This window comes from Fulvivirga marina, from assembly GCF_016775155.1.
Taxonomy (GTDB): Bacteria; Bacteroidota; Bacteroidia; order Cytophagales; family Cyclobacteriaceae; genus Fulvivirga; species Fulvivirga marina.
The window spans coordinates 230,686-346,028 of the sequence record NZ_JAEUGD010000004.1; the positions used below are offsets into that span (position 1 = coordinate 230,686).

At 39.5% G+C, this 115,343-nt stretch carries 104 protein-coding genes, 1 tRNA gene and 1 pseudogene (2 of these 106 only partly in view); 56 read left to right on the top strand and 50 right to left on the bottom strand.

What is annotated here, in order from left to right; translation table 11 throughout:
• On the top strand, positions 1-706 hold the 3' portion of the coding sequence (locus JMN32_RS02785; protein ID WP_202854756.1) for an outer membrane protein assembly factor BamB family protein. The gene continues 1,244 nt to the left of window position 1, outside the view; only the last 706 of its 1,950 coding nucleotides appear in the window; the start codon falls outside the window, past its left edge; its stop codon occupies positions 704-706.
• 28 nt (positions 707-734) lie between these two features.
• Here JMN32_RS02785 and JMN32_RS02790 read toward each other — a convergent pair whose 3' ends face one another.
• From JMN32_RS02790 to JMN32_RS02815, 6 genes are all read right to left on the bottom strand, one after another.
• Positions 735-1,490 carry a DUF3667 domain-containing protein gene (locus JMN32_RS02790; protein WP_202854757.1) on the bottom strand — a complete coding sequence of 252 codons (756 nt, stop codon included), beginning with the start codon at positions 1,488-1,490 and terminating at the stop codon, positions 735-737.
• A 283-nt stretch (positions 1,491-1,773) separates the two neighbouring features.
• Entirely contained in the window at positions 1,774-2,769 is a 996-nt protein-coding gene (locus tag JMN32_RS02795) for a potassium channel beta subunit family protein (RefSeq protein WP_202854758.1), read from the bottom strand.
• Positions 2,770-3,267: 498 nt separating this feature from the next.
• Positions 3,268-3,426: a hypothetical protein gene (locus tag JMN32_RS02800; RefSeq protein WP_202854759.1), complete on the bottom strand. Its 159-nt coding sequence runs from the start codon at positions 3,424-3,426 to the stop codon at positions 3,268-3,270.
• 41 nt (positions 3,427-3,467) lie between these two features.
• Positions 3,468-4,700 carry an N-acetylmuramoyl-L-alanine amidase gene (locus JMN32_RS02805; protein ID WP_202854760.1) on the bottom strand — a complete coding sequence of 411 codons (1,233 nt, stop codon included), beginning with the start codon at positions 4,698-4,700 and terminating at the stop codon, positions 3,468-3,470.
• Between the two features lie 29 nt (positions 4,701-4,729).
• The gene (locus JMN32_RS02810) at positions 4,730-5,248 is read right to left on the bottom strand and encodes a phosphoglycerate mutase family protein (protein ID WP_202854761.1); all 519 of its coding nucleotides are present in this window, start codon (positions 5,246-5,248) and stop codon (positions 4,730-4,732) included.
• Positions 5,245-5,748: a nuclear transport factor 2 family protein gene (locus JMN32_RS02815; protein WP_202854762.1), complete on the bottom strand. Its 504-nt coding sequence runs from the start codon at positions 5,746-5,748 to the stop codon at positions 5,245-5,247. The genes JMN32_RS02810 and JMN32_RS02815 overlap by 4 nt, the downstream gene beginning before the upstream one ends.
• Positions 5,749-5,899: 151 nt before the next feature.
• Between JMN32_RS02815 and JMN32_RS02820 the strand changes: the two genes are divergently transcribed.
• Positions 5,900-7,051: a tetratricopeptide repeat protein gene (locus JMN32_RS02820; RefSeq protein ID WP_202854763.1), complete on the top strand. Its 1,152-nt coding sequence runs from the start codon at positions 5,900-5,902 to the stop codon at positions 7,049-7,051.
• Between the two features lie 3 nt (positions 7,052-7,054).
• Positions 7,055-7,594, top strand: coding sequence for an HD domain-containing protein (locus tag JMN32_RS02825; protein WP_202854764.1), 540 nt, complete (start codon positions 7,055-7,057; stop codon positions 7,592-7,594).
• Positions 7,595-7,656: 62 nt separating this feature from the next.
• Here the strand turns inward: JMN32_RS02825 and JMN32_RS02830 are convergent, their stop codons facing one another.
• On the bottom strand, positions 7,657-8,103 hold the full coding sequence (locus tag JMN32_RS02830) for a PaaI family thioesterase (protein WP_202854765.1): 447 nt from the start codon (positions 8,101-8,103) through the stop codon (positions 7,657-7,659).
• A 129-nt stretch (positions 8,104-8,232) separates the two neighbouring features.
• Between JMN32_RS02830 and JMN32_RS27470 the strand changes: the two genes are divergently transcribed.
• Positions 8,233-8,361, top strand: a complete 129-nt coding sequence (locus tag JMN32_RS27470; RefSeq protein WP_262896691.1) for a hypothetical protein — start codon at positions 8,233-8,235, stop codon at positions 8,359-8,361.
• A 79-nt stretch (positions 8,362-8,440) separates the two neighbouring features.
• Here JMN32_RS27470 and JMN32_RS02835 read toward each other — a convergent pair whose 3' ends face one another.
• The gene (locus JMN32_RS02835; protein ID WP_202854766.1) at positions 8,441-8,869 is read right to left on the bottom strand and encodes an FKBP-type peptidyl-prolyl cis-trans isomerase; all 429 of its coding nucleotides are present in this window, start codon (positions 8,867-8,869) and stop codon (positions 8,441-8,443) included.
• 269 nt (positions 8,870-9,138) lie between these two features.
• On the opposite strand from JMN32_RS02835, the gene JMN32_RS02840 reads away from it, so the two are divergent.
• The 4 genes from JMN32_RS02840 (at position 9,139) to JMN32_RS02855 (ending at position 11,398) form a co-directional block, all read left to right on the top strand.
• Positions 9,139-9,813 carry an RNA polymerase sigma factor gene (locus tag JMN32_RS02840; protein ID WP_202854767.1) on the top strand — a complete coding sequence of 225 codons (675 nt, stop codon included), beginning with the start codon at positions 9,139-9,141 and terminating at the stop codon, positions 9,811-9,813.
• A gap of 5 nt (positions 9,814-9,818) precedes the next feature.
• Positions 9,819-10,082 (top strand): hypothetical protein, encoded by a 264-nt coding sequence (locus tag JMN32_RS02845; RefSeq protein WP_202854768.1) that lies wholly within the window; start codon positions 9,819-9,821, stop codon positions 10,080-10,082.
• The gene (locus JMN32_RS02850) at positions 10,051-10,674 is read left to right on the top strand and encodes a hypothetical protein (protein WP_202854769.1); all 624 of its coding nucleotides are present in this window, start codon (positions 10,051-10,053) and stop codon (positions 10,672-10,674) included. Before JMN32_RS02845 ends, JMN32_RS02850 begins: the two co-directional genes overlap by 32 nt.
• Positions 10,675-10,768: 94 nt before the next feature.
• On the top strand, positions 10,769-11,398 hold the full coding sequence (locus tag JMN32_RS02855) for a trimeric intracellular cation channel family protein (protein WP_202854770.1): 630 nt from the start codon (positions 10,769-10,771) through the stop codon (positions 11,396-11,398).
• On the opposite strand, the gene JMN32_RS02860 is transcribed toward JMN32_RS02855, so the two are convergent.
• Together JMN32_RS02860 and miaA are read right to left on the bottom strand one after the other, a co-directional pair.
• On the bottom strand, positions 11,395-11,961 hold the full coding sequence (locus JMN32_RS02860; RefSeq protein WP_202854771.1) for a thioredoxin family protein: 567 nt from the start codon (positions 11,959-11,961) through the stop codon (positions 11,395-11,397). The genes JMN32_RS02855 and JMN32_RS02860 overlap by 4 nt on opposite strands.
• A gap of 56 nt (positions 11,962-12,017) precedes the next feature.
• A complete protein-coding gene (gene miaA / locus JMN32_RS02865) occupies positions 12,018-12,926 on the bottom strand; it encodes a tRNA (adenosine(37)-N6)-dimethylallyltransferase MiaA (RefSeq protein ID WP_202854772.1) in 909 nt (302 codons plus the stop codon).
• Positions 12,927-13,027: 101 nt separating this feature from the next.
• On the opposite strand from miaA, the gene JMN32_RS02870 reads away from it, so the two are divergent.
• Genes JMN32_RS02870 through JMN32_RS02890 form a run of 5 tightly spaced genes read left to right on the top strand, consistent with a single transcriptional unit; the run spans position 13,028 to position 18,353 of the window.
• A complete protein-coding gene (locus JMN32_RS02870) occupies positions 13,028-15,382 on the top strand; it encodes a PAS domain S-box protein (RefSeq protein WP_202854773.1) in 2,355 nt (784 codons plus the stop codon).
• Between the two features lie 14 nt (positions 15,383-15,396).
• Complete coding sequence (locus tag JMN32_RS02875) at positions 15,397-15,765, top strand: response regulator (protein WP_202854774.1); 369 nt, start codon at positions 15,397-15,399, stop codon at positions 15,763-15,765.
• Position 15,766: 1 nt separating this feature from the next.
• Entirely contained in the window at positions 15,767-16,042 is a 276-nt protein-coding gene (locus JMN32_RS02880) for a hypothetical protein (RefSeq protein ID WP_202854775.1), read from the top strand.
• Entirely contained in the window at positions 16,039-16,800 is a 762-nt protein-coding gene (locus JMN32_RS02885; protein ID WP_202854776.1) for an MBL fold metallo-hydrolase, read from the top strand. The genes JMN32_RS02880 and JMN32_RS02885 overlap by 4 nt, the downstream gene beginning before the upstream one ends.
• Entirely contained in the window at positions 16,800-18,353 is a 1,554-nt protein-coding gene (locus tag JMN32_RS02890) for an NFACT RNA binding domain-containing protein (RefSeq protein WP_202854777.1), read from the top strand. The genes JMN32_RS02885 and JMN32_RS02890 overlap by 1 nt, the downstream gene beginning before the upstream one ends.
• Before the next feature lie 20 nt (positions 18,354-18,373).
• Here the strand turns inward: JMN32_RS02890 and pyk are convergent, their stop codons facing one another.
• Positions 18,374-19,804, bottom strand: a complete 1,431-nt coding sequence (gene pyk, locus JMN32_RS02895) for a pyruvate kinase (RefSeq protein WP_202854778.1) — start codon at positions 19,802-19,804, stop codon at positions 18,374-18,376.
• A 2-nt stretch (positions 19,805-19,806) separates the two neighbouring features.
• Entirely contained in the window at positions 19,807-20,226 is a 420-nt protein-coding gene (locus JMN32_RS02900; RefSeq protein WP_202854779.1) for an IPExxxVDY family protein, read from the bottom strand.
• A 153-nt stretch (positions 20,227-20,379) separates the two neighbouring features.
• Between JMN32_RS02900 and JMN32_RS02905 the strand changes: the two genes are divergently transcribed.
• From JMN32_RS02905 to JMN32_RS02930, 6 genes are all read left to right on the top strand, one after another.
• The gene (locus JMN32_RS02905; RefSeq protein ID WP_155175817.1) at positions 20,380-20,616 is read left to right on the top strand and encodes an acyl carrier protein; all 237 of its coding nucleotides are present in this window, start codon (positions 20,380-20,382) and stop codon (positions 20,614-20,616) included.
• 40 nt (positions 20,617-20,656) lie between these two features.
• Entirely contained in the window at positions 20,657-21,904 is a 1,248-nt protein-coding gene (gene fabF, locus JMN32_RS02910) for a beta-ketoacyl-ACP synthase II (protein ID WP_202854780.1), read from the top strand.
• A 5-nt stretch (positions 21,905-21,909) separates the two neighbouring features.
• On the top strand, positions 21,910-22,653 hold the full coding sequence (gene rnc / locus JMN32_RS02915) for a ribonuclease III (RefSeq protein WP_202854781.1): 744 nt from the start codon (positions 21,910-21,912) through the stop codon (positions 22,651-22,653).
• Between the two features lie 43 nt (positions 22,654-22,696).
• Positions 22,697-24,568, top strand: coding sequence for an NAD(+) synthase (nadE, locus tag JMN32_RS02920; protein ID WP_202854782.1), 1,872 nt, complete (start codon positions 22,697-22,699; stop codon positions 24,566-24,568).
• 619 nt (positions 24,569-25,187) lie between these two features.
• The gene (locus tag JMN32_RS02925; protein WP_202854783.1) at positions 25,188-26,363 is read left to right on the top strand and encodes a prolipoprotein diacylglyceryl transferase; all 1,176 of its coding nucleotides are present in this window, start codon (positions 25,188-25,190) and stop codon (positions 26,361-26,363) included.
• 132 nt (positions 26,364-26,495) lie between these two features.
• Positions 26,496-27,932: a BamA/TamA family outer membrane protein gene (locus JMN32_RS02930; protein ID WP_202854784.1), complete on the top strand. Its 1,437-nt coding sequence runs from the start codon at positions 26,496-26,498 to the stop codon at positions 27,930-27,932.
• On the opposite strand, the gene JMN32_RS02935 is transcribed toward JMN32_RS02930, so the two are convergent.
• Positions 27,929-28,579 carry a toxin-antitoxin system YwqK family antitoxin gene (locus JMN32_RS02935; protein ID WP_202854785.1) on the bottom strand — a complete coding sequence of 217 codons (651 nt, stop codon included), beginning with the start codon at positions 28,577-28,579 and terminating at the stop codon, positions 27,929-27,931. The genes JMN32_RS02930 and JMN32_RS02935 overlap by 4 nt on opposite strands.
• Positions 28,580-28,631: 52 nt before the next feature.
• On the opposite strand from JMN32_RS02935, the gene JMN32_RS02940 reads away from it, so the two are divergent.
• The 5 genes from JMN32_RS02940 to JMN32_RS02960 all read left to right on the top strand — a co-directional run bounded on the left by JMN32_RS02940 (position 28,632) and on the right by JMN32_RS02960 (position 33,501).
• Positions 28,632-29,447, top strand: coding sequence for a PorV/PorQ family protein (locus tag JMN32_RS02940; protein WP_202854786.1), 816 nt, complete (start codon positions 28,632-28,634; stop codon positions 29,445-29,447).
• Positions 29,447-31,510 carry a ComEA family DNA-binding protein gene (locus JMN32_RS02945; RefSeq protein ID WP_202854787.1) on the top strand — a complete coding sequence of 688 codons (2,064 nt, stop codon included), beginning with the start codon at positions 29,447-29,449 and terminating at the stop codon, positions 31,508-31,510. The genes JMN32_RS02940 and JMN32_RS02945 overlap by 1 nt, the downstream gene beginning before the upstream one ends.
• A gap of 264 nt (positions 31,511-31,774) precedes the next feature.
• On the top strand, positions 31,775-32,152 hold the full coding sequence (locus JMN32_RS02950; protein ID WP_202854788.1) for a DUF3127 domain-containing protein: 378 nt from the start codon (positions 31,775-31,777) through the stop codon (positions 32,150-32,152).
• A gap of 62 nt (positions 32,153-32,214) precedes the next feature.
• Positions 32,215-32,661 (top strand): hypothetical protein, encoded by a 447-nt coding sequence (locus JMN32_RS02955; protein WP_202854789.1) that lies wholly within the window; start codon positions 32,215-32,217, stop codon positions 32,659-32,661.
• Between the two features lie 87 nt (positions 32,662-32,748).
• On the top strand, positions 32,749-33,501 hold the full coding sequence (locus tag JMN32_RS02960) for a head GIN domain-containing protein (protein WP_202854790.1): 753 nt from the start codon (positions 32,749-32,751) through the stop codon (positions 33,499-33,501).
• A 105-nt stretch (positions 33,502-33,606) separates the two neighbouring features.
• Here the strand turns inward: JMN32_RS02960 and JMN32_RS02965 are convergent, their stop codons facing one another.
• The 7 genes from JMN32_RS02965 to JMN32_RS02995 form a co-directional block, all read right to left on the bottom strand.
• Positions 33,607-34,851: a metallophosphoesterase gene (locus JMN32_RS02965; RefSeq protein WP_202854791.1), complete on the bottom strand. Its 1,245-nt coding sequence runs from the start codon at positions 34,849-34,851 to the stop codon at positions 33,607-33,609.
• Positions 34,852-34,873: 22 nt separating this feature from the next.
• Positions 34,874-38,413 (bottom strand): efflux RND transporter permease subunit, encoded by a 3,540-nt coding sequence (locus JMN32_RS02970; protein WP_202854792.1) that lies wholly within the window; start codon positions 38,411-38,413, stop codon positions 34,874-34,876.
• A 5-nt stretch (positions 38,414-38,418) separates the two neighbouring features.
• Positions 38,419-39,594, bottom strand: a complete 1,176-nt coding sequence (locus tag JMN32_RS02975) for an efflux RND transporter periplasmic adaptor subunit (RefSeq protein WP_202854793.1) — start codon at positions 39,592-39,594, stop codon at positions 38,419-38,421.
• 31 nt (positions 39,595-39,625) lie between these two features.
• Positions 39,626-40,975, bottom strand: a complete 1,350-nt coding sequence (locus JMN32_RS02980; RefSeq protein WP_202854794.1) for a TolC family protein — start codon at positions 40,973-40,975, stop codon at positions 39,626-39,628.
• Positions 40,975-41,607, bottom strand: a complete 633-nt coding sequence (locus JMN32_RS02985; RefSeq protein WP_202854795.1) for a TetR/AcrR family transcriptional regulator — start codon at positions 41,605-41,607, stop codon at positions 40,975-40,977. Before JMN32_RS02985 ends, JMN32_RS02980 begins: the two co-directional genes overlap by 1 nt.
• Before the next feature lie 154 nt (positions 41,608-41,761).
• The gene (locus tag JMN32_RS02990; RefSeq protein ID WP_202854796.1) at positions 41,762-42,112 is read right to left on the bottom strand and encodes a hypothetical protein; all 351 of its coding nucleotides are present in this window, start codon (positions 42,110-42,112) and stop codon (positions 41,762-41,764) included.
• A gap of 2 nt (positions 42,113-42,114) precedes the next feature.
• Entirely contained in the window at positions 42,115-42,696 is a 582-nt protein-coding gene (locus JMN32_RS02995; RefSeq protein ID WP_238354320.1) for an RNA polymerase sigma factor, read from the bottom strand.
• A 79-nt stretch (positions 42,697-42,775) separates the two neighbouring features.
• On the opposite strand from JMN32_RS02995, the gene JMN32_RS03000 reads away from it, so the two are divergent.
• Complete coding sequence (locus JMN32_RS03000) at positions 42,776-43,591, top strand: alpha/beta hydrolase (RefSeq protein ID WP_317191755.1); 816 nt, start codon at positions 42,776-42,778, stop codon at positions 43,589-43,591.
• 8 nt (positions 43,592-43,599) lie between these two features.
• Here JMN32_RS03000 and JMN32_RS03005 read toward each other — a convergent pair whose 3' ends face one another.
• Positions 43,600-43,965, bottom strand: coding sequence for a hypothetical protein (locus JMN32_RS03005; protein ID WP_202854797.1), 366 nt, complete (start codon positions 43,963-43,965; stop codon positions 43,600-43,602).
• Positions 43,966-44,196: 231 nt separating this feature from the next.
• Between JMN32_RS03005 and purL the strand changes: the two genes are divergently transcribed.
• The 6 genes from purL (at position 44,197) to pth (ending at position 51,095) form a co-directional block, all read left to right on the top strand.
• The gene (purL, locus tag JMN32_RS03010; protein ID WP_202854798.1) at positions 44,197-47,892 is read left to right on the top strand and encodes a phosphoribosylformylglycinamidine synthase; all 3,696 of its coding nucleotides are present in this window, start codon (positions 44,197-44,199) and stop codon (positions 47,890-47,892) included.
• Between the two features lie 99 nt (positions 47,893-47,991).
• Positions 47,992-48,570 (top strand): DUF4136 domain-containing protein, encoded by a 579-nt coding sequence (locus JMN32_RS03015; protein ID WP_202854799.1) that lies wholly within the window; start codon positions 47,992-47,994, stop codon positions 48,568-48,570.
• A gap of 84 nt (positions 48,571-48,654) precedes the next feature.
• Positions 48,655-48,727, top strand: a tRNA-Gln gene (locus tag JMN32_RS03020).
• Between the two features lie 52 nt (positions 48,728-48,779).
• On the top strand, positions 48,780-49,718 hold the full coding sequence (locus JMN32_RS03025; protein ID WP_202854800.1) for a ribose-phosphate pyrophosphokinase: 939 nt from the start codon (positions 48,780-48,782) through the stop codon (positions 49,716-49,718).
• Positions 49,719-49,758: 40 nt separating this feature from the next.
• Entirely contained in the window at positions 49,759-50,373 is a 615-nt protein-coding gene (locus tag JMN32_RS03030) for a 50S ribosomal protein L25/general stress protein Ctc (protein ID WP_202854801.1), read from the top strand.
• Positions 50,374-50,534: 161 nt separating this feature from the next.
• Complete coding sequence (gene pth, locus JMN32_RS03035) at positions 50,535-51,095, top strand: aminoacyl-tRNA hydrolase (protein WP_202854802.1); 561 nt, start codon at positions 50,535-50,537, stop codon at positions 51,093-51,095.
• A 56-nt stretch (positions 51,096-51,151) separates the two neighbouring features.
• Here pth and metG read toward each other — a convergent pair whose 3' ends face one another.
• Together metG and JMN32_RS03045 are read right to left on the bottom strand one after the other, a co-directional pair.
• A complete protein-coding gene (gene metG / locus JMN32_RS03040; RefSeq protein ID WP_202854803.1) occupies positions 51,152-53,203 on the bottom strand; it encodes a methionine--tRNA ligase in 2,052 nt (683 codons plus the stop codon).
• Positions 53,204-53,376: 173 nt separating this feature from the next.
• Positions 53,377-55,488: an ATP-binding protein gene (locus tag JMN32_RS03045; protein ID WP_202854804.1), complete on the bottom strand. Its 2,112-nt coding sequence runs from the start codon at positions 55,486-55,488 to the stop codon at positions 53,377-53,379.
• Positions 55,489-55,696: 208 nt separating this feature from the next.
• On the opposite strand from JMN32_RS03045, the gene JMN32_RS03050 reads away from it, so the two are divergent.
• From JMN32_RS03050 to typA, 4 genes are all read left to right on the top strand, one after another.
• Positions 55,697-55,840 carry a hypothetical protein gene (locus tag JMN32_RS03050; protein ID WP_202854805.1) on the top strand — a complete coding sequence of 48 codons (144 nt, stop codon included), beginning with the start codon at positions 55,697-55,699 and terminating at the stop codon, positions 55,838-55,840.
• Positions 55,841-55,851: 11 nt separating this feature from the next.
• Complete coding sequence (locus tag JMN32_RS03055) at positions 55,852-56,016, top strand: hypothetical protein (RefSeq protein ID WP_202854806.1); 165 nt, start codon at positions 55,852-55,854, stop codon at positions 56,014-56,016.
• 106 nt (positions 56,017-56,122) lie between these two features.
• The gene (locus JMN32_RS03060; RefSeq protein ID WP_202854807.1) at positions 56,123-56,287 is read left to right on the top strand and encodes a hypothetical protein; all 165 of its coding nucleotides are present in this window, start codon (positions 56,123-56,125) and stop codon (positions 56,285-56,287) included.
• Positions 56,288-56,844: 557 nt separating this feature from the next.
• Positions 56,845-58,653, top strand: a complete 1,809-nt coding sequence (typA, locus tag JMN32_RS03065; RefSeq protein ID WP_202854808.1) for a translational GTPase TypA — start codon at positions 56,845-56,847, stop codon at positions 58,651-58,653.
• Positions 58,654-58,826: 173 nt separating this feature from the next.
• On the opposite strand, the gene bioB is transcribed toward typA, so the two are convergent.
• On the bottom strand, positions 58,827-59,822 hold the full coding sequence (gene bioB, locus JMN32_RS03070; protein WP_202854809.1) for a biotin synthase BioB: 996 nt from the start codon (positions 59,820-59,822) through the stop codon (positions 58,827-58,829).
• Positions 59,823-59,982: 160 nt separating this feature from the next.
• On the bottom strand, positions 59,983-61,734 hold the full coding sequence (gene sppA / locus JMN32_RS03075) for a signal peptide peptidase SppA (protein ID WP_202854810.1): 1,752 nt from the start codon (positions 61,732-61,734) through the stop codon (positions 59,983-59,985).
• 82 nt (positions 61,735-61,816) lie between these two features.
• Here sppA and folK point away from each other — a divergent pair, with 82 nt between their 5' ends.
• Positions 61,817-62,305: a 2-amino-4-hydroxy-6-hydroxymethyldihydropteridine diphosphokinase gene (gene folK / locus JMN32_RS03080; RefSeq protein WP_202854811.1), complete on the top strand. Its 489-nt coding sequence runs from the start codon at positions 61,817-61,819 to the stop codon at positions 62,303-62,305.
• A 106-nt stretch (positions 62,306-62,411) separates the two neighbouring features.
• The gene (locus tag JMN32_RS03085; protein ID WP_202854812.1) at positions 62,412-63,224 is read left to right on the top strand and encodes an SH3 domain-containing protein; all 813 of its coding nucleotides are present in this window, start codon (positions 62,412-62,414) and stop codon (positions 63,222-63,224) included.
• 78 nt (positions 63,225-63,302) lie between these two features.
• On the opposite strand, the gene JMN32_RS03090 is transcribed toward JMN32_RS03085, so the two are convergent.
• The 9 genes from JMN32_RS03090 to rocF form a co-directional block, all read right to left on the bottom strand.
• Positions 63,303-64,148, bottom strand: coding sequence for a universal stress protein (locus JMN32_RS03090; RefSeq protein WP_202854813.1), 846 nt, complete (start codon positions 64,146-64,148; stop codon positions 63,303-63,305).
• A gap of 182 nt (positions 64,149-64,330) precedes the next feature.
• On the bottom strand, positions 64,331-66,070 hold the full coding sequence (locus tag JMN32_RS03095; RefSeq protein WP_202854814.1) for a tetratricopeptide repeat protein: 1,740 nt from the start codon (positions 66,068-66,070) through the stop codon (positions 64,331-64,333).
• Positions 66,071-66,331: 261 nt separating this feature from the next.
• Entirely contained in the window at positions 66,332-68,014 is a 1,683-nt protein-coding gene (locus tag JMN32_RS03100) for a tetratricopeptide repeat protein (RefSeq protein ID WP_202854815.1), read from the bottom strand.
• A 34-nt stretch (positions 68,015-68,048) separates the two neighbouring features.
• Positions 68,049-68,948 carry a 1,4-dihydroxy-2-naphthoate polyprenyltransferase gene (locus tag JMN32_RS03105; protein WP_202854816.1) on the bottom strand — a complete coding sequence of 300 codons (900 nt, stop codon included), beginning with the start codon at positions 68,946-68,948 and terminating at the stop codon, positions 68,049-68,051.
• A gap of 2 nt (positions 68,949-68,950) precedes the next feature.
• Entirely contained in the window at positions 68,951-70,744 is a 1,794-nt protein-coding gene (argS, locus tag JMN32_RS03110; protein WP_202854817.1) for an arginine--tRNA ligase, read from the bottom strand.
• Between the two features lies 1 nt (position 70,745).
• Positions 70,746-72,287 (bottom strand): bifunctional GNAT family N-acetyltransferase/carbon-nitrogen hydrolase family protein, encoded by a 1,542-nt coding sequence (locus JMN32_RS03115; protein WP_202854818.1) that lies wholly within the window; start codon positions 72,285-72,287, stop codon positions 70,746-70,748.
• A 5-nt stretch (positions 72,288-72,292) separates the two neighbouring features.
• Positions 72,293-73,267, bottom strand: a complete 975-nt coding sequence (locus tag JMN32_RS03120) for a deoxyhypusine synthase family protein (RefSeq protein WP_202854819.1) — start codon at positions 73,265-73,267, stop codon at positions 72,293-72,295.
• 24 nt (positions 73,268-73,291) lie between these two features.
• Positions 73,292-74,245 carry a citrulline utilization hydrolase CtlX gene (gene ctlX, locus JMN32_RS03125; RefSeq protein WP_202854820.1) on the bottom strand — a complete coding sequence of 318 codons (954 nt, stop codon included), beginning with the start codon at positions 74,243-74,245 and terminating at the stop codon, positions 73,292-73,294.
• Positions 74,245-75,210, bottom strand: a complete 966-nt coding sequence (gene rocF / locus JMN32_RS03130) for an arginase (RefSeq protein ID WP_202854821.1) — start codon at positions 75,208-75,210, stop codon at positions 74,245-74,247. Before rocF ends, ctlX begins: the two co-directional genes overlap by 1 nt.
• Positions 75,211-75,331: 121 nt before the next feature.
• Here rocF and JMN32_RS03135 point away from each other — a divergent pair, with 121 nt between their 5' ends.
• Positions 75,332-76,726 carry a type III PLP-dependent enzyme domain-containing protein gene (locus tag JMN32_RS03135; protein WP_202854822.1) on the top strand — a complete coding sequence of 465 codons (1,395 nt, stop codon included), beginning with the start codon at positions 75,332-75,334 and terminating at the stop codon, positions 76,724-76,726.
• 26 nt (positions 76,727-76,752) lie between these two features.
• Here the strand turns inward: JMN32_RS03135 and JMN32_RS03140 are convergent, their stop codons facing one another.
• Together JMN32_RS03140 and JMN32_RS03145 are read right to left on the bottom strand one after the other, a co-directional pair.
• A complete protein-coding gene (locus tag JMN32_RS03140; RefSeq protein WP_202854823.1) occupies positions 76,753-77,304 on the bottom strand; it encodes a GNAT family N-acetyltransferase in 552 nt (183 codons plus the stop codon).
• A gap of 14 nt (positions 77,305-77,318) precedes the next feature.
• A complete protein-coding gene (locus JMN32_RS03145; RefSeq protein WP_202854824.1) occupies positions 77,319-77,822 on the bottom strand; it encodes a D-glycero-alpha-D-manno-heptose-1,7-bisphosphate 7-phosphatase in 504 nt (167 codons plus the stop codon).
• A 139-nt stretch (positions 77,823-77,961) separates the two neighbouring features.
• On the opposite strand from JMN32_RS03145, the gene JMN32_RS03150 reads away from it, so the two are divergent.
• Positions 77,962-78,708, top strand: a complete 747-nt coding sequence (locus tag JMN32_RS03150; protein WP_202854825.1) for a polyprenol monophosphomannose synthase — start codon at positions 77,962-77,964, stop codon at positions 78,706-78,708.
• Here JMN32_RS03150 and JMN32_RS03155 read toward each other — a convergent pair.
• Positions 78,705-79,925 (bottom strand): ABC transporter permease, encoded by a 1,221-nt coding sequence (locus JMN32_RS03155; protein WP_202854826.1) that lies wholly within the window; start codon positions 79,923-79,925, stop codon positions 78,705-78,707. The genes JMN32_RS03150 and JMN32_RS03155 overlap by 4 nt on opposite strands.
• 51 nt (positions 79,926-79,976) lie before the next feature.
• Here JMN32_RS03155 and JMN32_RS03160 point away from each other — a divergent pair, with 51 nt between their 5' ends.
• The gene (locus tag JMN32_RS03160) at positions 79,977-81,146 is read left to right on the top strand and encodes an exo-beta-N-acetylmuramidase NamZ family protein (RefSeq protein WP_202854827.1); all 1,170 of its coding nucleotides are present in this window, start codon (positions 79,977-79,979) and stop codon (positions 81,144-81,146) included.
• 381 nt (positions 81,147-81,527) lie between these two features.
• Here the strand turns inward: JMN32_RS03160 and JMN32_RS03165 are convergent, their stop codons facing one another.
• Positions 81,528-81,938, bottom strand: coding sequence for a molybdenum cofactor biosynthesis protein MoaE (locus JMN32_RS03165; RefSeq protein ID WP_202854828.1), 411 nt, complete (start codon positions 81,936-81,938; stop codon positions 81,528-81,530).
• Positions 81,939-81,940: 2 nt separating this feature from the next.
• Positions 81,941-82,183 carry a MoaD/ThiS family protein gene (locus JMN32_RS03170; protein WP_202854829.1) on the bottom strand — a complete coding sequence of 81 codons (243 nt, stop codon included), beginning with the start codon at positions 82,181-82,183 and terminating at the stop codon, positions 81,941-81,943.
• A gap of 169 nt (positions 82,184-82,352) precedes the next feature.
• On the opposite strand from JMN32_RS03170, the gene moaA reads away from it, so the two are divergent.
• The 5 genes from moaA (at position 82,353) to JMN32_RS03195 (ending at position 88,430) form a co-directional block, all read left to right on the top strand.
• Positions 82,353-83,351: a GTP 3',8-cyclase MoaA gene (moaA, locus tag JMN32_RS03175; RefSeq protein WP_202854830.1), complete on the top strand. Its 999-nt coding sequence runs from the start codon at positions 82,353-82,355 to the stop codon at positions 83,349-83,351.
• 1 nt (position 83,352) lies between these two features.
• Positions 83,353-84,129: a sulfite exporter TauE/SafE family protein gene (locus tag JMN32_RS03180; protein ID WP_238354322.1), complete on the top strand. Its 777-nt coding sequence runs from the start codon at positions 83,353-83,355 to the stop codon at positions 84,127-84,129.
• A 111-nt stretch (positions 84,130-84,240) separates the two neighbouring features.
• A complete protein-coding gene (locus JMN32_RS03185; protein ID WP_202854831.1) occupies positions 84,241-86,691 on the top strand; it encodes a YfhO family protein in 2,451 nt (816 codons plus the stop codon).
• Positions 86,692-86,860: 169 nt separating this feature from the next.
• On the top strand, positions 86,861-87,013 hold the full coding sequence (locus JMN32_RS03190) for a hypothetical protein (RefSeq protein ID WP_202854832.1): 153 nt from the start codon (positions 86,861-86,863) through the stop codon (positions 87,011-87,013).
• A 106-nt stretch (positions 87,014-87,119) separates the two neighbouring features.
• Positions 87,120-88,430 carry a hypothetical protein gene (locus JMN32_RS03195; protein ID WP_202854833.1) on the top strand — a complete coding sequence of 437 codons (1,311 nt, stop codon included), beginning with the start codon at positions 87,120-87,122 and terminating at the stop codon, positions 88,428-88,430.
• A gap of 55 nt (positions 88,431-88,485) precedes the next feature.
• On the opposite strand, the gene JMN32_RS03200 is transcribed toward JMN32_RS03195, so the two are convergent.
• Positions 88,486-89,727 (bottom strand): M48 family metallopeptidase, encoded by a 1,242-nt coding sequence (locus JMN32_RS03200; RefSeq protein ID WP_202854834.1) that lies wholly within the window; start codon positions 89,725-89,727, stop codon positions 88,486-88,488.
• Positions 89,728-90,173: 446 nt separating this feature from the next.
• Here JMN32_RS03200 and JMN32_RS03205 point away from each other — a divergent pair, with 446 nt between their 5' ends.
• The 3 genes from JMN32_RS03205 (at position 90,174) to JMN32_RS03215 (ending at position 93,642) form a co-directional block, all read left to right on the top strand.
• Positions 90,174-90,854 (top strand): succinate dehydrogenase cytochrome b subunit, encoded by a 681-nt coding sequence (locus JMN32_RS03205; RefSeq protein WP_202854835.1) that lies wholly within the window; start codon positions 90,174-90,176, stop codon positions 90,852-90,854.
• Between the two features lie 26 nt (positions 90,855-90,880).
• Positions 90,881-92,815 carry a fumarate reductase/succinate dehydrogenase flavoprotein subunit gene (locus JMN32_RS03210; protein WP_202854836.1) on the top strand — a complete coding sequence of 645 codons (1,935 nt, stop codon included), beginning with the start codon at positions 90,881-90,883 and terminating at the stop codon, positions 92,813-92,815.
• Between the two features lie 77 nt (positions 92,816-92,892).
• Positions 92,893-93,642 (top strand): succinate dehydrogenase/fumarate reductase iron-sulfur subunit, encoded by a 750-nt coding sequence (locus tag JMN32_RS03215; RefSeq protein WP_202854837.1) that lies wholly within the window; start codon positions 92,893-92,895, stop codon positions 93,640-93,642.
• A 177-nt stretch (positions 93,643-93,819) separates the two neighbouring features.
• Here JMN32_RS03215 and JMN32_RS03220 read toward each other — a convergent pair whose 3' ends face one another.
• The 5 genes from JMN32_RS03220 to JMN32_RS27240 all read right to left on the bottom strand — a co-directional run bounded on the left by JMN32_RS03220 (position 93,820) and on the right by JMN32_RS27240 (position 97,918).
• On the bottom strand, positions 93,820-94,443 hold the full coding sequence (locus tag JMN32_RS03220; RefSeq protein ID WP_202854838.1) for a class I SAM-dependent methyltransferase: 624 nt from the start codon (positions 94,441-94,443) through the stop codon (positions 93,820-93,822).
• Positions 94,444-94,571: 128 nt separating this feature from the next.
• Positions 94,572-95,423 (bottom strand): helix-turn-helix domain-containing protein, encoded by an 852-nt coding sequence (locus JMN32_RS03225; RefSeq protein WP_202854839.1) that lies wholly within the window; start codon positions 95,421-95,423, stop codon positions 94,572-94,574.
• Entirely contained in the window at positions 95,420-96,724 is a 1,305-nt protein-coding gene (locus JMN32_RS03230) for an APC family permease (protein ID WP_202854840.1), read from the bottom strand. The genes JMN32_RS03225 and JMN32_RS03230 overlap by 4 nt, the downstream gene beginning before the upstream one ends.
• A gap of 53 nt (positions 96,725-96,777) precedes the next feature.
• Positions 96,778-97,083: an NIPSNAP family protein gene (locus tag JMN32_RS03235; RefSeq protein ID WP_202854841.1), complete on the bottom strand. Its 306-nt coding sequence runs from the start codon at positions 97,081-97,083 to the stop codon at positions 96,778-96,780.
• A gap of 208 nt (positions 97,084-97,291) precedes the next feature.
• Positions 97,292-97,918: a YqaE/Pmp3 family membrane protein gene (locus JMN32_RS27240; RefSeq protein WP_238354323.1), complete on the bottom strand. Its 627-nt coding sequence runs from the start codon at positions 97,916-97,918 to the stop codon at positions 97,292-97,294.
• Between the two features lie 100 nt (positions 97,919-98,018).
• Between JMN32_RS27240 and JMN32_RS03245 the strand changes: the two genes are divergently transcribed.
• The 3 genes from JMN32_RS03245 (at position 98,019) to JMN32_RS03255 (ending at position 104,938) form a co-directional block, all read left to right on the top strand.
• Complete coding sequence (locus tag JMN32_RS03245; protein WP_202854842.1) at positions 98,019-99,185, top strand: THUMP domain-containing class I SAM-dependent RNA methyltransferase; 1,167 nt, start codon at positions 98,019-98,021, stop codon at positions 99,183-99,185.
• A complete protein-coding gene (locus JMN32_RS03250) occupies positions 99,182-101,470 on the top strand; it encodes a patatin-like phospholipase family protein (RefSeq protein WP_238354324.1) in 2,289 nt (762 codons plus the stop codon). Before JMN32_RS03245 ends, JMN32_RS03250 begins: the two co-directional genes overlap by 4 nt.
• A gap of 93 nt (positions 101,471-101,563) precedes the next feature.
• A complete protein-coding gene (locus JMN32_RS03255; protein WP_202854843.1) occupies positions 101,564-104,938 on the top strand; it encodes a methylmalonyl-CoA mutase family protein in 3,375 nt (1,124 codons plus the stop codon).
• Positions 104,939-104,990: 52 nt separating this feature from the next.
• On the opposite strand, the gene JMN32_RS03260 is transcribed toward JMN32_RS03255, so the two are convergent.
• Positions 104,991-105,581, bottom strand: coding sequence for an LON peptidase substrate-binding domain-containing protein (locus JMN32_RS03260; protein WP_202854844.1), 591 nt, complete (start codon positions 105,579-105,581; stop codon positions 104,991-104,993).
• 100 nt (positions 105,582-105,681) lie between these two features.
• Between JMN32_RS03260 and JMN32_RS03265 the strand changes: the two genes are divergently transcribed.
• The 3 genes from JMN32_RS03265 (at position 105,682) to JMN32_RS03275 (ending at position 110,060) form a co-directional block, all read left to right on the top strand.
• Positions 105,682-109,080, top strand: coding sequence for a PAS domain S-box protein (locus tag JMN32_RS03265; RefSeq protein WP_202854845.1), 3,399 nt, complete (start codon positions 105,682-105,684; stop codon positions 109,078-109,080).
• Between the two features lie 8 nt (positions 109,081-109,088).
• Positions 109,089-109,499, top strand: a complete 411-nt coding sequence (locus tag JMN32_RS03270; protein WP_202854846.1) for a response regulator — start codon at positions 109,089-109,091, stop codon at positions 109,497-109,499.
• A 153-nt stretch (positions 109,500-109,652) separates the two neighbouring features.
• Positions 109,653-110,060: an OsmC family protein gene (locus JMN32_RS03275; RefSeq protein ID WP_202854847.1), complete on the top strand. Its 408-nt coding sequence runs from the start codon at positions 109,653-109,655 to the stop codon at positions 110,058-110,060.
• On the opposite strand, the gene hutI is transcribed toward JMN32_RS03275, so the two are convergent.
• Positions 110,057-111,313: an imidazolonepropionase gene (gene hutI, locus JMN32_RS03280; protein WP_202854848.1), complete on the bottom strand. Its 1,257-nt coding sequence runs from the start codon at positions 111,311-111,313 to the stop codon at positions 110,057-110,059. The genes JMN32_RS03275 and hutI overlap by 4 nt on opposite strands.
• A 66-nt stretch (positions 111,314-111,379) precedes the next feature.
• On the bottom strand, positions 111,380-112,411 hold the full coding sequence (locus JMN32_RS03285; RefSeq protein ID WP_202854849.1) for a hypothetical protein: 1,032 nt from the start codon (positions 112,409-112,411) through the stop codon (positions 111,380-111,382).
• Positions 112,412-112,652: 241 nt separating this feature from the next.
• Here JMN32_RS03285 and JMN32_RS03290 point away from each other — a divergent pair, with 241 nt between their 5' ends.
• The gene (locus JMN32_RS03290; protein WP_202854850.1) at positions 112,653-113,909 is read left to right on the top strand and encodes a DUF3667 domain-containing protein; all 1,257 of its coding nucleotides are present in this window, start codon (positions 112,653-112,655) and stop codon (positions 113,907-113,909) included.
• Here JMN32_RS03290 and JMN32_RS03295 read toward each other — a convergent pair.
• Together JMN32_RS03295 and JMN32_RS03300 are read right to left on the bottom strand one after the other, a co-directional pair.
• Positions 113,898-114,373 (bottom strand): annotated as a pseudogene (locus tag JMN32_RS03295) (ClbS/DfsB family four-helix bundle protein). The gene JMN32_RS03290 and the pseudogene JMN32_RS03295 overlap by 12 nt on opposite strands.
• Positions 114,343-114,852: a hypothetical protein gene (locus JMN32_RS03300; RefSeq protein ID WP_202854851.1), complete on the bottom strand. Its 510-nt coding sequence runs from the start codon at positions 114,850-114,852 to the stop codon at positions 114,343-114,345. The pseudogene JMN32_RS03295 and the gene JMN32_RS03300 overlap by 31 nt, the downstream one beginning before the upstream one ends.
• 142 nt (positions 114,853-114,994) lie before the next feature.
• Here JMN32_RS03300 and JMN32_RS03305 point away from each other — a divergent pair, with 142 nt between their 5' ends.
• A protein-coding gene (locus JMN32_RS03305) for a serine hydrolase domain-containing protein (RefSeq protein ID WP_202854852.1) crosses the window boundary here: on the top strand, positions 114,995-115,343 show its beginning. The gene runs 824 nt beyond the window's last position; the window shows 349 of its 1,173 coding nt (coding positions 1-349); the start codon lies at positions 114,995-114,997; the stop codon falls past the right edge of the window.

A 115,343-nucleotide genomic window follows, 5' to 3' on the forward strand; every position in this document is an offset into this window, starting at 1 on the left:
TACTTCTCCATCTCTGGTTGGCAGCATAGAAGATAAGTTCTTCATTTTTGACACAAAGAATGATAAACTGAAAGTGCTGAACAAAGCCAACAGCTCAGTTAGTGATTTATCTGGTGTTGAGCTCAAATTTGAAGGCAAAGAATCCCCAACTGGTTTGGAGGTTAGGGACAATGGAATTTTCATACACTCAGATCAGAATGTTGCTTTATTTGATCTTTCCGGTAGTTTAACCTATCAAAATTACTACGAAGCCCCAAGGGAACCTGGTTTAAAAAGAGCGTTGCTCTATGCTCAGGCGGTGCGGGCTGCTTATATAGGTGCAAGCGCCTACGCTGCTTCCGGAGCATATCAATCTGCAGCTCCCCAAGTAAAACAGGAAGATGCACTAGCAGGAGCCATGGTGGAAGGCATTGGTCAAGCCTATGGTGAGCTGGGTGATGCGGCCTCGGATTTTGCCAAAAAGTCTTTCAAGCAGGCTAGTGCCCGTTTCAAAGCGTCGACTCAGGCCCGTGATTTTATGGTGATACTATCTAAACAAGAAGGAAATAAAAATGCACTGCTAAAGGTGAACAAAAACACGGGAAAAGCTGATGCATATATAGACCTAGGAAAAGAAAAAAAACCGAACTATGCTGTTGATGATGTCACCGGCCAGGTGTTTTATCAAACAGGATCCAGCACTATAGCTGGTTACCAATTAGACTAAAATCATTTAAGTAGCCATTTTTCCCGAGTTACTGGAAAATGGCTACATTCCCCTTCAGCTTATTCCACATGAACAGATAGAACCCATAGTTCAGTACAAACTGCAACAAATAGGCACATATCAATGCAAAAAAAGCCTTAGCTACCTGCACAAATTTTACGATTTTAAAAAAAGTAAAGTACACCCACAAGTTATAGATCAGCGTAATAGCACTATAAATAGCAATAACCTCCTCTTTCCAAGTGGGGATAAGCGCAATTACAGGAAATATTAAAAGCAACATTATCAATTGCTGCGCTGTAATGTAGATGTTTAAAATCAGATTTTCAGTATAATTATACTTACTCTCAAAAAAGAAAAGCCAAGAAAACAGTGCGAACACCGGAATGGCAATAACATTAATAACTGTGGCATACTCCTCAGCAAAAGACAGAAATGCACCTAAATGATCAACTGGTAGCACATGTAACACCGGCCCTGGCTTCTCACTTAAAAAAAGGTCAAACCGCATAGACACCAAGGCAGCCAGTGCTCCTATTAGCAAAAGATATTTAATAGGCACATACAAACTCACTCGCTTGCCCTCCAGATATTCTCTAATAGCTACACCAGGCCTCAAAAACAAAAGTTTGATGGTATAAAAAAGGCCATTTTCGATATCCAGAGATGAAAAGAAATTTTCTTTCACAAAATAAAAGAAACTGAACCTTCTTACTTTTGCACTTTGCCCGCAGTTATTACAAAAATTTCCCTCGAAACGATTACTACAGTTCTTACAGATCATAATCAGCAATATTACAAAAGAAGCATTTTGTATAAGAAGAGTCTGGGTAGTATAAAGAATGTTGTATAAATGCTAAAGTCGTTCGGCATTAATCAACAATTTAAAGGCTCGTTTTTCAGCGCATATAAAGAGCCGTCTCAAAAGTCATTTCTGTCATCACTCTGCCTTGGTGACTATCTGAATCAGAACCTCCTCATTTGCTTCTACCTATTTCTAGGCTCCAAATCAAGCCTGGAATAATGTGAGACTTTTGAGACCTCTCTCAATGCTATTGGTATTTTATTTAAAAAACCGGATGTTCCGGTTTATTCCCAAGTATGCCCTCTATTTTCTCCATAACCTCAGGCGTAAGGTTTTCCTTAGCTTCTATTGCTTTCAGGTTTTCCTGCAACTGCTCTTTCTTTGATGCTCCAAGAATAACTGTACTTACATTATCATTTTTCAAGCACCAAGCCAAAGCAAGCAAAGGCATGCTCATTCCCATATCGTTGGATAATGCTGTAAGCTGCTTAACCTTAGCAAGGTTCTCTTCAGCCAATGACCGGTCTTTCAACCATTCCAGCCCTTCGATTCCCAACCTGGTGCCTTCGGGAAACCCATCATTATACTTACCCGTAAGCACCCCACTAGCGAGCGGCGACCAAATAGTAGTCCCCAGACCTACAGTTTTATAGATTTGCGAGTACTCAACTTCTACTTTTTCGCGAACAAACATGTTGTATTGCGGTTGTTCCATAGTCGGCCCGATAAGATTGTATTGCCTGGCAACCATATGCGCTTCCATAATCTCTTGAGCACTCCACTCTGAGGTTCCCCAATACAACACCTTTCCCTGCTGAATTAGGTTATGCATCGCCCACACAGTCTCCTCTATGGGGGTTTGTTTATCTGGACGATGGCAAAAGTAAAGGTCAAGGTAGTCTACCTGAAGCCTACTCAAGGCCTGATGACAAGCCTCCACCACATGTTTTCTGTTCAACCCAACCTGCGTAGGCTTCAAATTTTTCATACCTCCGTCTGCACCGAAAAACACCTTGCTAGACACAATATAACTATCCCTTCTCCAGCCCTTCTTTTTGAGCACCTCCCCCATCACTTCCTCCGACTTGCCTCCTGCATAGGCCTCAGCGTTATCAAAAAAATTAATCCCATGATCATAAGCCAATGTCATCAAGTCATCAGCAGTATTGTCTCCTATTTGCTTACCGAATGTCAGCCACGATCCAAGGGATAATCTACTTACTTGTAGCCCTGATTTTCCGAGTCTTTTATATTCCATTTTTTCTGGTTTGGTTACTTATTTTTATTTGTTTTAGTTGATATTTACTGGTTCAATGGTAGTTGAACGCTAGTCTGAGGCTTTGGTTTCCACATTGTAAAACATTTGAATAAAAACATTCATTTCTCTGGAAATTGCCCATAAACATCAAGTAGTTGCTGAAGGTCTGTCAGTGTATTTCTCCAACGTTTTATTCTGAGAAATCTTAGTGCAATTCCCGGTTTGTGCCTTGCAGACTTGCTTATACGTTCAAAAGCGATCTCAAATATCTATTCAGGTGCTACACTTCTTTACAGGCTCAAAGCTTCTGAAAGTTCATCATCTTCAACCTTAGTCTCCTGAAATTACCCAAACCTCCCCTTTATGCTCTACTTTTATCTGTGCTGCCCCTATAATGTGTCCGGTCGGATGAAAAGAGAAATGTACCCCATTGATAGTGGGTAACCTGACCATTTCCTCTCAAACGACACTTAATAACTGGCATGGCTGATGCTGCACTCAGGTAGTATTAGTGTCCCACCGACTATGGCCTGCATGCCCGTTATTAATTAACGCATTACGCACTGGCCTCCACGGGTCAATGTACACACCTGTTTTAGGACCATAGCTACCTTTTCCAATAACATCTCCACCATTTAAACAAACTTTGTCTTTCAAATTTTAAACTTACCATGATCATGACATTTGTTTAATTATAATTAATTGGAGACTATCAAACGTCGTTTTATCAACTCGTCTGCCGACTGATAATGTAAAATGTAGACACCAGAAATAAGGTGACCTGTAGAAAAGGTAGCTATCTCATCATGCATCTGTTGCGGCTCAATTTTAAAAAACTGGCCCCTCATATCATAAAGCTCAAAACGATGGTCATCACCACCCACCAATTCTACTTTAAAAAATGATGAGGCTGGATTTGGGTATATAGAAAACATCGCTGTTTCCTTTTCGCTACATGCCTCAATAGCGTCAGCTGTTGTATTCCTGACTTCTACCAACCTACCATAGGTAGCCTGTCCCGGACATTCCGTGCTGCATCCATCACGGTGCCCGGCAATTACTGGCAAGGCTGTATTTAAGGGATGCGAATTAGTTGCAAAAGGGTTCAATCCGCCTTTATCTGCTTTCCATGACAACAATAGTGACAAGGACTCCAGCATTTCATCTGATGGAGAAATGTTGGTGTATGTTCCCATCAAACATACTCCCATAGTTGTACTATTCCTACCACAAAAGTGAGCTCCGATGACAGCATCCTGATCCCCATTTCCAGGGTCCCTACCTTTAAAGATGGTACCATCAGGAGCTATTAAATAATTATAGCCGATATCCGACCAACCATTGCCCTGAGTGTGATAAAGGTAAATATTGCGAACCACATTGGTATAGTCGCTCACTTCATTAGAGGTAGCCGAATGGTGTATGATTATATTTTCAGTAACAGTAAATGATCGGTTGTAAGAAGGTTCCGGTAGTCCTTCCCTCCAAATACTTTGATCAACCATCGCAGGCTCACCGCATTTCGCATACTGTTCATTTAAACGAGGTACCCCCGAAACCCTCTTTGTCCTTTCTGCATCTATTACAATGATTTGAATTTCTCCTGAAATAGCTCCAGTGAAGAAGCTAAATTCGGATATCGAAGCATCAAAAATCAACAGGTTAGTTGAGTTGCTCTTTCCCTGATGATGCTCATCCTGCGATAAGGCGTACTTTTTCCCAGCAGTCTCAATGTAGGCTCCCTCAAGAATACCTTCGTACCTAATGGTTACGCTAGTGGCCTTCTCAACAGCGAAAGAATAAAGCTGCTCAGACTCAACTTTTGTACGCCAAAGGCGTGTATTAGCTCCAACCTTCCTCCCTTGATCGTACTGCGCATGTGCCATTAATGATGCAAATAATAAGATCAGTACCCAAAAATATTGCCTCATGTCTTTCCTGGTAATTGCTTTTCGTTAACCTATTCTACACTGGATAGTTCACCATATTGAAGTTGTAATACTTTGGCTTTTCCAACACCTAAGTAATAGACTATGTATAAATTATCATAGTCTGATTCGTCCAGTTGCATATATTTATCTTCACCTAACAGCATATTCAGGATAGCTGGGGTTGTATTGGAATGGCCTGAGATGAGCAGCGTCTTACCTCTGTTCTCCTCAATAGTTTGTATCATATCTTCAAGCTTGAATGGGTTGTACTCCAATACTTCCAGTCTTTTACTTTCCACTACTGGTGCAACAGTCAATCGGGTTCTCTTAAAAGGAGTTGAATATACCGCATCAACTCCAACTTCATGGAGTACTCCTGCCAGAGCTTCCGCACGCCTCTCCCCTTCCTCTGTTAAAACAGGATCACCTTCTTTATCAAATGCCTTTTCGGCATGTCTGACCAGTATAAGTGTCGTTACTTCCTCATCCTGCCCCTGTACCTGGCCAATGAATAAGATAGCAATTGCGGCAAACAAGTATTTTCTCATGGGTTCTTTTTATGTTTTTCCTTTATGTCATCAGGTACGTTACAGTTTTTCCACTCTCTGGTATCTGTCAGATGGAATATTTTCCAGCCCACTTCTGATTTAAACAAATGAAAGGAATCCACTCCGCAATGGCTGAATTTGTCACCAGCATAAAATGCATATTTCGTCCACACCTGAGCAAGATTTCCATCAATTCTTATTTCAGTATCCCAAATAAGTTCATCCCATATAACATCGTGTGGCGAGCCCACCGCATCGAGAAAGCCCTGAAGTGCTCCTTCATGAAGTACTCGTTTCCCTTCTTTATTAGTAAATGCAGTATAAAACTCTACTTTATTGTAAAATACGGCATGAACCATAGCACTATCAGCAGCCCGCATTCCGTCAAATAGCTGTTCTACTACATCCAGCACTGCTTTTTCCTCAGTATTACTGTTTTGAGCATAGATGTCATAGGAAAGCAAAAAACAAAATAATACTGGAATTATAATCTTTCTCATGGGTGTATGTTTAATTTGATTAAGGTACTTATATACCTTTAAGATAAATGGCTCCACTAAATGTTTGAAGGCCTATTATTTAAGCGGCAAAAATAGACTTCTGGTTATCAATTATAATGTTAACTTTATAATATCAAAGCATTTGTTAAACATGAGAAAGCACCTTTTGTTAAGCATAGTCTGTGCATTTACATTTCTTGTATCTAACGCTCAGGTATTGGATAGCCTTGAGGAAAAACTAGCAACTTCAAAAGGACCAGAAAAAGTAAATACCCTGAATGAGTTATACATAGTTTATAACCAACTCAATCCGGCTAAAGCACTGGAATATGCAAAAGCAGCACTTGAACTAGCTACAGAAATAAACTACCTGAAAGGGAAAGCTGCGGCTTTGAATAACATGGGTATTATATACAAAAATCAAGGTGTATATGACAAAGCGCTGGAGTATTATATAGAATCGCTTCGCATCTCCGATGAAATCCATGATAAAGAGGGCCTGGCCTCTACGATGAATAATATTGGCACAGTTTACTCCCTGAAAGGGATATATGATAAGGCACTTATTTATTTCATTGAGTCTTATGAAGCCTTCAAAGAGCTAAAAAACAACCAGAAACTGATAGGAACACTCAACAATATAGGGAATGCCTATAGCGATAACGGCCGTGAAGACAAAGCTTTGGAATATTTTGCTGAAGCTATCAATTTATCTCAACGCATGGGCCAACTCAACAGTAGTTCTGACCCATTGAACAATATCGGCAATATATACTTCTACAGAAAGGAATACGACAAAGCGCTGGAATATTACAATTTATCTCTTGAGGCCGAACAAAAAAACAATAACCTGCTAGGTCAGGCTCTGGCTTATTCCAATCTTGGTTCTGCCCATATGGAGCTTGGTCATATTGACATGGCAGAGGAGCACCAGAATAAAGCAATGGAAATTGCCATCAAAATCCATGCAAACCCCATATTGAAGCTAATCTATCAAGGATTAGCAAATATTCACTACCGCAAAGGTGATTACAAGAAAGCGTATGATTTTCGCCTGCTTTATGATGATGTCAAGGATAATATACAGAACGAAGAAAGTAGCAGAAAACTTGCTCAGTTGGAAATAACCTTTGAGCTTCAGCAGAAGGAAAAAGAGCTTGAACTACTTAAACAAGATAGAGAAATAAAAGACTTACAGGTAGAAAATAGTAGAATAGTTATACTTTTGGGGCTCATGGGTACCATTATGTTTATTGGTGCCAGTTTTGTTATCTTCAAGCTCAGAAAAATCAAGAGATTATAATTCATGTCAAGAGAAGAAGCGCGGGAAATACTCGAGAGTATGACCAAAGGTGAGAGTCTATTACGCCATGCCCGCAGCGTTGAGATTGTAATGGAAAGCTATGCCAATAAACTTGGAGAAGACCCAGTAGAATGGGCCAATACAGGACTCCTGCACGATGCAGACTACGAAGCTTACCCTAACGAGCACCCAAACAGAATAGTGAATCAACTGCGCGAGCTTAAGGAAGAAAAAATGGCTCATGCTATTTCTGCACACTATACCAAATGGAATGTTCCATATGAGAATAATCTGGATAAAGCACTGTTAGCCTGTGATGAACTTACCGGGTTTGTTATAGCCTGTTGCCATGTTCGCCCGGAAGGCATTGTTAGTCTAACCAGTAAATCTGTTATAAAAAAGCTTAAGCAAAAAGGATTTGCTGCTAAGGTGGAGCGGGATGAGGTTTATAAAGGAGCAGAACTATTTGAAGTGGATCTGAAGGAGCACATTGACTTCATCATCGATTCACTAAAAACACACAAGGAAGAGTTGGGTATTTAACTTAGAGCAGTCTCCAGGTGAAAGATCCATACATAAGACTTGGCTATTGATTAACCCAACCTTCAATTTCCATTCAAATATCCAACACGCTCATCCAGGGGGATATTGCTTTTAACAAAACTGCCACTTCCTCGCGCTATCTCTTTCCCCTTTTCATTGTAAAGTACTGCCTCTGCCACAAAGGACTTTCTTGAGTTGGACACCACCCGTCCCTGAGCCCTAATCTCTCCATAAATAACAGGCCTAAGTAGGTAAATATTAAAGGAAGTGGTAAGTACAAAAACATCATCAACCAATGAGTTCACGGCGAAAAAAGCTGCATCATCAAGCATTTTAAAATATACAGAGCCATGCACCGCATTTGCAGCATGAAAATACTTTGTGTCACTCTTTATTTTGACTTCAGCATACCCTTCAGCTATTTTTATTTCAGGCTTATAGTATTTATTGATCGGAGCTTCATGTATATACATCCTCTCCAGTTTTTTATAGTGTTCTTCGTCTGGCATTATTTATTAATATCCTTCATAACGTAAAATAAGTTAATCTTATGATAATTAGCCCAGGTTTACTTTCTCTTTAACAAAGAATGATTAAATTTGACCTCGATTAAAGTAACCGCTGAAAATTCGATTATCATGGAACAATATATTGGAGACGGAGCAAGCTTATTTATTACAATAGTAGCATGCCTTGCAGGTTTTGGAGCAGCAATTGGAATGCTTGACTTCATGAAAACAAAAAAAGAAGAGCCTAAAGAAGAATAATATATAAGGTTAATCATCAAAACAAAAAAGGCATGAGTGGAATCCATTCATGCCTTTTTTGTACAGGTACTAAGATTACTTATGCAATCTCCACCAACTCTATATCAAAAATAAGATCCTTACCCGCCAGAGGATGGTTAGCATCAATTTCAATAGTGTCAGCTTCCACTTTTGTAACTACCACAGGAATAGACTGTCCGTTGGGCTGCTGCATAGCTAATTGTTGTCCTACTTCAGGTTTCAGGTCAGCAGGTAGCTGAGCTTTAGGAACTTCTACCACCATTTCATTATTTCTTTCCCCATAAGCCTCGTTGGAAGGAATATTAGCTGTTTTCGTATCACCAACTTTCATTCCGGTTACGGCTTTATCAAATCCGGCGATCATCATACCGGCTCCTAGTTCAAATTCCAAAGGTTCTCTATTTTCAGAAGAATCAAAAACAGATCCATCGTTCAATTTACCTGTGTAGTGTACTTTTACTCTGTCGCCTTTTTTTGCTTCAGACATAAACAAAATATTTAATAGTAATTATAATCAATCCTTGACTTTCAAGGAAGAACAAAGGTACGGAAACAAGCCCTAATAAAAAATTTTGGGGCATTGTGTACCTTTTTGTATTCTGCTGCATTATGTAAGTAATTCATTTCCAAAACAATGTTTGTGTGGTTCCGTCTGCAGCGGAAAAACATTGTGAAGGCGGACGATATCCGGCCGCTGAGCCGAAGACAGCTGGCCGGATATTTTTAAAATACTCTTAATGATTGTAAATTATAGTAATGCATATCCTTACCACAAACACTGCACCTTCATTACCTAATGCGGTACGCGGCCTTATTGATGTAGTCTTCAGGATCTTCTATGATCAGATCAATACCTCCGTCTATCATAAAAGAGAAGAGGAAATTCTAACAGAATACAACATTATAAAAAAATGCCAGGATAATCCTGAGCATTTTGCCCCCTTGTACAGAAAGTATTATGACCAGATTTTCATGTTTACCTTTAAAAGGGTAGACCACCTCGAAATTGCCGCTGACATTACCTCAAGGGTTTTCCTGAAATGCCTGAAAAATATTGGCAAGTATAAGTACCAAGGCGTACCGTTTTCTGCATGGCTTCACAAAATTGCTATTAACGAGGTAAATATGTTCTTCCGACAACAGAGTAAAATGGAACGTACCGTAAGCCTGGACCATCAGGACATGCGACAACTTTTTGATGAAATTGATTATCAGGAAGTACAAATTGATCCCGAAGTACTCATTACAGTATTGCTTGAGCAATTGGATGAGAAAGAGATCCAATTTATAGAATTAAGATTTTTTGAAAGCAGATCATTTAAGGAAATTGGGTATTTGCTGGGCATATCTGAGACTAATGCCAAGGTAAAAACCTACAGGATACTTAAAAAGCTAAAGAAGGTTTCAAAACAGGTTAATTACAATAACTAATTCCGATGACAAAAATTAAAGTAAAAATTAATGTACCCGTTCCACCGATAGAAACCATTCACCAGTATCGTGACTTTAGCCGTTTCATGGATCAGTATAAAAAGTATTATTCCACAGTTGGCATCAGGGATATGCTTTACAAAGACCGAAAAAAACTGGTCTTCATCGTAATCATCATTCTATTTCTAATGTTGCTATTATTTGTAGAGGATCTTCATGGCATTGAATCTGAGAATAATGAGAAACCAAAAACTGAACTATTGGATTAGATTAAGCCTTGTAACATTCTACCTGGCGTTTCCTGGTCGTATTACCTATGCCCAACATATCGAACCTCATGAGGTTTATGATATCACACCTACTGACTCCACTCTGTCTGAAAAATTTGTAGAAGCTTTATGCAAGGCAGCCCGTACCAGATCAGGTGAAGGTCGACCTGGCCTGCCTTCTGACTTAGAAGCATTAATTGTACTTGCTGCCGGCACCGGTTTTTCAGATCACGATCAACCTCAAAAAAGCCTGAGTTGGCACCAGAAATTTGGCAGATACTGCCATTGCAAGAGCACCGACGAATTTCCTGCAGGAAGTTTCCTCCGACAGGCGGTAAATGCCAACTTCAGGGAGTTTGCCAATATCGTGGGGCCCAATAACAGACTTTCACTAGACTTGCTACAAACTGATGCAGACAGCCTTAACATTTTTGAATATATCAACAAGCAACGTATAGATATTGAAGCCAGCCACAACAATAAAAGGTTTGAATTTCAGCAGGATGAAAAATGGAAGAACATTATGTTCTTCTATTTTCTGTTTTCAGAATACCGGGTTATACTCATGCGCCAAATGGAAGAAGGTCAGTAACCTTTTACAAATTTGCCTCCTGCTTATTTAGCAAATTGCCGTATCCAATGTGTAACTTAGCCGCTTCTTGTACTTTACTAACCAGTAATACTTTATGTCACTTCTATACGCCCTTGACATTATAGGTACGTTTGTATTTGCCATTAGCGGCATCCGGCTGGCTGCAAAAAAGAAAATGGACCTTTTTGGGGCAATGGTTATTGGCTTTGTAACAGCAGTAGGTGGTGGTACCACCAGAGATGTTTTACTGGGCAGTTATCCGGTTTCCTGGGTACAGGATGTGAACCTCCCTCTCACCATTGCTCTCGCAGTACCTTTCACATTTATTTTCAGAAAGTATATTGTCAATCTCAAAAGAACCTTCTTCATGTTTGACACCATAGGTATAGCCCTATTTACCATTAGTGGTATGCAGAAAGCACTCTCCACAGGCATTCACCCGGCACTGGCCATTGTTATGGGTATGGTATCTGCCGTTATGGGTGGAGTAATAAGGGATATTCTATGTAACGAAATTCCGTTAATATTCAGAAAAGAGATTTATGCTACGGCTTGCCTGGCCGGCGGATTAGTATTTTCACTACTTGATTACTACACCGACCTAACCGAAAATGTGATTTACCTCATAACAACTGTTGTAATCATTGCGATACGGGTAGTTTCAATAAAATATGATCTGAGCATGCCTAAAATGAAGGATGCTCCCATGGATGGAGCTGACTAATAAATACTTGATTCGAAGGTCTTTTCCCAGTCAGCCCAAGCAGTGGTTTTATAGTGGTTACCGCCAATATAGTTAATAACTTTCTCAAACTGGTCAGGCTTTTGATACCCTGGCATAGGTTGGATCATGTTAAAGTCCTCATCTAAAAACACTACTGTAGGGTAACTAAGTTTATTATTAAGCAACGAAGCGGCCAGTTGGTGATAACCTCTCCTTCCTGACTCCACATATTTAAAAGTATGCCCTTTGAACTCTATATCTTCTGTTTGCTCAGCATCAAGTTTTACAGGGTAGTAGTTTTCGTTCAGGTACTTTGCAATTTCAGGCTGACTAAAAGTATTTTTATCCATAACCTTACACCAGCCACACCAGTCGGTATATACATCTATAAATATTTTTCTCTTCTCATTTTTAGACTTTTCTACAGCCTCTTCAAAACTCATCCAATTTACAGGACTTTTTCCTCCTGCCTTTTTCAATTGCTCTTCCGGCTTAAACGCCGAACCACCAAAAAAAACAAGTATAAAAGCCAATGAAAATATAATTAATGCTACTTTTCTCATAATTCTAAAATATACGTCTAAAACGCCAGTCAAGTTAAAATAATTTCAATCAAATACTATACATCATGATGCATTACAGTTTTGATATGCCTTAATATATCCTGAAAGCTATCTGGATGAAACCACTTAATTTCCAGATCCTTACCAAACCATGTCATTTGTCGCTTGGCATACCGTCGTGAGTTTCTTTTCAATAATCGTACCGCTTCCTCTCTATCATATAATCCCTCAAAAAAATCGAATACTTCTTTATATCCAACTGTTTGCAGAGCATAATGCTCTTTATAGGGATACAACTCCTTAGCCTCCTCAAACAATCCCTGAGCTATCATCTGATCCATACGTTCATTAATCCGAGCGTAAAGTTCTTCCCTTGGCCTGTCCAATCCAATTTTAATTACCTCAAAATCTCTCTGTTTTTTATTACCCTTTCTGAGTTCAGAGTATTTCTTTCCCGTACCGATGCATACCTCAAGAGCTCGGGTAATACGTTGTGGGTTTTTAAGATCAACCTCTTCATAGTACTCCGGATCAAGTATTTTGAGTTCCTCAGCCAGAGCATTCAGCCCTTCATTGGCTAATCTGTTGTTGAGTTCAACTCTAATATCAAGACTCACCTGGGGTATATCTGCCATTCCTTCGGTAACCGCATTAATGTAAAGCCCCGAACCTCCTGTCATAATCAAACAGTCTTGATGCTGAAACAATTCACCTATTTTTTTCAAGGCTTCACGCTCAAAATCCCCTGCATTAAATTTATCATGAATCGAATGGGAGTTAATGAAATGGTGAGTAACCAGGTTCAGCTCCTCTTCGGAGGGCTTTGCTGTACCAACTTCCATTTCTCTAAAAAATTGCCTGGAGTCCGCCGATATAATTTCAGTATCCAACTCACGAGCAATATCAATACACAAACTGGTCTTTCCTACAGCGGTAGGCCCGACAATAACAATCAAAAACTTCATCAAAAGTGGTTTTATACAAATTTACTATTTATAGAATGACTTCACCAAAACAGCAGAATGGTGAATCCTGATTAACGATAATTTGTTATCTTCACGAGGAAATGAAGGACAGAACGAAAAAAGCGGAAGACCTCGTTATTAAGGTTAATGAACTGAAAGAAAAGCTCTTCGCGGAGAAGAATAAAAATTCTTTCACCAATTCAATTTTGGAGGGTGGAACCCTGATTATCTGGGCTGTCAACAACGAATTTGAACTTATTTCCTTCAACCAAAATTACTTCAATTTCTTTCTTCAGGAGAACCCGGGCATTAAAGTTGGCTATGAAGAAAAAGGGATCGTTAAAATTGCCAACTCCGACACTTTTTGGGAGAAAAAATACAAACAGGCCCTTACCGGTCGATCTCACAATTTTGAGATCATGCTCAAAATTGATGGCGAAGAACAATGGAAAGAGGTTTTTTTAAATCCTATTTATGATACTCGTGGTGAAATTACCGGAGTCTCGGGGCTTGCCTACGATATCACTGAAAAGATGCAGTCGCGAATCGCACTCATGAAGAGCGAGGAAAAATTCAGAAATATATTTGAGTCTTTTCAGGACCTCTATTTCAGATGTGACTTTAACGGAAAGTTAACCATGCTTAGCCCTTCAGTAAGTGACATCATGGGCTATACAGAAGATCAACTCCTAGGTAAGCATGTTACTAACTTTTACCTTTATAATATTCAAACTAAGTTTCTGATCAGAAAACTGGCCCAGGAAAAACGTGTTCGGAATTTTGAGGCTAGCGTTATACATAAATCAGGAAAAATAATTCCATGTATCTGCAATGTCAGAGTAATTCAGGATGAACAAGGCCGCCTGAAACACGTAGAAGGAGTAGCTAGAGATATTACAGAACTTAAGAAGACCAACCAGGAGTTACAACACTCTAAGGAATTAGCCGAAAAATCACTTAAAATCAAAGAGCGCTTTTTGGCCAATATGAGTCATGAAATCAGGACTCCACTCAATGGCATAATAGGTATGCTTCATCTACTGGATGAGACACAACTTGACCCCAAGCAAAAAAAGCATATCAGAACCCTTAAAAGTTCGGCTGACATACTGCTAAACATTCTCAACGACCTGCTTGACCTTTCTAAAATTGAGGCAGGAAAAATGGAGTTAAAACCAGTACCTACGAGCACTGAAATAATATTTGATAAACTCAAACTGCTTTACAAGCAGCAAGCAAACGATAATTCGATAAAACTCAAATTTACAAAGGGTAATGATATACCTCCATATATAGAAGTTGACGAAACCAAACTCATCCAGGTTTACTCTAACCTTATATCAAATGCTATAAAATTCACCCCATCAGGAGGTAGTGTTACCATAAGCCTTGAAGTTTACAAAGTAAGAAAGAATGGGTCCATAATTATGGAGGGTAATGTTAACGACTCGGGAATTGGCATATCAAAAGAAGATCAAAAGAAGTTATTTTCCAGCTTCACCCAGTTAGATAGCTCAAGCAAAAAGAGTTATAAAGGTACTGGCCTGGGGTTATACATCTCCAGGAAGATAGTCAACCTATTCAATGGAAAAATCGGCATTAAATCTACTGAAGGAAAAGGCAGCCAGTTTTGGTTTACCTTTGATACCAAAGAAGTTGAAAAACCTGCAAAGCAGGCTCAACCATCAGTTAAAATCACAAAATTGGAACATTCTCCTACTGTCATGGTTGTAGATGACAACAGTGTTAACCTTGATTTAGCCTATGAGATTCTTAAAAATGCTGGCTGCAAAGTAACCGTGGCTTCTAGTGGCAAAGAAGCCCTTGCTTTATCCAAAGATTTGTGCTTTGATGTCATATTAATGGACATTCAAATGCCAGACATGGATGGCCTTGAAGCCTCCAAACAAATAAGGAAACAATGTAAAGAACAGACTCCACCAGTGGTGGCCATGACAGCCTACTCTATGAAGGGTGATGAGGCCAAATACCTTGCTGAAGGCATGGACGACTATATTGCAAAACCTATCGACCCATCAATACTGGTTCAAAAAGTAAATCAATGGACATCTGATTCGTCTGAAGAGGTAGAAGTACAAAAAGAAAAGACCAATAATCATCAGACAATTAACCAAAACACCTTAGATTTACTTAAACAATATGCCGGAGATGAAGCTGTTTTAGAAGCTTTAAATGAATTCGATCAAGAGTGTAGTATGCAGATACTTGATAGCGCCAAATTTTTTGAAAGTAAAAACTACAAGGAAGTTTTAGATATTTTACATACATTGAAAGGCAATGCCGGTACACTCGGAGTTGAAAAAATGGCCTTCCAAGCAGCCAAAATGGAAGATGAATTAAAAGAAAAAAAATATTCTAATTTTGCCAGGGATTTACAGTTTCTAAAATCCCTGCATGAGGAATTTATTGAAGAAACTAAAAAGATTATACCATAAATAAATTAAAAAGGATGGCAAAGAAAATCTTACTAGCCGATGACAGCCCTGTAATACAAACCTTGTCTAAAAAAATATTCCAAGGACAAGGGTATGATTTTAAAGGTATAAAAACAGGAACTCGTGTTCTTGATGAAATCCAGAACAACGATTATGACGTTGTAATTCTGGACATAATACTTCCTGGAGCCGATGGTATGGAGCTTGCAAAAAAAATCAGACGCTTGAGTGACAAGAAAAAAGCAGAAATGCCAATAATTGCCATATCAGGCAACTACAAAAACTATTCAAAGGCGGATTTTGACGAGGCCGGCATTAACGAGTACCTCATTAAGCCGTTGGATTATGATGCCTTGGTAAATACCGTAAAAAAATACACCTAAGATGAGTATTAAGTATTCTAAGCATTTTTTGAATAAGCTTGAGGATTTGCTAGCTGAAACAGAATATATTCTTAGATACGAAAGAGGTAATTTTAAATCAGGCTGGTGCATTCTCAATGAGAACAAAGTCATTATTGTCAATAAATATTATGCCATAGACGGAAAGATCAACTGCCTTTTGGATATTATAAAAACAGTTGACATAGACAAAGATCAGCTTAGTGATAAAAATAAAAAATTGTATTTAGAACTGGCACAAACCGAACTTGAGCTTTGAGGATTACACTGCTAGGGACCGGAACATCTCAAGGTGTACCCGTAATTGCTTGCGGCTGTGACGCATGTCAATCTCTCGACTTTAGAGATAAAAGACTACGTACATCTATACACATTGAGAAGGGAGGTCAGAGTTTTGTTATAGATACTGGCCCGGATTTCAGACAACAAATGCTTAGAGAAGGTGTCAAAAAACTTGACGCCGTAATTTTCACTCATGAGCACAAAGATCATACGGCAGGCCTTGATGATGTAAGAGCTTTTAACTTCCGTCAAAAAAAAGACATGCCAATATATGGAAGGCCTAATGTCATCAACCAGCTGAAACAAGAGTTTAGCTATGCCTTTGGTGAGAAAAAATATCCGGGTGTACCTCAACTTGAGGTACACCCTATTGACAATAACCCTTTCTCCATTGCTGGTGTTAACTTTACCCCTATTGAAGTGATGCACTTACGGCTTCCTGTTTTTGGGTTCAGAGTTGGAGATTTTACCTATATAACAGATGCCAATTATATCAGTCCTGAAGAAAAGGAAAAAATCAAAGGCTCAAAAGTTTTAGTTTTAAATGCACTACAAAAAGAAGCTCACATTTCTCATTTTAACCTGGAGCAAGCCATTGAACTGGCATTGGAAATAAAAGCAGAGACCACCTATTTCACTCATATTAGTCATAGAATGGGACCTCACAAGCAGGTAGATGAACTATTACCTGAGGGAATAAATCTGGCTTACGATGGACTGGTTATTGATATGTAATGCATAACAACTATTACTTCTTAAAAACACTTAGCTCCCAGTTAGCAGAAAAGCTAATCGGCTTCCAACTTATAGAAGCATTTTCTCAAAACAAAAATGAGCTTATCATTGGTTTTTCTAAACAAGCCGAGGAATTCTATATCAAAGCTCACCTTGCTCCAGCATTTTGCTGTCTGTCATTTCCTAATGATTTTAGTCGGGCCAGAAAAAACAGCGTAGATCTTTTTACAGATCTTGCTCTGGCCAAAGTGGATCATATACATCAGTTTGCCAATGAACGGTCATTTGTTATCATATTTCAAAATGATTTCAAACTGCTATTTAAAATGCATGGCAATAGATCCAATATCATTCTCTTTAAAGGGAACGATGTTGTTGAGGTGTTTAAAAAAAGTCTGAAAAAGGACTTTAATATCGACATCACTCAGCTGGACCGCACAATAGACCAATCTTATGACTCCTTCAAACAACATGATGCGGATTATAAAATCATCTTCCCTACGTTTGGAAAGGTTACAAAGAAGTATTTATTAGCCAGAGGTATCAATGAAAAGGATACGAATTCTAAATGGGACTTAATCAAAGAAACACTAGGACACCTCTCCGAACAGAAGTATTATATTACAAAAATTGAAGGCCAGTTACATCTTTGTTTATTGGAAATAGGCACGGTGCAACATGAATTTCATGACCCTATACAGGCTATTGATAGTTTCTTTATTCGATACATTAGTGATCATGCTTTAAAAAGCATCAAAGGGGAGGCTTTGCTTGACATTAATAAGCAACTCAGACAAACCGAGAGTTACATAAAAAAAACTAAAAAGAAACTTGAGGAAATAGAAAGCAGGCTCAACTATAGCATACTTGCAGATATACTAATGGCTAACCTCCACCAAATAGCTCCAAAAACAGAAGAGGTTACCCTTCAAAACTTCTACGATAACAACTCCCCTATCACAATTAAATTAAAACGAGACCTTTCTCCTCAAAAAAATGCAGAGGCATATTACAGGAAAGCCAAGAACCAATCTGTTGAAATTGAAAACCTTAAAACAAATCTCAAACAGAAGCTAAATACCATTGAAGCACTCGAAGAGCAAAAGATGGTTATAGAAGAAGAACAAAGCCTTAAGGCACTTCGTAACCTTGTGAAAAAAGACCAAGCCCAGACTTCAAAAAAGAAAGAGCACCTACCTTATAATGCATTCTCTTATGATGGCTTTGATATATGGGTGGGAAAAAATGCAAGAAGCAACGATCGCATGCTTCAACAACACTCCTTTAAAAACGATCTTTGGCTCCACGCTAAAGATGTGAGCGGGTCTCATGTGCTTATAAAGTATAGAGCAGGTAAACCGTTCCCAAAAGATGTCATAGAAAAAGCGGCTGAACTCGCTGCACATTTCTCCAAAAGAAAATCAGACACCCTATGTCCTGTTATTGTAACACCAAGAAAGTTTGTAAGGAAAAGAAAGGGAGATCCTGCCGGAGCAGTAATGGTAGATAAGGAAGAAAGAACTTTACTTGTCAAGCCCAATAACTGGTCCTGACAAGTAAAGCTTTGATTATTCTACTCAACAACATTTAGCTTAACAGTATTTGTACGTCCTCTGGCATGAATAGGCATACTGGCTGTTGTAATAAATATATCACCATTTTCAATATGCCCCTTTTCCTTCAATATCTCTTCTATGTCTGCAAAGGTATCATCTGTTGAAACCTCTTTATCATAGTAATAGCCCCTAACTCCCCAAATAAGATTTATTGTGTTAAGTAGTGGTCTGTTGCTTGTAAATATAAAAATGTTGGCTTTTGGCCTATGTGATGCAAGCTTAAACGCGGTATACCCTGATTGGGTCATACCAATAATAGCCTTCGCTTTGGAAGCCTTTGCCAGTCTACAAGCCGCCAGCACCAATGTATTATTGTAAAACAAAGGATCATTATGGTCAGGCAGATCATGACGGAAATATACGTCTGCTTCCCTTTCAACGCTGGTAATGGTTTTTACCATACTCCTGATCACTTCAATGGGGTACGCTCCGGCGGCGGTTTCAGCAGAAAGCATCAGAGCATCTGCCCCATCCATTACAGCGTTAGCCACGTCATTGGTTTCTGCTCGAGTAGGTCGGGGGCTTTCGATCATACTTTCCATCATCTGAGTAGCGATAATTACAGGCTTAGCCAGTTTATTACACTTTCTCACGATCATTTTTTGAGCCATAGGCACCTCTTCCATAAATATTTCTACTCCAAGGTCACCACGTGCTACCATTACAGCATCCGCTGCATCTATAATTTCATCTATATTATGTATAGCCTCTGGTTTCTCAACTTTGGCAATGATCTTAGTTTGCTTACCAGCAGCCTTAATTCTCTCTCTAAGGTTATGAATGTCTTCTGCTGATCTTACAAACGACAAAGCCACCCATTCAACCTCGTTGGCCAAACCAAACTCCAGGTCTTTCACATCTTTGTCTGTTAAAGAAGGCGCCGATACTTTAGTAAAAGGCATATTGATTCCTTTTCTGGACTTTAATTTGCCTCCATACACAACCTCTGTTACAACTTCGGCGTTTTTGATTTCAGTTACTTTTAACTCTATCTTTCCATCGTCAATAAGAATCACATCTCCTACACCAACATCTTTAGGAAGATCCTGATAGACGGTACTGGCCATTGTCGAATGTCCAACAATTTCTTCTATGGTTATGGTAAACTCCTGTCCAGGCTTTAGTTTTGCACCTTTCTCTACTTCTCCTACTCTAATCTTCGGCCCCTGAAGGTCTTGTAAAAGACATACACAAGCTCCCATTTCCTCATTCAACTCACGTACACTTTTAATCACCTTCTGATGATCCTCATGAGTACCATGTGAAAAGTTAAGCCTGAAAATATCAACGCCCTCCTCGATGAGCTGTTTCAGCATTTTTTTATCGCTCGAGGCTGGCCCGACAGTAGCGATAATTTTAGTCTTATTAAATTGTATTTTTTGATCCATAGTCAAGTTAAAAAATTGTCTTTAGACTTCAGTGTTTCTACTTCAATGGCGGCAATATATTCAATCCATTGGACTTCTTTTAATTCTTTTAAAATTTCTTCTTTTGCAAACGATTGCGACTGTTCATCTATTTTGATTATGTAGTCAAAGTGCGGCAATTCAGGTATTAAACTGGCATTTTCGCCCTCCACAGAACGGTTCTTAAATAACCTGAAACAACTACTTTCCATCTGGTAAAGATAGTTGCTAAAAGAAGCCAGATTACCTCCTTTCATTTCCATAGAATAATCATCTTGCTTCACCAACCGGACATCAAGTTTCTTGTTTATAGCCCAAGCAAGTTTATAGAATTTTATGGAGGAGATAATGCCTATCAATTCAAACTCATATTCATACTCAACAATTAGCTTGGTCTTTTTCATAGTATCAAAGTTCTTGAAATTTATGCGTATACAGTGAGTTTTTAAGGAAAAATTAGCAATTTAGCGCCGCCAATAAGTTTATTTAAATTGTTTGACATTAATACATTTAATGTATTTCTTTGCAGATATTTTAACTATTAAATCATTAAAAACATGTCTGAAATAGCACAAAAAGTTAAATCAATCATTATTGATAAATTAGGAGTTGAAGAGTCAGAGGTTACTCCTGAAGCAAGCTTCACCAACGATTTAGGAGCCGATTCTTTAGATACTGTTGAATTGATAATGGAATTTGAAAAGGAATTCAACATTTCTATTCCTGACGATCAGGCAGAAAACATCTCAACAGTTGGCCAGGCCATCTCTTACTTGGAAGAAAACGTAAAATAATATATAAACACACCCCTTTATTCATTTCTAAACTTCTTTTATGACGTTAAGAAGAGTTGTAGTAACAGGCATAGGCGCACTCACGCCCATAGGAAATACGGCCTCCGAATACTGGCAGGGTCTTATAAATGGTGTAAGTGGTGCCGCTCGTATAACCAGATTTGATCCCGAGAAATTTCGTACGCAATTTGCATGTGAAGTTAAGAACTTTGATGCTGAGCAACACTTTGACAGAAAAGAGGCCCGTAAAATGGACCCCTTTACTCAATATGCCATGGTAGTTGCTGATGAAGCCATCAAAGACTCGAAATTAGACCTGGAAACTATTGACTTGAATAAAGCAGGGGTAATATGGGGTTCAGGTATCGGCGGGCTTAAAACATTTCAGGAGGAAGTTAAGAGTTATGCTAAAGGTGACAATACACCAAGGTTTAACCCATTCTTCATCCCTAAAATGATCGCTGATATCAGTGCCGGATATATTTCCATCAAGTATGGATTCCATGGACCAAACTTCGTTACAGTTTCTGCATGTGCATCAGCTACCAATGCTCTTATAGATGCATTGAATTATATAAGACTGGGACATATGGATGTTGCCATCTCGGGTGGCAGTGAAGCAGCTGTAACTGAAGCAGGCATGGGAGGATTTAATGCTATGAAGGCGCTTTCGGAGCGTAATGACTCCCCCGAAACAGCATCCAGACCTTTTGATAAGGACAGAGATGGATTTGTATTAGGTGAAGGTGCAGGCGCGCTTATTCTTGAAGAATATGAACATGCCAAGGCACGTGGAGCCAAAATATATGCTGAAATAATCGGAGGAGGAATGTCTGCAGATGCGCATCACATTACTGCACCACACCCAGAAGGGCTTGGAGCTACCAATGTTATGATAAATGCTCTTGCTGACGCGCATATAAAACCGGAAGACGTAGATTATATCAACGTTCATGGCACATCAACACCACTTGGTGATATTAGCGAAACATTGGCCATCAAAAAGGTTTTTGGTGATCATGCTTATAAGCTTAATATTAGCTCGACAAAATCCATGACAGGACACCTGCTTGGAGCTGCCGGAGCTATTGAAGCGGTAGCTTGTGTGAAGGCGATACAAAATGGTATTGTACCGCCAACCATCAACCACTTTACAGATGACGATCAATTGGACAATAAATTAAATTTAACTTTTAATAAAGCCCAGGAGAGAGAGATCAATGTAGCGCTAAGCAATACATTTGGGTTCGGAGGACATAACACCTCTATTATTTTTAGAAAAATTTAAGAACTGTGCATCGTGCTGTAAGGCGCTTCATTAATATTTTCAAGAGAAGATCTGAAAAAGACAAAAGGCTTATTACCGCTATTAAGACAATTGTCGGTAGTAAGCCTTTTAACTTAGAGCTATATCGACTTGCTATTAAACATAGCTCTGTAGCAAAACATAACAGTCAGGGTCTCAAAGAGTCTAACGAGCGGCTCGAATACCTCGGAGATGCTGTTCTGGGAGCTGCAGTAGCCGACTATCTATTCAAAACATTCCCATTCAAAGAAGAAGGATTTCTTACCGAGATTCGATCCAGAATCGTAAATAGAGAATCATTAAACAACATTGGAAAAAGAATAGGCCTGAATCAGGTTGTGGAGTACGACCAGAAAAAAAAGAGTAAGCTCTCTCATAAATCACTATATGGAGATACCCTTGAAGCTATAGTCGGGGCTGTTTATTTAGACAAAGGCTACTCCTACTGCAAGCACTTCATCATTGACAAACTCATCATTCCCTACCTCAATATTGATGAAGTGATAAAATCCAACCCTAACTACAAAAGCAAAATCATTGAATGGTCACAAAAAGAAAATAAGGATGTAAAGTTCGAGATCATCAGTGTTAAAAATGAGAAACACCACCGTGAGTTTACCGCTCAGGTTTTTGTTGATAATGAACCTCTGGGCAAAGGCTTTGGGCATAGCAAGAAAAAAGCTGAGCAGGATGCTGCCCAAAAATCTTGTGAGTTATTGGACTTAGACTAAAGATTCCGATATTCGCTCTCGAATTCAGTTAAAACATCTAAACGTGTCTACACTCAGAATAGCAGGAGCCACTTTAAATCAAACTCCCCTGGCTTGGGAAAATAATCTCATCAATATTCGTGCAGCCGTTGATGATGCCATCAGCAGTGACGTTGATATTTTATGCCTGCCCGAACTATGTATTACAGGTTATGGATGTGAGGATATGTTTCTTAGCGATTGGATCTACACCAAAGCCATGGAGTGCCTGTTAGAGGCAACGTCTTATTGTAAAAATATCACAGTCGCCATTGGCTTGCCGGTTAAACACCGTGGACTCTTTTATAACACGACATGCCTTATTCAAGATGAGCAAATTCTTGGCTTTTATATCAAACAAAACATGGCAAACGATGGTGTTCATTATGAACCCAGGTGGTTTACTCCCTGGCGCCCTGGTATTATTGATGAAATCACCATCGAAGGAAAGTCTTTTAGGTTTGGCGACCTCACCTTTGAGCTAAGCGGCATTAAAATTGGCTTTGAAATATGTGAGGATGCCTGGAGAGAAGAAAGACCCGCATGTCGCCTGTTTGAACAGAAGGTTAACCTCATTTTAAACCCTAGTGCCAGCCACTTTGCTTTTGAAAAAACACGCCTGCGCGAGAAGCTTGTAATAGATAGCTCCAAAAACTTTCATTGCACTTATGTGTACGCCAATCTGCTGGGCAATGAGGCCGGAAGGATGATATACGATGGCGAAATCTTAATTGCACGTCACGGAAAGCTGATAAAAAGAAATGAATGGCTATCTTATAAAAGCATGCAACTTCAGTTTGCCGATGTAGATTTCAACAAAGAAGAGGAAACCTACCCTAAACCTGATGAATGGCCCAGAGATAAGAATACGGAATTTGTGAAAGCATCATCACTTGCACTATTTGATTACCTCCGAAAAAGTCATAGTAAAGGCTTTGTTCTTTCACTAAGTGGTGGTGCTGATTCTTCCTCCATCGCAGTGTTGGTATCCGAAATGGTAAGACGTGGGGTTGAAGAATTAGGTGCAGAAAAGTTTATCAAAAAAACGGGCATAAGTACTCTTCAAATTGCTAATGGCAAGGATCAGCAGGCAATTATTAAACATCTTACCTCGCAAATCCTAACCTGTGCTTATCAAGGCACAGTAAATAGCTCTGAGGCTACGTTTCAGTCAGCAAAAGAACTAGCGGAATCAATAGGTGCCACTTTTCACTCCTGGCTTATCGACGAGGAGGTGAATTCTTATACCCAAAAGATAGAAAAAGCGTTAAAAAGACCCCTGACTTGGGAAGCTGATGACATAGCCCTTCAAAATATACAGGCTCGCTCCAGGTCTCCCATTATCTGGATGCTGGCTAATATTGAGAGTGCTCTGCTACTTACTACCTCTAACCGAAGTGAAGCAGATGTAGGGTATGCTACCATGGATGGAGACACCAGCGGGAGCATCGCTCCTATTGCTGCTGTTGACAAACATTTTATTATTACGTGGCTGAGGTGGGCAGAGAGAAACTTAGGTTATGAGGCGCTGAACTACGTTAACAACCTCCAACCAAGTGCAGAATTGCGTCCCTTGTCACAAGAGCAAACTGATGAAGCGGACTTAATGCCATACCCTGTAATCGTAGAAATTGAAAAACTGGCTATAAGAGACCGTAAGTCACCGACTGAGGTCTTTCATGCTCTTAACGCTGTCAAACTTGAAAGCAGCAAACTGTTAAAAGTACACATAGCAAAGTTTTTCAGGCTTTGGAGTCGCAACCAGTGGAAGCGTGAACGTACAGCACCGGCATTTCATCTGGATGATTTTAATGTAGACCCAAGAACGTGGTGTAGATTCCCAATTCTTTCAAGCGGATTTAGCGCTGAACTCAAAGAACTTGAGGGATTAGGTTAATCCTGCCTCTACCATTTATCAAAGTGTGAGGTTTAAATAGATAGGGATATACGACAGAAGCTAATCTACAGGTAACTCTGGGGTTATAAATCCCTTTTCCTTATAGATATAGTTACCCATTTTTCATATTGGCGCAAACCACATAACACTATTTAAATAAAAATATAGATTTATTGATTTGAAGATAAGTAATTGTTCATTTTATCTTTGATGGAGAGGTTGACTTTTCAGGAGGACTTGCTCCTGCTGAGTTTGAAAATATCAAAACTTTACTCCCTGCCGAAGTCTATAATCCGAAAAGCATCTTTAGGCAGGTTTTCACCCAACTCACGGGTAAAACCTCCACTTCCTGTTAAATAATGACATCTGAACCGGAAGGACTCAGACTCTTCCAGCAAATTCAGGCTGCTCGTTTAAAGTTTGTGCTACAATAACCGAGACGTTTGTGCCCAAGCTTACTAACTCTGGTCTATACATTTTTCTGAATGTGTACTTAAACATAAAAATTTAATTTTCCCAAGCTCAAAAATAAACGCTCTCACTCTCTGATACCATTAACAATACAAACCTTTAACCGTCGTTTAATTGCCAATTATGCTGAGATAGTTATATTTGTCGCATGTCAATTTTAAGCTATATCATCTGGAATACTGATCCAGAGTTTTTCACCATCCCTTTGCTGGACCGCCCTGTTCGATATTACGGGCTACTATTTGCTCTGGCATTTCTTATTACTCAGCAGATTATGTTCTACATCTACCGCAAAGAAGGTAAACCTGAAAGGGATGTAGAAACTCTGACCATATACATGGTTATTGCCACTATTCTTGGTGCACGGTTAGGTCACGTTCTTTTTTATGAGCCAGACAAATATTTATCAAACCCCATAGATATTCTCAAGATCTGGGAAGGTGGACTAGCTAGTCATGGTGCTGCATTTGGAATTTTATTCGCTCTTTGGTTATATGTTAACTATAAAATTATCATTAACATAAACCCTCTATCAAAGCCAAAAAAACGTTTTATATTTGAGAAGCAGAAGAGGCCTCATCAGAGTTATCTTCAGGTGGTAGATAGAATTGTTATTGTAGTTGCATTAGCCGGTTGTATGATCCGTACGGGCAATTTCATGAACTCTGAAATCTATGGAATTCCTTCTAAATCCGAATATGGCGTTATTTTCGCCCATGATGTTGAGCGTACCTTCGACGCCTATACCAGTCCTATCAAAAACATTGATTTTGAAAAAGATGAAACCCGCGAGCTAAATGCTCAGGGCTATGTACCAATTAAGCTTAAAATTGATTTTAAAAATCAACCTGATATCATCAATGATGAAAGCATTGAGTTTTACTTCAATGGAAAATTCAAAGAAACTTTGAATTACTCATATGTCAGTGAACATATATACCAACCTAAGGATCAGGTGCTGGACTATAAGGTATCAAAGAATAATGATGGATCTTACAGTGCCGTGGTCAATACCTATGGTATTCCAAGGCACCCTACTCAACTTTATGAGGCAGGAACCTCTTTGGCTATATTCTTTCTTTTGCTTGCACTTTGGTGGAAGTATAAAAATGAAACACCTCCAGGATTACTCCTTGGTCTATTTCTGATTCTATTATTTGGCTTGCGTTTCGTACATGAGTTGTTTAAGGAAAATCAGGTAGCTTTTGAAGATGAAATGACCTATAATATGGGACAGATATTAAGCATCCCGCTAATCATCGCTGGTATTATCATTCTCTTCAAAGCCTTATCAAAAGGGAGACACAAAGAAATAGACGGTTAAACACCGATATTTTCTTACATCGAGAATAGTTATTTCATAAACTTATGCATTATGAGATAACTATTTTTTATTTTAGGAGACATGATAGTCGAATATTCAATCACATTTGTCCCCATGGTGTAGGTTCAGAAGATGCTGGCATTTCTTATTTCAATTCTGTTTGTATTTAATACTCCTGACTCTGTTACCCCAGTGGCAGTGTCCCACCATGCCTATTCTAGTGCAGACTCAACCGCAGTAGAAGGGAGATACATATACATTGACAATATCTTTATCATTGGAAACAAACAGACCCGGGATAAAATAATACTCCGCGAAATGAGTCTTAAGCGTGGAGAGTATTACTTTGATGAAGATCTAAAAGACATCATCAAAAGTGATAGAAGTAAAATAATCAATACCCGCTTGTTTAACACTGTGGAGATTACCACGCTGGAACTTGCCGATGGTGTGGTGGATGTTGTGGTACGTGTTTCTGAACGCTGGTACACTTTTCCTGCACCAATATTCGACCTCGTTGATCGAAATTTTAACGATTGGTGGCAAAATCAGAACCATGATTTCAGTCGTGTAAATTATGGACTCAAGCTATACCGAAATAATATGCGAGGAAGGAATGAAACCCTGAAGTTGGAAATGCAGTTTGGCTTTACCAAGCAATTTGGTCTATCATATGATCTACCTTATATAGACAGGGCTCAAAGACATGGGATTTCCATAGACTACCTCTATGCCGAAAACAAAAATATAGCTATACGTACTGTGGAGCACAAACGTATATTTTTTGACTCGGAGAGTTTACTAAAACTTCGTCGCCTCTATAATATCGGATACCGTTTCCGTAACTCATTTTATACACGGCATACTGTCAATATCACTTTCAACGACAATGAAATAAACGATACTATTGCAAACATTAACCCAGAGTATTATCTTAACAGCCAAACATCTCAACGCTACTTCAGTATCAGCTATGATCTGAACATTGACAAAAGAGATGTTAACTCTTACCCTCTGCACGGACACCGAACCGTGTTTTCAGTGGATAAATTCGGGTTGGGTTTTTATAATGACCTGGATCAGTTCAGTATCAATGTTAATCATGCTAGGTTTCTGAACCTGACCAGAAATTTTTACCTTTCCAATTATAGTGCTTTTTACTTCAGTGGCCCCGAACGGCAACCCTATGCTAATTTGCGAGGCTTGGGATACAGAAAGGACTTTGTCAGAGGTTATGAACTTTATGTAATAGAAGGACAGAAATTTTATCTCAACCGGACTACGTTAAAAAAGAGGATTTTTGATACCAAACTACGCCTCAACTTCCTGCCCATCGAACAGTTTAGAGACTTTCCCCTGGCTATCTATATTAAAACATATTTTGACATGGGCTATGTAGAAAATTTCGAAAATTATGAGCAAAACACACGACTTACAAATCGCTACCTATTCGGAACGGGGGCAGGCATTGATTTTGTGACTTATTATGACACTGTGATACGTTTTGAATATTCAGTAAATCGTGAAAAAGAAGCTGGGATTTTTCTCCACTTAAAGAAGGAGTTTTAATAGTCCACCTCTTCCTTCTTTCCTTTTTTATTGATCCTATACCATTTCCCCACTCGTTCACCATCAGCATAGTTCCCATAAAATTCCAAATTACCCTTATTGGTATAAAATTTCCACTCCCCTGTTTCTTTCCCTTTCTCATACCTACCTTCCTGTATGACTACCCCCTTCTCGTTATATACTACCCAATTGCCATGAGGCCACCCATCGACATAGCTTACCATACGTTTTAATTGTCCATTATCATGGTAGTACCTCCACTCACCTGCATATTGCCCATGCTTATAAACCCCTTCCTTTTCTACGACACCATTACCATGAAGGTATTTAGCTGAATCCTCTGGTAAACCATGATTCCAGTTTTCTATCCCTGTCAGGTTACCCTGATCATTGTAGTACCTTACCTGACCATGTAACTGTCCCTTACTATAGTGCTCAACAGCATTAAGCTTACCGTTAGGGTAATAATAAGTCCATTTTCCTTCCTTCTGACCATTCACCAACTCTCCAGTGGCTCTAAGCTCACCACTTGGGTAAAGCTTATCCTGAGCCTCTGCTGAATCACTAAAAACCAGCATAATCAATAGAACATAAGCTTTCGAAAGACTGAGCAATAAATTATAATAACATTTATTCTTATTAAGCATTTTTCTTAAATTCAGGTCCCCATATAAACAAAATCAATAATGTCAAAGCCACTTGAAACATTTATACGGGACACTTTTTTTTCTGTTATTATTTTTCGTCTCCGAAGCTCAAAATGGACAATCACAAATTGGTGCCCGCGGCGCAGCTATGGGCTACGCTGTAGTAGCCACAAGTGATAGCTGGTCTTCATTCAACAATCCTGCGGGACTATATACATGTAAAAACATCAACGGACTATTTGCCTTTGAAAACAAATACGGGATAGCAGGTTTCAATTCAATTGCAGCAGGTATTGTTTCTCCTATGCTTATGGGAGGAGTGGGAATATCTGTTTTCAGATTTGGTGATGACCTGTACAATGAGCAAACAGCTGCTATAAGCTATGGCAATCGCTTCGGATTGGCCGGCATTGGAATACGGGTGAATTATTTGCAATATCACATTGAGGGGTATGGAAACAAAGGGATATTTACCGTCAACTTTGGTGGTATAGCTGAGCTTAGTAAGAAGCTATACTTCGGAGCATTGATAAGAAATATCAATCAGGCAAAGCTTTCTGATTTTGAGAATGAGCACATTCCCACAATATTAAACGCCGGGCTATCCTTCCATCCCTCCGATAAAATATATCTGAATGCTGAAATTGAAAAGGACGTTGATCTAGATGCGGTCATGCGAATAGGACTAGAATATAGCTTTCTCAAAAAGCTATTAGCAAGAATAGGAATAAAGACTAAATCATTTAACAGCTACTTTGGCCTGGGGCTTGTACTTCCCAGACTTAAAATAGACTATGCTTTAACCGTTAATCCAAATATTGGATATAACCATCAGGCCGCACTTACTTACAACTTCATAAAACTGTAATGAAATTAGTCTATTTCATAGCGTTAGCTCTACTAATGCTTCATGCAATGCCTCTTCCCGGTCAGAATAGTGATATAGAGGAGGACTTTCAAAGCTTAGCAGAACATACGCAGGCGTTCAAAGATGAAGAAATAAGTACAGGATATTATGAAACACTATTACTCTATTATAGTCATCCACTAAACCTTAATTTGGCATCGGTTGAAGAATTAAGGTCTCTGTTTATACTTTCTGAAGTTCAAATCTCCAACCTCAAAAGTTACATCAATGAGTACGGTCGCCTTTTAACAATCTACGAACTACAGGCTATTCCTGGGTTTGACATACCGACCATACAAAGACTACTACCCTTTATACGTGTATCTGATGACGGACTTCAAAGCGATAACCGACCATTAATAAAGAGAATGTTATCAGAACCGAACAACTATATCTTACTGCGTTACCAAAGAACACTTGAGAAAAAAGCTGGGTACACTAAAAAGGGCAATAAATACGCCGGTTCCCCAGACCAGTTACTCTTCAAATTCAGGGTTAGACATGCACATGATTTCGGCCTCGGTCTAACTATTAAAAAAGATGCCGGTGAAGCACTAACTTTTGATAGGCCTACTAATAGGTATGGAGCAGATTTTTATAGCTTTCATTTTCAGCTACAAGACAAGGGATGTCTTAAAAACCTCGTTTTGGGGGATTATCGCATACAGTTTGGCCAAAGTCTGTTGTTGGCCGCAGGTTTTAACATTGGCAAAAACCCTGAAACAATTACAACTAACAGAAAACCTAATCTCGGAATTCTACCCTTCACATCAACTCTGGAAAGTAATTATTTCAGAGGCTTTGCTTCAACATACAAATTGAGTAAACGAATAAACATCACGGGCTTTTATTCAAGAGTAGCTCAAGATGCCACTCCTGAAATTGACACTTTAATAAGTAACGAAAACTTCATTCGTTCTATAAATTTATCGGGATTACACCGGACATCCAGCGAACTTGCAGCCAATAACCAGGTTATACAGCAATCTGCCGGAGGAAACATACTCTACCAAAACCACCCGAGTAACCTTCAGGTTGGCTTTACCATGGTTACCGACTTTTTCAGTTTACCGATTATCCCTGCAGACAAACCCTATAAGCAATTTGACTTTCATGGTAAACACAACCTCGGGATAAGTCTATCCAGCAATTATAATTGGCAGAACATTAATCTATTTGCAGAAATCGGACAGTCTGGAAATGGTGGTATTGGTGTGGTAGGCGGATTGATTGCACACCTGGCTCCTCAGCTTCAAACCTCAGTGGTATTAAGAAGATACGAAAGGAATTTTCGTAGCATACATGGACAAGCATTTGGAGAATCTGCCATTAATCAAAATGAGCAAGGTGTTTACTGGGGGTTAAAATATCAACCATCACGAAAATTCATACTCTCAACATATTTTGACAGATTCTCATTTCCCTGGCTGAAGTATAGAATTGATGCACCTTCTAATGGCTATGAATACCTGACCAGGTTAAGTTATATACCCAGTCGAAAAACAATCTTTTATTTACAATACAGAGAGCAATCAAAAGCACGTAATGTTCAAGAGAGGACTTCTGGTTTAAAAGCTCCCTTAAACAACTTTAAGCGCAGCTATATGATTAATTTAGATCACACGCCACACAAGGATGTATCTTTTAAATCAAGAGTGCAATTCAGTAACTATGAAACACAAAACCAGATAACCTATGGTTTTGCCATGGTACAGGATATAAGCATCGATCTGAACAAATTAAGGGTCTGCGGCAGACTGGCCCTATTCGACACGGACGACTATGACAACCGACAGTATGTATACGAGAAAGATGTGCTATATGGTTTCTCCATACCTCCATACAGTGGGAAGGGTACGCGCCAGTATATACTTCTGCAATACAAAGCCACACGAAAAATCAACTTCTGGATTAGGTTCGCCAGAACCCACTATCGAGAGATAGAGTCAATTGGCTCTGGAACCGATAAAATTCAAGGCAATATCAAAACCGATGTGAAATTTCAAACCAGAATTAAATTTTAGTCATGAAATAGTAAATTTAAATGTCATTCGTCATGTTAACGAGAAAGGAAATAATTACTATTGCCTCGGGTAAATCAATAAGTAAATTTTAGATAAATGCATGCCGTAGAACTCATAGATGCTTCCACCCTATTAATCATGGTCATTGGTGCCATCCTGTTTGTGATAATTTTCACTGCTATTTTCAGAAAAAGGCGTTAATACTTTAATAAACTTGGCTGCACTGTTAACTTTGCTGTCAATAAAATTTATAAAAGCAGATCAATGAACGTAAAGGGTAAAATTTTAGAAATCTCGGATACCCAACAAGTATCCAACTCATTTAAAAAGAGAGAATTTGTATTGGAGTATGCTGAAAACCCACAGTATCCTGAATATTTAAAATTTGAAATGATCCAGGACAAGTGTGCCATTCTGGATAGCTATAAAGCAAATGATGAAGTTGATGTTTACTTTAACCTGAAAGGTAGAAAATGGACTGACCCTAAAGGTGTAGTTAAGTATTTCAACTCTCTGCAAGCCTGGAAAATTGAAGGAGCATCATCAGGGGCTCAAACTCCCCCTCCAGCAGACGGTGGTATGGATCAAATGGAAGAGCCAGGCTGGATCACTGATGGAAACGAAGACGATCTACCATTTTAAAAAAATAGCTTTTCGGGTTTATTAAACTTTAGTAGTTTAGTAAACCTGATAAACCAACTTTAATGAAATTTTCACTACTACTATCTTTTAGTCTCCTGGCTTTATGGGGTGCTAACCAAAAACACCGAACCATAGAATACAATGGCAAGCCTGTAGAAACTACTTACGAGGTACCTATGCAATTTTACGGGACTTACGCCGGGCATAAAACAGGCTACCTGGAACTACATGAAGATGGCACCGGCGTTTATAATTATGATGTATTTGGTTTTGCTCCACAAGGCTGTAAAAAAGATATCATAAAAATAGAATGGGGTTTTCTTCTGGATGAAAACGATAGTATAGTGAGCTTCTCTAGAGAGTATGGGCGCTCATATCCCATACTGATGAGAAGTATCAGTAATACAAGCTTTCAAGGCTGTAGAAAAGAAGTAATGCTCGACTTCATCATGGAATACAAAAATGGAAGTATTGGAGTATCCTCGTCAGACGACTGGGTGAAAGAGTAGGTTAACCCGTAATTTCAATGGTTGTAATGGGTTTTAAAAATGCTTTAAAAACAGTAACTTCTGAACTCAATTTTAAAGTTAAAACCAATGAAACCAAAGTTATTATTAATCTTAGTTGCCCTGGCTGTTACATTTAGCCTGTATGGGACAAACAAAGACCCAATAGGTCCTGAAATCACTAAAAAAACACTAGAACTTCCTGCATTTCACAGTGTCTATGTGAACTCTAACTATACGGTTTACCTTAAGCAAACTAACAAGCAAGAGGTAACTGTAGAGGCACTAACCGATATCTATGAAATTAGTGAATTCAAAGTAGAAGACGGTGTACTTCATATTAATGTGCAGCACAAAAAAGATGAGAAAAACAAAAGTGTGTGGGCCAGGATTGACGACATCAAGATTTCCCCTACCATGAAGCTCATCATAAGCATGAAAGAAATTCATAAGTTAAAGGTAAACAGTTCTGGAAAGATAATTAGTGAAAACTCCATAGCCTCCAATGACCTGGATCTGGCAGTTACTGGTTCTGGCAGTATGGATCTTGATATCAAAGGACGTGAGGTCAAAACCAAAATATCCGGATCGGGAAACATTGCGGTTAAGGGATATGCCTCCGATAATGATATATCCATCAGTGGCTCTGGGTCTGTACATGCCTATGATTGCGAACTGGAGCAAGCTGATGTAAAAATAAGCGGATCGGGAATATGTGAAATAAAAGTAAGTGATAACCTACAGGCTGAGATCTATGGCAGTGGCACTATCAAGCATAAAGGCAATACCAAATCGGTGACCAAAAAAGTTTATGGGTCCGGTGAGGTAGAGCGAGCCTATTAAAAAAGAGGTCGTCTCAAAAGTATTTTGAGACGACCTCTTTTTTAATCCAAGATTTTTCTCAGATAGGTGCCCGAGAACCTTTGTCCTTTTAAGACAGCCTCCTTTTTAAGCTCTTTTTAAGGTCAAAATTGTAATTTCCGGAGCCATTCCGACCCTACCTGGATACCCTATATACCCAAACCCACGGTTAACATACAAATGCTGATTTCCTTCTGTGTAAAGTCCTGCCCATTGTTTATAGACATACTGTGAAGGGCTCCATTTAAAACCTCCTATTTCAACTCCAAACTGAAATCCATGAGTATGCCCCGCAAACATCAAATCTATATCCTGATATTCCTGACGAACTTGTGCATCCCAGTGACTTGGATCATGTGACAATAACAATTTAACAGCTGCTTCCTCAGTGCCAGCATACGCTTTAGTCATATCTCCATACTTAGGGAACCTTCCCATACCCCAGTTTTCAATACCTAATATGGCTATCTTATCTCCATCAAGTTCGAGCATCCTATGCTCATTCATCAACAGGTCATACCCCATAAGCCTATGAGCCTCCATCAGGTCATTAAAATTCCTCTGCTTTGCCTGAGGTGATGACCAGGAGCTGTAATCACCATAATCATGATTACCTGTGGTCGAATACACTCCCAGCGGAGCATCTACTTTATCAAAAATATTGATATAATCTCTTACCTCACTGCTTTCATTATTTACAAGATCACCCGTAAAAAACACCACATCAGGCTTCTCATCCATCAGCATTTCAACACCGCCCTTCACTGCTGTTTTATTAAAGAAACTTCCTGAATGTATGTCGGAAAGCTGCCCTATCTGTATGCCATCAAAAGATTTGGGTAAATTAGGTAAATGAATGGTTTTCCTACGTATTCTGTAATCGTGTGCTCCTGAAATAATACCCCAACTCATAGCTACAAGAGGCACAGTACCAGCAACTACTGCTGTCTTTACCAGGAACTCATTTCGTGATATCCCCTTTGAAGTACCCGTAGGTTCCGGATTCTGAAAATATGTAGCCAACCATTTACCTAAACGCACCAGATCGTCGCTAAACAGAAAAAGTACAGCAAACATTTTGGAAAAATAGTTAATAAATATACCTGTAAATATTAGGCTTCTGGATTGGCCTTTAAACCAATCAGGATTTCCAAAATTATAAAAGAAGATAACACTAAATGTCACAAATGTAATACCCCAATAGGAATACCGGATGACATTACGCGTGAATAACGTGCTGTTTCTAACCAGCGTCAATATGCCGTTATAAACATACCAATCGATTAGAAACAGCACTACAAACGTCCCTAATACCAACAACACTTTATTCATTTACCTAAAACTTTAAATCTCATTAAATGCTAGCTTCTGCTAATTCAACCTTTGCTATTGCTTCTTCCTTTGCCTTCTTTTTTCGCTCTTTTCTTGCTTTTCGCTTTACGTAGAGCCAATACTTAACCCTATAAACTATAGTGTATAATACTGGTACAATAATCAAGGTAAGGAATGTAGCGACTACCAAGCCAAAGATAACAGTCCATGCCAAAGGTCCCCAGAAGATCACGTTATCACCACCTATATAGATCTTAGGATCAAATTCCCCAAATAACGAAAAGAAATCAACGTTCAGACCTACTGCCAAAGGTATAAGCCCCAACACTGTGGTAACTGCCGTCAAAATAACTGGTCTGAGACGTGCTTTTCCTGCTTTAACAATTTCTACTCTTGCATCTTCTTTATCCAGCATATCAGCCTCATCTACACCTGACTGTACCTTCTTCCGGTCTATTAGCAATTGTGTATAGTCAAGTAGTACCACTCCGTTATTTACCACGATACCTGCCAATGAAATAATTCCCATCATGGTCATCATGATTACAAATGGCCAGCCCGTGATGATCAACCCTCCGAATACTCCAATGAAGCTGAGGAATATAGCCATCATAATTATAGCTGGCTTTGAAATGCCTCCAAATTGGAACACCAGAAGCAACATGATAAGTCCCAGACCTGCAAAAAATGCTCCCATCAAAAAGTTCATTTGCTTGTTTTGCTCCTCTATCTGGCCTGTATAATCAACTTTTATGCCCTTTGGAAGGCCTTTATACAATTCCATAGCCTTTCGGATCTCCGTTACAATGGCTCCTGCATCCGTAAAACCTGGTTCAAGAGCAGAGTAAACCGTAACTACCCTTTTAGTATCTCGGTGCTTAATGGCACTGAAGCCAGAGGTGTTTTTCTTATAAGCCACTGCCGAAACAGGCACCTCCATTATCTGACCATTAGACTGGTCTCTGTAGGTAATATTCTGATTAAATATAGCACTGGAGTTATAGCGAATATCTTCATTAAAACGAACGTTGATATCGTAGTCATCGCCATGCTTTTTGTAAATGCCTGCCTTCTCCCCAAATATTGATCTTCGCAACTGCCTTCCAACCTGCCCAACAGCCACACCTAGCTCACCTGCTTTTTCTCTATCAACTCTCACTTGCATTGAAGGCTTGCTTCTGTTCACATCTATTTTGAGTTCATCAATACCTGCAATGTTTTTGCTATTAATGAAATTCCTCATATCCTCAGCCGTAGCGATTAGCTTATCATAATCACGCCCTTCCAGCTCAATATTGATCGGGTAACCTGCAGGAGGTCCAACAGCATCTTTTTCCACTGAAATTGCCACTCCCGGATATATTCCCCTGAGGGACTCCTGTACTTTTTGACGCAACTGCTCAGAATCTTTGCCTCTACGGTATTTATACTCTCGCATTGAGGTAGTGATCTTCGCACGATGTGGCATCTCAGCAGATGAACCTCCATCCGTTTGAGGGTTACCTGCTCCCTCTCCTACTTGCGATACGGAAGATTCAACAAGGAAATTATAATCCCCTTCTTTATATTCAGGATCATTGATAACCGAGTAAACGCGCTCTTCAATTTCCCTAGTGATCTTATTGGTCTTTGCAATTGCCGTACCTTCCGGGTATTCAATGTAGACTATAATCTGATTTGGCGTGTTATCCGGAAAAAACTCAATCTTCGTTCTTCCTGAGCCAATTGACATTCCAAAAAACATGAATGAGGCAAACAGAAGGATAACCATTACACTAAAGTACCAGTATACATTTCGTTTCTTCAATGCATGTTTTAGTAACTTTTCGTATAAGTTTTCAAACTTGACAAGAGTTCTCCTTTGAAAGCGAAGTGCACTTTTCTTGATCAGATATTTGTACACCCAGAACATAAAAGCAGTAAATACTAAAAGCGTACCCAGGCCTTTCACCAAGCCTCCAAAAATAAAGATTATCACTCCAAATCCTACCAGAATAATAGTGATCCTAACCAATTGTTTAACTTTCAATTCTTTGTCTTCAGTATCCATCAATTGAGATACCAACATTGAATTCATAAAAATGGCCACTAGGAGAGATGAACCCAGCACAACGGATAAAGTGATTGGGAAATATATCATAAACTGTCCCATAACGCCCGGCCACATTCCCAGCGGTACGAATGCAGCAACCGTTGTAGCTGTAGAAATAATGATTGGGAAAGCAATTTCGCCAATACCTTTCTTTGCAGCCTTTAATCTGCTATAACCCTCTTCTTCCATCAGTCGGTACACGTTTTCAACCACCACAATACCATTATCTACGAGCATACCAAGTCCCATGATCAACCCAAATAATATCATTGTATTGAGCGTGTAGCCCATCGCTGAAAGGATCGTAAAGGACATAAACATAGACATCGGGATGGCAAACCCTACAAAAAGAGCATTTCTAAAACCCAGGAAGAACATTAATACAGTAACAACCAGGATAATACCGAAAATAATGTTATTCACGAGGTCTTCCACTTGATTAAGAGTCTTGGAAGATGAGTCGTTAGAAACTGTAATTTCAATATCCGGAGGAAAATGCTCTGCTTTAGCCTTAGTTATAATCTCTTTTATGCTATTGGCAGCCTCAATCATGTTCTTACCCGCACGCTTCTTTACATCAAGCATCACCACGGGGTGACCAAACTCCCTTGCATAAGTGGTTTTATCTTTAGCTCTAAAACTAACTTCAGCAATATCCTTAAGGTACACCGGTGAATTTTTTTCATGCTTCACTACAAAATTCTCAAGCTGCTTAGGATCTTCAATTTCACCTAACACCCTAATGGTTCTGCGCTGACCGTTATTTTTCAGGTTTCCGGCAGACATGGTCATATTGCCGTTACCGATGGCTTGCAAAATATTATCGAAACTCACCTTTGCTGCCATCATCTTATAAATATCAACGGCTACCTCTACCTCTTTTTCCTGAGCACCACGAATATCCACCTGCTTGATTTGAGGCAGATCTTCTATTTCATCTTCAAGATATTCACCAAACTCCTTCAATTTATCTACCGGATAGTCTCCTGAAATGTTGATATTCATGATAGGAAACTCTTCCGATAGGTTCAGGTCAAAGACATTAGGTTCAACTTTAGCACCATTAAACAGCGGCCAGTCAGCACTGGCTTTTTCGCTATCTACTTTATCCTTTACCTTTTGCTTTGCAGCGTCTACCGAAATATGCTCATCAAACTCTACAGTAATAATGGAATAATCCTCCTGAGAAGTAGAAATGATCTCAACGACATTACTAACATTCTTCAGCTGATCTTCCAGTGGATCAGTAATTAGTCGCTCAATATCTTCAGCCGTATTCCCTCTATACGGAGTACTGATGTATATTTTCGTCTCCTTGATTTCAGGAAAGTCTTCACGCGGCATTGAAAAGTAAGAGGAAATTCCTATGATAAGGAAGATACCGATCATCACAAAGATCACCGAGGGGTTATCTATGGCCCATGATGAAAACCAAAATTCCTTATCTACTTTCTTTTGTTGTTTGCTCATCCTGCTTATTGCTTTATTATTTGAACCTCTTGTCCCGCTTTAACCCTTCTTGCTCCCTCATCTACCAGTGATTCTCCAATGGACAGCCCATTAGTAATTTCAACTAGTTCTCCCTGAGTTTTACCTGTAGAAATTATTCTCTTTTCGGCCACAGCGGTATTTTCTGCATTGATTTTAGTCGCTACATATACATACTGTTCTCCTTCGGCATTCTCAGAAATTATGCCCTGAGGAATAAGTATAGCTTCCTCATTGGTATAATCATTGATAAACACTTTAGCTGAAAGATTGGGCTTGACCTGCCCTTTTTTATTTGGAATTGGAACCTCCACATTAAATGCCCTATTCATAGGATTAATGTAGTTGCCTGCTTGCCTCACTTTAGAGTCTATGGTATCGTTAAGCACCGGAAAATAAACGTGAACTTTCTTTCCTACATTAACACTGGTCAGGTGTGACTCAGGCACATCAACATTGATGTACATATCTGACAAATTAACAACTCTAAAAACCTCAGATCCGGGACCGGGACTAACTACAGTTCCCTGATCTTTGATAACATCATCTACAATACCATTAAAAGGTGCTCTGATCGAGTACTTATCCAGCTGGCGTTGTAACTGCCTAACAACATCCTCCTGTGCCTCATACCTGGCTTTGGCTTCTAGAAACTGAATTTCCGTGCCTATCTTTTGCTCCCAAAGCCTTTTTTGTCTTTCATAGGTAGTTTTAACTAAAGCAAGCTGGGTTTTTTGTTGTTGTAACTGGCTACTCATACCCCCATTATCAATTGTAGCCAGCAATTGTCCTTTGCTTACTTTATCTCCATCTGTAACATAGATCTTAAGCAGAGTACCAGGCACCTCAGGATATACAAGCACATTCTGCTTTGTCGTTACATCACCCTGCAACTCTATGTAATGCTGAAAAGTCTTCTTTTCAATTTTATAAGCTGTAACCAATGGTAACTTATGATTAGTACTCTTAGCATCAATAACCGAATCCAGAAGAGATAAGTCCTTCTCCATACGTCTGATTTGGGCTGTTAGCTCACCTTTCTTAGTCTTTATTTTATCAAGATCTCCACTAGCCAATAGGCTTTCAATGGAGTTGTTTTCATTGTTGCTGCAAGCCGAAAGCAATGAAACGGCTACAAAAAGTAATACTATTCTTGTTTTCATAGTGTTATTGAAATTCAATTTCAAAGGTTTCTTATTTAAGTAAAACGCCATATGCCTTGTCAAGCTCCACCTTAGCTACTAAAGCATCATAAAGTGCATTGTAATAATTCGTTTGTGCTTCTTTATAATCGGCATCGGCTTCAACCACTTCCAGGTTAGAGCCTACACCTTCCTGATATTTTATTTTAGTTACATTATAGATCTCTTCAGCCAACTCCATATTTTCCCTCTGAGCTTTCATTTGCTCCAACGAATTTGCCATATTGACCTTCGCCTGGTTGATCTGGAGATCAATGGTATTTTCCATCTGCTCAAAAGATTTTTCGATCTGCCTGATCTGGATCTTGTTTTTTTGTATCCTGCTACTCTTTAGAAAACCATCAAATAGAGGAATATTAAGAGAAAGCCCCGTGTTACCGTAGTTCAGCCACCTATTTGACTTAAAAAGTTCACTTGACTGTCCGGTCTGGGTATTATAACCATAGTTAAAATTCGCATAAAGGGTTGGTATGTATTGTACTCTGTTGTTTTTAAGATCAAGGTTGGCCAATGCCATATTGGTCTGTAATTGCGAATACTCAATGCGCTCTGTATAGTTAAAGTCCTCATTTTCAAAAGTGGGATCGGTAAATGCCACTTCCTCGAGTTGATCCGTTAGTAGCAATTCCTGTGTTATCGGCATCCCCATTTGGAACTTTAATAAATCGCGGTTGATCACAAGTAACTTTTGCGTATTATCCACCTGCACTTGCAGATTATTATGTTGAACCTTTAACCTGCTCACATCGATCTTCTCAGCGAAACCATTTTCATACATGGCTCTGGTATCATTGAGCAAAGAATCAAGTCTTCCATAATTAACCTTGAGCAACTCAAAACGCTCTTCAGTAACCAGCACATTATAATAAGCTTTTGAAACTGCCTCCACTACATCAATTTGAGTCTTTATGTGTTCTTTGGTAGATAACTCCTTATAGGTTTTTGAAGCCTGTAACCCGACAAAGAATGAACCGTCAAAAATTAGTTGACGTACGGAAAGCCCTAAGTTTCCATCATATTTTTGCTGAAAAGAAAGCTCTATTTCCTGACCTTCAGGAGCACTGGGATCAAAATTACTAGCATCGAGCAAAGATTTCTGTGGTTCAAAGTTGTAATTGATGCCTGCATCTACATTTACCTGTGGCAAGCCCCTACTTAGAGTTTCCCCAACCTGGGTCTGGGCTATTTCTTTTTCATATGCCGCATTCACAACACTTTGGTTATTAGTAAGTGCATAATCTATACACTCTTGTAAAGAAAGGCTCTTAGGACCCTCCTCCTGTGCTATAGCTGATATTGTCAACAATACAAATCCTATAACTAAGCTGATCTTAAACTTCATTAGTTGTTGCTGGTTTGATTTAAAGTTTTTTCTTTTTCTAAGTACTCCATATAAAGTTTTCTACCTTTCTCTGTAACGATGCCGTGGACATAGTGGTCAAGTAACTTCATCTGCGTTTCCTTAAGGTTAAATTTATCTGCTGCGAACACCTGATTATCAAAAGCTAACTGTACCTGCTCCACTCTAAGAATAGCCATAAACTCAGGGTCAATCTCCTTTCTAAAGTAACCTTCTGCGATCCCCCTCTTAAGGTTTGTTACCACTGTATCCCTCATATGCTTGTTTTTAAAGTCAAGCCAAACTCTCCAGGCTTTTGGGTGATATTTCTGTAAATCAAAAAGTAATGAAGGGTTCATTTCATGGAAATCCTTTCTCATGCATTTACATACCTTTGATAACTCTTCTACTGCATCATGACAGGAACAGAATATCTCGTCGTACTCCTCTTTTTCAAATTCAATGCGTGCTTTAACCGCCTTAGTCACTATCTCATCTTTATCCTTAAAATATTGATAAATTGTTTTTTTCGAAATAGACAACTGACGAGCTATATCATCCATAGAAACGCTTCTTACACCATATCTTGTAAAAAGCTCTCCGGCACCATCAATTATTTTTGTTTTAATGTCCACTGTTACTTCTTCATTTTTTAAAGCTACAAAACTATGGAAACTATTTGTATCCTAAAAGTTTCCATAGTTTTTATACAGCACTAACGAATTGACCTCAAAGAGGTTACTCATATTTCAAAAAATTAAATTTTAATTAAACTACTCTCGCTTACCGCTATTTATGGGTTTCCTCCTTCACATTTTCAGGAGTGGGATTTGGGGTCTTATCCCACTTGCACATGAACCTCTCCTTAAATCTTTCCCTTTCATCTGGCGACATACTAGCCATTTTATGTTTCCATTTATGTTTCCAATGGCCTCCACCTTTCCTACCTGAAATACCAAAAAACAATTTTGACAACAAAAACAACCCTAGTGCCTGCCAGAAAGTTATTTTGGGGCCATTGAACAAGTCTGGCACAAGCCAGTTCCACAACAACATTACCAACCACCCGATCGCCGTTGCTACGGCTCCTACTATCAGTAGGATCAGTACGATCTTCTTTCCTTTTCTCTTGTAGTTCATTTTTAAATTTCTTTATACAATGCCTCTAATTTCTTTCTCAGCGCCAGTACCGCGTATCTTTTCCTGGATATCAATGTATTTACAGGCACGTTGTATTTTTCTGATAGTTCTTTAAAACCAACTTCTTCAAATTCATGCTTTATAAATATCTCACGCTGATCTTCAGGAAGATTATCCAAGGCCTGAGTAACCTGCTCCCATATTATCTCACGAAAATGCAACTCTTCAGGAGCCTGACCGAGGTCTGGCAAAATATCACTAAGCATTAGTGGCTGATCATCATCACCTACAGCAGTTTCACTCAGATTGATTGTATTTGATCTTACCTTTTGCTTTCTATATGAATCTATTATTTTATGTCTGGCAACACTGAACAGCCATGATGTCGCCTTTTCAATAGAGTCGATGGCACCATACCCATTAACAAATTGCAATAGCACATCCTGCAAGATATCCTCAGCATCTTCCAGGCTACTAACTTTGGTACGGATAAAACTTAGCAGTCTCCCTTTTTCCTTCTTTATGGTTTCTTCCTGCTTTTTTAGCATGGATAATTTCAGATATATAATTGCATCATTTGCCATCTCTCTGGATATAGTCGGATGACTAACAAAAATATTTTATATGTTTAGAAATTATTTTTAAAAAGTTATTCAATTATCAGTGTCAACTTCTGCAACAATACTATTTCAAAACCATCATATTCACTATTACAAGTATGGTGAAGGAGCTAAAACACTTCTTGCATTTCATGGTTTTGGCCAAACGGGACCTGATTTTGAACCCTTGACAGAGGCGCTCACACAAGAGTATACGATGTATTGCTTTGACCTGTTCTATCATGGAAAAAGCTATTGGAACGATCAGGATACCCCTATGACAAAAGAATTCTGGAAAGAATTCATTGATAAATTCACCCAGACACATCATATTGATAATTTCTCACTTTGTGGTTTCAGTCTTGGAGGAAAGTTTGCACTTGCTACATTGGAAACCCACCCTGAACGAATAGATAAAGTCATGCTATTGGCTCCTGATGGAATAAAAACCAATACTTGGTATAGTCTGGCCACTTACCCTGTGTTTTTAAAAAACTACTTTAAAAGCATGATCGTTAAGCCGCACCGATTCTTTAACCTGATCAATATTGCAAAAAAAGCTGGCCTGGTAGAGAAAGGAATATTAAAATTTGCTTCCAGCCAAATGAATACACGAAAAAAGCGCAGGAGAGTGTACTATGCATGGGTGGTATTTAAAGAGCTAAGTTTTAACATGAAAAAAATGGGAAGCTTGATCAACCACTATAACATTAGTCTTGAAATGTTCCTCGGCACCCATGATAAGATCATTACTAAAAAAGGCATGTACAAGCTTCTTAAACATGTAAAAGTTTATGAGCTTCATGTTGCTGAAAGTGGGCACAACAAACTGATAGAAAAAGTAGCAAAACACTTAAAAAGTACTAAGCAAGAACCTTAGTAGTATCACTAAAAGTATTTGTTATAGTTTTCTTCATTTTGCCAGAACTCCCGACACTTAACAATATGCTCGTGTTTAAAGTCCTTATCATTTTTCAACTCTTTCCAATCTCCAAACCCCAGAGTCTCTGCAAGTTTATAGAAGCGATCTCCCTGTCCGTTCTTTTTATTCTGGACCAGAGCACTAAGCAATGGACGCCCTTCTTCATGCTCCTCAACAGAGATCTCATCTAATATTGTACCAAGCAACTGCTTTTCATGTTTGATCTCCAGATTCAAGCCCAATTCGGCGGTATTTACCAACCTTCTATATGAAATTGGACTTCCGTCAGTTCTGGCCAACTGTATAAGTTTGTTCCTGACTCTTGTATTCAAGACGATAATTATTTGTTTAAACCGGAATAATACCCAATAATCATGAAAAATAAAAAAATCTAAGTATTCACTATATCCTCTGCTCCTTAAAGCTAATGAGTAAAACACTAACTGTCAACTCACTTTTATAGTGATTTATACAACCTCATACCCAAAAATTACATTGTTAATTGAATCAGGTTTACCTACTTTTGCAGTGGAAAAATTGACTACTCCCAAACCCTCAATTTAATGATCAAATTTTTTCTCGATCAAGATCAAAACGCTTACGCTGTAGGCCTATCACAAGATCTTAACAATACTGATATTCAAAAGCTTGAATGGCTATTTGGTAATGCACATCTGATTAAGGATGCTACACTTTCAGGCTCCTTCATTGGCCCTAGAAAAGAGATGATAACTCCATGGAGCACCAATGCTGTGGAAATTACTCAAAACATGGGGATCAGTGGTATTGTGCGCATAGAACAATTTCAAAAAGTTCTATCTATGGACGAAAAGCATGACCCTATGTTGGAGGTTATATACCCTGGGTTGGATCAGCATCTTTTCACTATAGACCGACAGCCTGAAGCCGTGCAGGAGATTGAAAATATTGCTGCTTATAACGAAGCAGAAGGGCTCGCCCTTAGCGATGAAGAGGTAGAATACTTGAACGGAGTAAGCAAAAAGCTAGGAAGAAAATTAACAGATAGCGAAGTATTTGGATTTTCTCAGGTAAACTCAGAGCACTGTCGACATAAAATTTTTAATGGCACTTTTGTTATAGATGGTAAGGAAATGCCAACTTCTTTATTTAAACTGATAAAGAAAACTTCAGAGGAACATCCTAATTTTCTAGTATCAGCCTACAAAGATAACGTAGCCTTTATTCAAGGTCCTGTAGCTGAACAATTTGCACCAAAAACTCAGGATAAACCTGATTATTTCATAACTAAAGATATAGAGACTGTAATTAGTCTTAAAGCTGAAACCCACAACTTCCCTACTACTGTTGAGCCTTTTAATGGTGCTGCCACCGGATCTGGTGGTGAGATCAGAGACCGTCTGGCGGGAGGAAAAGGTAGCTTGCCATTGGCAGGAACTGCAGTTTACATGACATCATACTCACGACTTGAGGATGACAGAACATGGGAAGGAAAAACACAACCCCGCAAGTGGTTATATCAGACGCCAATGGACATCCTCATTAAAGCTTCTGACGGTGCCAGTGACTTTGGAAACAAATTCGGCCAACCTTTAATCAGCGGTAGTGTACTTACCTTTGAACATGAGGAAAATGACAAAAAGTTTGGCTTTGATAAGGTAATTATGCTTGCCGGAGGCATTGGTTATGGCAAGAAAAAAGATAGTCTCAAAGATAAGCCTAACACCGGTGATAATATTGTTATACTCGGTGGTGATAACTACCGAATCGGAATGGGAGGTAGCGCAGTTTCTTCAGTAGCAACAGGTGAATTTGGCAATGCTATAGAGCTTAATGCCATTCAGAGGTCAAACCCTGAAATGCAAAAGAGAGTAATGAACGCCATCAGAGCCATGGTGGAGAGTGATGAAAACCTGATTGTATCTATACATGATCATGGTGCTGGCGGTCACCTCAACTGCCTTTCTGAACTTGTTGAAGAAACAGGAGGCACAATAGATATCAATAAATTACCGGTTGGCGATCCCACTCTCTCTGACAAGGAGATAGCCGGAAACGAGTCTCAAGAAAGAATGGGACTTGTAATGAGGGAAAAAGACATAGAGACCCTGCAAAAAGTGGCAGACCGGGAGCGATCACCCATGTATGTAGTGGGAGATGTTACCAGTGATGGTCACTTTAAATTTGAAAACAAGAAGACAGGCAAAAATCCAATAGACTGGGATCTTTCTCACATGTTTGGTTCATCACCAAAAACCATCATTGAAGACGCAACCGAAAATAGTGTTTTTGATGAAGTAAGCTATAAAACAGAACAGCTACAGGTGTATCTGGAAGATGTATTGCAACTTGAAGCTGTAGCATGCAAGGATTGGTTAACTAACAAAGTAGACCGCTCGGTAACTGGCAAGGTAGCTAAACAGCAAACCTGTGGTTCTATACAATTGCCTTTGAATGACGTAGCCGTAATGATGCTTGACTACAAGAGCAAAAAGGGGATTGCCACTTCGATAGGGCATGCGCCGGTATCGGCACTAACGGACCCTGAAGCAGGCTCAAAACTATCGATCGCTGAAGCGCTGACCAACATGGTATGGGCACCACTTACCCATGGACTATCAGGGGTATCTCTAAGTGCTAACTGGATGTGGCCTGCCAAAAACAAAGGAGAGAATGCGCGCTTATACAAAGCAGTTAATGCGGTAAGCGAGTTTGCCATAGATTTAGGCATCAATATACCGACAGGGAAGGACTCCTTGTCAATGACTCAAAAATACCCTAATGGGGAGGTTGTTTACTCTCCGGGAACGGTAATAATAAGTGCCGCGGGCGAGGTTTCTGATGTAACAAAAACGGTTAGCCCTGATCTCAAAAATATTGATTCATCATTATTATACATTGATCTATCGCAAGATGATTTCAAGCTTGCAGGCAGTTCTTTTGCACAAGTAGTTAACAAAGTAGGCACTACCGCACCTACAATTAAGGATGCTGATTATTTCAAAAAGGGTTTTACTGCGATTCAGCAACTGATCAATGAAAACAAAGTGTTAGCCGGACATGATATTTCAGCAGGTGGCATAATCACTACCCTATTAGAAATGTGCTTCCCAACTCAGAACCTGGGCTTGAACATTGACCTCTCAGGCGTTGATGAAAGCGACACGATCAAAGTACTGTTTAGTGAAAACCCTGGAATACTGCTACAGGTGGAAGATGCTGAGGAAGTAATTTCTGATTTATACAAGCACGGAGTTAAAGCTATTAAAATAGGTAATATTGTACACCGGAGAACATTTACCCTTAAGCATCAACAAAACAATTACACCTTCGACATTGATAAGCTACGCGACATATGGTTTAAAACGTCATACTTACTGGATAGGCGCCAAAGCGGAGAGTCATTTGCTACAAGGCGTTTTGAAAATTACAAAACCCAGTCTCTTGGTTATAGCTTCCCAACAAACTTTACAGGTAAGCTTTCTCAATACAACCTGGATTTAAACAGAAAGGCCTCATCGGGATTAAAAGCTGCGATTATAAGAGAAAAGGGAGTAAATGGAGACCGTGAAATGGCATGGGTGATGCACCTAGCAGGGTTTGATGTTAAGGATGTTCATATGACAGACCTTATATCAGGCCGTGAAAACCTTTCCGACATTAATTTTATCGTATTCGTTGGAGGCTTCTCTAACTCTGACGTACTAGGCTCTGCTAAGGGCTGGGCTGGAGCTTTTTTATATAACGAAAAGGCAAAAAATTCACTGGATGCTTTCTACAAAAGAGAAGACACCCTCAGCCTTGGTGTATGTAATGGCTGCCAACTCATGATGGAACTCTCACTTCTATACCCAGATATGGAAAACCATCCAAAAATGCACCACAACGCTTCAGGTAAGTTTGAATCCTCTTTCGTCAATCTGGATATACCAAAAAATAATTCCGTCATGCTAAACTCACTAGAAGACACCAAACTAGGTGTGTGGCTTGCGCATGGAGAGGGCCAGTTTGTGCTTCCTGAAAGTGAAGCATCTTATAACATAGTCAGTAAATACACTTATGATGAATACCCAGGCAACCCTAATGGCTCAACGTTTTCAACTGCAGCACTTAGTTCTGCCGATGGTCGTCATTTAGCAATAATGCCTCACCTGGAAAGATCACTATACCCTTGGAACTGGGCCAATTACCCTGCTGAAAGAAAAGAAGATGAAGTGAGTCCATGGGTTGAAGCGTTTGTAAACGCAAAAAAATGGATAGAAAAAAAGGTCGCTTTATAATAGAAGCGACCTTTCATTAAAAATATTTTAGTTTGCTATTAAAACAAAACCATTTGAATTATATTTATATATATACATACGGTATAAATTCAATGGTCTATGAAAGCACAATCCCTCCTCCTCTCCGCCTCAGTGCTATTGGTTTTAATTTCAGGCTGCTTTTCTTATCGAGAGTTACCGGTTGAATACGACTATAGCTATAAAGGCCGATTTGACAAATACAATAGCTACGATTTTCTAATACAAGGTGAAAATGTAGAATTAATGAGTTCCAGTGGTACTGCCATTTACAATGCTATAGAGTCTCACATGAAATTTCTGGGATATAAGAAAAAATCCAACCGCCCGGACTTACTTCTTTCCTTCCGCGTTTTTGTGGACAGCTTAAACTTCAGGGGCTACAATCAACCCAAGATTGAAGACTGGATGGCAAAAAAAGATCGGGACATGGAATATCAACGTATGAAGATAGGAATGAAGGAGGGCACTCTACTTATCCAAATCTTTGACCGCAAACAGAAGTCATCTATCTGGCAAGGATACGCCACAGATTATTATGGAAAAGTTGACTTTACCGACATCAGAGATGTCAATAATGCCGTAAAATCGATACTCAACAAATACCAGTTTTTTGCTGACGGATTCCTTGAGGAGCAGCAAAAAATTCTTTCTCAATAATTTTTGAAAAATAGTTGAAACTATTTTTTCATTTTACAAAATTAATTCTACCTTTGCCATCCCAAAAATAAGGGAATTAAATAATGCCCGATGGTGTAACTGGCAACACGTCTGATTTTGGTTCAGAAGAGTCTAGGTTCGAGCCCTAGTCGGGCAACAATGGGCGGACGAAAGTCCGCCTTAATTGTTTAAAAGCAAAACACGCAAAAATGGCTTCCGTAAAGATTTTCTCCGGCAAATCCACTAAATACCTTGCTACAAAAATTGCTCATGCTTACGGTAAACCTCTCGGTGAGGTCACCCTGCAAGAATTTAGCGACGGAGAAATGTCACCTTTCTTTACCGAGTCGGTAAGAGGTTGTGATGTTTTCATCATCCAATCTACTTTCCCCCCTGCCGATAACTTCATGGAATTACTTCTGATGATTGACGCAGCAAAAAGGGCCAGTGCAAAATACGTAACCGTAGTAGTCCCTTACTTCGGCTATGCGAGACAAGACAGAAAAGACAAGCCAAGAGTTGCAATAGCAGCTAAACTAATGGCTAACCTACTATCTGCAGCAGGAGCAGATCGTATTATGACTTGTGACCTCCATGCTGACCAAATTCAAGGCTTTTTTGACATCCCTGTGGATCACCTTGACGGTACCTCAATATTCATTCCATACATACGCTCATTAAACTTAGACAATGTAATGTTTGCATCCCCTGACGTTGGTGGTGTAAAGAGAACAAGGAGCTTTGCTAAGTTCTTTAATGCAGAGATGGTGGTATGTGATAAGTACAGAGAAAAAGCCAATGAGGTAGCTACAATGAGACTTATTGGTGATGTAGAAGGCAAAGATGTCATTATGGTAGACGACCTTATCGACACTGGAGGCACCATGTGCAAAGCAGCAGCCCTATTGAAAGATAAAGGAGCAACTTCTGTAAGGGCCGTAGTAACACACCCTGTACTTTCTGGTAAGGCTTACGAAAACATTGCCACTTCAGTTTTGGAAGAACTTGTTGTTACTGACAGTTTACCTTTAAAAGCAGATAAGGATACGTCTAAAATCAAGGTACTAACCGTTTCTGATCTTTTCGCCAAAGCCATTCGAAAGATTCATGATCACGAGTCTATTAGCTCGCTTTTCATCGAGTCATAATTCAATACTGAACATATTTTCAAACTAAATATATAATACAATGAAAACAGTTGAGATTATAGGGTATAAAAGAGCAAATCTCGGCAAATCAGTCGCTAAAAAATTACGCGCAGAAGGTAACATTCCTTGCGTACTTTATGGTGGTGATGAGCAGGTACATTTTTATGCACCAATGATTCTATTCCGTGAGTTAGTTTACACTGACGAAGCTCACTTCGTAAACCTTAACATTGAGGGTGTAGAGTATCAGGCTATTATGCAAGACATTCAATTCCACCCAGTAAGTGAGGTGATTTTACATGTTGACTTCCTTCAGTTATTCAAAGGAAAGCACATTAAAATGGATATCCCTGTACACTTTGAAGGAACTTCTCCAGGTGTCGCTAAAGGGGGTACTTTGATTAAGAAAAGAAGATACCTGAAGGTGAAATCTTTACCTAAAGATATGCCTGAGTTCATCAATGTTAACCTATCAAAATTAGATTTCGGTAAAGCTATTAAGGTAGGCGAGATTGAAGAAAACAACTTCGAGATTCTTGATACAAAAATTGCTTCTGTAGCTGTAGTTGAGATTCCTAGAGCACTTAGAGGTAAGACTCAGGCAGCTGAGGAAGAGGAAGAAGGCGCTGAGGTTGCTGAAGGCGCTGAAGGCTAAAAAGCAAGTATACAATCATTCAAAAGGCTGTCTTACAAGTCGGTTTGAGCGAAAAAGGGCAAGAAACCAGTTCCCCTCTCATTCTCTCAAATGTTTACACGACTTTTAGACAGCCTTTTTGTTTTTTCTCGTGATTCAAAACCTCCAACACTAAAGACCAAATGAAATACCTGATAGCTGGGCTGGGCAATATAGGTCCGGAATACGAAACAACAAGACACAACATCGGCTTTTTAACACTTGACCGACTGGCTGAACAAGAAGGGGTAACTTTCAGCACAGAAAGACTGGCCATGAAATCTGAGTTTAAGTATAAAGCCAGGCAGATCCATCTGATCAAACCCACCACGTACATGAATCTAAGTGGTAAAGCCGTCAATTTTTGGCTTCAGGAATTAAAGATTCCTAAAGAAAACCTTTTGGTGATTGTTGACGATATCGCATTGCCATTCGGTAATCTACGATTAAGAGCGAAAGGTTCCTCAGCAGGCCACAATGGACTAAAAAACATAGAACAGGTTACTGGGGGTGCAAATTATGCCAGACTTAAATTTGGTATAGGAGATAACTTTCACAAGGGGCAACAAGTAGATTATGTACTAAGCCCTTTTACCAAAGAAGAGTTTAAGCTACTACCGGAAAAAATGGATAAGGCAAATGATATGATTCTATCTTTTTGCACTATCGGTATCAACAGAACGATGAATCAGTTCAATGACTAGTATAATAAACCCACTGCCCTCAGCAAAGCACAGAGGACAGTGAACCTATAAGTTAATTAACTTATCCCTGAGCCAGGTTTAACCACTTCGGATGGCTGCACAAACCTTAGCGTTCCATCTACATTTTCAGCCATCAGTATCATTCCCTGAGACTCCTCTCCCATGATCTTTCTTGGGGCAAGGTTTACAAGGATAGACACCTGCTGACCTATAATATCTTCAGGAGCATAGTGCTCTGCAATACCACTTAATACCGTTCTTTTATCAATTCCAGTATCAACCTTCAGCTTCAATAGTTTCTTCGATTTACGAACCTTCTCCGCCTCCAGAATAGTACCCACACGAATGTCCATTTTAACAAAATCATCAAAGGTAATTTCATCCTTTGCCGGGGCTGCTTTTACATTTTCAAGTTCATTTGCAACCTTAGTATTTTCAAGTTTCTGCACTTGTTTTTGTATTACATCATCCTCAATTTTCTCAAACAGCAACTCAGCCTTATTAATCTTATGACCTGATGTCAGCAAATCAATACTTCCTGTTTTATCCCAATACACCTTATCCATATTCAACATATCAACTAACTTCTGCGAGGTATAAGGTAGAAAAGGCTCTCCAAGTACCGCAAGATTAGCAGCTATCTGAAGTCCTATATTCATGATGGTCTTTACTCTTTCCGGATTCTCTTTAATTAACTTCCAAGGCTCGGTATCTGCCAGGTATTTGTTTCCTGTTCTTGCCAAATCTATAAACTCACTTAGAGCTTCTCTAAAACGAAATGCTTCCATTGACTTGGCTATCCTTTCAGGAGCTTCCTTGATCTTCTTGATCGTATCATGATCAATATCATATAATTCCCCACGCTCAGGCACCACCCCGTCATAGTACTTGTTGGTTAGTACTACTGACCTATTGATAAAGTTCCCAAATATAGCTACCAGCTCACTGTTGTTCCTGGTCTGAAAATCCTTCCAGGTAAAATCATTATCTTTTGTTTCTGGAGCATTGGCACAAAGCACATATCGTAACACATCTTCTTTACCTGGTAGCTCTTCCAAGTATTCATGCAACCATACCGCCCAGTTCTTGGAGGTACTTATTTTATTTCCTTCCAGATTTAAGAACTCATTGGCCGGCACATTATCTGGCAACACATAGCTCCCATCAGCGTGCAATATACTTGGAAAAATGATGCAATGGAATACAATATTATCCTTACCTATAAAGTGAAGCAGCCTGGTATTTTCATCTTTCCAGTATGGCTCCCAATCCCGATTATTTTCAAGTGCCCACTCTTTGGTCGCTGAAATATAACCAATAGGGGCATCGAACCACACATAAAGTACTTTACCTTCAGCACCTTTAACTGGCACCTTTACACCCCAATCCAGATCTCTTGTCATAGCCCTTGGCATTAAACCTCCATCCAGCCACGATTTACACTGTCCATAAACGTTACTTTTCCACTCTTTGTGTCCTTCAAGTATCCACTGGCGCAACCAGTTCTCGTAATCGTTCATTGGAAAATACCAATGTGTAGTTTCTTTGAGTACTGGTTTATCACCACTCAAAGCAGATCTTGGATTGATCAACTCTGAAGGACTAAGTGACGAACCACACTTTTCGCACTGATCTCCATACGCCTGATCATAACTACAATTTGGACAGGTACCAATGATATATCTATCTGCTAAAAATTGCTTACTCTGTTCATCATAATATTGCTCAGAGGTTTTCTCTTCAAAAACTCCTTTTTCAAAAAGCTCCCTGAACATTTCAGAAGAAGTTTCATGATGTATTTTGTTTGAAGTTCTTGAATAGATATCAAAGGATATTCCCAGCTTTTCAAATGAATCTTTGATCAAGGTATGGTACTTATCAACGATTTCCTGCGGAGTCACTCCCTCCTTTCTGGCTCTAAGGGTAATAGCAACGCCATGTTCATCAGAACCACAAACGAATAACACATCCCTTTTCCGACTGCGTAGGTATCTGGCATATATATCAGCAGGAACATATACTCCTGCAAGATGACCAATATGAACGGGGCCATTGGCATAAGGAAGTGCCGCCGTTATGGTATGTCTATCAAATTTTTTCTCAGGCATTATTAATCATTGGTTAATGCCGCAAAGATATAAGATATTAAAAGGAATTGTTAATTATCCAGTGCATAACCGGAAATTAACCGTCATGATTTTGAACTCCAAACTAAAATCATCGAATCTATCCTGATGACTTGAATTCAAATGCTAGAGCAAACACTGCCTCATATCAAGTGTCAATGAAAAGGAAGTGTTACTTCAAATTGGGTAAAGCCGTCCTCTGCCTTACTCAGTGCTATCTCACCTCTCAGCTTTTCTACAGCCAGCTTAACCAAATAGAGCCCGAGTCCAGCAGTATCTGACATGTCAGAGGCCTTTGAGAATATTTCAAATATTTTGTAAGATACATTCTCATCAATGCCTATACCATTATCGATTACCTGAATATGCAATAGATCATTGCTAAACACTTTGATACTGATAAAGGATTCTACACGACCTGATGTATTATAAAACTTAAAAGCATTGCTAATAAGATTCGTAAGAATAATCCTTAGAAGATCATGATCACCTCTGAATTGTAAGCCACTTTGGATTTCCTTCTCAACTGATATAACTTTCAAGGTTTCGGGATTCTGTTGTTCTCCAATAATATCCGCAATCATGCCATCAAAGTCAATCTGCTCTTCTGAGATCAGAGAGTTGTTTATTTGATTGATTACCAAAAGCTTAGAAAGTATTTCATTCAACCTTTCGGCTGTTTTACTCAATTTATTAAAATAGTCAATGGACTTTTTATCTTCAATATCGATCAGAGCCACATTACACACCCCCTGTAAAGTAGCCAATGGTCCTCGGATATCATGGGAAGTTTTATAAATAAAATTATCAAGCTCAGTATTGGATTTGAGCAACGCATCATTTGAGGCATTAAGCTCCTGGGTTCGCTCCTTTACACGCTCCTCCAGTACCGTATTCATATTGGTGAGTTCCAGGTTTTGCTTTTCAATAGTTTCATTTGCCTCATAAAGCTTTCTATTAACCTTCTTTCTATGTTGATTGTTCCTATAAAGGATAACGAGAATAACAACAGCGAGGAAGATGATTATCATAGAAAGTATCAATAGTGTTGTTCGTCTGGATATCTCCGATTTTTGTAGGCTAATCGTTTCCAGGTTTTCCTTTTCCTGATAATTAATCTGTATATTGGCAAGGTTTTGAATAACCTCTTCATTCAATATCAACCCACTCAGTGAGTCATATTTTGTCTGATATTCATACGCCTTCTCAAACTCCTTCAACAGGGCGTATATTTCTCCGTAAAGCCTATAATTCTTATTAATCCAAACTCTTGAGTCTATTTCTTCTGCCAGAGCCTGGCATTCATTCAACATTTCCAATGCCTCTTTAACATGCCCCTTTTCTTTTTTTATTCTCGCCAGATAGTGTGTATTATTTACTACATGGCTTTGGAGTCCTCCATTAGAGGCAATCTTCATTGATTTCAATAAGTATACTTCAGCCTCCTGGGGATTATCAAGAGAATAATAAGCTAATCCGGCACCATTTAACGCATCCACCCTTATCCTGTCCTCACAACCATTTCGCTCACAAAGCTTGAGTACCCTTGTAAAATTATTTACCGCCTCATCATAGTTATTCAGAGCAGAAAAACATAATCCAAGGTTAATGAGTGTTCCCTCAATCTTACTCTCATCTTTAAGTGATTTCTTTATTTCAAGTGATTTCTTAAAGTATTCGATAGCCTTGTTGTAATCTTTGATCTGGTAATAAACAAGACCAATATTATTGCAGGAAATAGCTATTTCGATCTGATTATTCTCTTCCTCTCTTAGTGCCAGGGACTGAAAATGGTACTGCAGCGCCTCATCATACTTTCCGTAATAGTAATGAGTCAACCCCAGGTTATTCAAAACAAACTTTTCACGATCCTTAAAATGATTTCTCTGCGCTATATCAAGAGCGTTTTTAAAATGATCTATTGCCAACTGGTAGAAGCCTTTTTCCTGATAAACATAGCCGATGGCTATCTCCGTGCGAACGATCATCAGGCTATCTCCGGTTTGCAATGACAATTCCTGAGATTTTTCTGCATAATTCAGCGCACTATCCAGATCAAGCAAGCGGTAAGCAATAAATAACTCCATCAAGGCTCCACTCTTTACTTCAAAATCATCACTCTCCGCCTCGTCTTTTAATATATCAATAGACGATTGTGAGAAGCCTGATAAATGAATAGCATTTAAAAGGAGCACAAACAACAAAGCCATCCATCGCCTAAATGGAATAAAACTTACTTTAACAACCCATGTAATATTATGCTGCATTTTAAATAGATTCCTACAGTATTCTACCCCACATTTGTGAGGAAGTGAAAAAACAACACCAAATATGATTTTTACTGAACAATATCAACATGTAAGGAATTGAGGTGTTTTATAACAAATACTCATAGATTGAGTTGTTTTTAAAAGTTAACATTAAAAAAAGCCAAAAAATATAAAACAAGCATTACAAACTATAAACAATATAACCATGAAAGCCAAACTATTTACAATTCTAGCCATTATTTTTTCAGCTACGTTTTTTTCTTCATGCACAGAGGAAGAGATAACACCTGAGGCTACCAAAAACAGTAACTCTTCTATCGGACACGGCGAAAATGACACCAACTTCTAACCCCTGCAATTATGAAAACTAAGACACTTATTATAGCCATTACAGTAGCTGTAATCGCCTCATTCTCATTCATCACCATCAATAAGGAGTCATTTTCAAAAAAGAAAAATACCCCTATAACTCAGCACTCCGAACCCACAAGTGGCTTTGCTCTTGAGGATGAGAATCAGTTTTAAAACATATACAAATTCACTAATACAATATTGAAATGAGCCTCAGTCATAAATCATTGATACGCCATGCAGCCAGGCTGGTTTCATATAGGACTAAAATAATAATATTATGAAAGCTAAAATTGCAATCGTCGCATTCACAGTAGCTGTGGTCGCTTCTTTTTCATTCATCACAATTAACAAGAATACAGTATCTAAAAAAGCTCAAACAGAAACTGTACAACATAATCAGCCCAAGAGTGGCTTTGTTCTTGAGGACGAAAACCAGTTCTGAGATCAGGTTTATACAGTCCGTTTTTACTGTCGACTAAACAATGAGTCTGATGGCGCACTGTTATGCACCATGATTGAGTGGACTTGAGTGGACATAAATTTCATCTGCGTGTATATCACGACAGTTAAATTACAGTATAGTCACATATTACGCATTATAACCTTAAAAAAGGACTCCAAGACAGTAACTTTAGCCAGCCGTAAGTAAATAAATATGCGATTATCCTAGATGGAATAGCTCACAAAGCGGCAATAAAATTGATGTTATTTTGAAACTATTACTCAATAAAAATTTCAGTCACATAAGGTTGGTTACTTATTATGAAAAATGACTACGTGTTTCTGACTTTAAGATTCAAATATTACATGTTTAGAATATAAATTTTAAATGAACTTTTTACAATTCATTGATTTTCAACAAGTAGTATTTTGGTTCATTTCACACCTACTTCTAATTAACGGATATAACTTATCCCCTCTTCTTTTAATTAAATTTAATTTTGGATTAACTATTCTTTGCATTTAGTTTAGTAATTTTGCGGCTTAATTTTTAAGCTAATGCAAAACATTCGTAATGTCGCTATTATAGCGCACGTTGACCATGGTAAAACAACTTTGGTTGACAAAATTATTCACGCCTCAAAAATCATCAGAGAGAATCAAGAATCTGATGACCTCATACTTGACAATGAAGACCTTGAAAAGGAAAGAGGGATCACCATTGTATCGAAGAACGTTTCTGTCAGATATAAAGACGTAAAAATAAATATTATAGACACCCCTGGTCACGCAGACTTTGGGGGTGAAGTAGAAAGGGTATTGAAGATGGCTGATGGAGTGCTTTTACTTGTTGATGCCTTTGAGGGTCCTATGCCACAAACACGTTTCGTGCTTGGCAAGGCTATTGACCTTGGCCTAAAGCCGATCGTTGTAGTAAACAAAGTAGACAAAGAAAACTGTCGTCCCGATGAAGTTCATGAGCAGGTATTTGATCTGATGTTTAACCTGGACGCAACAGAAGACCAACTTGACTTCCCTACTCTTTACGGGTCATCAAAACAAGGTTGGATGAGTACAGACTGGAAAAACCCAACTGATAATATTTTCCCGCTTCTAGACGCTATCATTGAACATATACCATCAGCACCTCAAAACGAAGGCACATTACAAATGCGTGTTACTTCTCTTGATTTTTCGGCCTATGTAGGTCGTATCGCCATTGGTAGAGTTGCTCAGGGAACAGTTAAAGAAGGTGATACTGTAGGACTAACCAAAAAAGATGGTTCTGTAAAAAGATGTAAAGTAAAAGAGGTACATATTTTTGAAGGACTGGGCAAAAAACGTGTACCGGAAGCTTCATCCGGAGAAATTTGTGCTCTGGTAGGTATCGAAGACTTTGAACTGGGAGATACCGTTACAGACATCAACGATCCACAACCTTTGCCTCGAATAGCTATTGATGAGCCTACTATGAGTATGCTTTTCACAATCAACAATAGTCCGTTCTTTGGTAAAGAGGGAAAATTCGTAACCTCAAGACACTTAAGAGACAGACTTTATAAAGAAACTGAGAAAAACCTTGCTCTAAGAATAGAAGACACCTCTTCAGAAGATAAGTTCAATGTATTCGGTAGAGGTATACTCCACTTGTCGGTGTTAATAGAAACAATGAGAAGAGAAGGGTATGAACTACAGGTTGGTCAACCTCAGGTAATTATCAAAGAAATTGACGGTGTAAAACATGAACCAATAGAGCATCTGGTAGTAGATGTACCTCAAGATACTTCAGGCAAGGTAATAGAACTGGTAAGTGCTAAAAAAGGCGAACTAAAAATCATGGAACCTAAGGGAGATCTTCAGCACCTGGAGTTTGACATCCCTGCACGGGGACTTATCGGACTTAGAAACAACGTACTTACTGCAACTGCCGGAGAAGCTATAATGACCCATAGATTTAAAGAGTACGCTCCTTATAAAGGAGACATTCCCGGAAGAATCAACGGATCGTTGATATCCATGGAAAACGGCCCCGGCACTCCTTATTCTATTGACAAGCTACAAGACAGAGGTATTTTCTTTGTTGAGCCAGGCGAAGATCTATATACAGGTCAGGTTATTGGTGAACACTCCAGGGATAATGACCTTGTAGTAAACGTTCAGAAAGGTAAAAAGTTGACTAACATGAGAGCTTCTGGCTCTGATAACAATGCCAAAATAGCTCCTCCAAGAAAATTCTCATTAGAAGAAGCAATGGAGTACATTCAAAAGGATGAATACCTGGAAGTAACTCCAAAGTCAATAAGAATGAGAAAGATCTACCTCGATGAAAATGAGCGCAAGAGAATGACTAACAAAGAACAACAATAATTACTATCAACTCATAAGCAAAGGTCTGTATCGAAAGGTGCAGACCTTTTTCTTTATACAGGCTTATGTATAAGAACTTCAGGCCGCACTAACCAATCCTTTAGTACACTTAAAACAACAACGCCCATGAGAAAACCTATGGGCGTATTAATTGATTTGCAAATGTTATTGATTTATAAAGGTATTTGTTCAAACTTCACAGAAGCCTCTCCTTTAAATGCTTTTCTTGGCTTTAGGTTTAACATCTGAAACATCTCCTCATCCTGTACTACATCAGGGTTAGGAGTAGTCAGCAGCTTATCACCTGCAAATATGGAGTTGGCTCCAGCCATAAAGCACAGCGCCTGCTCTTCCAAGTTCATTCTCACTCTACCTGCTGACAGCCTTACCATAGCCTTAGGCATTATGATCCTTGCTGTAGCAATCATTCTAACCATTTCCCAAACTGATACACGTGGCTGCTCTGCCATAGGAGTACCTTCAACAGGAACCAAAGCGTTAACAGGAACTGACTCCGGGTGCTCAGGCAATGTAGCCAATGTATGAAGCATACCTACCCTGTCACCATCACTTTCACCCATACCAATAATACCTCCGGAGCATACAGATATTTTCGCATTTCTAACATTATTCAGCGTATCAAGGCGATCGTCATAAGTACGTGTAGAGATTATTTCATCGTAGTGTTCTTCACTGGTATCCAGGTTGTGATTGTAAGCATAAAGTCCTGCATCCTTCAGCTTCTGAGCCTGCTCTTCCGTTAGCATTCCTAAGGTGCAACAAACTTCGAGTCCCATGCCGTTCACTCCTTTAACCATGTCGAGCACTCTGTCAAAATCCCGGTTATCTCTAACTTCCCTCCAGGCGGCTCCCATACAGAAACGTGTACTACCTGCATCTTTTGCTTCTTTCGCTTTTGCCAAAACCTCATCAGTAGCCAAAAGTTTGTGTGCCTTTACATCTGTCTGGTAGCGAGCTGCCTGCGGACAGTAGGAACAGTCTTCGGGGCAACCACCGGTTTTAACTGAAAGCAAAGTACATACCTGAACTTCAGAAGAGTTATGATATTCTCTATGCACGGTAGCTGCTTTATACATGAGATCCAAAACCGGAGAATTAAATATTTCAGTAATCTCCTCTCTGGTCCAGTTGTTTCTTATTTCCGTCATTATATAATGTTTTTTCTATATCAATCTATTATTCCCTTCAGGAAAATACGGATCAAAGTAAACACATATTCATCAAAGGTCATTGCTTTTGCTCAAAGAAATTGACCTTCCATGAGTTTGGTTATGACGCCCAACCCTATTTCAACTATAATCCCTCATATTAATTTAACTGAAATTCGTACGGCATTCGGGTTTGTAATCCATTCAGTTCCTTTATCTTTTTAGCAGACTCAAGATATGGATAAAATTCCCCCAATTCTTCTTTAACCATTTTTGCAGTTCCTTCTCCTTCTAGTTCTTTCACAAACTTTTCAAAGATACTCTGCTGCTTAGGATAATACCTTACTTTATAGTCATCATAGACCTTAGCTTTTTGTGCTGCTATTTCAATAGCGACTTCAAGATCACCTAAGATATCTACCAAACCATTAGCTTTAGCCTGACTTCCTGTCCATACCCTTCCCGATGCTATCTTCTTAAGTTCACCAACATTCATACCTCTGCCTTCAGCTGCTTTTGTTACAAATGTTTCATACCCATCTTCCACATCATTCTGAATAATTTGTTTTTCCTGATCGGTCAGCGGCCTGGTCATGTTATAAATTGTGGAAAGGTTGCCTGTTTTTACTTCATCATTGGTAATGCCCAACTTGTTGTTCAGGAATCCTTGCAGGTTAAAGATTATGCCAAATATCCCTATGGATCCGGTAATGGTATTAGGCTGAGCCACTATGGTATCGCACGCCATCGCCATATAATATCCTCCTGAAGCCGCGACGTCTGACATAGAGGCTATTACCGGCTTCTCCTCTGTTGCCAATTTAATCTCTCTCCACATCACATCTGACGCCACAAAACTTCCTCCTGGCGAGTTAATTCTAATCACTATTGCCTTTACATCATCATCTTTCCGCGCCTTTCGTATCTCTTCCGAAAACTTTTCAGACCCTATCTTATTAACATCTCCCTTTCCTGGTACAATGTCCCCTGAAGCAACAATTACAGCCACTTCATTATCAGAACTTGTATAAGTGCTAAAGCTTTCTTTGTATTTTCCATAGGATATAAACTTCAGATCCTCATCTTCTGCTACCCCCATTTCTTCTTTCAACTCGGAAACAACCTGATCAAAATACACCAAACCATCAGCCAGATGATATTCTACAGCCTGTTTTGGTCTCCTTACGAGCATGTTATTAGATATCTCTATTAACTTTTTCGGAGCAATGCCCCTAGACTCCGATATTTTGGAAATCATATTTCCGTTAATAGAGTTAAGCATAGAGGTGAGCTGAAACCTGTTTTCTTCACTCATATCCTTTCTCATGAAGGGTTCAACGGCACTCTTAAAATCGCCAACCCTGAATATTTGCGGTTCTATATCTAGTTTATCAAACATCCCCTTAAAAAAAGTAAGGTTAGAACTGAGCCCATTGAACTCCAAACTCCCCTCAGGGTGCATGTAAACTTTATCTGCAACTGAAGCCAGGTAATAGCCTGCTTCGGTGTAAAGCTCACTAAAGGCAACAACAAATTTACCGGAGCTTTTAAAATCGCTAAGTGCATCTCGAATCTCCTCCGTAGCGGCCATACCTGCCATTACATAAGGAGCCTCCAGGTAAATCCCTTTGATCTTGTCATTATTCTTTGCATGCCTGATGGCTTCTTTCAATTGAACCAGCCCAATGGTGGCAGGTGCTGTAGGGAACATCTCCAGTTCGGCCAAAGGGTTATTGAACTCAACCTCTGATATAGGCCTGTTGAGTTTTATATGGAGTATTGATTTTTCCGACACCGTAACTGGCTCCTTCTGTGTCAATGCACCCAATATTCCTATAAACATAAGCACAGCCAACACTGAAAATATTACCAATGCCAGAAATGAAGCCAACAGATTTCGAAGAAAATTCATTTTTTTGTATTTTTTATAAAAGTCAAAATTAACAACTAACCATGCATTAATAAAACAGAGCTTTCTATTTTTGAACATAATTATGATAGAAGGAATATTTTTACTCTTAGGATCAAATTTAGGTGATAAAAAAAAGCTATTAAATGTGGCTTGCATGGAGATAGACAAACAGATAGGTCAGATTACCAGAAAGTCTGCTTTGTATGAAACTGCCGCCTGGGGCAAAACTGATCAACCCACATTTATAAATCAGGTAGTCGAAGTATCATCAGACCTGCCAGCCAAAGAAATATTGGTTCGAATCAACCAGATAGAGTCATTGCTAGGCAGGGTAAGGATGGAGAAATGGGGAGCTAGAATGATCGATATAGATATTCTATATTATGGTCAAGATATTGTAGACACAGAGTCCCTGACTATTCCTCACCCCGGCATACCCAACAGACAGTTTACACTGGTTCCTTTAGTAGAAATTGCACCCGATTTCATGCATCCCGTTATACAAAAAAGCAACAAGGAGCTGCTTGCCACCTGCCCTGATACGCTCGAAGTAAACCTTATCAAAAGATAATACAACAATCAGTTAAGCCATTCTCAGATATGGAATAAAATCAAATATTTTTTCCTATAATCTTCTATATTCCTCATATTGCGAGCATAAACAAAACCGGATAATTATGATAACAAAGAACTTACTTAGCATTTTAGGCTTATCCGCTTTACTGCTGGCCTGTGGCTCCAAAAACAGTGAACAAGAAACAACTCCTGACAATGTGGAAGCTGACTCATCAGCTGTTGAAGCAACCCCTGTCTCAAACGAAGTTGAAGCCGTAAGTGTTTGGGATAAAGTTTCTGTAAGGGCCACTCCTTCTGATGATGGTAAATGGTTAACCTCGGTGAGTCTTGGTGAGAGTCTCATTTACTTGGGAGAAGAGGCTAAGGACAGTAATGACAAAATTTATTATAAAATAAGACTTAACGATGGAAAAGAAGGGTGGGTACGTCATGAATTTGTAATTCCAGAAGCTAAGCCAGCTGTTTTTATAAACGAATCCGATCTTTATAAGCGTCCTGACCTACTCACCAAGTCCGATAAAAAGTTTAGTAAAATGGACATTATAGCCGTTAAACAGACTCAGGATGACTGGGTAGAAGTAACGGGAAAAAGAACTGAAGGAAAGTGGATTGAAAGTGGGTGGATTAGAAAAAGCAACCTTTCTTACGAGTCCGTAGATATAGCGATGGCCAAGTTTGCCAAGCCAGCCATGGAAGTTGAAGATTCAAAGAGCAGAGCAGAAAAACTGGAAGAAATTTTGAATAATGTAGACCTAAGTAGTTCTGCTTTTGTAGTTGATGTAAAACAAGCTCTTGATGAAATTAAGCTGAACACTACTGCACCACAAAATATTGAAGATACAGAAACAGCAGAAGGCGATTCCACAGAGGTTCAAAACGAGGAAATACCCGAAGAAGATAGCCACGAGAACTAGAAAGTTTTCAATAGAACAAAAGAGATATAAAAAAACCGGAAATAATCCGGTTTTTTTATGTCTTAAAATTTCCTGCTCTTATTTTCCGACCACATAAGTCAACACAGGACGCTTGGCATGATTAACTACATCTTCAGCTATACTACCTGTGAGCAGGTGAGCCAAACCGGTTCTTCCGTGGGTAGCCATCGCAATCATATCTGCTCCTATACTTTCTGAGAAGTAAATAATACCTTCTTCCTCAGATCCTTCGTTAAATATGTGAATTTTATAATTATCCAGTTCGCACTTCTTGGCAAATTCCTCCAATTCAGGTCGTGCATATCGATCTGACTGGAAATTATTAGGGGTATTGATACGAACTAAATGCAAAGTCGAGTTATAAAGTTTTTGGAACATCTTAACTGTGTTCACACATTGATCTTCTTCTTCTTCGAGAGCCGTAGCATATACTATTTCTTTAAAATCAAAACTAGCAGCCTTCTTATGAATGGTCAACACTGGGCATTTGGCATGTCTAACCACTTTTTCGGCATTCGATCCTATCAAAAATTCCTCCAACCCCGTACTTCCTTTAGTGCCCATTACCACCAAATCAACGGATTGTTCACTGATAATATCTTTAATATTATGATAAGGGCTACCTATTCTCAATTCCTGTTGAATGATTGCATCAGAAAAATTAGAACTTGCCAGATCTGCAAGGCTCTGCTTACCTTTCTCTATTAATTTCATCATAAACAACCGGTCCTCCATATTTGGAAGATCAATCTCTCCAGTGTAATGCACTGATGTCACATTGGCATCTTCAACCACATGCAATAAAATTATCGATGCTTCAGATTTTTTTGCTATATGATAAGCGACTTCCAAAGCATAACCAGCCTGCTCAGAAAAGTCAGTAGGAACAAGGATTTTTTTCATGGTAAAAATAAGTCTTATTAAATTTATCTAAAGTTACATATTAATCTATTAAATATAAATACACAATTGGTCATACGAATAAATGACCTTTGTCACCATAAAAAAGTTAAAGAAAATTAAAAAACAACCGTCTGACCTGATTTACAGGCCAGACGGCAACAACATAAACTATAATCTAAAAACTATCTGCTAAACCCGCAGAAGGTCAGCGCCATGGACATCAAATCATTAGGTAAGTCTGGCTTAATCTTGATTGCAATATCTTTGCGAGTCTCCGGGTTTACTCTGGAGTATTTCAACTCCATATCCGCATACTTCCAGGCTGTAATAAACTGCTCTTTTACTATTACCGCTTCATCTACCTTTCCCTGGTGCAACAAGCTCTCTTTAAGGCCATTGAGTGCAAATCCATTTTTCTTGTAGATCTTCAAGTCGTCACGGTAAGTGTTTTCTGCCTTAGCATACTCACCCATTTGCATATACAAGTCTCCCAACACATGTCTTACTGAAAAGAACCAATCAGGTGGCTCCTGATAATTTAGCTTATCTTCAATATCAATAGCCCGGTGTAGCCTTACTTCGGCCTCTTCAAACTCCCCATTAGCCCTGAGGATTTCGGCATCAAGTACATTCTGAGCAATAAGCACCAGCTGATCTACTGTATTTATATCCCAAATACTTATCTTTTTCAGTTCGGGCTTTGTCCCTATTTCAGTCAACAAACCAAGTTCTTCCATGGCCTGTTCCTTCCTATCTAACCCGGCATAAGCCATCCCTCTGGCATAGTGCCATATAGCCTTTGGGTAATCAAACTCTGGTTTTGGCATCTGCAATATTTTCTCCCACTGAGCAAACTTCACCAGCACATTGTATTGTATGGTAGTAAAATGTTGAAGGCCTGCCCACTCCTTCTGCGCCATGGTCTCTTTATCCACTTTTTCCGCCAGCCGGAATGCAGCTTCTATAGCTTTAGCCCCACTGCCTTCCAAAGCCGCACATGCTGCGAGGAAATGGATATTGTGCGGATACAATGCCAAGGGATACAGCCCCTGCGCTGCACAGGCAGACAGGTACAAACTATCAACCTCTATTGCTTTTTCATTAGCCACCGTACCCAAATGATAATCACCGGTTCGGATATAAGTATGTGACGGCATATGTACCAGATGTCCCGCCCCTGGAGCCATCTCTCCTAATTTCTGAGCTTTCGCCAACGCTCGTTCTGGAGTAGATGAGGCCTCCGTTGCATGAATATACAAGTGTATCGCCATAGGGTTGCCAGGATCACTATCCATGGCATGTTCTATCACCTCTATTATTTCCGGAGTCCAAGGCTTTGGTTCCCCTTCAATTTGAGTATAAAGATTCCAAGGATGTAAGTCCATCAAAGACTCTGCATAAATAGCTGCAATATCAGAGTCTTCGGGAAAAGCCCTATAGGCTTTCTGCATGGCGTTAGCATACGCCTTATCTAACTCTTCTCTTCTTTCAAACTCGGGAGCATACCGCTCTGCCATAGCTGCAATCAAGTGTCTTTCCTTCTCAGTAACCCGATCGGAAAGCTTAAGTGCCATCTGAGCCGCATCGTATGCCTCTTTATTAAGAGACTCTTCCATACCGACATTGTAATTAGGCCCCAACACATAAGCTACCCCCCAATAACACATGGCGCACTTATCATCCTGCCGGATGGCCTCCCTGAATGACCTGATGGCTTCAGCATGATTAAAACCATAAGCTAAGATGAGCCCTTGATTAAAGAATTTTCGGGAAGAAACCGACTCCGTACTAATTTCCATATTATGGTCCCCCATCCCACTAAGCACTGGTGCCTGAAAATTCACTTTATACTGACAACTATTTAGTAACCAGACACAAACAACTGTTGTCGCTCCAAGAATTAAAATCACAAACTGTTTCATAAATGTTGATTTAAGGTGGTGTGATAAAATCTATTACCAGGCCCCTCCCGACTGGGAATGTGAACTGGAATCAGGATTTCATCTTTTCTGACAATCAGATATCACTCTGAATTAATCAACACAAATTTAGACCGCCAGATTCTGCTAAAAGGATTAAAAAATAGGCAAAAGGTATACTGCAGCCTAAATAGAGGTAAACAATAGGTGAACAAAGTTCAAAAAACACATTAAAACATGTTTTCAGAGTTATGCTGAGGTGGTCTACTCTTGGTTAAACCGAATTAAAAAACCCATCAGGTTCTCGCCGGATTCCAGGTTAAGCTTCTTCCGCAACCTGTACCTTGCGGTTTTTACACTTTCTGTAGATATACCTAGAAGAGCGGAAGTTTCTTTCATACTTAGATTTAGGCGTACCAAGGCACAAAGTTTCAAGTCACTGCCTGTCAACTCAGGAAATTCTGCCTTGAGCTGATCAAAAAAATCCTGATGTACTTGTTCAAAAAACAACTTAAAATTTTCCCAGTCTTTATCTACACCAATGGTTGAATCAATCAACTTAATAAGTTTGCCCAGGTCTTTACGCATCGGGGCATCCGCCCTCTTCACAATCTGCTGTATAGCCTCCTTTAGCTCTTTGATTAATTCATTCTTTTGAATGAAGTTCATGGTATATGAAGTCAGCTCTTTATTCTTATAGTTGAGTTCAAGCTCCAGTTCTTCTTTCTTCAATCGTACGTTTTCAAGTGCTACTTTTGATAACTCTTCTTTGGATTGATAAAGGGCTCTATCTTTCTTTATCCTCGTTTGCTGGTATTTGATTATTAAGTAACCTATAAGCATGATTAATGCCAATCCAACAAACAAAAACCATTTCAAGATATTATCATACTGGGCTTCATGTTCTAATAATGCTATCTGTTTTGACTGCAACTCCAACTCCTTTTCCTTCTCCACTGTCTCGATTCTTGTTTGCATATTCGCGATTCTAGTAGCCATTTCTTCATTAAAGAGGCTGTCTCGCATAGCATTGTATTTATTAGCATAGAGTAATGCTCGTGAATAATTATTCTGTTGCTCATATACCAACTTCATACCCAGATAGATATCCTTCAACCACTTTTTAGACCTGACCTCATTTGCTAAGCGCAGCCCTTGGTCAAAATAATAAATAGCACTATCATAATCGCGCCTTTCAATATAGAGATAACCTAGGTTCTCCAGATTTTTCGCCATCCCCTCTCTATCATTGATCTCTTTACCAATCTCAAATGAGCGAAGAAAATGTTGAAGTGATCGTTGATATTCCTTTTGTTTTAGAAAGAGCAGTCCTAATCGGTTATTGGCTTCTGATATACCATACTTAAATGCATTATTCTGATGAATGTTCAGCGCCTTTATCAAATAATTGTAAGCTTCATCGTATTTTTCTTCATCCAGCAGTATTGTACCTATCTTATTGTAAGTGGTGGCAATGCGGTCAAACTTCTTCAACTCCTCAAAAATCCCCACTGCTTCGTAGTAATATTTCAAAGCCTTCTCGTTGTTATGTTGATCACTAAATACCAACCCAATATTCATAAGACAATTTGCTTGCCCAAGGCTATCATCAATGTTCTTATATAAAACCAAACCTTCAAAAAGGTACTCTAATGCCTCCTCATAATTTCCACGGGTCCAGTGCGCAACACCTATAACCCGGTTGGCAAATGCTTTACCTTTTTCATAATAAAGCCTCCTGGCTAACATAAGAGCTTGTTCCCCAAGCAGCTCAGACTTTGAAGGGTTTACAATCCAATACTCATACCCAAGCTTATTAAACAAGTCTACCTTAATCGTATCTTCATCCTTATAATTATCCAATAAGTAACTCAGACTATCTATATCCTTTTGTGCATAGAGCTGAAAGGATAAGGTGATAAATATAACGGTAAAGAAATTTTTCACAGGATACTTTTTAAGAACCTATCACTCAAGAAATTTACGACATCAAGTTCCCCGCCCCAAATAGCAGGACAAACAATAACGTACTGAGGGCCATTTGCTTCAGGTAGGGGTCAAGAGCATGTGGCTCTATTTTATTCTTAACAGCTTTTGCGTTAATAACAAAAAGGGGAATCGTAATCAAAAACAAAAGTTGCGTCCAGGAGGTGTATTGAAGATAGGTGAAAACCAATGCGGCAGACACTCCTAAAATCAAAAGCCCCCAATGGTAAACAATGGCTTTACCTCGGCCAATGCGCACTGGAATAGAATATTTGCCTGCTTTCTTATCCGACTCAATGTCTCTGATATTATTGACATTGAGTACTGCCACTGAAAACAGACCACAGCTCAGGGCTGGCAATAAAAGATACACATCCATTTGCTGCGTATATAAGTAATAAGATCCCATTACTCCAATAAGTCCGAAAAAGATCAATACAGACAGGTCTCCCAACCCCATATAGCCATAGGGCTTTCGCCCCGCGGTATAGGCTAGTGCAGCAAAAATTGCCAACACTCCTAAAACGAAAAAAAAGAGAAAAGCCTCAAGCTGAAAACCAAAAGCCAGATACAGTAAGTAAATCCCACTGGCCAGAGAAAGTGTCACGAACAACATCAAAGCGTTTTTCATACTTCCCAAGGTTATCTGGCCTGATTGAACCATTCGTGCAGGCCCCTTTCTTTCAGTACTATCCGCTCCATTCACAGTATCGCCATAGTCATTAGCCAGATTTGAAAGTATTTGCAAGAGGATGGTTGTAAGGGCACAAAAACTGAAGATACTCCAGTTGAAAGCATCACGGGCAGCTGCTAAAAAACTACCCATACCAATACTTGCCAATGCCAAGGGCAATGTTCTGAGTCGAAAGGCACTGAGCCAAGCTTTTGCATTCATAATTACATTCTTTCTGGTACACTGATCCCCAAAAGCCCCATTGCTTTGCTAATGGTCTCTGCAACTACTTTTGAAAAAGCAATTCGGAACTTTAATGCCTGCTGATCCTCCTCATTGAAAATGGATACCTCCTGGTAGAAGCGGTTATATTCTTTCGCCAAATCATAAACATACTGAGCTATAATATCAGGCGAATAATTTACTCCGGCTTCTCTCACCTTATTGGTATAGTCATTGAGCAGATAGATCACATTCTTTTCTATAGCGTGCAGGTTTCCAAAACCAGCAATATCCTCAGTAGAAGGGTTAACACCTAATTGTCCTGCTTTTCTTAAAATGGCAGATATTCGCGCATGAGTATACTGGATAAATGGCCCTGTATTTCCATGAAACTGTATTGATTCATTTGGATCGAAGAGCATTCTTTTCTTGGGATCAACCTTCAACAGAAAGTATTTTAAGGCTCCTATCCCAAGTGTTTCATAAAGTTCTTCAGCCTGTTCTTCAGTAAAGCCTTCAATTTTTCCCAGTTCCTCAGTATGCTCATGTGCAGTATCAATCATTTCCTGCATTAGATCATCAGCATCTACCACCGTACCCTCACGTGATTTCATTTTACCTGTAGGCAAATCAACCATCCCGTATGATAGGTGATAGCATTCCTTAGCCCATTCATACCCCAACTTATCCAGAATAATGAACAACACCTTAAAGTGATACTCCTGTTCGTTACCCACGGTATATATCTGCTTGGCTATTTCCGGAAAGTCTCTGAATCTTAGAATTGCCGTGCCGATATCCTGAGTCATATATACGGAAGTGCCATCAGCTCTAAGGAGCAACTTTTGATCCAGTCCTTCATCGGTTAAATCAACCCATACGGAGCCGTCCTCTTTTTTGAAAAATATTCCTTTATCAACACCTTTCAGCACCTCATCCTTACCCAGCAGATAAGTTTCCGACTCATAGTATAGTTTATTGAAGTCAACACCCATTTGGTGATAAGTAACATCAAACCCAGAATACACCCAGCCATTCATCTTTTGCCAAAGGGCATAGGTCTCGGGTTCTTTCTGCTCCCATTTGAGCAGCATCTCTTGCGCCTCCTTCATAATAGGTACTTCCTTCTCCGCCTGCTCTTTCCCTACCCCCTGATCCATGAGATTGGCTATTTGCTTTTTGTACTCCTGATCAAACTTGACGTAGTAGTCACCTACAAGCTTATCGCCCTTCTTACCGGTAGTTTCGGGAGTTTCTCCATTGCCATATTTCAGCCAGGCCACCATAGATTTACAGATATGTATACCACGGTCATTAATGATCTGTACTTTATGAACTTTATTGCCATTAGCTTTTAATATCTCAGCTACTGACCATCCCAGAAAGTTATTTCTCAAATGCCCCAAGTGCAACGGTTTATTAGTATTCGGAGACGAATACTCAATCATCACTTCTTGACCATTTTGAGGAGACACCCCATAATTTTCAGTATTAAGTATAGAGGTGAACACTTCTAGCCAGGTGCTATCGCTCAATACAATATTCAAAAAGCCCTTTACCACGTTAAAATCCTCTACCAATTCGGAATGTTCTTTTAGGTACTCCCCAATTATCCTTCCGGTTTCTTCAGGATTCTTTTTTGAAATGCGGGCATATGGGAAACACACAAAAGTATGAGATCCTTCAAATTCTTTGCGTGTGGGTTGCAGTGATATTTCCTCAGACTTCAACTCCGCCTGAAATAGTTCTTCAAATGCTTTCGAAATATCCTGTTGAAGGGTTTGCTCAATATTCATTCTATATTTTAATTTTTATATCGTAAAGGTCTTTTCTTCTGTCCTTTAAGTTACGTACACTGCCGTTGTTGTGCAGGTGTTTCAGGTCGTTAAGGTCAACATCTGCAATAATAGTATTTTCTGTGTTAGGAGTGCCCTCTGCAACGATGGCATTTTGAGGAAAAGCAAAATCCGAAGGAGAAAAAACCGCTGATTGGCCAAACTGAATGTCCATATTTTTAACCTTGGGCAGATTGCCTACACTACCGGATATCACTACATAACATTCGTTTTCAATAGCCCGGGCTTGAGAACAAACCTTCACGCGATGAAATCCATTATGCATATCAGTGGCAAAAGGCACAAATAGTATCTCCATACCCTGGTCTGCCAGAATCCGGCATAATTCAGGAAACTCTGAGTCATAGCAGATCAAAATGCCTATTTTGGCAGTATCTGTTTCAAATACCTTAATATCTGAACCTCCAGCCATTCCCCAGTCGCTCCTTTCTGCAGGCGTAACATGAATCTTATACTGTGCCTCATAGCTACCGTCTCTCCTACAAAGGTATGATACATTATACAGCTTCTCATCTTCATAAACAGGGACACTTCCTGCTATAATATTGATATTGTAAGACAGTGCATACTCCACCATTTTATCTCTGATCTCATCAGAATACTGCGCCAACTTCCTGATCGCTTTTGCTGCATTATCTTCATTAAACTCAGCCATCAAAGGTGCATTGAACAATTCTGGAAACACCAGAAAATCAGCTTGGTACCCACTCACTGCATCCACAAAAAATTCCACGTTTTCGAAGAAAGATTGCAATGAGCGCACACTTCTAAGCTGCCACTGCACCACCCCTATTCGCGCTGATGTCTTTTTAGCTCCAACTAGCTTTTCCTCTTCATCAAAATAAATATTATTCCACTCAATCAACACTGCATACGAACCCGACGCCTTGTCGTAAGGAATATAATTTTTAAGGATTTTCCTGACGTGAAAGTCATTACTCATTTGAAAATAGAGTACTGGATCATAAATCTCCTTTTCCCTTACTTTCTGAATATACTCTTTAGGAGTATACTCATCGCTATATTTATGATAATTAGGGATACGCCCACCTGCGACTATAGACCGTAGGTTTAGGTTTTCACATAACTCCTTTCGCGAATCATAAAGCCTACGCCCAAGGCGCATCCCCTGATATTCAGGATCAACACAAACATCGATACCATAGAGCACATCACCGCTGCTATCATGAGTACCAAAGTTAGAGTTGTCAATAATTTGTTCATAGCTATGGCTATCACCAAACTTGGAATAGTCAACAATAATGGAAAGGGCAAATGCTACTACCTCTCCATTATCTTCAACACATAGCTGACCTTCGGGAAAGATATTTATAAGCTTTTGTATTTGTGACTTAAACCAGATATCCCCCTTCATCATGGGGTAACATTTTTTCATAACCTGCACCAGACGATCGTAGTCTTCGACCTGAAGGTTACGAGTTACTAATAAATGCTGTGAATTATCCGTGTTTGATTCAGCCATATTGATTACCATCCTAATACGTATCCAAAAATCAAGGGAGCCACAATTGTGGCATCTGACTCTATAACGTATTTAGGGGTAGTAATGTCTAGCTTGCCCCATGTAATTTTCTCATTAGGAACCGCTCCACTGTAAGATCCATAGCTGGTTGTAGAATCTGATATCTGACAAAAATAGCTCCAGAAAGGAGTATCCGTTAGCTCCATATCCTGATACAACATAGGCACAACACAAATCGGGAAATCACCAGCTATACCTCCACCAATCTGGAAGAAACCGATACCTTTATCTTCAGCATTTTTGATATACCAATCTGCCAAATAGGTCATATATTCAATACCTGACTTCATAGTTGAAGGCTTCAACTCTCCCTTCATACAGTAAGAAGCGAAAATATTCCCCAGTGTAGAGTCTTCCCAACCAGGAACCACCATGGGTAAGTTTTTTTTCGCTGCTTCTATCATCCAGCTATTTTGTGGATTAATTTCATAGTACTGCTCAAGCACACCAGAATTCAACAGTTTGAACATAAACTCATGAGGAAAGTAACGCTCTCCTTTGTCTTCTGCCTCTTTCCATATTTCAAATATATGTTTCTGGATTCTTCTAAAAGCTTCCTCTTCGGGAATACAGGTATCTGTTACCCTGTTCAGTCCCCTTTCCAACAACTCCCACTCCTCTTTCGGTGTCAAATCGCGATAATGTGGCACCCTCTCATAATGCGAATGTGCCACAAGATTCATTACATCTTCCTCAAGGTTTGCTCCTGTACAGGATATAATATGCACTTTATCCTGGCGGATCATCTCAGCCAGAGACTTTCCCAGCTCCCCGGTGCTCATAGCCCCGGCCAATGAGATAAGCATCTTCTTATCTTCTGCTAAATGTTTTTTATATCCTTTTGCCGCATCAACCAATGCTGCCGCATTGAAATGCAAATAGTGTTTCTCAATAAAGTCTGAAATTGGAGAATTAGCCATGGTCCAAATGTTTTAGCTTGTAAATTAATGATTATGTTGTAGTGGCAGGAATACCTCGGCCATCATACACCGGGCACTTCCCCCACCCAAGGCTTCTATAGAATCTAATGAACTGTGAATTATAGGGCAATGTTTTTCTATGATGTTTTTTTGATCTTCTCTAAGTGATGCATATGCTGCACTGGACATCACCAGGTACTTTTGTCCTGTCCCAGACCTCACTTGCAGCATGTTCCCTGCAAACTGGTATTTCTGAGTCTCATCTATCGAGATTACTTCTTTACCGGTATTTTTCAGTGATGACAATACCTTTTCCCTTTCTACCTGATCATCTATCGCCATATCACAAATAACTGCGAACTCATCTGCCACACACATCATTACGTTGGTATGATAAATGGGTTCCCGTTGGCCTTTAACCGTTTGATAAGCACTGAAGACTACTGGCTCAAACCCAAATTTCCCACAAAACTCATCAAGCACGTCTCGGTTAGTCCTGAGAGACAATGCTGCATATACCAACTTGTTAGGACGGTCCAGAATCATACTTCCTGTTCCTTCGAGAAATTTATCATCTCCCTCATGAAATGAAAAATCTTCAATACTGGAGACCTTCAGGGCATACTGTTTTTCCAGAGTAGTCAGGATTTCGTGCCTCCGCTCCAACCTTCTGTTTGGAGCATACATAGGGTAAAGTCCTACCCGGCCATCACCATGAAAAGATATCCAGTTGTTGGGAAAAATAGAATCAGGGGTGTCAGGAGAATAAGTATCATCAATTACAATAATATTTACCTGATGCTCTCTTAGCTTTTGAACTAGACCATCAAACTCCTCCCTAGCCTTCTTTTGAGCGTCCTGAGGGTGCAGATTATCAATTACCTGCTGGTAATAATTATTAACAGCAGTCTCCTCATTATACCGGAAGTTCACCGGCCGGATCATCATGATAGTATCTGCACACTGCCTGATTTCCATTATTCTCCTAAAAGGGAATTAGTAGTAGCTTCAAGAATTTCAAAAGCATTTTCAGCCATTTTGTTTTCCGTATCCAATGTAGGGTTTACCTCTACCATCTCCCAGGCTACTACTTTCGGATCTTTGATCAATCGTGTATTTAATATTTTAGCTTCTTCCACCGAGAGACCATTGGGCACCGGTGTACCTGTACCTACAGAAATTTTAGAATCCATGCTATCCACATCAAAAGAAACATAGACAATATCACATTCGTCAAGCAAGGCAAGTGTTTCATCTGCAATAGCCTCCACACCTTTCTCTCTTACCTGCTGAGTAGTGAAGTTAGTAATGTTATGTTTTTTCAGGAGGAATTCCTCTGGCTGCTCCAGATCGCGAGCACTAATTAGTACCACATCTGAGAGGTTGATCTTAGCTCCCTTGCCTCCTACTTCCTTCAACTGATTCCACAGGTCAACAGTCTCACTCCTTGGATCATTAATCTTACACTCCATATTATCGGTATTGCTAACCATCGCCAGAGGCATGCCATGCATGTTGCCGGAGGGTGTAGTATAAGGAGTATGCATATCAGCATGTGCATCTATCCAAACCACACCAAGCTTTTTATCAGGGTGCGCATTTTTGATTCCTGAAATGGAACCTGCAGCAGTAGAATGATCTCCTGCTAATATGATGGGGAAGCTGTTCATCTTAAGCACCTTGGATACTTGTAAACAAACTCTCTCTTCCATTGTTAAAACACCATCAATAAACTTGGCGTGAGGGTGAGCATAACCATCAAAAAGAATATCGTTAACGTTTTCAACCTCCTCCGAGTCAAAGCGGGCAAAATAATCGGATTCCAGGTCCAAACTAGCTATTTTTAGTGCATCTATGCCTAAACTGGCGCCTCTTGTACCAGCAGCTATTTCCGATTTTACTTCAATAATTCTGATATCTTTTAAAGGCAATATTTTATTCATAAAATAGATTTATATATAATATTTTGCAGCAACGTAAATTGCTTTGCAAAGATTGCAAATTTATACCAATATTGCATTGTTCAATTAAATACTTCCAGCTTATACAGTACAGTTTATTTTTATGAAAAAATACATCGATCTTATAGAGCAAACATTCGAGTTTCCTCAGAAAGAGTTTAAGGTTGTGGACAATAAACTTTATTTTAACGATGTGCCTTTAATGGACATAATAGAGAAATATGGCACACCTCTCAAGCTTACTTACCTTCCCAAAATTGGCGAAAACATTAAGTACGCAAAACAGATATTTAACAATGCAATAAAAAAGTATAATTACGAGGGCTCTTATACCTATTGCTATTGCACCAAGTCATCACATTTCAACTTCGTTCTTGAAGAAGCCCTGAAGCATGACATACATATTGAAACATCTTCTTCTTTTGATATTCCTATAGTTCGAAAGCTCTATGAAAAAGGCAAGATCAGCAAAAATACCTACGTGGTTTGTAATGGTTTCAAAAGACCTCTTTACAAGCAATATATTAGTGATCTGCTCAACGATGGGTTCAAAAACTGTATACCTGTACTAGACAACCTACATGAACTAAGTCATTATGAAGAACACGTAAAGGGCGAATACAATGTCGGTATTCGAATTGCTGCGGATGAAGAACCAAACTTTGAATTCTACACATCAAGGTTAGGCATCAGGTATGGAGACATCAATACGCTGTATAGAGACCAGATAAAACCCAGTAAAAAGGCTAAGCTAAAACTATTACATTTTTTCATTAATACCGGCATACGAGACACTGCATATTACTGGAGTGAATTGAGCAGGTTTATCTTCAAATACTGTGAACTGAAAAAGGAGTGCCCTGAACTTGACACTATTGACATTGGCGGTGGATTCCCTATCAAGACTTCTTTGCAGTTTGAATTTAACTATAAATATATAGTAGAGCAGATCGTTGAAAATATTAAATGGATATGTGGCAAGAACAATGTACCTGTACCCAATATTTTTACAGAATTCGGAAGTTTTACAGTAGGTGAAAGCGGTGCAGTACTCTACTCCATTATGGATCAAAAACTCCAGAATGACAAAGAACTTTGGTATATGATTGACGGCTCATTTATTACGCATATTCCTGATGCATGGGGTCTAAATCAGAAGTATATCATGCTTCCTCTCAACAAATGGGATGGCATGTTCCATAAAGTGAACCTAGGTGGCCTAACCTGTGACAGCATGGATTACTATAACTCGGAAGCACATACCAGTGATGTATTTCTCCCTATGATGGAATCCGATAACACTGACAAACTATACATTGGTTTTTTCCATACCGGAGCTTACCAGGAATCTTTAGGAGGTTACGGAGGCATTCAGCACTGCCTGATACCCGCCCCGAAACATGTCTTAATTGACAGAGACTCTAAAGGAGAAATTGTAACCCGGCTATTCTCAGACGAACAAGAGAGCGAGGCTATGCTCAATTTACTGGGATATTAGTCCGAACATTTTAGTTTATAGCATGGTCAGGTAATCTCATTCCTGATTATGCTATAAACATACTCATCGCACCACTCTCCCCGACGAAATACATGCGACTTAAAGTGAGCCTCTTTTTTCATTTTAAGTTTTTCCATCAGGCGATACGATCCCGTATTTCTTGGGTCGCAAATAGCTATCAGCTTGTGTAGCCCCTTATTGCCAAACAACTCCCACATTAAAGCATCTACTGCCTCAAAAGCATATCCATTCCCCTGATAAGCCGGATTGAGCCGGTAACCGATCTCCCCCAGGTTATGTTTACGTGCCACGTAATTAAACCCGAGTTCTCCTATTGCCTTCTGCCCATTTGCTAATATAATAGATAATGAAAGCCACTCTCCGTCTCCCCCGTTCCATTGTGCCATTCTTTTCTTATAAAAAGCAATCGCTTCCCCTCTTGTCATCGGGTCTGTGGTATACCTGGCTACATCCTCATGCAAGCGATGCTCCAGAGCATCTTCAAGGTCGGCAGGAATCATTTTGCGGATATGAAGTCTTTGAGTGTGAATATCTATGGTAAAGCAATCCTCCTTCATACCGGTTCAGGTTGTTAACCAAATATAATTTCTAAGGCATCAGGCAGGTTCTTCGCCCGATAATCTGCCATCCGGCTATCATCATTATCTACCTGAATAGTTTTAATACCAAGTCTTTTTGCCGGTACCAAATCCCTCTCTTTATCACCGATCATCCAGGAGAGCCTAACGTCTACATTAAACTTCGCTATTGCCTTTTCAAACATTAAAGAACCTGGTTTTCTAGATAAGCTCTCACTCACAGTTGGATGCCCTGGTGCAAAATAAAAGTGATCTATCTGGTGGTTAAAAGCCTTTTGCATCAACTGATGACACTCATGCATCTGCTCCCTGGTATAAATTCCCTTGGCTATACCAGATTGATTTGTAATCACTATAAGTAAATAGCCTGCTCTTTTAAGAGAGGTGAGCGCTTCCGCCACTCCGGGGAGGATCTCCAACTTGTCGGCCGAGTATACATAGTCGACATAGTCCCTGTTAAGGACACCGTCTCTATCCAGAAAAACACATTTATTCAAAATATCGGAATTTTTAGTGCAACAAAGATGTGCAAATCTAGTACATACAGAATAAAAACAAATTCTAAGAGTTACAGTTTTAATTGGGATTTGTTATTTTAGGCGCTTTAACCTTACCATCAAACAATTAGTAGACAGCGTGAACGACAGCTTAGTTATTATACCTACCTATAATGAAAAGGAAAACATCGAATTAATTATTGATGCTGTATTTACGCTGCCCCACAAGTTCGACATCCTGATTGTTGATGATGGGTCTCCTGATGGTACAGGAAGCCTGGTAAAAGAACTTCAAAAAAAAGACCATGATGGCAGAACACTGCATCTGGTAGAAAGAGAAGGGAAACAAGGCTTGGGTACTGCTTATATCAGAGGGTTCAATTTTGCCCTTGAAAAGAAGTACGACTATATTTTTGAAATGGATGCCGACTTTTCGCATAACCCCAAAGATCTTGTAAGATTATATGAGGCTTGTGCCAACGAAAGTTACGACATGGCCGTAGGCTCCAGATATATTAGCGGCGTTAACGTGGTTAACTGGCCGATGGGCAGGGTGATCATGAGCTACTTTGCCAGTATTTATGTAAGGTTTATTACAGGCATGTCTATCCATGACACTACCGCTGGTTTTGTTTGCTTCACTCGTAAAGTCCTGGAATCTATTGATCTGGACAGAATCAAATTCATAGGCTATGCTTTCCAGATAGAAATGAAATTTACGGCTATGAAGCATGGTTTTAAAATACTTGAGGTCCCTATTATCTTCACCGATCGAACCCGAGGGAAATCAAAAATGTCCGGATCAATATTCAAAGAAGCATTCTTTGGTGTAATTCAGCTTAAAATAGGTAGCTGGTTTAAGAAATACCCTGCTAACGCGGCTTAATCAAACTTGATACTTTTTATAGCATTTATCCTGGAAATAACCGCTGTTGGTATTAGTATAATAAGGCTGACCACCAAAAGTGTAAGTAGGTTAAGCCCTACAATTACCTCCCAACCCCAACCGATAGGCACATAGCTCATATAATAATCAGCAGGGTTAAGTGGTATCACTTTAAAATAGTATTGAATAAGGCACACGCCAATACCTAATACATTACCCAGCACCAAGCCCTTAACAATAAGCAGGATACCATTATAGGCAAAAACACTTCTTATCTGACTATTATTAGCACCAAGCGCTTTCAGTAGCCCTATCATTTGTGTTCTCTCCATAATCAGAATAAGTATAATCGAGATCATGTTCACACATACTACAAAAAGGATAATCCCTAAGAAAATATTTACCTGGCGACTGATCAGGTGGAGCCAATCGAAGACCTGAATGTACTTATCACTTATTTTTTCAACAAAGAAGTCATAATCAACTATTTCATCCAGTGCCTTTTCAGCCTCATCCATTTTAGACGGGTCTTTAATAAATACTTCCATGCCCCTGGCTACACTGTCTGACCAGTTATTGAGTCGCTGTATCAAGCGCAGATCACCAATGATGATCTTACTGTCGTAATACTCCGATAAATTGGTTTCATAAATACCAACAACATCTAGTCTTCTAACCCTAGGAGGATTTTGAAAAAAGTGGACCGTTATCTTATCTCCTACACCCAACTCAAGTTTATCTGCTATAACCCTGCTGAGCATTACCTCTTTTGAATACGAATCATCGTCAAACGAGATAAACCTTCCCTCCACGATGTTATCATCAAATCTGCTGAGATCAAACCTTTTACTCACCCCTTTAAAAATAATCCCCAACACTTCTTCTTCAGTCTTGATCAGACCTGCTTTGTTGCTGTACTCCTGAACATGGTCTATAAAACCATACTTTTGATAATTATTGAACAACTCATTGTCTGTAGAAATGGGAGCTTCCTCATAGGAGTTACTCATAGTGTATTTAGTCACCTGAAAATGCGAACTAAAACTATAGATCTTGTCAGTAACAGTATTTTGAAACCCTCTGAGTATCAAGAAAGACACAATCATTACAGCAAGTCCTATTCCTATGCTTCCTACGGCTATTTTATGTATAGTGGATGAAAAGCTATCTTGCTGATTTCCTGCAATTCTTTTAGATATAAAATAAGATAGGTTCAAGAATATCGTTTAATTTTAGTCTCTTTTGCGTGCAAATTAAATAATTAAGTATTGAACAGGCTCATTTTACTCATATCATTTTTTATCACCATCTCTTCATGTGGTCACGGACAAACTGAAAGAAACAACCCATTAATTCCCGGAGCTCACCAAACGGACAGTTATTTACCTCTTATTAAGGGCAAAAAAATAGCCCTGGTAGTTAACCAAACTTCTATGGTAGGTTCAACACACCTTGTTGACACACTGATCTCACTTAATATTAATGTAAAAAAGGTTTTTGCTCCGGAGCATGGCTTCCGTGGTGATGCCGACGCTGGTGAAATGGTCAAAAGCGGCACTGATGTTAGAACGAATCTACCTATTGTGTCATTGTACGGCAATAACAAAAAACCATCTTCTTCTCAGCTAGCAGATATTGATATTGTTATTTTTGACATTCAGGATGTAGGCGCCAGATTTTACACCTACATCAGCACCATGCACTACATGATGGAAGCCTGCGCGGAGAACAGCAAGTCTATAATAATTCTGGACAGGCCTAACCCCAATGGTATGTTTGTAGACGGTCCTATTTTAAAGCCGGCATTCGAATCATTTGTAGGAATACACCCTATACCGGTACTGCATGGTTTAACCGTGGGAGAGCTAGCCACAATGATCAATGGAGAAGGTTGGCTTAAAGGTGGTGCTCAATGTGACATCAAAGTTATACCTGTTAAAAACTATAGTCATAAAAACCACTATTCATTACCAATAAAGCCTTCACCCAACCTCCCCAATGACCTCTCCATAAAAATGTACCCTTCACTTTGCCTGTTCGAAGGCACTGTGATCAGTGTAGGTCGTGGTACTTACCAGCCTTTTCAGCAAATCGGACACCCCGACTTTAAAGAAATGGCCCATGCTTTTACTCCTCAAAGCTTAGAGGGAATGGCCAAAAACCCTAAATACGAAGGACAAAAATGCTATGGTATTGATTTTCAAAAAACTGAATTTAACGGGGGATTTTCACTTGCTTACCTTATAGAATTTCACGAAAAATATAACGGAAATGACTTTTTCACCAACTATTTTGATAAACTAGCTGGCACAGATAAACTCAGAAAGCAAATTAAAAGTGGTTTTACAGAAAATGATATCCGAAAATCATGGGCAAGCGAACTTAAGGCTTATATGATAATAAGAAAGAAGTACTTGCTTTATGAGGATTTTCAATAACACTTACTACATGGCATTTCAACATTTAATAAAAGAATAGCATTAGGAATGTGAATTCGAAGAACAAAATCCCGAAGAAGTTGTAGTGGATTCTGTTTCCCCGTATCGAAATACCAATCCCAGTTTGAAAGAATTTAGTCAACCACTCTAACAAGGTTCCCCTCATGAAAAAGGGGATAAACATTCTTGATTGTAGTTTTTCATTAACTCATCTACTCCTTTAAGCACTTCCTGCACGATAATTGATAACACTTAATACATCACTAACGAAATGCTTATGGGAAAGGTAAAAGAGAACTCAATCAAAAAAGAATTATTGGGAATTATTTTATTCAGCCTGGTAATAGCTGTGGTCATTGTAACCACATTTTTCATGTTGATTTAAGGGTGAGCTGAAACCCACTCCTCACCATCTTCAAAGACTTCCTTCTTCCAGATGGGAACTGTTTCTTTGAGGGTATCTATAGCATACTGGCATGCTGCAAATGCTTCTTTGCGATGACCAGATGAAACAGCAATTACAACTGCTATTTCCCCTACGGTTAAGGTACCTACCCGATGATGGATGATCATGTGTTGTATGGGCCATTTGTGCCTGGCTGCTTCAATAATTTTCTCAATTTCCTTTATGGCCATATTGAGATAGGTCTCAAACTCGAGCTTTACTACCTTTTTATTCTTAGTAGTGCCCCTTACTGTACCTATAAATACATTCACTGCACCAGCCTCATTACTAAATACTGTACTGGTAACATCTTCAGGGTTTAACGGGTGTTCTGTAATCTTTATCATGATCAGCCTCCACTTACTGGCGGTATAAGCGCTATTTCCTCTTGCCCTTTTAACTCCAGGCCTTCATCAACATATTCATTATCAACAGCAATCATAAGCGATCTCAACTGTTTCATTTTTGGATACTTCTGATAAAGCAATTCTTTCAAGGCAGAAACGGTTGCTTCTCTTTCAAGGAAAATTTTAAAAGTGCTTCCTCCAACAATATCCCTTGTTATTCCAAATGCTAAAATTTCAACTTCCATAATATAGTACGGCTAAGCTATTCTTTTCGGCAATCAGTTCATAGAAATAACTCTTTAAAATGACTTACAACTTTATCTCAACTCATTGCGTGTACTAAAGTTCATCAACACCATTCAAAAAACCGCCATAAAGTAATAGAAAGTATGTTATATCACTTAAATTTGACTGATGCCTAATGTTTCGCTCACAGATAATTTTGGTAGGCCTATTACCTATCTCAGACTAGCAGTTACTGACCGGTGTAACCTGAGATGTTTTTACTGTATGCCAGAAGAGGGCATAAAATTTCTTCCCAAGAAAGAGCTTCTGAGTTATGAAGAAATGGAGCGTCTCGTTCGCGTTACATGTGAAATGGGAATTAAAAAAGTACGCATTACCGGAGGAGAGCCCTTTGCCAGAAAAGATATGATCTTCTTTCTGGAACGGCTAAGAAAAATACCAACCCTGGAAGAACTTCACATCACAACCAATGGTGTACTCACCAAGGCGTATATTGACAAGCTAAAGGAAATAAATATATCTTCTGTAAACCTCAGTCTTGATACACTAAACCAGGAGCGTTTTCTGAAAATCACCAGGCGTGATCAACTACCTAGTGTTCTGGCTACGTTTAATGAACTATTGAAAGCCAACATCCCTGTAAAAATCAACATGGTGGTAATGGATGGCAAAAATACAGAGGACATCATACCTATGGCTGAATTTGGTAAAGACAAGCCCATCTCTATCAGGTATATTGAAGAGATGCCATTTAATGGTTCCGGCTCATTCAAAACACAACTACTTTGGGATCATACCGCTATTTTAAATCAACTTAAAGTAGCGTACCCTGGCATTGTCAAAACCCAAGACCCTAACCACAGCACGGCTTACCATTACCAAATCCCCGGATTCAAGGGTAATATAGGTATTATTGCTGCCTACACCCGCACATTTTGCGGAAGCTGCAACCGGATACGAGTAACCTCGCTGGGAACATTAAAAACATGCCTCTATGATCATGGTGCATTAGACATAAAAAGCCTTATGCGCAATGGGGCCTCCGATCGGCAACTCAGTCTGGCTATAGCCAGTGCCATTGGCAAAAGGCATAAAAATGGGTGGCAGGCGGAAGCTTCCAGAGACCAGGGACAACATCATGAATCAATGTCTACTATAGGGGGTTAAATTGGAAAACACATATTTCTTAGCCATTTTCTTTTTCCTGATAGCCACCTTTTACTCTTCCGTAGGTTTTGGTGGAGGGTCCAGCTATCTGGCCATACTGGTTATAGCTGGCGTGGACATCTATCTGCTGCGATCTACAGCATTAATGTGCAACATTATAGTTGTAAGTGGAGGTACCTTCATATTTTTTAAGGAAGGATACCTCAATCTCAAACGAACCGTGCCCTTAGTTGCGGCCAGCGTTCCGATGGCCTTTCTCGGCGGCTACCTGCCTTTAAGAGCAACCATGATCCTTGTGCTTTTAGGGTTCTCGTTGTTCCTCGCATCTATTTTATTATGGTTCAAAAATGCCCAACTGGTAAAGGGTCGTAGAAATATATACCAAAGCTCTAAAACTGCGGGTCTTATTGGAAGTGGTATAGGTTTACTATCAGGCATGGTCGGCATAGGAGGTGGCATATTCCTGTCGCCGGTATTGAACCTTATCAGTTGGGACAAAGCTAAAAATATAGCTGCTACAGCAAGCTTTTTCATCTTGGTCAATTCCATAGCCGGCCTGGCCGGCCAATGGATTCAGCACCCTCCTTATATAGACTTAAACTGGGCATGGCCCCTGTTGTTAGCAGTTTTTCTGGGTGGCCAAATAGGTTCAAGGCTTGCCGTGCAAAAGTTTGACAGTGCTACAATACAGCGGACTACTGCCGTATTAATCTTTATAGCCAGCATGAAGATATTGAATGATCACCTTTTCCATTTGAACGATTTGTTACATGGCTAAAACACATCTACTTTGTGCAGACTCCTCAATAATTTATGACCTTAAATATTTTGCCTATAATTGCATTCATTGCAGGCACGCCCATGCAATAATTAAAATCAACCAACGCGCATGAAAAACATTAATTTCTCTAAACAGGTTTTACCCCATATTGTAGCTATTCTTTCCTTTTTAGTCATCACTATCCTCTTTTTCAACCCAATATTCTTTGGCAACAAAAATTTGGACCAACACGACATACTTCAGTGGAAAGGCGGTGCACAGGAGTCCATAGAGTTTAGAGAAAAAACCGGTGAAGAAGCTTTATGGACCAACTCTATGTTTGGCGGTATGCCCGCCTACCTTGTTAATGTAGAATGGAATGATGGTATCATTAGTGGTATAAAGAAGGCCCTTTCATTATTTCTCCCTCATCCTATAAAAAATATTTTTCTGGCCTTTCTCTCGTGTTACATTCTCTTGCTTGTTTTTAGAGTAAGACCTTATTTGGCCATAGCGGGAGCCATTGCCTTTGGGCTATCATCATTTATGATCATAGGCCTCGGAGCCGGTCATAACGCCCGTATCGGAGCCATAGCCTACATGCCCCTGGTGCTTGCCGGCATCCACCTTACTTTTACCAAAAATCGCATTCTGGGCTTTGGGCTGACGGCTACAGCGCTAGCCCTTGAACTAAGAGAAAACCACCTTCAGATCACATATTATTTACTTCTGATGGTTATTATATATGGCATTGTCATGTTTGCTGATGCCATCAAAAAAGGTGAAGCCGTTGGTTTCATTAAGAATTCTGCATTATTGATTGTTGCTGCCATAATAGCACTAGGCACATTCTTTGGCAAGTTTTGGACAACCTATGAGTACAGCCAGTACTCTATGCGGGGAAAATCTGAACTAACTACTACTTCTAATACAAATGAAGGTGCCAGCGGATTAAAAAAGGACTATGCATTTCAGTACAGCAATGGTATACTGGAACCAATAACCCTTATGATCCCTAACTTTTATGGTGGAGCAAGCTCTAATTATCTTGTACAGGACGAAGACAGTGAAGTACTCAAAGCTCTACAAAGAACAGGAGACTCGAAAGCCGCCAACCAGCTTGCCAGGTATACCTCTGCTTATTGGGGCAACCAACCTCTTACCGCTCCTTATTATGCTGGAGCTGTTATTTGTTTCCTGTTCATAGTAGGAATTATATTTGCTGATAAAAAATATACCCTTTGGCTGGTTATTGCTGCACTACTGGGTATTATGCTAAGCTGGGGAGATAGCTTTAAAGCTTTCAACTATTTCATGTTTGATTACTTCCCTGGATATAACAAGTTCAGATCCGTAACATTTGCCCTGATTATCACCCTACTAGCCTTCCCTTTACTTGGTTTTATAGGCTTGGAAAAACTCATTGAAAAAGGTTTAACAAAAGAAACCCAAAAAAAATTATTTATTGCTTTAGGAACCTCTGCCGGGGTATGCCTGCTAGTAGCACTGTTTGCAGGAATGGCCTCATTCACCAAAGATGGTGAAACACAGCTTCCGGGATGGTTTTTAAATGCCTTACAGGAAGATCGCAAAGGCCTGATGAGAGGTGACGCACTAAGATCGCTATTATTCATACTTATCGCTTTTGCCCTTGTTTTCATGCACCTGAAAAAGAAAATTACTTTCCCGGTCATGGCAGGCATATTAAGTTTAGTGACTCTTATAGACCATTGGGCAATCGATAAGCGATACTTTGGCGAAGACAATTACAAAAGGGTACGCGACAACTCCTTTTTTGCCATGACAGAAGCTGATAAAGAGATAAAAAAGGACAAAGACCCGAGCTACAGAGTTTATAACCTGACCTCATATACTGAGGCGAGAACTTCCTATTACCACCAATCTTTGGGCGGGTATCATGGTGCGAAGCTCAGGCGATATCAAGACTTGTACGACCACTGCCTTGGCCCTGAAACAAGCGAGCTAATCCAAAACCTTCAGGCAGGAAATATTGATCTCAGCGGTTATGGCATCATCAATATGCTTAACGCGCGATACCTGACTTTTGGCCCATCCAAAACATCAATCATCAGGAATAATGAAGCCTTGGGCAATGCATGGTTTGTATCATCAGTGGAAACAGCCAAAAACCCGGACGAAGAACTCCAAAAGATCTGCACTATAGATACCAGACACACTGCGGTGGTGGATGCCTCCAAATTCAGCCTGCCGAAAAACATTACTTATGACAGCAGCTCAAGCATAAAACTTACTCAGTACGAACCCAATCATCTCATTTACGAAAGTAACAGCAGTACTGATGGGCTGGCTGTATTCTCAGAGATATACTACCCTATCGGCTGGACTGCTACTATCAATGGGCAACCAGCAAATATTCTCAGGGCCAACTTTGTATTAAGGGCGCTGGAAGTCCCTAAAGGAAAACACAAAATCGAGTTTATTTTTGCTCCCAAATCATACAGTATAGGTAATACTGCAACTATGATCTCATCGATAATTCTGCTACTGCTAGCACTTGGCAGTATAGGCTGGAGCCTAAAGAACCACAAAAAGGATTAATCTTGTTTCCGGGTGTCTCTACACCCGGAAACATTTCTTTCCTGCAAATCACTTATCGATTTACTGAATATGAACTCCTTCTCGCATTTTTTAACAATGCGTTAACCACCTTTCCTTTGCCAGGTTTTTGGCTGTTCCTAACTTCGACCAACAAGCATCCAAAACTTGTATGAGTCCTGAAGTAGCACTAAACAATCATTTTTATTATATTTCAAATATTGCTTCTAACCCAAGGGGGCATGCCACCGGAAACGCCAACCAGTTCCCCTACTGGATTGCCCCGGAAGACTGTTTTTACCTTATTGCTAATAGAATAATTTAAAAATGTAAGGCAAACTCATTGAAACCATTTTAACTTGGTAAACCCCTGTCACTACCTTTTTTTGTGGCAGATTGCTTGCCAATAAAACAACCTAAATCCTAAAATCATGAAAAACTTTAATCAACTATCTTTCTTCAGCAAAGGGTTCATTTTTCTTTGCATACTCACCCTCCTGGCCTGCCAGGACAACATGCTGGAAGAAATACAGCAACAAACAGACTCTGAAAAGGCTCCTCAGACTGAAAAACGTACTATAGCCAGAACTGCATTTGAAACAGATTTGGTTAAAAGGTGGGCACCCGTTCATTATATGGATGTAGATGCTACAGGTACGTATGCGGAAGGCGGCAAGTCTGATTACATTACAGCAATCAATTATGATGGAGACTGGAATGCTTCAAATAACTGGGAGAACGTTTCAGCCTACTCTCTGAGCGCCCATTGCTATTACTCTGTAGTGGAAACCCATACGCATTGGTTCATTATTTATTCATTCTTTCATCCCAGAGACTGGACTGATATCTTCCTTCTTTACAACCTGGACCAGCATGAAAATGACCTTGAAGGGGTGTTAATGGTTATCCAAAAAGATGGTTCATCATACGGAACACTACAAGGAGCGGTAACAGTTAGCCATTCAGATTTCTTTTCATACACACCATCAGGAAGTCCTTTTACAAGCGGTCAGGAAGATATAGATGGCACACTTCAGATGACCTACTACAACGGTGTTCCTCACCCGGTAACAGCTCAAGAAGCAAAAGGTCACGGCCTGAAAGCTTGGCCTCAAAACAACATCGATGGTGATGGCGTGATCTACTACCCATCTATGAGTGATGTAGCTCAGATTCCTGCAGATAACTATGACTCCTATGTGGAGTATAAGCTGGTTGATATTTTTGAAAGTGGCGGACTATGGGACCAAAGATTTAACTCCAACCTGTTTTATAATTCAGGGGGTGGTTTTAAAGGAAATAATTTTAAAGACGGTGGCGCCAACGCTCCATGGGCGTGGAATGATGGCAATGATGGCATCATACAGAATGGAGAAATGGCTACTGACCCGGCGAAACTAGTGGACACCTACTTTGACGGGGTAGGTAATTTCTCTCACCTTTACCTGAACAACAGGTATAACAACCAGGCTGGTGGTGTTGTCACTTTATATCAACACTGTGATTATAAAGGTTATGCTGTTTCTCTTCATGAAGGAGATTACTCTTTAAGCCAGCTTCAGAGTTTAGGAGTGTCTAATGATGATATATCATCTTTAAAGGTAGATAATGGATATAAAGTAACCCTTTATGAACATAGTAGCTTTGGAGGCAGGACTATTACCAAATCAGGCTCGGACAACTGCCTGAGCAGTGAAGGGTTCAATGACGAACTAAGTTCAATCAGCGTAGTACGCAACTAGTCAAGTTAACCAGCAACCTTTGAAGTTTGAAACTTCAAAGGTTGCTATAAAAAAATTACAAGCTACTCTTTTTAATAGCATCCAGGCGTTTCAACAATGGGGGATGTGAATAATGCACAAACACATAGGCTGAATGAGGATACAAATTACTCAGACTATCTACTGACAACTTCTTCAACGCGTTGCTCAAGGCTTGGCCATTATAAGTTTCGTTAGCATAAGCGTCGGCCTCATATTCATTTTTCCTGCTCACAATATTCGCAAGTATGCCTATGACCTTTGAAATTGGTGTAAACAACAGACCAAAGGCAATGAGATTCAGGTGCACCCCCATTTGCTCTGCACCTAGAGCCAAAGATAGATTTTCATTAAAGATCATTCTCGACATGATAAATAGCATGACCCCTGTTTGTATAATGGAAATCGCAAAACCAAACACAATATGCTTCTTCTTAAAGTGTCCCACCTCATGCGCCAGAATAGCCACCAATTCTTCTGTTGAGTGATTCTTGATCAATGTATCATACAGTACAATTTTTTTCTTCTTCCCTATACCTGAAAAAAATGCATTAGCCTTATTTGATCGCTTTGATCCATCAATAACAAAAATATTATCCAAAGGGAAATTGATTCGCTTACTGTAGTCTTCAATCGCTGTTTTGAGTTCTCCCTCTTCCAAAGGTGTAAGCTTATTGTAGAGAGGCAAAATGAGCGTTGTAAAAAACATATTAGCAAACAGCGTAAAAATAGCGATAGCTATCCAGAAATATATCCAGAAGCCCTGCCCCATATTTAATATAAGGTAAAGTAACAGTCCCATTAAAAGCCCTCCGATTATCATTCCAAGCAAATACCCCTTCAGTTTGTCCCCCACAAAAGTACCTGCGGTCGTTTTGTTGAAGCCATACTTTTCCTCAATTACAAACGTATCATAGAGCTGAAAAGGGATAGTAAGCAAATCAGAAACCACGTACAGCACACCAAAATAGGCAAGAGCAAGAAATATCTCATTGTCAAAAAAAGGCCTGAGCAGTTCATCGATATACCCAAAACCACCAAGACTTAATAGCAAGAATGAAGTTATAAAACTGATTGCTGAAGTAAAGAATGAAAACTTTGCCTGGGCTCGTTGGTAACTGATTGCCTCTGCATATTTTTCCTTTTCATAAAAAGCCGCTACCTCTTCAGGTAACTCACTTTTACCTGACCTCAGGTTCACATAGTCCAGAATTTGTTCAAAAATAAAATCGGCAGTAATTATAGCCAGTATGATAATCAAGATAGTTTCAGGACTCATATAAACGCTTATTTTAATTACAAATCTATGAAACTATAGGCATAAAATCAGCGAATTTTATATACCCAAAAAAAGACTTTTTCCTAATCTGGGATAGCGCTATTCACTCCACCCTGCCTAACACCTGTTTTAAGCCAGTTTTAATAACTGGTACGTGAGTTGCTAATGGCATTGTGGTGTTTATTCCACAATAATGAGAAGAGTTAGAATTTTACAGACCAGGCTTCGTCAAGCAATGCAAAACGAACTATTCATAACGGGAATAGTATTCTTTGCAGGCTTGATGGTATTCCTTTTTGAGCTCTTCACGAGATGGTTTCCGTCCTTATTCTAAGCTTCCTATTTAGAATCTTTTAAAATAGACAGGCAAGATTGTTTGATAAACCTTTCAACTGTACCTTTGGCAAGGTTTAATTATTACATCATAAAATCATCAAAACTATACCATGAGTTGGTTCACTAAAGCAATGTCCAGCACCTTGGGTAAAAAGCTTTTAATGGCTTTAACAGGGTTATTTCTTGTTATCTTTTTGGTAGTACACCTTTCAGGTAATCTCCAGCTTTTGCTAAACGATGAAGGAAGAGCTTTCAACGTTTATGCGAAATTTATGACTACAAACCCACTAATCAAAACTACCTCCTTTATTCTTTACGCGACTTTCATAATACATATAGTTTGGGCTATTATGTTAACCGTAAACAATAAAAAATCAAGGCCGGTAGGGTATGCCAAAGTAAGTGGTTCTAATAGCACCTGGAGTTCCCGCAACATGGGAATATTAGGAACGATAATATTTATATTTCTGGTTATCCACCTGAAAAATTTCTGGTATGTGATGCATTGGGGTCCTGTAGAAATGGTAAAATATGATGGTGTGGAGTACAAAGACCTTTACGCTACGGTAGATGTGGCATTCTCACAGCTATGGTATGTTGTGCTTTATGTTGTAGCCATGTTAGGTTTGATGTTCCATTTATTTCACGGATTTGCCAGCGCATTCCAAACTTTGGGGCTCAACCATGTCAAGTATAACCCAGTTATAAAATTTGTAGGCGCTGCCTTTGCCATCATAGTACCAGCTATGTTTGCGGCAATCCCCGTCATTATATATTTCAAAAATTTGTAATCCAACTAGTATAAACCGTCTGATAGATGAAGTTAGATTCTAAAATACCGGAAGGACCAATCGCCGAGAAATGGTCAAAACATAAATTCAATGTTAAGTTAGTAAATCCGGCCAATAAGCGTAAATATGACATCATTGTTGTAGGTACCGGTTTAGCTGGTGCTTCTGCTGCAGCATCTTTCGGGGAGCTGGGCTACAACGTTAAAGCATTTTGTTTTCAAGATAGCCCGAGAAGGGCACACAGTATCGCTGCTCAGGGTGGTATAAATGCTGCTAAAAACTACCAAAATGATGGTGACAGTATTTTTAGATTATTCTACGATACTGTTAAAGGTGGTGACTACCGTTCAAGAGAAGGTAACGTTTACAGACTTGCTGAAGTAAGCGTTGACATTATAGATCAGTGTGTTGCTCAAGGTGTACCATTTGCAAGAGAGTATGGAGGACTGTTGGCAAACAGATCATTTGGAGGAGCTCAGGTTTCCAGAACTTTTTATGCCCGGGGTCAAACCGGACAGCAATTGCTTTTGGGTGCATACAGCGCGTTGAGCCGACAGGTCTCAAATGGTAAAGTAAAAATGTATACCAGGTCTGAAATGCTTGACCTTGTAATGGTAGATGGTAAAGCCAGAGGTATCGTAACCCGTAACCTGATCACCGGAGAAATAGAATCTCACAGTGCTCATGCTGTAGTTTTGGCAACCGGAGGGTACGGAAACGTATTCTACCTCTCCACCAATGCCATGGGATCAAATGCTACTGCTGCATGGAGGGCCCACAAAAAAGGAGCTCTTTTTGCTAACCCTTGCTACACGCAAATTCACCCTACATGTATACCTGTTTCAGGTGACCACCAGTCAAAACTGACCTTGATGTCAGAGTCATTAAGAAATGACGGACGTGTATGGGTGCCTAAAGACAAAGCAGATTCAGAAAAAATCAGAAAAGGCCAATTAAAACCTACTGACCTTCCCGAAGATAAAAGAGATTACTATTTAGAGAGAAGATATCCTTCATTTGGTAACCTTGTACCAAGAGATGTGGCCTCTCGAAACGCTAAATACGTTTGTGACGAAGGACGCGGGGTAAGTACAACGGGGCTTGCCGTATACCTTGATTTTGCTGATGCCATCAAGAGAGATGGTCGTGCAGCTATCGAAGGTAAATATGGTAACCTATTCGATATGTACCAGCAGATCACTGGTGACAACCCTTATGAGACCCCTATGAAAATCTACCCTGCTGTACATTACACAATGGGCGGTCTTTGGGTAGATTACAATCTTATGACCAATGTTGATGGTCTATATGCTATTGGAGAAGCTAACTTCTCTGACCACGGAGCAAACCGCTTGGGAGCAAGTGCTCTAATGCAAGGCCTTGCCGACGGCTATTTTGTGATCCCTTACACTATTGGAGACTACCTCGCAAAAATGCCTTATGACAAAGTATCTACAGACCATGAAGCATTTAAAGAGGCTGAATCACGCGTGAAGGAAATCAACGACAAGTTACTCCGTATCAAAGGTAACAGAACTGTTGATGAGTTCCACAAAGCTCTGGGGCACATTATGTGGGAGTATTGCGGGATGTCCAGAAACGAAGAAGGCCTGAAAAAGGCAAAAACAGAGATCCAGAAACTAAGAAAAGAATTCTGGGAAGACGTAAACGTACTGGGTACAAATGAAGAACTTAACCAATCGCTTGAAAAAGCCAATAGAGTAGCTGATTTCCTTGAACTTGGAGAGCTGATGGTAGAAGATGCGCTAAACAGAAGTGAATCATGTGGTGGTCACTTCAGAGAAGAGTCGCAGACTGAAGAAGGAGAAGCTAAACGTAAAGACGATGAGTTCTCATATGTTGCTGCATGGGAATACAAAGGACCTGAAGCTCCCGAAGAGCTTCATAAAGAAGACCTTGTATTCGAAAATGTAAAACTGACTCAGAGAAGCTATAAATAATGACAGGCTGCCAATTTGTTGGCAGCAAATAACGTCGCAATAAAAAGAATAACTATTAACTACCAACATACAACGTTATGAAGATAACACTAAAGGTTTGGAGGCAAAAAAACGCTCAGGACAAAGGTGGGTTCAAAACATACCAACTGGATGATGTATCTCCTGATATGTCATTCCTTGAGATGTTTGATGTGTTGAACGAGCAGATCCTGAAAAAGGGAGAAGATCCTGTACATTTTGACCACGACTGCCGTGAGGGTATTTGTGGAACTTGCAGTATGTACATTAATGGAAAACCTCACGGACCTAAACAAACTACTACCTGCCAGCTTCACATGAGGAGCTTCTCTGACGGAGATACTATTGTAGTAGAGCCATGGAGAGCACAAGCTTTTCCTGTAGTAAAGGATCTGGTAGTAAACAGATCATCATTTGACCGTGTGATACAAGCCGGAGGATATGTTTCTGTAAATACGGGTGGTGTGCCTGACGCTAACGAAATTCCTATTCCGAAGAAAATTGCTGACGAAGCTTTTGACTCTGCTACATGCATCGGATGTGGGGCATGCGTGGCTGCTTGTAAAAATGCCTCTGCTATGCTATTTGTAAGTGCAAAGGTTTCTCAATTAGCTATGCTTCCTCAAGGACAGGTGGAGCGAAAAACAAGAGTAGAAAAAATGGTTGCTCAGATGGACGAGGAAGGCTTTGGCGCTTGCTCCAACACCGGAGCTTGCTCAGCAGAATGCCCTAAGGAAATCAGTCTGGAAAATATTGCTAGACTGAACAGAGAGTACCTAAAGGCAAAGTCCAGCTCTGACAACGTATAAAAGCATAAAATAAAAAATATAAAGGCCATTCCCGATAAGTCAATACTTATCAGGAATGGCCTTTTCTTTTGGCAACCTCCTAAAAAGCTAATAGTTACCAGCCATTTGTACATCACAATACAGCCAGTACAATGTGCATTAGCTCAGAACCCGTACTAAATGCTAATGCCTTACTATTTACATCTTTTTCCCAACAAACCTAATTACCGAACTCTTTCCATTATGATAAAGCCCTTCATTCAATTCTACTTCCTTCTCTTCCAGTTCTAGAACTTCGTAATTAGCAAAGTCTGACCTTAACTCTTCAATGGAAAAGAGCGACTCCAAATCTCTCGGGCCTCCTACCTTTTCATTTTTGAGACGGTACTCAAGGTGTTTTTTACTAAATGCCTCAAAAATTATCACCCCACCCTTTACGAGATACTTATCCAGTAATTTGTGATAGGCGGATTTAAGGTGCGCAGGAAAATGCGCATAAATAAGCGCGATAGCATCAAATTGTCCAACATCATAATTCAAATCCGGCAATTCGCCTACCTGATAATTAATTGTAACATTATTCTTCTCGGCCAATAACAGTGCCTTATTCCGTCCTTCTTTACTTATATCAAACGCATCAACATTCCATCCCTGACAGGCCGCGTAAACAGCATTTCGCCCCTCCCCTTCCGCCGGAAAAAGAATGCTTCCCGCTTCCAGCTCGGCCAACTGTTCCTTTAAATAATGGTTAGGTTGCTTACCATAAGCATATTCCTCTTTTCGGTATCTTTCATCCCAATGTTTAAGCCATGTGCTTTCCATAATTCTTGCTTTAATTAATAATTCATTGCTAAAACTCCTATTCCACACACCTGGAAAAAGTTTATTAATCACAAAATTAAAGAGAGTCTTAAGATAATAGGTAGGACAAAAATGAAAACAAACGGCACTTATTTAAAGTTCTGTCTATACACTTCAGGAGAAAAACCTGTCTGCTTCTTAAAAAACCTTATAAAGTAAGACGTATCTACATATCCCAGAAGCCCAGCAATCTCATTTACTTGATTAGTAGTAGCTAGCAGATTTCTTTTAGCCTCAAGTATTATCTGCTCATTGATCAATTGTGAGCAGTTTTTTCCTAATGTCTCTTTGGTTATAGCGTTGAGTTGGTAAGTAGTAAGATGCAACATATCGGCATACCTTTTTACTTGTTTACAGCTAGTTATATGTGTTTCTATCAGTTCCAACAACACTTCAAGGCGCTCTTGAGCGTATATACTGCCTCCTATTGCAGTACCCCCATGACTTTGACCATACCTTAACAGTTCGATGAAAAATATGTCTAAATCTGCTTTTATTACATCCATATATTTCTCTTGTTTTTCAACGTACTCAAGAAAAATATCTGACAAAACAGCATGCACCTTTTCAAATTTATCTGGCTGGAATTGATAGTGGTTTCTACTGCTAACCTTTCGCAACACCTCGTTTGTACTCCCTCCAAAAGGTGAATAAAAATCAGCATTAAATATCAGCAAATAGCCGGCACTTCCTTTTTCAAGCATAAGCTGATGTACCTGTCCTGGTCGTAGAAAAAAGACAGAATGATCATTAACAGGATATGAAGTAAAGTCTATAGCATGCTCCCCTGAACCTTCCTCCAAAGCCAAAACAAAAAAGAAGCTATGCCTATGCAGCTCCTGAAACATACCTTTTTCTGAAAGCATGCCCCCGATATCCCTGATACTAAAACTCTCAAAAAGTTCAGGTTCATTTATGGTCCTTACCGGGATCTTTTTCATTTGACATCAGAATCTATATGGGGTTTGACCAATTTCTCGGTTCTTTTGTAAATCAATTCCATAATAAAGCATCCGACAATAATGGATAAGGAAATAATAACACTTAACCTATTAGAATCAAATTGCTGTTTAAGTAACGAGATTAAGGCAATAACACAAAGTACAAATCCGGAGATCGGCACTATTTTGTTGCTTTGCATCTTCTTGGCCAACCTGAACCCTGTCAAATTCACAACCGCAAAAATTAACAGGAAGCCAACACTTCCTGCCGTAGAAATACTCTCCAAATTGAGAGTATTTGCCAAGATTAGTGTAGCGATAGCTGTAATTATCAATCCGACCGGCTGATTCCACAATTGAAAAGTTAATTGGTGTGGCAACTCATCATCCTCAGCAATTTCATAGCTTACTCTGCTACCCCCATACAAGGAGGCATTGATTGCAGAAAATGTCGAAATCAATGCCGCCACCGTAATAACCGAAAAACCTACCTTTCCCAACATGGGTTTAGCTGCTTCGGCAAGTACATAATCCTGAGCGCTGGCTATGTCTTTAAAGGGCAAAGAGCCTACAGTGACCATAGCAATGATGAAGTATAAAAGAATTACAAAAATTATTGAATAGTAATAAGCCTTAGGTATATTTTTTTTAGGATTCAGAATGTCGGGAGCTGCATTGGCAATAAGTTCAAACCCCTCATAAGCCACAAAAATCACCATGCCTCCTGTTAACAACATAATGGGAGGATCCCAATTCGCAGAAGATAGCTGCTCTAAATTGGGATTGCCTATCAACCCGTAAACCCCTATCCCCACAAATGACAGAAGTATTATCAGTTTTATGATTACAGCATAAGATTCTATTACACTTACCACCTTTATGCTGTAATAGTTAACCGCTGAAGCCAACATAATGATGCAGGATGCATATAAATGAAAATCAACATTCTTACCTCCTACCTCCAGAAGGTTTGGAGCATAGGAACCAAAGGCTGAAGCATACAGTGACAACATAATAATATAGCATACCCAAAGCAAATTGTTCATACCTCCACTAAATATGGTTTTACCAAATCCCTGATTGATAAACCTAACCGTCCCTCCTCTATCAGGATAAGCAATAGAAAGTTTAACGTAACTGTATGAAGTTATTAACGCCAAAAGTCCGGCCAAAAGAAATGCAACCGGTGTTCCCCCTCCTGCCAGCGAAACAGCCAACCCTAAAACAGCGAAGATCCCTCCACCTACCATTCCTCCTATGCCTATGGACATGGCCTCTCTCAGCCCTATTTTTCTATTCATTACTACCCAGTTACCCTCAACGTTCTAGCATTTACACAAAAAACACCCTCCACCTATTTAAAAACAGGCTTCATAAATGACCGCTCATAGCTGACTATGCATCTGGTATCATTTGCGTATTGGAAGGCTTCCAGACAATCCTTATCGTTCCTGCTATCATTTCTGTATTTTTCATAATCAGCTAATGAATCAAAACTAAACAAGGCTACCGCTATGTTATTGGCTCCTTCTTCAGGCAGGAAATATCCATGATGAACACCCCCGAACTTGTTGACAAGTGGAATCCATGTTTTCGCGTAATGCTCAAATTCCTTGAGTTTGTAAGGATCAATGATATACTTTAAGTAGCAGGTAATCATAGTTTTCAATTTTTGACAATAGATGAACTGATGGGGCTTTGGTCTTCTGCCGAAGTAAAAATAGCAAAAAAGAATAACTAGACTGGTCAAGCCTATAACATTACAATATCTCATATTTTAGCAAGCCTCCAACTCTGAGGTATATCAAGAAGTATAGTCGCATATAAGTTTCTTTATTGGCAATGCTGCCATAAGTTTTGATTACCTGTCACCTAAAATAATCATGAACAACAATCAAAGAATAAACCATACCCGGGATAAAGAACAAAATTGTAAGTATTAGACTAATCCAGAACTTATCAATTACTCCATAAGTAAGCCCTACTGCCAATGGAGGGATCAACACTGCCAAAATTATCATAAGTACATACTGGTCACTGGCATCATGTTCTCTGATCTTTTCAATCTCCTTCTTTATCTCTTTTTTAATTTCTTTTTTGGCTTTCTTCTTGGTCCTTTTTAATTCCTTTTTCCTTTCTTTTGATTCCAGATCAGAGGTCTTTATTTTCTCCATTCTCTGTATATGTTTCTCTACGAGCATCTCTATTGATGGACTGGAGCTGGCAGGCAGGGCCTTTTCCTGGCTAGCGACATATTGATCCACCTCGGACACTGCACCATCTGACACAATATCCTTAAAAGAACCAGCAGATTCTGATTGTTTGGCTTCTACATGGCTTACTGGCAATACTTCCCTAGTGCTGGCCGGGTGCTTTTCTGGCTGATAAAAATTATCCGTTTTTGTAAAATTCGTTCCATACTTCGGAGCGCAGGAGTATAATACCATGATCAGAACAGGTCCGATTAATAAATCTATGGCGGTAAACTTTTTCATGATGGTATTTATTAGTTTTACAACTTATTTGTCTGTATAAATACAATCATGAATCCTGGAATGTTTACGACCGTGTAACTCCGGGAAGTAACCCATACCTATGACTACTTCAAAAATTGTAATTACCTGTTCGCCTCGCGTGGCTCCACATCTGAAGAAAGAAGTGGAGCAACTCGGATATAAAATCTCTAAAACAGACCACCAAAGTGTGGAACTTTCAGGCACATTTGAAGATACGTTGAAGCTAAACTTACACCTTAGAACAGCCAACCGGGTACTATTTCATATCAAATCATTCAGGGCTGATCACCCTGATCAATTGTATAAACGACTCAGAAATATTCCTTGGGAAGAGTATTTTGATGCTAATGGCTATATCAGTATCAAAAGCTTTGTTAGCAACCGGTTTATTCAAGATGTGCGATTTGCCAGTTTACGAGCCAAAGATGCAATTGTAGATCGCTTTGTAGATAAATTCGGGAAAAGACCCGACTCCGGTAAAGACCTGTCAAAAACCGTACTATTCCTCCACTGGACAGATGAGCACGCCAACATTTACATTGATACTTCTGGGGAAACAATCGCCAAACATGGTTACCGGAAAATCCCTATGAAGGCTCCGATGATGGAATCTCTGGCTTCTGCCACTATTCTCTCTTCACAATGGGATTACAAAAGCCATTTTCTAAATCCCATGTGTGGTAGTGGTACGCTCGCAATTGAAGCCGCCTTAATGGCTACTCATCGTGCCCCAGGATTAAGCAGGGATAACTTCGGGTTTATGCATGTAAAACTTTACAAACCTACCGTTTGGGAAAGACTTAAAAAAGAAGCTCAGAGCCAGATCAAAGATGGTATCGACTTTCAGATAGTTGCCTCCGACTTAAACCCAGAAGCTGTAACCGCAGCTCAACGTAATGCACGCGAGGCAGGTGTTGAACATTTGATTGAATTTCATACAGGTGACTTTAGAAAAATCCCTGTCCCGGAACCAAAAAATGGGGTAATATTCATTAATCCGGAATATGGTCAACGCCTCGGAGAAGAGCAAAAACTCGCAGGAATATATCAAGAGGTTGGCGATTTTTTCAAAAACAATACTCAAGGATATACAGGCTATATTTTTACAGGAAATATGAATCTCGCAAAAAAAATCGGACTAAGAACGAAGCGCAGAATTGAATTTTATAATGGAAAAATAGATTGTAGACTTTTGGAATACGAACTCTATGCAGGTAGTAAAAAAAATGTTAACTTAAATAGATGATCAAAAAGTTGCGAAGGATAGCGGAAGCGGTTTACTATTCTTTTCCGGTTAAGTTGTTGTTAAATCATTTTAAGAGAAATCATGTCCTGCTGTTCTGCTGGGTGATCCTCTTCGCTATTGTTTCAGGTAATTTCGGCAACTACCTGGGCATCCCCTATTTATTTCTTGATCCCGTTTACATAAACCAGGTCAACTTCTTCAGCTTCTTTATTATGGGAATCGTAATAGCCGGTTTCAGCATTGCTTTTCATATTACCACTTATATTAATGATGGGCATCGTTTCTCCTTCATAGGCATACAGTCTAAGCCGTTCACTATTTTCAGTCTCAACAACAGCATTATCCCATTCATATTTCTCTTCTGTTACGTAGTTTTCATTATACAGTATCAGGTATCGAATGAATTTGTAGAAGATGACATGCTACTCCGCAACCTCTTGGGGCTACTATTTGGCTACATAGGCATGACAATCCTGTTGTTTAGTTATTTTTGGTTCACCAATAAAGATATCTTCAAATATGTAGTGTGCAAGGTTGATGAAAAACTGAAGCAAAACATAAAGGTAACGCGCGCCAGCGCCATGAAGAAACTTAACATAGCCAAGAAAAAGCAAAGTCGAGTAGATCATTTCCTTAATCTCAACTTTGCTTTTGAAAAGGTAGAAGACGATAAGGGCTTTTATGATCGAAATACTATACTCCAGGTATTTGATCAGAACCACTTTAACTTGGTTATTATAGAACTGTTCATCTTTATATTGCTTATTATCATGGGCATTTTTAAAGACTATGAAGCTTTTCAGCTCCCCGCAGCAGCCAGTTTCACTCTCTTACTTACCATCTTTGTCATGTTTGTAGGAGCATTTTCATACTGGTTTGGAAACTGGTCAACCAGTTTTGCTCTGGTCATAATCATTATAATTAACGGCTTGGTCAAAGAAGGATTTTTCAACAAAACCTACAAGGCATTTGGACTTGATTACACCACAGAGCCTGCACCTTATAGTTTGGAACATATTGAAGAACTCAACAGCAACGAAAACCGGGAAAAGGATCGAAAAGAAACACTCGAAATACTCAATAATTGGCGCAGTAAATTTCCGGAAGAGGAGAAACCCAAAATGGTATTTCTCTGTGTAAGTGGAGGCGGGCAACGAGCGGCATTATGGGCCATGAATGTCTTACAATATACAGATAGCCTCACTAATGGACAATTGATTAAAAACACCATGCTTATAACCGGGGCCTCTGGTGGCTTAATAGGAGCCAGCTACTATAGAGAACTCTACTTAAGGGGACTAAGCAACAAAAAAATCAACCGCCATGCCAATGAATACAAGGAAAAAATTGCCAGCGACAACCTTAATGCGGTGATTTTCAGCCTCCTGATGAATGACTTCTTCGTAGGCTTCCAAAACTTTCAATATAATGGTCTTGAGTATGACAAGGATCGGGGGTATGCCTTTGAACATCAACTCAATAAAAACACGGAATTTGTTCTTGACAAACCTCTAGCCGCATACCGTACCCCTGAAAAAAGTAGCGAAATCCCTATGATCATCATGGCGCCCACGGTGATCAATGATGGCAGGAAACTGTATATATCTCCGCAACATATATCTTATATGATGGATCCTTCGGACTCTATTTATACCGGCGAAAAATTAAGTGGTGTGGAGTTTTTGAGGCTCTTTGAAAAACAGGGGAGCGAAGAACTCAGGTTCTTATCAGGCCTTAGAATGAGCGCTACTTTTCCCTACATAACCCCTAATATTACCTTACCAAGTGAGCCCCCTATTGAAATTATGGATGCCGGCATTACTGACAACTTTGGCATTTCCGACGCCATAAAATTCCTTTTTGCCTTTAAAAAGTGGATCGCTAAAAATACTAATGGGGTGGTATTTGTCTCCATCCGTGACTCTGAAAAAAACGGTTCGATAAGCAAAGAGACTAATCTCTCATTATTTGAAAAGTTTTCTATGCCTATTAGCAGCATTTACCAAAACTTTGAAAGCCTTCAGGACATCACCAACGATAGTAAAATGGAGTATGCCCGCGAATGGTTTGATGGCAATATCGAGCGTATTAATATTGAATACGTTCCCAGAGAATACGCCAAGGAAAACCTATCTACTGCCGACAGTTTGCGTATGGAAAACGTAAGGAGAGCTTCCCTCAGTTGGCGACTAACCCGGCGGGAAAAAGAAAGCCTCATTGAAAATATTCATACCCACAATAATGAAAAAGCCATACTGAGGCTAAAATCGCTATTGGAGTTATAAACATGGCATATCCTAACTAATGATTGTTAGCAAAATCACGAATTATTCGATAATTTTGCAACTCATTTTATGAATTGGAATACCTAAAATATAATGAAGCAAATAGCCCCTTACAAGCCCAAGAACAAAGTACGTATAGTTACTGCAGCCAGCCTATTTGATGGTCATGATGCGGCAATTAACATCATGAGAAGGATCATTCAGGCAACCGGATGTGAAGTAATACACCTCGGACACGACAGAAGTGTTGAGGAGGTTGTAAACACTGCTATTCAGGAAGATGCTCAGGCCATAGCCATGACGTCTTATCAGGGAGGCCATACAGAATACTTCAAGTATATGTATGATCTGTTGAAAGAAAAAGGGGCTGATCACATCAAGATCTTCGGTGGTGGTGGTGGAGTTATTCTGCCCGAGGAAATCGAAGAGCTTCATCAATATGGCATTACCCGCATTTACTCCCCCGACGATGGCCGATCCATGGGCTTACAGGGCATGATCAACGACATGGTAGAAAAATGCGATTTCCCAACAGGAAATAACCTAAATGGAGAAGTTAAGCACCTTCCATCAAAAGACCCAAAAGCCATAGCCCGCCTGATATCAGCCGCAGAGAACTACCCTGAAGAGTCTGCCCCAGACTTTGCTGAGGTTCATAAAAAGGCAGAGACGGTAAAAATACCCGTATTGGGTATTACTGGTACTGGAGGAGCAGGTAAATCATCATTGGTTGATGAACTGGTTCGGCGATTCCTGATTGATTTTGAGGATAAAAATATTGCTATTGTTTCTGTTGATCCCTCAAAAAGAAAAACTGGTGGAGCCCTTTTAGGTGACAGAATCAGGATGAATGCGATTCGCAACAATCGGGTATATATGCGTTCCCTGGCTACCAGGCAATCAAACCTTGCACTTTCAAAACATGTGGCAGAGGCTATTCAGGTATTAAAAGCCGCGGAATATGACCTAATTATTCTCGAAACATCGGGTATTGGCCAGTCAGATACAGAAATTACAGATCACTCAGATGTTAGTCTTTATGTAATGACTCCTGAATATGGAGCTGCTACACAACTTGAAAAGATAGACATGCTTGATTTTGCAGATGTTATTGCCATCAATAAATTTGATAAGCGTGGTGCTCTGGATGCTCTCAGAGATGTAAAAAAACAATATCAACGCAACCATGGTCTGTGGGAGGCTAAGGATGAAGATATTCCTGTATTTGGCACTATAGCTTCTCAGTTTAACGATCCCGGTATGAACCGACTTTATAAAGAGATTATGGACGTGATCGTAAAAGAGACCGGAGTCGAGCTGAGGTCTACATTTGAGATCAGCAATGAGATGTCTGAAAAGATATTTGTAATACCCCCTAAAAGGACCCGCTATTTATCTGAGATCGCTGAAAATAACAGAAGCTATGACAAATGGGTGAAAGACCAGGGTGAAGTAGCCCAAAAGCTCTACAGCATAAAAAAATCAATTGATACGCTCAAAGAATCTGATATTGAAGATAAAGACCGTCTGATCAAAGGGCTGGAAGAATCATATGAAAAAGTAGCCTTGGATTTCGACCCACGAAATAAGAAGGTGCTGGATGAGTGGTCGGAAAAGATCAGCAAGTACAAAGAGCCCGTTTATACTTTTAGTGTTCGTGGTAAAGACATTTCTATTAAAACACATACTGAATCACTATCACATAGCCAAATCCCTAAGGTTGCCATACCTCGATACGAGGCCTGGGGTGATCTGCTCAAATGGAGCCTACAGGAAAACTTCCCTGGAGAATTTCCCTACACTGCAGGCATTTATCCTTTCAAACGCGAAGGTGAGGACCCTACACGTATGTTTGCAGGAGAAGGTGGGCCAGAAAGAACCAACCGCAGGTTTCACTACGTAAGTCTTGATATGCCTGCAAAGAGACTTTCCACAGCCTTCGACTCAGTAACGCTCTACGGTAATGATCCCGACCACCGCCCGGATATCTACGGAAAAATAGGCAACTCGGGCGTCTCCATCTGCTGTCTTGATGATGCAAAGAAACTATATTCGGGGTTTAACCTTGCTGACCCTAAAACATCGGTTTCAATGACCATCAATGGCCCTGCTCCAATGTTACTAGGCTTTTTCATGAACGCCGCGATAGACCAACAATGTGAGATCTACATCAAGGAAAACGGGTTGGAGAAAGAGGTCGAGAAAAAAATCAATGACATCTACAAAAATGATCAACGCCCGGCTTATCAGGGTAAATTACCTAGTGGTAATGACGGCCTTGGTCTTATGCTGCTTGGGGTTACTGGTGACCAAGTACTCCCCAAAGATGTCTATGATAAGATCAAAAAGGAAACTTTAAGTGCTGTAAGGGGTACTGTTCAGGCTGATATTCTTAAAGAAGATCAGGCTCAAAACACTTGTATTTTCTCAACTGAGTTTGCCTTGAGACTAATGGGAGATGTTCAGGAATACTTCATTAACCAAAATGTAAGAAATTTCTACTCTGTATCTATCTCAGGATACCATATTGCTGAAGCAGGAGCTAACCCAATCACCCAGTTAGCATTTACACTGGCTAATGGCTTCACTTATGTGGAGTACTACCTAAGCCGGGGAATGGATATTAACAAATTCGCTCCTAACCTTTCTTTCTTCTTCTCTAATGGCATTGACCCTGAGTATGCCGTCATTGGCCGTGTAGCCAGAAGGATCTGGTCAAAAGCTATGAGAGAAAAATATGGAGCTGATGCAAGATCTCAAATGCTGAAGTATCACATTCAGACCTCAGGAAGATCGCTACACGCTCAGGAGATCGATTTTAATGATATCCGTACCACCCTGCAAGCACTATATGCTATTTATGACAACTGTAACTCATTGCATACAAATGCTTACGACGAGGCCATCACCACACCTACAGAAGATTCTGTTCGCCGTGCTATGGCTATCCAGTTGATCATTAACAAAGAATTGGGACTGGCTAAAAATGAAAACCCTCTCCAAGGTTCATTTATTATAGAGGAACTGACAGATCTTGTAGAAGAGGCGGTGCTGGCTGAATTTGACAGGATTACAGAAAGAGGCGGGGTATTAGGAGCCATGGAAACCATGTATCAGCGCAGCAAAATTCAGGAAGAAAGTCTGCACTATGAGACTTTGAAGCATTCAGGCGAATACCCGATCATTGGCGTTAACACTTTCCTTAGCTCTAAAGGATCTCCAACAGTGATACCTCAGGAAGTTATCCGTGCTACAACTGAAGAGAAGGAGTATCAGATAGAAATGCTGGGCAGGCTGCACAAACACTATGAGCAGTCAGCCAACGACGAACTGAAGAAAGTACAGCAATACGCTATTCAAAATGATAATATATTTGAAGCGCTCATGGATGCCTGTAAGGTTTGTTCATTAGGACAAATCACTGACGCATTATTTGAGGTTGGTGGACAATACAGAAGAAATATGTAATTAAAAAACCCTCTGGAAACTCTGGAGGGTTTTACATTTTACCATATCATCTTTAATTAAGAAAGAAGTTATTTCTATGACGTTTCTCTTGTTCTAATATAAATTTCTGATACTTCAGGCGTTCCCTCAGAAAGCTTTCTCTCTTATCCTCGGTAAGCAACTTCAGATACTTCAGTCGGTCACCTATGTCAAGGTTCAATTCATTGGCAATATCATGGATATTAAAATCGGCACCCACATCCTTAATTTTCTTGAGGGCCATAAAGCTCTTAAACTCCTCCGAAAAACCCTCGCTCACCTGTTTGTTCTCATTGGCATTTAACATATATACACGTCCTCCTGGGTATGGGTTAGGAAGCCATTGATTGTAGTAACGAGTCAAAAGGAAGGTATCCACACATTTAGTTACGATGTCTGATTCTCCCGTATCGTAGCGCTTCAAAATCCCCTCCAGCCTCATCAGTGCCCCTACCCTGTCGGTATTCAGACCATGGGTATAATAAATCCCAAATCTCACGTCCTTTTCTTCAACATCCTTCAATAACTGCCTATACTTAAACTCAAAAATATGTAGAGGAATCAGTTCATTAGGTAGAGGTAGAATAGACAAGGGAAAGACAGGTATTTCAACAAGTTGCTCCATTAGCTAACTAACAGCACGGCTCAACTAAATGTTACAAATCACGAATAAGAATACTCTTTGATAATGGTATTTTTGTCTGCTTTTTTCTATATTTCTAAAGATGCCCACCAACAAACATCTTGAAAAATCCAATTCTCTACTGCTTGCAGCAAGAGAAAATGGAAATTTAGGCCTATGGAATTGGGATACCAATCAGGACCTACTCATGCTATCAACAACCTTTTGTGATATTCTCGAAATCCCGCACTCAAAACTTCAAAAACTGGAAGACCTATTAGATCTTTTAAGTCATGATGATAAAGAGAGTTTTCGGCAGGTCATCAATGATGCCCTGAAGGGAAACATCAGCTTCTCCTATGAAGCAAAAATAACAACTGCTTATGAACAATCTAAATTCCTGACTTTCTCAGGGGATTGTCTTTTTGACTCGAATCACAAACTCGTAGGTATCTCAGGTGTTTGTTTTAACTCTACAGGAAATAAAGCTAAGTCCATTGAAGAGGCGCTGTCTCAAAATGAAGAGTTTACTTCTAAACTTTTAGAACACTCACCCAGCGCCCTTCTCATACACACTCCTGATGGTATTATCCTATATGCCAACCAGTCGACTGCTAACCTTTTACAAGCACCGTCGCAACAAGATATCATTGGCCAGTCAATCCATACATTTACAAAAAAGGAAAATCACACCACAATCAGGGAGCGGATAAAGTCAATTTTAAAAACAGGCAGTGCAGCACCCAAATTCGAACAGGAGTTTATCTGTTTTGATGGTTCCATTCTCACTGGCGAATCAGTGATTGTACCCTTTGAATGGAGAGGGCAAACTGTAGTTTTAGCTGTAGTAAGAGACATTACAGAACAAACAAAATACCTCAAATCATTAAAGTCTTCTGAAGAAAACCTTAAAGAGCTTATAAAAAATACCCCTCTATCTCTTGCCATGCTTGATAAAGATATGAACTATGTAGCCTGTAGTTCAAAATACCTTAAAGACTGGTGGGTAAAGGATGAAGAGATGGACATGGAAAAAATCATCGGATTAAACCATTATGAACTCTTTGAAGATGTGAGAGAAGACTGGAAACACCTTCATAAAAAATGTCTGGCAGGAGAAACAATACTCAAAGAAGATGATTTCTTTATCAAAGCAGATGGAAAGCGCGAATGGATACGTTGGCAAAACACGCCTTGGCGAGACTTTGATGGTACTATTAAAGGAGTCATAATTTTCACAGAGTTCATCACAAAACGTAAGGAAAGCGAAGAACTGATCAAAGAAAATCAGGCGAAGCTCAGTACTATTCTGGAAAATCTGCCAGGTATGGTCTACGGTTGCAATAATGACCCCGATTGGACCATGAACTTTGCCAGTAACGGGTCCATAGAGCTAACAGGCTATACTCCAGAGGAATTTCTCCGGGAAGATGACCCTATTTCCTTTAAAAAAATTACTCATCCTGACGATGTGGACTATGTTTGGAGGAAAATTGGAGAAGCAATTGAAAATCAGGAGATATTCGAAATCCAGTACCGGATATTTACTAAAAATGGTAATATTAAATTTCTGTTTGAACGTGGGCAAGGGGTATTCGATAAAAACGGAAAGATGTTATCGCTCGAAGGTATAATATTGGATGTCTCAAAACAGAAAGCAATAGAAGATAGGCTTAGAAAAAGCGAGAGCAACCTGGTAGAAGCCCAAAGAGTCGCCAATCTGGGTAGCTGGGAATGGCATGCTGACAGCAAGGAACTATCATGGTCTGATGAATATTACAGAATATGCGGACTAGAGCCCGGAAAGATCAGCCCGTCATTTGAACATTGCATAGAGATGCTACATCCTGCAGACAGAAAAAAAGCTAAAGAAGTATTTAATCAGGTATTAGAAAGTAAAGAGCGCTGTCAGTTGGATGCCAGAATCATCAGAAAAGATAATGAAATCCGCTACGTCACCTACAGGGCGGAGCTCATCACCGATACCAAAGGTGAACCCATAAAGATGGTTGGCTCCCTTCAAGATGTTACAGATAAAAAGAAAGCCGAATTAGACCTGAAGGAAAGTGAAAACAGAAACAGGGCACTGCTCAGTGCTTTGCCTGATATCATTTTCATATTAAATGTAGACGGAACCTACCTCCACTGTCAGGTTCCCGATCGATCCATACTCCTCCTTACTCCGGAAGAACTCATGGGCAAGAACGTTAAAGACCTGTTTGCACCGGAAATCTCCTCGCAATTCATCCGAAAATTTCAGACTGCTCATGATACCAATACAATTCAGACTGTAGAATATTCTCTTAATATTAGCGGGGAAGAAATGTATTTTGAAGCCAGAATTGTAAAATACAAATCAAGGCAAGTACTCTCTGTTATTCGTGATATAACCAAAACTAAAAAGAGTGAGCTTGAGGCCAAAGAGTCTGAAAAAAGGTTTTACAAAACATTCCATATTAGTCCTGTACCTATTACTATCTCTCATATTGAAACTGGAGAGCTGCTTGAAGTCAATGACAAATTTCTACAGCTGGTCAATATGCCAAGAGAAGAAGTGATTGGGGCTTCTGCAATCGATCTGGGCTTTTGGGCTGAGGATGAAGATAGAACCTCTTTTATTGCCGAGTTAGGCAGGGAAGGTAGAGTGTATGGTTTCGATGGACGCCTTCGCACCAAAGACAACAGGATAAAGGATGTTATTCTTTCTGCGGAGTTAATTAATATCGATAACAAAAATTGTATCTTATTGATGATCTTTGATATTTCCGAACGAAAACAAGCCGAAAATGCTCTTATTAACCTTACTGAAGAGTTGACCGCCTCCAACCACGAATTAAGACAATTTGCCTATATCACTTCTCATAATTTACGAGCCCCAGTGGTCAATATAGATACGTTACTTCAGTTCCTGGACAAACAGAACCTCAATAACCCTGTAAATACTGAGGTTCTGGAAAAAATTGAAATTTCTGTAGATCAGCTTAAATCAACACTCAACGATATTATCCAATTGGTCGCTATAAAGGAAAGTCGTTATGAACCTGACGAAAAGATCTTTTTTGAAGACATTTTTGAAATAGTGACCAAAAACCTGTCATCCCAAATAGCCAGTTCAGGGGCTGAATTTACCTTTGATTTTCAGGAGAAATATATTATGTTAAAAAAACCGCTTCTTGAAAGTATAGTCCAAAATCTGATATCTAATGCTATAAAATACAAAAGTGATAAACCTTTACGAATAGGTGTCAAAACTTATACAAAAGGTGAATACATTTGCATGTCTGTAAAAGATAACGGAAAAGGTATAGACCTTTCGCTACATAAAGACAGACTATTTGGAATGTATCAAAGGTTTCACGAAAATATTGAAGGTAAAGGTTTAGGACTGTATATCACCAAATCACAGATTGAATCCATGGGAGGAAAAATAGAAGCTGAAAGTGAACCCAACATAGGATCCGTTTTTAACGTTTATTTCAGAGTACACAAAGACCAGAATTGAAGAGGATAATGACTAAAGTCAATAGCATTCTAATTATAGATGATGATGATGTTTCTAACTTTATCTACAAAAGGGTAATAGAAAGCACCAAGGCAGCGAATAAAATCACAACTTTTGTGAGAGCACGCGAAGCTCTGGAGTATTTGGAAGAAACCGCCAAATCTGCTCCGGGAGACTTTCCCGATATTATTTTTCTGGACATTAATATGCCTGTAATGAATGGCTGGCAATTTCTTGAGCAATATCAGTCCAGCTTTCAATCAAAACTGGGAAAAAGGCCTTTGCTTTGCATGCTCAGTTCATCGGTATATCAGGAAGATATTTCCAAGGCTTATACCTACGCTGATGTAAAGGAATATATTTCTAAGCCTCTTACAAGCCAAATCATGACTAACCTGCTTCAGAAGCACTTTAGTTGACTTCATGCGTTTGTACACCATCTTTTAATATCATCAGAGTAAATTTTTATCATCTGGGAATTTCGGCTTAATTTTAGCCGTCTTAAATTAGCCAGTATCTATTAATTTAAATCCAAGTCTCAATTACTCAATTCAATATTTCAATTCTAAAACATGAAAACCTTAACCAAAACAAGATACATTTCAGATTACGAATACGAAGCTACCAATTCTCAAGGGCTCAAAGTAAAGATTGACATGAAGAATCAGGACAAACTTGACCAATCACCCATGGAGTTAGTTTTGTCTGCCCTTTCCGGGTGTATTGCAGTAGAAGTGGCCCTGATGATCCAAAAAAGAAGAAAGACACTGACCGACTTTGTAATTGAAGCCGAGGGTACAAGAAGGGATGAGGCGCCTAAATATTATACGGATATACACTTAAAATTCGTACTCACCTCACCGGATGCCAACGAAGAGGAGTTAGGGAAAGTGGCCAAACTTTCACTTGAGAAATATTGCTCTGTGGCCTCTTCACTAAAGGCTGACATTACTTTTAGTACTGAGATTATCAGAGGTTAAACCGCATCAAATAAACCTTTATTAATGATTTCACCATTGAGTATGGTCGTATGAACATGGTTTGAACCAAAGGCATATGGCATATAGGCATATGAAGGCATCTCTGTAGTAATAAAGACATTAGCCACCTTACCTTTAGTAATACTACCATACTCTCCCTGAAGCTCCAGTGCATATGCCGTATTTATGGTTGCTGCATTGATAGCCTCTTCGGGAGTCATTTTCATCCTTATGCATGCCAGTGATAACATCAATGGCATACTACCACAGGGAGCACTTCCTGGATTATAGTCAGTAGCCAAGGCTAGTGGCAGGCCTGCATTGAGCATCTCTCTGGCCGGAGGGTATGCCGTGCCCAGAAAAAATGCAGCCCCAGGCAATAGCGTAGGCATTACATCAGTATTTTGTAGAGCCTTCACCTCTTCTTCTCCCATAGCTTCAAGATGATCAACACTGATGGCTTTCGTTTTTACCCCTACCTGAACTCCACCGGATATGTGCAATTGGTTCGCATGGATTTTCGGCTTCATACCAAACTTTTTACCATGTTCCATAATGTCTTCAGTCTCTTCTGGGGTGAAGAAACCTTTTTCGCAAAAAGCATCGATATAATCTGCAAGTCCTTCTTCGGCGATTGCCGGGATCATCTCCTCCTTGATCAGCTTGATATAATCATTACGATCTGCGTATTCCTTAGGAATAGCGTGTGCTCCTAAAAAAGTAGTTTTTACTTTGAGGGGGCTGCTCTCCCCTATTCTTTTGGCCACTCGCAACATCTTAATCTCATCCCTAGTAGTCAGACCATATCCACTTTTTATCTCAACAGCTCCTGTTCCCAACCCTATGATCTCTTGAGCCCGAACCATTGCTCGTTCAAAAAGCTCGTCTTCAGTGGCCTGCTGAAGTTTTTTGGCAGAGTTCAGTATACCACCTCCCCTAGCCGCTATCTCCGCATACGACATGCCCTTGATTTTATAAACAAACTCTTCCTCTCTACTTGCAGCAAAGACGAGGTGTGTATGCGAGTCTACAAACGATGGAAACACAAACCGACCGGAGGCATTGATCACCTCATCGGCGCTAATGACCGACATATCTGTCATATATCCAAAATTCTCAATTTTACCATCCTTCATGTGCAGGAAAGCATTTTCCATCACCGGCAATTCGGCCATGTCTTTGCCCGCCACCCACTGCGGACTGGCATCTCTAACCTGTACAAGACCTTTTATATTTTGAATAAGTATCTCCATAACACAAAAATAAAAAAGGCTGATACTTCATGGTACCAGCCTTAGAATTTATTTCAATATTTTATTTTATTTACCAAATGCTTCAACAGAGTAATCAAGATTGGTACTATAAACCGGAAAGCTTATCTTAACCAAAGCGTAAAAACCTTGTCCCTTAACTCCTGGTCTTATCCCCACTTCTCCACCATAGCTCCAGCTTAATGTTCTATTAAACTTACCATCAATCCCTGCTCTGAAGCCAAATATATTTGTATCAAGTACATCAGAAGAAAAGGTTCTTCCATCCACCCGAATGTCATCCAGACCCACTGACGGAGCTATTATGATATCAAAAAATGCGGTAAGAATAAGGTCATCAACACCCTCCTGATATTTATTATCAAAATCAACCGCCACATTACGTATCCAGCTCATTGACCCTCCCAAGTAAAGCCCCGCAACATCCATACTTGTAAAAACTTTCAGATCCTCTGGCTCTCCATTGGCATCCTGACCTATTGGAATAGGGTTGCCTAGCTCATCCTGAAAAACATCCATGGTTTTATCCTGTGCATCTAGCAATCTGTTCACATCTATACCGCTGTCAAAAAACATCCCTCCTAGCCTTGCTCCATAGATTTTCCTCACTTTACAAGGTATTTCAGCGCTCAACGGTACGCGTGACGCCCACTTATCCCCTTTATAGCTCTTCTTGTATAAATACATCTTGGTTTTAGAGCTTTCATCAAAATCCTTAATGTGGTAAGTTCCTCCAAACTCATAATAGTTAAGAATAGCGATCTCATTGGTCACCTCACTATTCTTGTGAGCAATATCTCTTGTAAGGTCAAATTTCCTTGAATAAGTTTTTCTGGTATGTGCTCGAAACTGCATCTTATCTCGGTGGAAGTACGTAGCCTCCAAGCCGAAACCTGCATTAACGTTGGCTTTCCACAACTCTCCGTATATAGGCTGAAACTGCACAAATAGAGAGTTTATAGCGTATGGCTCATCATACAGTTCTTCGTATGTTACGGGCTGCTTGTCACTTCTTTTCTGAGCATGCGTAGTTACTGCTGTAAGAAGAGAAATTATAGAAAAAATGAGAGACTTTTTCACTGTGATTAAATTAAAAAATAAGGTTTACCAACCGGACACAAGTTAATCAAAGATATAAAAATAATAAAATTTGAGATACAAAAGCGATTTTTTTCATTTTCAACCATAGCTGAGTCCACACTGCACCTCGTAATATATGTATTTTAGAGATGGAAGGTAACTAATATTTAACTATTTACAGAATTCATTTTCATCACAGCTTCATTTTTCCATAATTTGCAAGCCCATATTAAACCGTGCCATGAAAATAAGAAGGAAGACCAATCAGTGCTTCAATTGTGGATATACATTAGATCACGTTTACAACTACTGCCCCAATTGCGGACAGGAAAACAATGACAACAATGTATCTTTCGGCACACTTGTAGGTGACTTTTTCAGTACATATTTTGCTGTAGACTCTACTTTTGGAAGAAGTATTAAGCCTTTTTTCTTCAAACCTGGTTTTCTTACCAACCGGTACATAGAAGGCAAAAGAGTAAGCTACGCACACCCTTTGAGACTATACCTGATCATAAGTCTGTTCTACTTCTTTGTATTTACCATGGTAGGAAAGAAAATAGTTCAAGACACCAACGATCACAATATAATAGAAAACGCGTACAGTCTCAGCAATATCCGGGATTTAAACAAAGACACCCGCAAAAAGCTTCAGAAACTGATCCCTGAACAAACGTTGACCAAAATGAAAGATGACCTGAAGGGTGAGGACCTGGAAGATCTTCAAAAAGTTGTTCAGGATAACCTATCAGAAAAGGACCTGGCCTCATTAAAATCAGAGCTAACCCCTGATGAACTAATGCTACTGGGAATTTTTGTCCCTGATAGCTTACTGACAACACCAGCCACACAAGACTCATTGACTGTTAACGACTCTACTTCAACAAGGAAGTTTCTGGCCTCTAAAGAAATATCTGTAAATGCAGATAATAATGCCAACATCCTATCAAGGATAGACTGGAGCCTAATCAGTAAACTTAAAGACAATCGTGATTATAGCGATGAGCAAATACTAGATTCCTTAAAGCTGACAAACCTCACAACATTTGAAAAGCATATTGCCATGCAGTCAATCCGTGTGATGCGAGCTGACAATGAGCAAATCGTGGAATACATATTAAAAAATCTTCCATTGATGATGCTCATCCTTATCCCAATCTTTGCTTTTACGCTTAAAATTCTATATATACGAAAGAAAAACAGCATGTATATAAACCATCTTATACATGGTCTTCATTTGCATTCATTTGCCTATCTTGCTTATGGCATAGGCCTTTTGTTCATGATCTATATGATGGAAGACGAAGAAATTCAGGGGGCAATAGGTTTGGTCACCTTTGCTATCGTTTCAACCTATGCTTATTTTTCATTTCTGCGAGTATACCATCAAGGTTGGTTCAAGACCCTCATCAAGTTCAATATCGTAGGGTTTATTTACATATGCTTCATTAGCATATTCTTTATGGGAGAAATGTTACTATCTATGTTACTTTATTAGTCTCTGCTTTTTCTTACATTTCTTTATTAATTTTGAGGCCCAGTCATAATGACTTGAAGTCGCTGAAATCATGTAAGCTCCTAACGAGGTAGAGTCTGTCCACTTGTAACTTTTCTTCTCAAACAACTCGTCATTGGCATGCCCTTTGATCACCTCCTGCAATTCAGCAAATGAAGCATCCAACATCTTCCTGACATCCATCAACTCAACATTACAGTACCTGATCCTAATTTCTTTATTCAACTCAGGCATCGTTTTCCATGTATAGCCCTTTGCTGGCATGTCATCATTAAATGCCAATGATGCAGATGCCCCAATACATCTCTGATATTACGATTCATGGTTCCTTTCAGAAATTCTGCCTCCCTTTCTGCGTCAGAAAAGGAATCAACATAATCATTGAGCTTTTTAAAGCTTGAACTACTCAGGTCGATCAACTCTTCTTTGTTTTTTGGTCTGGACATAGCTTTTGATTTAGGTCTTTAACATGTTTACTGAGGTGGTTAATTACAACTTCCAAATGTTCAAGTCTTGAATAACTTCTTGATCCCTTTTTATAAGGTATCAGAGTCACTGATGAATCAAAGATGTGATTACAGATAGTTTTCTGAGCTCCCCTGAGCCTTTCAAGTAGATTTTGAACAGAAACGGTCCTATTCAAATCGACGCTCTGCCTGTTTACTTCAGCCAATGAACCTTTTAGCAGGTCAGGCTTTCGTTTTGCAGATACATCTTTCAAGTTTCTGGCAAAACTCTCATGCCAAAACACCAAATGCCCTAGTACATCTTTAGCTGACCAAAGTGGGTAAACCATCTGGTCAAAATCCAGGCTAGAGTTAAATATATCAGCAACTGCTTCCACTTTACTTTGCAAAAGCTCTAAGGCTCTGGCAACCTCCTCTTCCGCCGATGCATTAATTGAATTTGAAGTTTTTTTTAGCATAGCCCTAATTTCTGCATGGTAAAGCTATGCTACCCCCTTAGCAGGTCATTTCGATAGCTGACCTTTATCATGCCTCTTTTACTCATCCTTAACCTTTAGTAACAATTTTTCTCCTCGATCGTCTATCTTGAAATTTAGGAGTATGTACCGATTCTATCTATCAATTATTACCACATTTTTATTCATCACCTCATTTGCTCAAGGAAAACTAGATTCATTAACTCAAGAACTAAATAAACTACAGCACAATAGTCATCTTACTGGGTTTGCCGCTGCCATTATTGATAAGGATGGTATAGTATATGCGCAGGGGTTCGGCCATGCTAATAAAGAAAAAAATATTCCATATACCCATCAAACAGTACAACCCATTGCTTCTATTTCTAAAACTATACTTGCCGTTGCTCTAATGAAGGCTCAGGAACTAGGCAAACTAAATCTTGACGATAACATTAATAACCATTTGCCTTTTAAAATTGTAAATCCCAATC

Coding starts and splice junctions, on each gene's coding strand:
- JMN32_RS02790 (WP_202854757.1), bottom strand. CDS start 1,490: ATGATCTGTAAGAACTGTAGTAATCGTTTCGAGGGAAATTTTTGTAAT.
- JMN32_RS02795 (WP_202854758.1), bottom strand. CDS start 2,769: ATGGAATATAAAAGACTCGGAAAATCAGGGCTACAAGTAAGTAGATTA.
- JMN32_RS02805 (WP_202854760.1), bottom strand. CDS start 4,700: ATGAGGCAATATTTTTGGGTACTGATCTTATTATTTGCATCATTAATG.
- JMN32_RS02810 (WP_202854761.1), bottom strand. CDS start 5,248: ATGAGAAAATACTTGTTTGCCGCAATTGCTATCTTATTCATTGGCCAG.
- JMN32_RS02815 (WP_202854762.1), bottom strand. CDS start 5,748: ATGAGAAAGATTATAATTCCAGTATTATTTTGTTTTTTGCTTTCCTAT.
- JMN32_RS02820 (WP_202854763.1), top strand. CDS start 5,900: ATGAGAAAGCACCTTTTGTTAAGCATAGTCTGTGCATTTACATTTCTT.
- JMN32_RS02825 (WP_202854764.1), top strand. CDS start 7,055: ATGTCAAGAGAAGAAGCGCGGGAAATACTCGAGAGTATGACCAAAGGT.
- JMN32_RS02830 (WP_202854765.1), bottom strand. CDS start 8,103: ATGCCAGACGAAGAACACTATAAAAAACTGGAGAGGATGTATATACAT.
- JMN32_RS27470 (WP_262896691.1), top strand. CDS start 8,233: ATGGAACAATATATTGGAGACGGAGCAAGCTTATTTATTACAATAGTA.
- JMN32_RS02835 (WP_202854766.1), bottom strand. CDS start 8,869: ATGTCTGAAGCAAAAAAAGGCGACAGAGTAAAAGTACACTACACAGGT.
- JMN32_RS02840 (WP_202854767.1), top strand. CDS start 9,139: ATGCATATCCTTACCACAAACACTGCACCTTCATTACCTAATGCGGTA.
- JMN32_RS02845 (WP_202854768.1), top strand. CDS start 9,819: ATGACAAAAATTAAAGTAAAAATTAATGTACCCGTTCCACCGATAGAA.
- JMN32_RS02850 (WP_202854769.1), top strand. CDS start 10,051: ATGAGAAACCAAAAACTGAACTATTGGATTAGATTAAGCCTTGTAACA.
- JMN32_RS02855 (WP_202854770.1), top strand. CDS start 10,769: ATGTCACTTCTATACGCCCTTGACATTATAGGTACGTTTGTATTTGCC.
- JMN32_RS02860 (WP_202854771.1), bottom strand. CDS start 11,961: ATGAGAAAAGTAGCATTAATTATATTTTCATTGGCTTTTATACTTGTT.
- miaA (WP_202854772.1), bottom strand. CDS start 12,926: ATGAAGTTTTTGATTGTTATTGTCGGGCCTACCGCTGTAGGAAAGACC.
- JMN32_RS02870 (WP_202854773.1), top strand. CDS start 13,028: ATGAAGGACAGAACGAAAAAAGCGGAAGACCTCGTTATTAAGGTTAAT.
- JMN32_RS02875 (WP_202854774.1), top strand. CDS start 15,397: ATGGCAAAGAAAATCTTACTAGCCGATGACAGCCCTGTAATACAAACC.
- JMN32_RS02880 (WP_202854775.1), top strand. CDS start 15,767: ATGAGTATTAAGTATTCTAAGCATTTTTTGAATAAGCTTGAGGATTTG.
- JMN32_RS02890 (WP_202854777.1), top strand. CDS start 16,800: ATGCATAACAACTATTACTTCTTAAAAACACTTAGCTCCCAGTTAGCA.
- pyk (WP_202854778.1), bottom strand. CDS start 19,804: ATGGATCAAAAAATACAATTTAATAAGACTAAAATTATCGCTACTGTC.
- JMN32_RS02900 (WP_202854779.1), bottom strand. CDS start 20,226: ATGAAAAAGACCAAGCTAATTGTTGAGTATGAATATGAGTTTGAATTG.
- JMN32_RS02905 (WP_155175817.1), top strand. CDS start 20,380: ATGTCTGAAATAGCACAAAAAGTTAAATCAATCATTATTGATAAATTA.
- fabF (WP_202854780.1), top strand. CDS start 20,657: ATGACGTTAAGAAGAGTTGTAGTAACAGGCATAGGCGCACTCACGCCC.
- JMN32_RS02925 (WP_202854783.1), top strand. CDS start 25,188: ATGTCAATTTTAAGCTATATCATCTGGAATACTGATCCAGAGTTTTTC.
- JMN32_RS02930 (WP_202854784.1), top strand. CDS start 26,496: ATGCTGGCATTTCTTATTTCAATTCTGTTTGTATTTAATACTCCTGAC.
- JMN32_RS02935 (WP_202854785.1), bottom strand. CDS start 28,579: ATGCTTAATAAGAATAAATGTTATTATAATTTATTGCTCAGTCTTTCG.
- JMN32_RS02945 (WP_202854787.1), top strand. CDS start 29,447: ATGAAATTAGTCTATTTCATAGCGTTAGCTCTACTAATGCTTCATGCA.
- JMN32_RS02950 (WP_202854788.1), top strand. CDS start 31,775: ATGAACGTAAAGGGTAAAATTTTAGAAATCTCGGATACCCAACAAGTA.
- JMN32_RS02955 (WP_202854789.1), top strand. CDS start 32,215: ATGAAATTTTCACTACTACTATCTTTTAGTCTCCTGGCTTTATGGGGT.
- JMN32_RS02960 (WP_202854790.1), top strand. CDS start 32,749: ATGAAACCAAAGTTATTATTAATCTTAGTTGCCCTGGCTGTTACATTT.
- JMN32_RS02965 (WP_202854791.1), bottom strand. CDS start 34,851: ATGAATAAAGTGTTGTTGGTATTAGGGACGTTTGTAGTGCTGTTTCTA.
- JMN32_RS02970 (WP_202854792.1), bottom strand. CDS start 38,413: ATGAGCAAACAACAAAAGAAAGTAGATAAGGAATTTTGGTTTTCATCA.
- JMN32_RS02975 (WP_202854793.1), bottom strand. CDS start 39,594: ATGAAAACAAGAATAGTATTACTTTTTGTAGCCGTTTCATTGCTTTCG.
- JMN32_RS02980 (WP_202854794.1), bottom strand. CDS start 40,975: ATGAAGTTTAAGATCAGCTTAGTTATAGGATTTGTATTGTTGACAATA.
- JMN32_RS02990 (WP_202854796.1), bottom strand. CDS start 42,112: ATGAACTACAAGAGAAAAGGAAAGAAGATCGTACTGATCCTACTGATA.
- JMN32_RS02995 (WP_238354320.1), bottom strand. CDS start 42,696: ATGGCAAATGATGCAATTATATATCTGAAATTATCCATGCTAAAAAAG.
- purL (WP_202854798.1), top strand. CDS start 44,197: ATGATCAAATTTTTTCTCGATCAAGATCAAAACGCTTACGCTGTAGGC.
- JMN32_RS03015 (WP_202854799.1), top strand. CDS start 47,992: ATGAAAGCACAATCCCTCCTCCTCTCCGCCTCAGTGCTATTGGTTTTA.
- JMN32_RS03025 (WP_202854800.1), top strand. CDS start 48,780: ATGGCTTCCGTAAAGATTTTCTCCGGCAAATCCACTAAATACCTTGCT.
- JMN32_RS03030 (WP_202854801.1), top strand. CDS start 49,759: ATGAAAACAGTTGAGATTATAGGGTATAAAAGAGCAAATCTCGGCAAA.
- pth (WP_202854802.1), top strand. CDS start 50,535: ATGAAATACCTGATAGCTGGGCTGGGCAATATAGGTCCGGAATACGAA.
- metG (WP_202854803.1), bottom strand. CDS start 53,203: ATGCCTGAGAAAAAATTTGATAGACATACCATAACGGCGGCACTTCCT.
- JMN32_RS03045 (WP_202854804.1), bottom strand. CDS start 55,488: ATGCAGCATAATATTACATGGGTTGTTAAAGTAAGTTTTATTCCATTT.
- JMN32_RS03050 (WP_202854805.1), top strand. CDS start 55,697: ATGAAAGCCAAACTATTTACAATTCTAGCCATTATTTTTTCAGCTACG.
- JMN32_RS03055 (WP_202854806.1), top strand. CDS start 55,852: ATGAAAACTAAGACACTTATTATAGCCATTACAGTAGCTGTAATCGCC.
- JMN32_RS03060 (WP_202854807.1), top strand. CDS start 56,123: ATGAAAGCTAAAATTGCAATCGTCGCATTCACAGTAGCTGTGGTCGCT.
- typA (WP_202854808.1), top strand. CDS start 56,845: ATGCAAAACATTCGTAATGTCGCTATTATAGCGCACGTTGACCATGGT.
- bioB (WP_202854809.1), bottom strand. CDS start 59,822: ATGACGGAAATAAGAAACAACTGGACCAGAGAGGAGATTACTGAAATA.
- sppA (WP_202854810.1), bottom strand. CDS start 61,734: ATGAATTTTCTTCGAAATCTGTTGGCTTCATTTCTGGCATTGGTAATA.
- folK (WP_202854811.1), top strand. CDS start 61,817: ATGATAGAAGGAATATTTTTACTCTTAGGATCAAATTTAGGTGATAAA.
- JMN32_RS03085 (WP_202854812.1), top strand. CDS start 62,412: ATGATAACAAAGAACTTACTTAGCATTTTAGGCTTATCCGCTTTACTG.
- JMN32_RS03090 (WP_202854813.1), bottom strand. CDS start 64,148: ATGAAAAAAATCCTTGTTCCTACTGACTTTTCTGAGCAGGCTGGTTAT.
- JMN32_RS03095 (WP_202854814.1), bottom strand. CDS start 66,070: ATGAAACAGTTTGTGATTTTAATTCTTGGAGCGACAACAGTTGTTTGT.
- JMN32_RS03105 (WP_202854816.1), bottom strand. CDS start 68,948: ATGAATGCAAAAGCTTGGCTCAGTGCCTTTCGACTCAGAACATTGCCC.
- argS (WP_202854817.1), bottom strand. CDS start 70,744: ATGAATATTGAGCAAACCCTTCAACAGGATATTTCGAAAGCATTTGAA.
- JMN32_RS03115 (WP_202854818.1), bottom strand. CDS start 72,287: ATGGCTGAATCAAACACGGATAATTCACAGCATTTATTAGTAACTCGT.
- JMN32_RS03120 (WP_202854819.1), bottom strand. CDS start 73,267: ATGGCTAATTCTCCAATTTCAGACTTTATTGAGAAACACTATTTGCAT.
- ctlX (WP_202854820.1), bottom strand. CDS start 74,245: ATGGAAATCAGGCAGTGTGCAGATACTATCATGATGATCCGGCCGGTG.
- rocF (WP_202854821.1), bottom strand. CDS start 75,210: ATGAATAAAATATTGCCTTTAAAAGATATCAGAATTATTGAAGTAAAA.
- JMN32_RS03135 (WP_202854822.1), top strand. CDS start 75,332: ATGAAAAAATACATCGATCTTATAGAGCAAACATTCGAGTTTCCTCAG.
- JMN32_RS03140 (WP_202854823.1), bottom strand. CDS start 77,304: ATGAAGGAGGATTGCTTTACCATAGATATTCACACTCAAAGACTTCAT.
- JMN32_RS03165 (WP_202854828.1), bottom strand. CDS start 81,938: ATGATAAAGATTACAGAACACCCGTTAAACCCTGAAGATGTTACCAGT.
- JMN32_RS03170 (WP_202854829.1), bottom strand. CDS start 82,183: ATGGAAGTTGAAATTTTAGCATTTGGAATAACAAGGGATATTGTTGGA.
- moaA (WP_202854830.1), top strand. CDS start 82,353: ATGCCTAATGTTTCGCTCACAGATAATTTTGGTAGGCCTATTACCTAT.
- JMN32_RS03185 (WP_202854831.1), top strand. CDS start 84,241: ATGAAAAACATTAATTTCTCTAAACAGGTTTTACCCCATATTGTAGCT.
- JMN32_RS03190 (WP_202854832.1), top strand. CDS start 86,861: ATGAGTCCTGAAGTAGCACTAAACAATCATTTTTATTATATTTCAAAT.
- JMN32_RS03195 (WP_202854833.1), top strand. CDS start 87,120: ATGAAAAACTTTAATCAACTATCTTTCTTCAGCAAAGGGTTCATTTTT.
- JMN32_RS03200 (WP_202854834.1), bottom strand. CDS start 89,727: ATGAGTCCTGAAACTATCTTGATTATCATACTGGCTATAATTACTGCC.
- JMN32_RS03205 (WP_202854835.1), top strand. CDS start 90,174: ATGAGTTGGTTCACTAAAGCAATGTCCAGCACCTTGGGTAAAAAGCTT.
- JMN32_RS03210 (WP_202854836.1), top strand. CDS start 90,881: ATGAAGTTAGATTCTAAAATACCGGAAGGACCAATCGCCGAGAAATGG.
- JMN32_RS03215 (WP_202854837.1), top strand. CDS start 92,893: ATGAAGATAACACTAAAGGTTTGGAGGCAAAAAAACGCTCAGGACAAA.
- JMN32_RS03220 (WP_202854838.1), bottom strand. CDS start 94,443: ATGGAAAGCACATGGCTTAAACATTGGGATGAAAGATACCGAAAAGAG.
- JMN32_RS03225 (WP_202854839.1), bottom strand. CDS start 95,423: ATGAAAAAGATCCCGGTAAGGACCATAAATGAACCTGAACTTTTTGAG.
- JMN32_RS03230 (WP_202854840.1), bottom strand. CDS start 96,724: ATGAATAGAAAAATAGGGCTGAGAGAGGCCATGTCCATAGGCATAGGA.
- JMN32_RS03235 (WP_202854841.1), bottom strand. CDS start 97,083: ATGATTACCTGCTACTTAAAGTATATCATTGATCCTTACAAACTCAAG.
- JMN32_RS27240 (WP_238354323.1), bottom strand. CDS start 97,918: ATGAAAAAGTTTACCGCCATAGATTTATTAATCGGACCTGTTCTGATC.
- JMN32_RS03245 (WP_202854842.1), top strand. CDS start 98,019: ATGACTACTTCAAAAATTGTAATTACCTGTTCGCCTCGCGTGGCTCCA.
- JMN32_RS03250 (WP_238354324.1), top strand. CDS start 99,182: ATGATCAAAAAGTTGCGAAGGATAGCGGAAGCGGTTTACTATTCTTTT.
- JMN32_RS03255 (WP_202854843.1), top strand. CDS start 101,564: ATGAAGCAAATAGCCCCTTACAAGCCCAAGAACAAAGTACGTATAGTT.
- JMN32_RS03260 (WP_202854844.1), bottom strand. CDS start 105,581: ATGGAGCAACTTGTTGAAATACCTGTCTTTCCCTTGTCTATTCTACCT.
- JMN32_RS03265 (WP_202854845.1), top strand. CDS start 105,682: ATGCCCACCAACAAACATCTTGAAAAATCCAATTCTCTACTGCTTGCA.
- JMN32_RS03270 (WP_202854846.1), top strand. CDS start 109,089: ATGACTAAAGTCAATAGCATTCTAATTATAGATGATGATGATGTTTCT.
- JMN32_RS03275 (WP_202854847.1), top strand. CDS start 109,653: ATGAAAACCTTAACCAAAACAAGATACATTTCAGATTACGAATACGAA.
- hutI (WP_202854848.1), bottom strand. CDS start 111,313: ATGGAGATACTTATTCAAAATATAAAAGGTCTTGTACAGGTTAGAGAT.
- JMN32_RS03290 (WP_202854850.1), top strand. CDS start 112,653: ATGAAAATAAGAAGGAAGACCAATCAGTGCTTCAATTGTGGATATACA.
- JMN32_RS03300 (WP_202854851.1), bottom strand. CDS start 114,852: ATGCTAAAAAAAACTTCAAATTCAATTAATGCATCGGCGGAAGAGGAG.